Here is a 115343-nt window from a genome sequence, read left to right on the forward strand (position 1 = left end):
AAAGATTCGGGGATGAAAACGCTGGAAGACAGGATGAAGGAGTATGTCCGTCAAGGCGAAACGACACTGGAAGAACGGGTGAGGAAGGTCGATGGGGATGTTGTGGATAAGGAAACGGTGGAATGCGGAGCAGTACATGGTGTTTAGCCAACAAATGGGACATCTGTTGGAAAGCGGAATACCATTATTGGCCTGTTTGGAATTGCTGGCGGCACAACGTTTGATCGACGAACCGGTTTATCAACGGCTGAACGGGTTGCTGCAAAAAGGGCAATCGTTGTCCGCTGCTTTGAAAAAACTCAATTTTCCGCCGATTTACATCGCCTTTGTGCGGGCGGCGGAAGAACACGGGGATTACGTATCGGGGTTTAAGCGCTGTGCTTCTTACTATGCAACTAAAGCCAATTGGCAGCGGGAAGTCAAAAAAGCATGCACTTATCCGGCGATCGTTTTTCTCCTTGCCGTTTGCGCTTTTGTCTTTATGTTTGCAGTGGTGATGCCGAGGTTTTCCCATCTGTATGCATCCATGAATATTTCCATGCCGCTGGTCACACGCCGTTTGTTTCGGGTTTATGATGCGATGCCGCAGCTTTTGGCAGGGGGGATGCTTCTCATCCTTCTGGTGGTGGCCGTGGGTTTCATCCTTCGGTTGAGCCCTTTTCCGGTCCGGGTTTGGTGGGGAGCCTGCTGGATCCGTTTGCCGTTGGTCCGGCAGATTTGCCGGTACCGGCACACTCATTTTTTGACCATTCAGCTGTCTTCTCTTTTAAAAGCCGGGGTTTCGTTGGTGGATGCCCTGCAGTTGATCCAAAAACACACACCATGGCCGGTGCTCGTTCACTACCTGAACCGGGTGAACAAAGAACTGTTGACGGGGAAATCTTTTGCTGGTGCCTTGAGCCAAAAGGGCAAATATTTCTTTTTGCCTTCTTTGCCCCGGTTGGTTGCCATTGCCGAAGAATCGGGGAAATTGGTGGAAACCTTGACCAATCTGGCGGACGGGACCGAAATGATGATCCGTTACAAGTTGGAACGGGTGGCCAAAAGCATTGAGCCTGTTTGTATTTTTGTGATCGGCCTTATGATTGCAGTCTCGGTGGTTGCTTTGTTTTTGCCGGTTGTAAAACTGGTGCAGGCGCTCTGAAAAAACGAAAGGGGGAGGAACATGAATGTTCGTCGTTCGCATGGAGAAAACGGGTTTACTCTGATTGAAATGTTGGTTGTCCTGTTTATTATCGGTTTGATTTTGGCAATTGCCATTCCCAATTTGAAAGCGGCGGGATTAAAAGCACAGGAGAAAGCGGATCTGGCCAACCGGCAAATGATTGCGGCCCAAGCGGATCAGTATTTTTTGGAGTACGGGGAATATCCGACGGTTGAAGAATTGGTGAAAAGGGGTTATTTGCGTTCCATCCCTCCATGTCCGTCCGGAAACGGGAAATATGTGATCCATCCGGAACCAAATCTTCCTTTTGAACGGAGAGTCACTTGTCATGCCAAATGACGGAAAGTCGGGCGGCCAAGCGGGATGGACGCTGATCGAAGTTATTTTTGCTTTGTTTTTGTTTGGATTGTTGGCCGCTTTGTGTGTTCCCGCCGTCATGTCGCTGGGGGAGCGGGTGGAAAGAAAGCTGTTGATCGAGGAGCTTGCGACCCAACTGCAACTGGCGCAAATGGAAGCTGTCACGAGACAAGCGGAAGTGACAGTGCAGTGGGAAGCAAAGGAAGTGAAAGTGATCGAGGATGGGACGATATTAAGGAAAATGGATATCCCTCCGCCATACCGGTTGGACAGCAACTATCCGGGGCAACGGCTCACTTTCCGGGAAACGGGACAGGTGCGCGGTGGCACGGTCACTTTTTATGTAAAAGACAAGCCCGTCGGCCGCATTGTGATTCAAGTGGCTTCAGGACTGCCGATGATCGAGGTGTTCGTCAATGCCGTCTGACCGTTTCAACAGCTCAAGCGGATATTCGCTGGCCGAACTGGTCAGTGCCGGCTTTGTCCTGGGGGTGTTTGTGTTTTTTGCTTTGCCTGTGATGAAAGAAATGCGGATGCACTATGCTTCACAAATGTTGCAGATGGAGATATCAGAGGCCATGCAAAGCAAAATGGAAGAGCTTCAACATGCCGATCCAGGGCAATGCAAGGGGCAAGAAAAAGTAAAAAGCCGCAAGATCCCGCAAAAAGAAATCCTTATGCGCTGGGATTGCAAAAAGGTGCAACCTTTCTTATATCAATTGGAGTTGAAGGCTGAATGGGAAGGATTCGATGGAAAAACCGAAAACCGGCGATGGTTCACCCACCGGTTTTACCCGTGAAAAAAGAAGCCGGATTTACATATATTGAATTTTGTATTGTTTTGTCCGCTTTGATCGTTTTTCTGCCGGCCTTGTTTTTTGTGTCCTCAACCACCGAGAAAGAAATCAAAGAAATGATTCATCACTCCCGGTTGGAGATGGATTACCTGTCTTTTCTGGTATGGCTGGAAAAAGACGTCCAAAAAGGAGTTCATTTTCGGGAAACGGATGGCGTGTTATACATTGAGCAGGATCAACAAGTGATGATTCGCTACATGCTGAAAGACCGGCGCTTGATCCGAAGCGTCAAAAAGCCGGAAGACAAGGGTTTCAGGGGCACGACCATTGTTCTGAACCATGTTTATTATGCGCATTTTTTACCGGATGGAAACGGGGTGAAGTCGGATGTCGGATTGCAAAACTGGTATGCCCATCAGGAATTTCAAACGTACTTTTCAAAACGGTCACAGGAGGCAGACCCATCCCGGTGAGTGCGGCATGGCTCTGCCGGTCACTCTCATGGTCGTGACGTTTTTATTCACGCTGATCATGCTGTCGGTTTCGCAAATGGTTCAGGTGAGAAAGATGCAAACGCTGTATCAGGAAAGAGTGAAAAGCCGGTATGTGGCTGAAAGCGGGATCGCCGTCGTCCAGCAACAATTGCGGTTGAACGGGCAAAACCGGGCAGACGCGCCGGATGAAACCATGATTCAGGTGGAGGACCGGTATGTCTTGGTAAAAGTGGAAGTCAAGCCGTCCCGTGTCCATGTACAAGCCACCACGTGGGGGGAACAGGGAGTGGTGCAAACCGTGGAGGCCTTTCTCCATCCGGACACCTATGCTGTTTCGCGGTGGATCCGGTAAACCGGTATTTCCTGGTTTAAAGTTTTTTGTGCCGGGTCATGCTAAAGGCTGAGGTGATTCAATGTCATTCAGGGATTGGTTTACCTATTTGTTGGAAAGATTCATCTGGTATCTCGAAACCCCCCGGACCGAACGGAAGAAATTGAAACAATCGCGAAAAGAGCCTTGGAGTGTCCGCTGGTTTGGATTGATCCCTTTCTCGATGAAAATGACCATTGACAAACAACGAAGCAGATTGCGAGGGAAGCAAAGTGGAAAATAATTACCGGTTGATGAATTTGAAACAGGAGCCGAAGTTGTTGGAGCAAATTCAAAAATGGGAACGGGAACTTCATGAAAAGACCGGAAGCCATGTGGCCCTGATTGCTTACGAAGAAAAGCAAACGGAACAACTTCACAAAAAGGAGCGGGAGTGAAGCTCCTTTTCTTTTTGTTCTGTGTTATACTTTATAATTGAGTTTCGACCTTATTAATCGATTATAGATTTACCTATATTTAAAAGGAGCGAATCCTTGATGGTACATCGTACAAAAACCCGACCGGTAAAAGTGGGAAATATCCAAATCGGGGGAAACGACCAAGTTGTGATACAAAGCATGACCACAACCAAAACCCATGACGTCAAAGCAACCGTTGAGCAGATTCAGAAGCTGGAAGAAGCCGGATGCCAGATTGTACGCGTGGCTTGTCCCGATCAGCGTGCGGCAGAGGCCATTCCGTTGATTAAAAAAGAAGTGAATGTCCCCTTGGTTGCGGATATTCATTTTGATTATAAGTTGGCATTAAAAGCGATTGAAGGCGGGATTGACAAAATCCGTATCAATCCGGGAAACATCGGTCGCCGCGAAAAAGTGGAAGCGGTCGTCAAAGCCGCCAAGGAACGAGGGATTCCCATTCGGATTGGTGTGAATGCCGGATCTTTGGAAAAACGCATCTTGGAGAAATACGGCTACCCGACGGCAGAAGGCATGATTGAGAGCGCATTGTACCATATCGGCATTTTGGAAGAGTTGGATTTTCATGATATTATCGTTTCGTTAAAAGCCTCGGATGTCCGGTTGGCGATTGATGCATATAAATTGGCGGCCGAAACATTTGATTATCCTTTGCATTTGGGAATCACTGAATCGGGAACGTTGTTTTCCGGAACGGTGAAAAGTTCGGCCGGTTTGGGTGCACTCTTGGCGATGGGAATCGGAAACACTATTCGGATCAGCCTGAGTGCCGATCCGGTGGAGGAAGTGAAAGTGGCCCGCGAATTGCTGAAATCGTTCGGATTGGCAGCCAATGCCGCCACTTTGATTTCTTGTCCCACCTGCGGCCGGATCGAGATCGATTTGATCTCCATTGCCAACGAGATTGAAGAGTACATTGCAAATATCCAAGCGCCCATCAAAGTGTCTGTGTTGGGATGTGCCGTAAACGGTCCGGGTGAAGCTAAAGAAGCGGATATCGGAATTGCCGGGGCCCGTGGAGAAGGATTGCTGTTCCGTCACGGCAAGATTATCCGCAAAATTCCCGAAGAGAAAATGGTTGAAGAACTTAAAAAAGAAATCGACAAGCTCGCGGAAGAGTATTATAAAAAACAAGAAGCAGAGAAACAAAACGTTCTCAATGCTTAAAGAACAGCCATCCTTAAAAAAGGATGGCTTTTTCATTGGCACGGAAAACGGGTTTCCGGCATTTTTCCAATTCCATGTATAAATCCCGCTTTTTTTTGTGATACTATTGCTGATCCCAAGTTAAAGGAGGGACCTCATGAGAAAATTAGCTTTGATCTTGGTGATTATTGGCGCATTAAACTGGTTGTTGGTAGGACTTTTTCAATGGGATTTGGTATCGGCCATTTTCGGAGGCGAAGCTTTCAGGGAATCCTCCTTTCTCAGCCGCATCATTTATGCCCTGGTCGGGATTGCGGGGATTTATGCGATTCGCTTCCTCTTTGACGACCGTACAAAAGCCGAATCCCAATAACATGAGTGAAACTCCGGGCAAATCCGTCTGGAGTTTTTTCGGGGATAAAAAATTTGATTCTTTCGTAAAATCAGGAAATAAGTTAAGATCAAAAAAGAAAGGGGGAGGCAAAAATGAAACCGCTCATCGGACTGACGATGTCTTTGGAAAACGAGATCAAACAATATCTTTCCAAAGCTTACAGTGATGCGGTGTTTGAAGCCGGAGGGATCGCCCTGGTCATTCCCTATACCGTGGAAGATCACGTGATTCAACAACTGAGCTTAAAATTGGATGGATTGATTTTGACCGGGGGAGGGGATATCGATCCGACCTTGTTTGATGAAGAGCCGCATCCCGGATTGGGTGAAATCGTTCCGGACCGCGATGAGATGGAGATCGCGTTAATTGAACAGTTCATGGAGCAAAACAAGCCCATCCTGGGGATTTGTCGCGGTTGCCAGATCTTAAACATTGCGCTCGGAGGAGACATGTACCAGGACCTTGCCGCCCAAAAGCAAACCCTTTTGCAGCATGCACAGCGGGCGCCAAGGGATCATGCTTCCCACACCATTACCATTGTGGAAGATACCTTGCTCCAATCGATTTATCAAAAAGGGCTGGCCAAGGTGAACAGCTTTCACCATCAAGCGGTCCGCAATGTCGTGGAACCTTTTCGTGTTTCGGCCGTGTCTAAAGACGGGGTCATTGAAGCGTTCGAAAGCAAAGAACACCCTTTTATGATGGGAGTGCAATGGCATCCGGAGGACATGGTGAAAAGGGATGCCGATGCACACCGTCTCTTTTGTGCTTTTGTGGAGGCTTGCATCAGAAGAAAAAGGGGGGAAACCTGAATTCGACAACCTCCGGTTCCTGTGTTAATATGCGGAGTATGGTGATGATTTTATTGATTCTTGCTTGGATGATTTTAAACGGATTTGGTTTTTTGCTGATGGGATGGGATAAAGCCCAAGCCATGAAACGGAAATGGAGGGTCAGAGAAAGCGCCTTTTTTTTGCTGTCTTTTTTTGGAGGGGCCACCGGGGTTTGGATGGGGATGAAAGCTTTTCGCCATAAGACCCTGCACCGGTCTTTTCGCATCGGGGTTCCTGTGCTCTTTGCATGGAACTTGTTTTTTCTTTATGTTTTGTGGGAAATCATCTAGCCGTTTTTTCATACCCGCCTCCTTTTTGATGCAAACTATGGATCAAAAAGGGGGTTTCATTTATGAAGCGAACTAAACCGATTTTTCTCTTTATTCTTTTTTTGTCAAGCTTGTTTTTCTTTCCGGAAGCGGCATGGTCTTTTCAGGAAAAAAAGGATCCGGAAGTCCGGTTGATGGTGAGGTTTGGCGAAAACGAGTGGAGTTTGGATTTGCGTGAAATCGGCTTTGACGGGATCGACCCGACCACTTTGAATCAGGATGCGCTCATGAATCAAATCCGTGAGACTATCGAAAAAGAGGTGAATCGCAAGCCTCAACCGGCATACTACAAGGATCGCAAGGTGGTTCCTCATCAACTTGGAGTCAAGGTGGACCGCCAAAAAATCAAATTATGGTTTGACGAAATTCATGATTACATCAATCGCCCGGTTGATTTGCCCGTTCAGTGGTCCATGCCGGAACTTACCACGAAGGAACTATTGCAATTAAAAGAAAAAGTATTGGGCAGTTATACCACATTTTTTAATTACAGAAATGTAAACCGCTCGCATAATATCTATTTATCCGCCAAAGCCATCGACCATCATGTGCTGATGCCCGGGGAAACCTTTTCCTTTAACAAAGTTGTCGGAATTCGTTCCAGAGCGCGGGGATACCGGATGGCGAAGATCATCGTAAAAGGGGAATACAGCGAAGGGGTGGGCGGCGGCATTTGCCAAACTTCATCCACTCTGTTTAATGCCGTTGATATGGCGGGGCTTGAAATTGTTGAACGAAACAGCCACAGCCGCCGGGTGGCTTACGTGCCCAAAAACCGGGATGCCACCGTATCCTGGGGAGGGCCAGATTTCAAGTTTAAAAATACGCTTTCCAAACCGATTTTGATTGAAGCCGGCGTCAGGAAAGGAATGTTGACGATTCATATTTATGCTCCGAGCGATGCCCGTCATTTTCCGCGTGAAGTTCCCGAGCCTCCGAGTGAAAAAGAATCCATTCGGGAGGAAGTGAAAGAAAAAAAGGCGAATCTTGGATAAGCCGGCGACATATCTTTAATAAAAATGGGTGATTATTTGACAAAAGTTGGTGACTCGTAGATCATTCCGGGAACATTTGCTATAATCAAGTCATTGTTTCAGGCTCACCGAAGGAGGTATTGGATGAACAAGACCCTTCTCAGCAGCCTTGCGATGATTTTTCTCCTGCTGGCAGGATGTTCCGGGTCTTCCCAACAAGTGGAAGTCACGTTCAGTGACCAATCCAAAATGATCAAGCTTGAATCAAGTGATCATACTTTGGCAGAGGCGTTGGAGGGGGCTGGTTTGAATGTGGCGGAGTTGAAACGGAAATATTCGCCGAGCATTCAGTGGAACCAACCTCTTAAAGGACATAACCAAGTTCAATTGATCTGCAAATGTGAAGTCTCGCTTCAAGTCGGCGGAAAGGACATGGGAACGTTCGAGACTTCGAAGACGACCGTTGGTGATGTCTTGGAAGAAAAAAACATTCAAATTTCCGAGTGGGATGAAGTCAATCAGCCTCTGAATCAGAAAATCAAAGACGGCGTGAAAATCGTCGTGGATCGTTATGAACAGCGGATTCAGAAAAAAATAGAACTGGTGCCTTATAAAACCAAGGAAGTTGAAGATAAAGAATTGGCCAAAGGCGAAAAAGAAGTGGAGCAAGAAGGGAAAAAAGGGAAGAAAATCTACGAAGTCGCCATGATGTATAAAAACGGGGAGCCCATGGAGGAAAACGGGAAACAAGTGGTGAAGCAAAGATTGGTGGATACGGTTCAGCCTGTCGAAGAAATTGTAAAAATTGGCACGAATGAAGAATTGGCTGAAAAAGAAGACACCCAATTGGCGTCTGCCGGCACATTGACCGTTCAGGCCACTGGTTACACCCATACAGGCAGCAGAACCGCAACAGGTACATACCCGCGTCGTGGAACCATTGCCGTGGATCCGGATGTGATTCCTTTGGGAACAAAACTGTATGTTCCGGGTTACGGTTATGGAGTGGCGGAAGATACCGGAGGAGCAGTGCAAGGCCATATCATCGATTTGTTTTTTGAAACAAGAAGTGAAGCGATCCAATGGGGAAGAAGAACGGTAACGATCAAGATTTTAAAATAAAATAGAAAAAAGTGGACCTGCAATCAAAAGAATTGCAGGTTTTTTTTGTTGAATAGGGAATTATTTTTATAGCAGGGAGTTCTTCTTGGGTGAAGAGACATCGTTTCCTTCGCAATGATCTCCAAACGGCCCCGGCTACACCATCCTTCCATGAAGCATTCAAACCATCCGATCATGCCGTCACATTTTGGTTTAAATTTCCTCAGATAGAGGAATATTGTTAGTGAGAATAAAGTGATGTATGGGGGAAATGCAAGCAGATATTTGGTATATTTTGTGATATTTTCTTTGTTTTCGGTAGCTGATTGAGCTATACTTGAAAACAAGGAATCTTTCATCCGAGGTGTGACGATGGTAGGTCGGAATGAATCCTGCCCGTGCGGCAGTGGAAAAAAGTACAAAAAATGTTGTGAAAGGGTAGTGACTCTGTCTGTAGCTGAAAAAGCAAGAGAAGATCGGGAAAGTCAACTGAAGAATGATTTGCTGCATGAGTTTAATCAATGGTTCCATCGACACATGCCACCAGAAATGCAATTGGATTGGGTCGACCGTTTTAAGCAGTTGCTGAACATTCCGCCTGAAAAGCCGATTCCGCACGACATGTCCGCTTTCTTCCGATTTTGGCTGTTGTTTGATGCACCCAGCCTGAATCATAAACGTCCCGTAGAGATCTGGGCCTCCACACTTTTGAAAAAAAATCCCTACCAAAAACGACTTGCAAAAAGCTTTTGCCAATCCCGCTTTACTTGTTACGAGTTGTTGGATTTTGATGAACAAAAAACGGTCTATCGGATGCTGACGGGCGGCGGGGAGATGACGGTGAAGCATCCGGCAGGAGAATATCCGCCGGCACCTTTGATTTTCGGGCGGTTTGTCCGAATCGGCAATCATTATGAACTGATTGGCCCTTATACATCCTTCTTGCATGAGATGAGAGGGGAGATACTTTTGCAACTAGAGAAATACAACCACTTGGAAGAAGAAAATAAGTATACGACTTGGGAGAACGGTTGGAGAGTTTTTGGTTGGTCCATTCAACGTGCAGAAGAAATGGAAAATTCAAAATCTGTTCAAACAGGGCCAAAAGTTTCAGAAGAAAAAACCTCCGGATGGCCTGTCTTGGAGGAGAAAAATGAAACGTTGCCTTTGTATGTCATGCAGCAATTTGAACAATTTTTCATTCAATATGTTTCTTCTTTCCAAAAAGGGACGCAAGCTTTGTACAGCCAATCGATCGATAAATTGTACCAATACCTGTCCTCCCGGTTCGGAAACCGGTTTCGCTGGGAGCATTTGGATGAAGAGGCGTTTATTCATTTTCTCAGTAAATGGTATTTGGATCAGGGAAAATGCACACCTCAGGGTTCCCGCGTTTTCCTCAACACACTGAAGTATTTTTTCCGCTGGTTGGAAAGCGAAAAGATGGCTCACGTTTATCCGGTGTTCCGGAAAGTTTACATTTATTTGATCCGTACCTTGCCGGTTGCGGTTGAAGTGCGTAAATGGCTTTTGGATCATGGCATTTGTCAGGCTGAAAAGAATCCGGAAACGGTTGAAGAGAAACAGGAAATGTCGATGTTTACTTTTTCTTCTTCCGGACCGGTGGTCTATCTGGAAGGGAAATGGAAACCTGTCCATCTGTCGGCGGTTCCCTCGTTTACAACAGAACAGCGTTTTTGGATCCGGGGAAAGCTTGCAAAAAATGAAACGGGTTGTTATTTTACGCAGATCGACGGGGTCTATCCGGTGGTGGTTTTTGACAATCCGGCACAACTAATAAGTCAGAAATGATAAAAAGAAGCCATAGCAAGGAGTGGCTTCTTTTTTGTATGCAAAAGAACAAAAAAGAAAATAATAAGCATATCACTCAACCAAAAGGGGGATCTTCGAATGTTCCGCTTTCTCAACCAATTATTTGGACGGGAAAAAGATCAAAAACAACAACGCAACAATCAACAAGGGCAAAATAAAAAACAGGTCGAAGAACTGATGAATGAAGTGGGTCGTGAGTTGGGTGTGAATGAAAATACGCGTTCAACCAATCAGGACCCGAAGCAATTGGCGGAACGGATGAAAGAGGAGATCAAAAAACGGAAGTAAAAGGTGTTGAGTGAGGAGAGTACCCGGTCTGAAGCGGGTACTCTTTTTTTGTACTACAAAATTCAACGGGCCTGGATTCCTTTGTCCGGATGAAAATCCTGCCCGCAGGAGGGATTGAAATGCGTTGTTTGCCCCTGGACATGCCTCCATCGAGTTTGATTTCATGCCGGACTTCGTGTTTGATGTTACAGAGGGAGTGAATCCGGATGCATTCCAATTCCAACCATGAAATGATTCACTTTACGAATTGGCGGGAGCAATGGCAGCGGCAAAAAGAAAAAGAGTTTCAAACCATGCTTCAAGAAGTGGAGCAATGGGCCCGGCGGTTGATTTCCATCCGGGAAAAGATGCGGGCTCTTTATTGGTTTCAGCGATGTACCGGTTACCAACGCACCAAAGAATCAACAGCGGACATTCTCCCCGAACAAATATTTCAGCAGTGGTTTTTGTATGACTATTTTAATGTCAAACAGGAAAGGATGGTGGAATTCGTACTGAAAGAAGCCAAGCTTCATGATTATTGGGAATATGCTTCCAAGTTGATTGCGTCTTATTATTCGTTATATGAGATGCAACAAGAAGGCCAAACGGTGAAGCTTCGCTCTTTGCTGGAAGATGCGACCGAATGCCGTGTTGAGTGGTCCGGGACGGATGGACCGGGGACAGGGTGCACATACTATGCCTTGTTGAGGCCGGTCAAGGTGGGAGTCAGGTTTTATCCATTAAAGCCGGTTGTTTTTTTGACGAAAGAGCAGGCACAAAAGATGCAGGCATGGTCTTTTGAAAAGCGGAAGAACCGGACGGTTCCGGTGCGGATCTGGATGAAAGGCGAAGGGATGGGGCTGTTTCGGTTTGTTTTTTGAATCAATGAATGGAGGGGTTTTGCATGGGGAAAGTGGATTTACATGTGCATACAACGGCTTCGGATGGCTTGTTTTCTCCCGCCGGTGTGGTGCAGCTGGCGGAGGAAGCCGGGTTGAAAGGGATCGCCATCACCGACCATGATACCGTTGAGGGAATCGAAGAAGCCCGGGCAGAAGGAAAAAAACGGGGAATTGAAGTGGTGCCCGGTGTGGAAATCAGTACAATGTGGCAGGGGAAAGAAATTCACATGCTGGGATACCATATTGATATGTATGACAACCGTCTCCTCAAAATATTAAAGAAACAGCAAGAAGCCCGGCATCAACGCAATTTGAAAATCATCGACCGTTTAAACGAATTGGGGATTCCGGTTACTTATGAGGAGGTCATCGCCAAAAAGAAAAGAAATGCCCGAAAAAATCCGGGGAGGCCGCATATTGCCGAAGTATTGATCGATAAAGGCGTCGTAAAAACGATGGACGAAGCGTTTGATCAGTATTTGGGGAAAGATGGGAAAGCTTATGCGGTGGTTGAGCGGATTTCTCCGTTTGAAGCGATTGAATGCATTCATCAAAGCGGAGGAGCAGCCGTCATTGCTCATCCCGGTCTTTATGAGCAAGACGACTTGATCCCGCTCTTGGTGGAGAAAGGATTGGATGGCATAGAGATGAACCATCCTGATCATCCGGCTGATCAAAAAAGACATTATGAGGAGTTGGCGGATCAACTGGGAGTGCTGAAAACAGCGGGCTCGGACTTTCACGGGGAGCGAAACGGTTCCATGTATCACGCGCCGCTGGGCACATGCACAACAGACATCTCCGTCATAAAGGACTTGAAAAAACATCGCCTTTATCTTTAGAAAATTTTTTCCATCCGCATGTGTAAGATCCCGGCATCTTCAAACGGGGTGCCAAAAGCGACATAACCCAACTTCTCGTAAAAGGGCAACGCGGAGACTTGCGCATACAGCAAGACTTTTTTGGCCCCTTTTTGCCGGGCGAAGGTTTCCAATGCCTCCATCAATTTCGTGCCGGCACCGGTTTTTCGGTACTCTTTTAAAACGGCCACTCTTTCCGCTTTGCCCGTATCATGGTCAATAAAACGGAGGCGGCAGGTTCCGACGGGAATGTCTTCCAGCCAGGCAAGGAAATGGACGGATTTTTCTTCCCATTCGTCCATTTCCAAGTCTTTTGGCACTTGTTGTTCCTCGATGAACACCTTGGTCCGGATCGAATAGACAAGCTCCATTTCTTTGGAGCCGGTCGCTTGTTTTACGGTGGTGTCTGCCAATTGCATACCTTCCTTTCTCAGTCCTTGGCCAGCAGGAAAGATTGATGAATGCTCCAAGAACCGTTTTCCAATTGGTACATCAAATGAAAACGGTCAATTTTTGATTCCATTTGCACATTTTTCATTCGCAAGCTTCCGTAAACATCATGCAACTCATCTTCCGCCATTTTTTGCCCGATCGTGAGATGAGGGATGTATTTGTAGGGAGCTTCGACGCTTTCAAACACCTCGCTGATTTTATTGTGCAATTTGACCAAAGGCTCTCCATTTTCAATGGCATAATAGATGGTGTTGCTGGTGGGATGAAAGTGGCTGATTTTATGGAATTTAATTTGAAACGCTTTGACTTCTTTGGCGATTCTCTCCAGATCTTGAACCGCTTTCTCGAGTTTGTCGTCAGAAAGTTCGAATTTCTCTTTTAAAGTGATATGCGGGGGAATTAAGGAATAATGCGGATCATAGCGTTTTCGTAAAGCGTTTACTTTGTCTTGGACATGTTTCTGTGGAAAGGCAACAATGCCGTAGTACATCTGAATCCCTCCTCAAAATAGTGACTCCTATTATTATAACTTTTATTTAAGCAGAACGCATCTGTCTGCAAAGAATAAGACAGGCCGCAAAGATCCGGCCTGCCTGCTCAGAGGAGGGAATGTAGAGGTGTTGCAATGGTTGTTTTATTTTATGCGTTTCACATTGAACGGTTATGAAACCAGGCAAAAATATGCGTTTATCCAGGCATGAAAAGGAAGCGCCGCGGAAAAAATAGACATACAGGGAGGGTGTGAAAAATGACAAAGTGGATTTATTGGGCCAAATTGTTTGACAGTTCGTTTCAAGCGCGCTGCCTGGCAACACGCATGCAGGAAGATTGGTGGCTGTATGGTTACGACAGCCCGGAGGAAGTGGAAGTATTCCGCTCCAAAAAAGGGAAATACGGGGTGCGGTACATTTGGAGAAAAAAATTTTAAAAAACCCCTTGCATGTTCCAGAGAATTATTGTATATTAAAACATGTCGCTGATGACAAAGCGGAAAACGACGCGGGGTGGAGCAGTCAGGTAGCTCGTCGGGCTCATAACCCGAAGGTCGCAGGTTCAAATCCTGTCCCCGCAACCAAATGTGGAGCTGTGGTGTAGAGGCCTAACATGCCTGCCTGTCACGCAGGAGATCGCGGGTTCGAATCCCGTCAGCTCCGCCATCTTTAATGGGCCTATAGCTCAGTTGGTAGAGCAGTCGGCTCATAACCGATCGGTCACAGGTTCGAGTCCTGTTGGGCCCACCATATCACTTCCTTTTCTATTCACAAACTATTCAAAACTTGGGCAGTTAGCTCAGGGGGAGAGCGCTTCCTTGACACGGAAGAGGTCGTTGGTTCGATTCCAATACTGCCCACCAAATCGAACCCCTTCTTTTGCGAAGGGGTTTTTGCTTGGTAAACGGATACGCTGTGTCAGATCCGTTTCAAAATTGACGCCGGCCGGAGCCCGCTTCTTTTCATGGGGGGGATTTCCATGAGGGGAGCGGGCTTTTTGTGTCTTCATCCAATCCCGGTTGTCCGGTCCGGACAAAAACTTTTGATTTCAATACGAATGAATTATCCGGAGACCAAGGTAAGGAGGGATTGGATGAAGCGATGGATCTTATGGGGGGCAACGCTTTTGTTCGCAGGGGGTGTGTTGACGGGTTGCTCCACGCAAGGACAAAAAGCGGAGCCGAAAGCGGAAAATCTCGCGGCGGTCAGTGAGGAAAAAACGGATGCCGAGGAGAAACAAGAACCGACCAAAGAGGAAAAAGTGTTTCAAACCGGTGAAACCGCGGCTGTTGACGGGCTGGAGATCACCGTCCAAAGCGCCGTTTTAAAAGACGGAAACAAATATATTCCGCCGGAGAAGGGAAAAGTGTTGGCGGTTCAATTTCAGTTGGCCAACCAGAAGGATGAACCGGTGAGTGTGGGGGTAGAAGCGTTTAATTTATATGATGAGGACGGGAACGCATTGCAAAGTTATTTTTCCTATGATGACGGGTTTATGAAGGCCGATTTGCAAAAAGGGGAGACGAAAAAAGGCGTCCTCTATTTTGATGTTCCCCAAAAAGAAAAATATGTGCTCCTTTATAAGCCTAATCTTACGGATGAAAAAGAAATCAAATTTGAAGTGGCATTGCAACACTCCTGATGACAGCTGATGATCCGGGCAGGGAGAAATGGAAGCACCGTTTGCCCGGTTTTTTTGATCCACTGTGAAAGCGGATTTATCAGCGCAAAGGAAAATGGTTTAATAGGAGTAAGTGGTTATACAGCCTGTCCGGATCAAAATGGAACGCCTGTTGTTTTGTTGCATGGGGGAGGCATCGATTCCGCCTGCCTGTCCTAGGGAGTACTGGCACCGTTGTCAAAAAATTTCAGGTGTATGCGCCGGATCTCCCCTTGGCGATCTTTGAAAAATGCAAGCATTGGCCGCAAAGAGAACAGCCGGACAAATTCGTGCGGACTGTTACATCGTTTCTCAATCAAAAGGAATAACATTTACAATCGGGTGATTCAATGAAGTATCATTATGAAATCGAAAAGAAAGATTATCGTGATTTTGCAAGCGGACGGGTGTTGTACAATGTCCCCGGTTCCGCGCCGTTTCCCGTCCGGTTGGCAAGCGAAATTTTTTACCGGGCGCAATCGTTTTTAAATGAAGAAAAAAACGGGTTCAAGCTCTATGATCCGTGTTGTGGTTCGGGTTATCTGTTGACCGTGTTGGGTTTTTTGCATGCTTCCAAGATCCGTGAAATCGCGGCTTCGGATGATGATGAAAAAATGGTGGCGTTTGCGCGGAAAAATCTGTCCTTGCTTTCTTTTGCAGGGCTTCGTCGCAGAGAAGAAGAAATCCGGAAATACGTTAAGGAGTATGGAAAACCTTCGCATATAGAAGCGTTGGACAGTGTGCAGGTGTTAAAAGCTTATTTGAAGAAGGAACCCATCCAAATCACTTGTTTTCAAAGGGACATCACGAAGCCGGATGAAAACCCGGTCCAACGGGTCCAGGTCATCATCACCGATCTTCCATACGGGAATCTGGTTTCCTGGCGTGGAAATGATGAAAATCCGGTCCAATCCCTGTTTGAAAATCTGCGGAAAGCGATGGACTTAAACAACTCCGTCGCCGTCATTATTACCGGTCAGAAGATAAAACCGGAGCATGAGGGATTCAACCGGGTTCATCATTTTAAAGTCGGCAAACGGCATGTTTCATTTTTTAAACCGGTATCCTCATGAATTTTTTCAGCCGCTGATCAAAAAAAGCTGTCTGTGAAATCACAGACAGCTTTCGACTTCATTATTGAGAGACAGATTTTGCGGCATTGACACGGCCGTGTGCCCAATATTGGCCGGTTCCGGAGATTTGGTCAGCCGTTCCTTCGATGGCTTGACGGATTTCACTCGCACTTTTGCCTTGGGAGGCGAGCAATGCTGCCTGACCGGCAACCAGCGGTGTGGCCATGGAAGTTCCGGAAGCCGTTTGGTATCCCCCGCCGGGAACCGTGGATAAAATGTTTACCCCCGGAGCGGCTACATCAACCCAGCTTCCATAGTTCGAGAAGGAAGCGATTTTATCGTTGGAGTCGGTTGCGGCAACTGCGATGGCTTTTTCATAATAAGCCGGATAGCTGGGAGCGCTGGTGGATTCGTTCCCGGCTGCCGCCACCACAACAGCTCCTTTGCTTGCGGCATAATTCACGGCATTTTCCAATGTTGAAGCGCCTTGGGGAGATCCCAAGCTCAAGCTGATCACGTCAGCACCTTGGTCAGCGGCATGGGTGATTCCTTGTGCAACGGAATCCAGGGTGCCGGATCCGTTCGCATCCAAAACACGTTCTGCCAGAATTTTCACTTTCGGAGCCATACCGGCAATCCCGACGCCGTTGTTGGTCAAAGCAGCCGCGATTCCGGCACAGTGCGTTCCGTGCATATTTTCATCCATGGGGTCGTCATCGTTGTCAACGAAGTCTTTTCCTTTGATCACTTTTCCTTGCAGGTCGGGATGGTTGTAGTCAACCCCGGTGTCCACGATGGCCACCGTCACATTGGAAGAACCTTGGGTCACATCCCAGGCTTCTTCAGCACCGACGAGTTGAGGAGCATATTGCTCGCTGTATCTGGGATCATTCGGAGTGAAAAAGGCATGCACTTCATGGTTGGGTTCCACATATTCCACATTGGGGTTGGATTGGTATTGTTTCAGTACGTCTTCCATGTTTTGACCTTCGTTTACTTTCACCACTTGATAACCCAGTTGTTTATTGGTGGAAGTGATGGAGGCTTTTGCTTTGGCATGCAAGGCGGAAACGTCAGAAGATGTTGCGTTTTGTTTGAATTTTACGATAATTTCCTGAGGCTGTTTTTGAACCGTCTCCGCGTTGGCGTTGGATACGGTCGGAATGGACATAAACGTTCCCAATGCAAAGATGGCCGCCAGAGACAATACACGTTTCAGCAATGGGCTCATCCTTTCTATACTAAAATATTTTCAGTTAGGATTCTATTTTCAATTTGTTACAAAAGTTTAACGAATTTTATTCATTATTGTAAAAATGAATTTATATTAAAAAATAATAAAAATAACCTTTCAGAAAATAGAGCGTTGCCGGAGTTCCCGTCGAAAAATGCGGAAGTGTTTTCTTGTCCGCTTGACCGAAAGACGGAAGGAAACTTTTTTTTTCATCGTATGAAGGCGGCGAAAGATGAGTTCCGGATTCCATCCGTGCTATAATGGGCGTGACGAATTGATGATGGGTGAAAATATGGACCAAACAAAACTCAAGATGTTGATACAAGCAGCCAAAATGTATTACCAGGAAGATTACAACCAGCAGGAAATCGCCAACCAGTTGGGGGTTTCGCGTCCGACTGTGTCGCGCCTTTTGCAACAGGCCAAAGAAGAAGGAATTGTGCGGATTGAAATCGTGGATCCTTCTCTTCGTTTGGATCAACTTGCAGCTGCTTTAAAAGAAAGATACCGGATGAAAAAAGTGTTGATTGTACCGGTTCACAACTATGACGAAAAAACGGTGAAAAAAATGCTTGGCAGGCAGGCGGCCTTGTACTTGGACCAAATCGTTGCAGACGGGGATTTGATCGGTGTTGCCTGGGGGACAACCTTGTATCAGGTTGCGCTTCATTTGAAGCACAAGCCGGTCAATCATGTGCATGTGGTGCAATTAAAAGGAGGCGTCAGTTACTCGGCGGAGCATACTTATGCCTCGGAAATCATGCAAAGGTTCGGGCAAGCTTACGGAACGATTCCGCATTATCTCCCGCTTCCCGCCATTGTCGACAAGGCGGTGGTGAAAGAAGCAATCGAAGCCGACAAGCACATTCAAAAACTGCTGAAAATGGGGAGACAGGCCAATATTGCGGTTTATACCGTCGGGGAAGCGTTGTCCGATTCCCTGTTGTTCCGGTTGGGTTATCTGAACAAGGAAGAGTTGGAACTGCTCTCCGCCAAAGCCGTCGGGGATATTTGCTCCCGTTTTTATGATGAAAACGGCAAGATTTGCGATGAACGTTTAAATCAACGAACCATCGGCATTGAATTGGACGAATTGAGAAAAAAGGAGCACTCCGTTTTGGTGGCGGGGGGATTGAATAAAGTGAAGGCGATCCGCGGGGCTTTGCGGGGACGGTATGCCAACGTGTTGATCACAGATCAGCACACGGCCCGATTGCTTCACGAACAAAGCGGCGGAGAAAACGAATGAGCGACGATACGGGGCATTCGGATTGAATGCTCTTTTTTATTTTCCGTTTCGCCGATCATAATAAGGAGAAAGAGGATTGGAAAGATGTTGGTTTTACATTTGTTAATATTTTAATTTACATATGTTCACCCCTTTGATATATTTGCTTTGAAGGCAGGAATGGAATAAGTCGGATGGCTTTGTGCGATAAAGAATGAAGGGAGTCGTTAGGAAAATGCGGATGATCGATTTGATCGAAAAGAAAAGAGATAAAAAGGCGTTGACCGAAGAAGAGATTCGGTTTTTGGTGCAAGGTTACACCCGGGGAGAGATTCCGGATTATCAAATGGCCTCCTTTTTGATGGCGGTTTATTTTCAAGGGATGACTCCTGAGGAAACCGCTCATTTTACCATGGAAATCGTCCGCTCGGGAGAGCAGATCGACTTGTCTTCCATTGAAGGGATCAAGGTGGATAAGCACAGTACCGGAGGCGTGGGGGATACCACCACATTGGTGCTGGCGCCGCTGGTGGGTTCGGTCGGTGTGCCGGTTGCCAAAATGTCCGGCCGCGGGCTGGGGCATACCGGCGGAACGATTGATAAACTTGAATCCTTTCCCGGATTTCATGTCGAGGTGGATAATGAGCAATTCATCCGGCTGGTGAATCAAAATAAAGTCGCCGTCATCGGCCAGTCCGGAAAGCTGACGCCTGCCGATAAAAAGTTGTATGCCTTGCGGGATGTGACCGGAACCGTCAATTCCATTCCGCTGATTGCCAGTTCGATCATGAGCAAAAAAATTGCTTCCGGTTCGGATGCCATTGTATTGGATGTGAAGGTGGGAGCCGGGGCTTTCATGAAGAGCATGGAAGATGCGCGGCAACTTGCCCGGACCATGGTGGAAATCGGCGGCAATGTGGGAAGAAAATCCATGGCGGTGATCTCGGATATGAGCCAACCGCTCGGTTTCGCCGTCGGAAATGCCCTCGAAGTCAAAGAAGCCATTGACACGTTGAAAGGAAAAGGGCCGAAAGATCTGGAAGAGCTTTGTTTGACGTTGGGCAGCCACATGGTTTGCCTGGCCGGCAAAGCCCAAACTCCGGAAGAAGCCCGATCATTGCTCAAAGAATCCATGAACAACGGAAAAGCGCTTGAAACCATGAAGCAATTTATCCGGGCGCAAGGCGGGGACGACCGGTATGTCGATCATCCGGAGCAGTTGCTGACCGCAAAGTATACGATGGAAGTGAAAGCGAAAGAGGACGGATATGTCTCCGAAATCACAGCCAATGAAATCGGAACGGCCGCCATGATGCTGGGAGCCGGACGGGCCACCAAAGAATCCGAAATCGATTTGGCGGTGGGATTGGTGTTAAACAAAAAGATCGGCGATTCCGTCCGCAAAGGAGAGACACTCGTCACCATTCACAGCAACCGTTCGTCGGTGACAGACGTCATTGAAAAAGTGGAACAGGCTTATGCGATCAGCCAAAAACCGGTTCAACCGCCTGCTTTGATTCACGACATTGTTCAAGGATGACAGGAGGAAGAAGAAATGGAAAAAAGTCAAATTGCCAAACTGATCGATCACACTTTGTTGAAACCGGATGCAACCAGGGAACAGATTGTCCGTCTTGCGGAAGAGGCCAAAAAATATGATTTTGCGTCCGTATGCGTCAATCCGGTTTGGGTTCCGCAGGTCTGTGAAATTTTAAAAGAGACTGATGTGAAGGTGTGTACGGTGATCGGATTCCCGCTCGGGGCAACCACACCGGAGACCAAAGCCTTCGAAACCCGCAACGCAATTGAAAACGGGGCGACGGAAGTCGATATGGTGATCAATATCGGTCTGTTAAAAAGCGGCCGGTATGAAGAAGTGGAAGAAGACATTCGTGCAGTGACCAAGGCGGCCGAAGGAAAAGCGTTGACCAAAGTGATCATTGAAACCTGTTTGTTGACGGATGAAGAAAAAGTCCGGGCATGTGAAATCGCTGCCAGAGCCGGGGCGGATTTCGTCAAAACGTCGACCGGTTTTTCAACAGGAGGAGCCACCGTGGAAGATGTCGCACTGATGCGCAAAACGGTGGGAGACGATCTGGGCGTGAAAGCATCCGGAGGCGTACGCAGCCTGGAGGATCTGATGAAAATGGTTGATGCCGGAGCCAACCGCATTGGAACCAGTTCCGGAGTCAAAATCATGGAAGCAAAATAAGCATTAAGCAGAAAGGTTGAGATCCATGGACCGTGACCAACTGATTGAGGAAGCCAAAAAAGGGATGGAACGGGCTTATGTCCCTTATTCCAAATTTAAAGTCGGCGCCGCTCTTTTGACCAAAGAGGGGAAAGTGATCCGCGGGGCCAATATTGAAAACGCTTCTTACGGACTGACCAATTGTGCCGAACGGACCGCCATCTTTAAGGCCGTTTCAGAAAACGAACGTTCTTTTTCCGCCATGGCCGTGGTGGCGGATACAGACGGGCCGGTTTCGCCTTGCGGTGCGTGCCGCCAGGTGCTTTCAGAGTTTTGCGATACGGACATGCCGGTTTATCTGTCCAATTTGAAGGGGGATGTCATGGAGACGACCGTTGGAAAACTGCTTCCCTATTCGTTCTCCAAAAAAGACTTATAGATCCACGATCTCTTGAGCCTTGCGAAGCCGGTTTCGCAAGGTATTTTTAATTAAAAGAAAATTAATCATTTTCTACATATATTTATTGACATAAAATAGCGTTTTTTCTAATATTAAGAGGAGCACCCTGAATGTCGGGGGTTCATGAATTTGCTTCATTTATCGGTGTTTTGAGATCCTCAAGAAGACAGAAAAAAGGGGGAAACAATTTGAGTATACTGATTTTCAACCGATTGCCCCATTATGATGTTCCTTATAACCAATGGTTGAAGGAACTGAATGAGGATCTGTATCTCATGACAAACACCACTTATGCCAAGGATTTTACTCAATATGCCCAAGTTTTTGCTTTTGAAAATTATGATTATAATTCTGCCATTGAATTTCAAGCTTTGCAATTGTACCGCGAACATCCGTATCACACCATCATTGCAACGGCCGAGAGAGATATCCTGAGGGCAGCCAGGCTGAGGGAATATTTGGGGATTGAAGGGCAATCCTGGGAAAGTGCCATCGCGTTCCGCGATAAAGTCAAAATGAAATCCATTCTAAGCGAGGCACGCATTCGGGTTCCTCAATATGCCCGTTTGAATTCAGCCATTGATTTGTATGCGTTTATTCAGGATCATCATTATCCGGTGGTGGTGAAGCCGGTTGACGGAATGGGGTCGAGGAACACCACCGTTCTGGAGAATGACCGCGACACCATCCGGTACCTGACCAAAGGCTTGGAGCATAATCTGGAAGTGGAACAATTTATTGAGGGAGAAATGTATCATATTGATGGTTTGATTCTAAACGGCGAAATCGTTTTATGCTGGCCGTCCAAGTATTTGAATGATTGCTTGGCTTTTCACGAGGGCAAATATTTGGGAAGTTATTTGTTGTCACCGCAAAATCCGCTGACGGCGCGTATGCAAGAGTATGTTTGTTCCGTTTTGAAAGTAATGCCGACGCCTGAGCACACTTCTTTTCATGCCGAAGTGTTCCATACACCGGATGATGAATTGGTCTTGTGTGAGGTGGCTTGCCGCACCGGGGGATCCCGGATTTGCGAAGAGTATCGCCAAGCTTTCGGGGTTGATTTGACGAAATTTTCTGTACAAGCCCAGTGCGGGATACCGGTTCAGCTGCCAAAACGGTTGCAGAAAGAGAAAAAACCAAAAACCCAATTTGGTTTTGTCGGGATTCCCCCGAAATACGGCACGTTTGTAAAGGGACCCAAAGCGGAAGAATTGCCGGAATGGATCACGGAATACCGGTTGCTCGCCAAACCGGGGCAATCTTATGCCGGAGCCAGCACGAGCGTGGATTACGTCGTGACCATGGTGATTACCGGACGGACGGAACAAGAAGTGCTCAGCCGGATTGAAGAGGCGGTCGAAATGGTGAACAGAAAAACGGAGTGGAAGTAGATCAGTATCGTCTTGGATATTTTTATCCAAGACTTTTTTTATTGAATGTATGATAATGGTGGAAAAGCAAAGAGTTTGAAAAGGAGGAGTTGGATGAATCAAGATGCATGGATCACCAGCCCTTTGGGAGTGGGGGCCGTAATCACTTTACTTATTTGGTTTTGCTTTTGGCTGGATCAAAAATACCGTTTTTTCTCTTTTCTCGGAACCGCGATCCTGGTGATCACCGGCGGGGCGGTTTTGGTCAATTTGCATGTGATTCCTTCTTCTTTGGGGGAATCAAATCCCGTTTATCAATTTGCCGGAGATTACGGTGTACCGCTGTCCATTGTCCTGTTACTGTTATCCACGGATTTTCGAAATTTGCGCCGATTGGGAAAACCGGCGTTTATCGCTTTTGGCCTCGCCGCCATCGGTACCGTTTGCGGGGCAGTGTTGGGAGGGCTTTTGACGGCCGGCCGGATCGGGGAAGAGAGTTGGAAAATCACCGCCCAATTTGCGGCCAGTTACATCGGCGGCGGGATTAATTATGCGGCGGTGGGAAAAGCGCTTGAAACATCAGAAACCATGTATGCGACCGGAGCTGCCGCCGACAACATCATGACCAACGTCTGGATGGTCGCGACAGCCGTGATTCCGGTGTTATTCCGCCGCTTTTACCCTTCGGTTCAGGACAAGGGAGAGAAAGGGGAAAAAGCCGGTGAAGGTTTCTTCCAACCCAAAAAAGTGACGATTTTTGATCTGGCGGCAATGCTTGCGGTTGCCTTTTCCATCGTGGCAGTCTCCGAATGGGTCACGCCATGGATTCAGCAAGCCAGCGGCCTTGAAATTCCAAGTGTGATCTGGTATACCACATTGGCTCTGTTGTTGGCCTGGTTTACGCCGGTCTCCCGGTTGCAAGGGGGAGAGGCGATCGGGAATTATTTGCTTCATCTGTTTTTTGCCACCATGGGCGCCGGGACTATCTTGAATACATTGGTGGAAAAAGGACCGGTGGTGTTTCTATTTCTCGTTCTTGTCATCGCCATACATGCACTGATTGTTTTCGGTGTGGGGAAATGGTTCAAACTGGAAGTGGAGATGTTGGCGGTGGCCAGCCAGGCGGCCATCGGAGGGCCATCGACGGCCCTTGCGCTGGCATCGTCCAAAGGTTGGGCTTCATTAATGACTCCCGCCGTGTTAATGGGGATCTTCGGTTACGCGGTGGGCAATTATATCGGGATCATGGTGGGGAACCTCATGAGAATGATTATCTGAGATTTTTGGTTTTCGGTCAAAGGGACTCCATCCTTGGGCAGCCGGTGCGTCGCCTGTCTGTGTCTGCCCAAGGAACACCCCGTTATGTGTTGAACCACCCGCCCGTTTCCGGCCGGATCGGTTTCACCACATGATAAAACCTGTTCCACGGTCACTCCCCCTGATCCGTTAATTCATCCGTTTCGGGATCGGCCGGAGTCGGGGGGATGCTTTTGGGTTGGGGCAGGTTTTCCACTTTGTTCAGTTTCTTTTTCATGGTTTCCGTTTGCCGGCTCGCCTGGCCGATGGTTTTTCCGGCTTCTTCAATTTTTCTTTGTGCTTTGGCCAGGTAGTCTCCGAACCGGTACAAATCATTTTTTAAAATGCTGAGCCATTCCCAAGCTTCATGGGTATGCTTTTCAATTGCCAAAGTGCGAAAGCCCATTTGCAAACTGTTTAAAAAAGCGGACAATGTTGCCGGCCCGACAATGGAGACACGGTATTTGCGCTGAATGCTTTCCCATAATCCCGGACGGCGCAAGATTTCGGCATATAAACCCTCCAAAGGCAAAAATAAAATGGCAAAGTCCGTTGTTTTCGGGGGGGATATATATTTTTCGCTGATCTTTTTGGCTTCTTGTTTGACCCGGTTTTCCAGGTTTTTTCCGGCCTGGGCCATTTGATGGACATCTCCGCTTTCCTGCGCTTCCAACAGGCGCTGATAATCTGCGAGGGGAAACTTGGAGTCGATCGGAAGCAATACAAATTTCCCTTCTTCCTGTTTCGAAGGCAGTTTGATGCAAAATTCCACATTTTCCTTGCTGTTTTCTTTGACACGCACATTTTTTTCATATTGTTCTGAAGACAACATTTGTTCCAAAATATTCTCCAGTTGAATTTCGCCCAACACCCCGCGGTTTTTGACATTGGATAATATTTTCCGCAAATGGTCCACACCGGTGGCCAGATTTTGCATTTCCCCCAAGCTTTTATGTACTTGTTCCAGACGTTCGCTGACCAATTGAAAGGATTCACCAAGACGTTTTTCCAAGGTGTTGTGCAACTTTTCATCCACCGTTTTGCGCATTTCCTCCAGTTTTTTCTGGTTTTCGGTTTGGATGGCCGCCAGTTTTTCTTCGACTTGGGTCCGGAGATGATCAAATTTTTGTTCGTTCATCCGGGTCAGATCATTCAGTTGTTTGGAAAAGCTGTCCAAGAGATCTTTTTGTTGCGATGCAGATTCGCGTAGCGTGGATAAAGTGGCTTTGGTCAACGTGGTGAAAGACTGCTGCAATTCTCTCCGGTTTTCCAGTGAAGACGTATTCCACTCCTGACGGTTGTACCCCATTTCTTCCCGCACTCTTTTTTCCAATTTTTCTTGCTGGGCTTGGAGCGTTTGCAGCTGGTAAAAAAGATCGTTCCAAGGATTTTCTTTCGTTTTCGTGAGCGATTGCCGGTACAAAAAATAGAGAACCCCCCCGTTCAGAAGAAGAGAGAGGATGGCGATCAGTGTACTCACTCTGCATCCCACCTTTTTGTCTTTGGTTAAAAATTCCTTATCTTATTATAGCGATCTTTTTTTCTTTCGTCTCCGGGAGCGGAAGATCAAGGATCGGATTTGTCGTTTTTTTAGGTGTTGGAAAAAATTTAACAGTTTACCGGACCTGAATGTTTGTTTTCCACAATTGTGACCAGATTGATCCATGTTGTTCAATAAATCTTATAGAATACAAGCCGTGGAATCTTGACCCTCTCCGTATTCCTTTTTAAAATGAAAACACAGGACGAAGCGTTTTAATATAAGGAGTGAAAAATGAACAAAACGTCTTTTTTGATCATCGTAGCTTCTGTCATGACTCTGATCGTACTGATGCCACCAAGCAATAAAATATGGCTGAATCATTGGGAAATGCTGCTTCAGTCGGGAGGAATCGAAAAAGGCGTTTCTGCTGAGAAAAATCCGGAAAAACAAACCACCCTGTGTTGTTACATAAAAGAACGGTTGGAAGGGTTGGCGACGGAATGATGGATATATCCTTTTTGGAAGAGTTGCACCATGGCAATCACCAATGCTGAAAACGGGTGTTAATCTTCTCCCAAGATTAACACCTTATTTACTTTTTCTTTTTATCGTTTTTCTTCATCAGGGGTGCTGAGACAGACGGAGGTGAGGTCTGATGAAAAGTTTGACATCCTGGTTGTCCCGATCGGATCAATTTTTGATCCAACTGGTGAATTGCCATTTCAAGTGTCGTTTGTTGGATTGGCTCATGCCCCGGGTGACCCATTTGGGAGGGGCCACGGCGACCATCGTTTTTTTGTTGGGCTGGCTTCTTTTTATGCCCAAGCCGGTGAAAGGATGGGCGTTGGAGGCATTGATTGCGCTGGGGACAAGCCATTTGGCCGTCCGGTTTTTGAAAAAGTATAAGCCAAGAATCCGCCCTTATCTGAAATTAACGCATTTGCACACATTTCCAAATCCGCTGACGGATTATTCTTTTCCTTCCGGCCATACCACAGCCGCTTTTTCCATTGCCATGACGTTTGCCCTTCATTCGTCCGTCATGATGATGATTTTGATTCCATATGCCATGATCATTGGATTCTCCCGCATGTATCTGGCTTTGCATTATCCGACCGATGTGTTGATCGGAACCTTCTTGGGAAGCAGTTTTGCTTTCATCGTGGTCAATCTATTTGAGAGGATATAAAGGGAGAGAATTTCCTTTTTTTGATTCATTCTTTTTTCTTTTCAAAAAAATATGGTAGAATAAGCGTATCTAAATATTTAATTACCCCATAAAATGTTGGGGTTTTTTCTTTCTTCAGGGGATGTTTGGGTGCTTTACCCCGTCATGACATAAAAATTAGCTGAAAATTTTATATAGTGTTACATATGTGGTGAAATTTGATCAGGTGTCAGGGATGGTGAAGAACGTGGACTATATTCATCCAATTCAAATCGGGGAATTGCTCCGAAAAAGGAGAAAGGAATTGGGACTGAGGCTGGAAGATCTGGCCGACGATTTCATCTCTCCTTCCACGATCAGCAATATCGAACGGGGGATTACTTATGTCAATGAAGAAAAAGTGCGGTATATTGCGGAAAAGTTAAATGTGAATCTGGATCGGGCCCATGATTTGTTGGCCAAAGAAAAACAAGAAGAAGAGCAAATGGTTTTAAAGTTGACCGCCATCGAGAGCATGGTGGATTTGATGAATCCGGACAAGGGATTGGAACGGCTTCGCAAATTGGATGTGCCCGCCAATCATAAGCTGGCCGGCATGATTCATTATTTGCGGGGGAAAATTTATTTAAAGAAGAAAAACTGGGTGAAGGCCAAAAACTACTTTCTGGAAGCGATCCGGATCATGGAACAACGGGAAGACCGTTCCATGACCAACATCAAAGCAGCCAGTTACCATGAATTAAGCCGCATTGCTTATGAAAACAGAGAATGGAATCAAGCATTAAGCTATATCGAGGAAGGAATCAGCCACTTTAAGGAAGAGGGACAACGGAGCCATTACAAATATCTTTTGCAGGTTTCACGCATCATCTATCTGAATGAAGCCAACCGTCTGGAAGAAGCGTTGCGCCAAATCGAAAAATTCTGGAAGGAGATCAGCTGCATTGAGAGCGTTGATACTGTGTTGGAATTATACATGGTTCGCATCAAGGTGTTAATGAAGTTGAAGTTGCATGACGAGGCCATCCGGTATGCCATCCAAGGAATCGAACTGGCGCGGATCAACGGGAAAGCGGGAAAAGCGTGCAGGTTATGGCAATTGATGGGAAAGGTGTATTTGTTGATCAAAAAATGGGAAGAGGCCGAAGACTGTTTCCTGACGGTATTGAGCCTGCAGGAAAGACTGAAAAACGATCTGTTAAAAATCCGGGGGCAAACGCACCTGGGCCTCAGTTATTTGGGGCAAAACCGATGGAGCGAAGCGGAGGAAGTCTTGAAAGAAGCCGCTTTGGGTTGCGAACGATCCCGGCAGACGGAAGTGAGCCGGGAAACGTACATGGCTTTGGGCGATTGCTACCTGCAACAAGCCAGATATCAAGAAGCCATTTTGTATTATGAAAAAGCGCGGGAGTTGGCGGGAAAGGAAGGCGACCGGGAGGAGGAACACAAAATCATTTTAAAACTGGCACAGTGTTATGAACGGGTGGATCTCAACAAGTTTCAGGAGTATGTGACCGAGCTTTACAAAATCGAGATGGCCGTGGAACAAGAAAAAGAATTGTCCGTCCATTGATTGTTTTAACCGTTTTCCTCCACCTGAAGGGACAAACAGGTGGAGGAAAAAAATTATTTCCGGTTGTTGTAATACATGACCCGGCCGTTAAACAAGTGGAGTTCTCCCTTTAACTGTTTGGCAAAAAACTTGGAAAACTCATTTCCTTTGGCAAGGTCCCCGTGGGATGCATTGGCAGGAAGAACAATTTGGATATAATGGACGCCCGACGCTTCTTCCTTGCTTGTTCCAATGATTAAGCCGTTATATTTATCCGGGCTTTTGCCTTTGAGGTATAGATAAGAAATGCCGTCTTGCTCCTCGTGGCTCACCTCATAAGGAAAAGCCGCCGCTTCATAAGACCACCCCAATTGTTTTCCCGTCAGACCGGTCATTTCGCAGTAGGTGTCGAGCAATTGTTTGACCCCGTCCAAATCAATGGTTTCTTGTTTGGAACCGGGAACCAGTTTTATGTATGCGCTTTTACTCACGGCGATCGCTCCTTCATATCAATACTTCTTTCGTTATATTAACATGTGTATGAATATTTCATCAAATTGTTTGATGTTTTGTTGGCTTGATCAATAAATTTATGTTTGAGCATGATAATATACGGGTATATATTATTTATCTTCTGTATTTTAGGATTCGCGTTTGAAATGATATTCTTCTAAATTAAAGCGAGGAGGAGATAAGATGAGCCTTTATGAACGTTTGTATGACGAGGCAGAAAAGGCCAAAGTGCGATTTGTCGGTTTTATTTCGGATAACGGCCGTTATGATTATGGCATCGTCTACACCAATCTGTTCTTTGGAAAGCCGTTAGTGGTTTGTATGCAGACGGGACGCTCCTCGTTGCTTTCTTTAGAAGACGCCGAAAATTTAGATTATTTGAAAAGAATTTTCCATCTCCGATCCATGGATGAAGCGAGAGAAGTTTCGATCTTTTTGAAAAGCTGTCTCCCGGCATTGGGGAACCAGGCCGAACGGGAATATTGACAGAAAGAGCAAGTCTCCGGATTTGCTCTTTTTTAATGGAAAAATGAAGAATATGACATCCCATCCTCTCCTTTGACAAAATTAGTATATCATAATATACTATTAATACATCACAATTGAATCGTTTTCACTCTTTATGAGATGTTATTGGAGGGGGTTCCTGTGTTGGAAGTCATCGTATGCCAAACCTGCGACAAAGTGATTGCTTATGTCGAATCAGAAAAAGCAGGCACCTTGTACGGTTCCTGCCAAGGTTGCGAAGATCATCCGTCCAAATCGTCTGAAAAACAAGTGGAAGGCGTGGCTTAAAGATAAAGAAGGACAAAGGTGGGTATAAAAAAAGGCCGCATCAAGCGGCCTCTTTTTTATTCAATCACCCGGATCATTTTTACGTTCGGATCTTCCGTTCCTTTGACAGGCAATCCGGCGTGGATGTGCTCTTTGATATAGTCGATGTTTTCTTCCGTGATCCGTTCACCCGGCGCAAAAACAGGGATCCCGGGCGGATAAATCATGATGAATTCGGCACTGATTCTTCCGGCGGCTTCTTCCAGCGGAACCGACACCGTCGGGCTGTAAAACGCCTCGCGCGGCGACAAAACCAGTTCCGGAATTTCCGGGGTTTGAATGGGAACATGATTGGAACGTCCAGGCTGATAAAAATGATCGGATAAATCCTGAAGGGCATCTATTAACGGAAGAATCGTTTCTTCGCTGTCGCCCGGCGTGACCAGACACAAAATGTTGTATAAATCGCTCAATTCGACTTCAATGCGATGATGTTCCCGCAACCATTTTTCTGCATCATATCCGGTGATGCCCAAATGTTTTAAATGGATGAGCAGTTTGGTTTCATCGATGTCATATAATGCATCGCTTCCCAGCCATTCTCTCCCGATGCAATGCAGCCCGGGGATTTCATTGATCCGTTTTCGTGCCGTATCGGCCCAATATAATGTTTGTTCAATGATATCACTACCGTTTACGGCCAGATAACGGCGGGCGGTATCAAGGGATGCCAGCAAGGGATAGGAAGTGGAGGTGGTCGTCAACATGCTGATAATGGATTGCACCCGGTGGGGATTGACCAGTCCTTCCCGTAAGTTGAGCACCGAGCTTTGCGTGAGCGATCCGCCCAATTTGTGGACACTGGTTGCGGCCATGTCCGCACCGGCATCCATAGCTGACAAAGGTAACCGGTCATGAAAATGGGTGAGCACGCCGTGTGCTTCATCCACCAAGACGGGAATGCCGTGCCGGTGGACAACCTCGACAATTTCGCGCAGATTTCCGGCGATTCCGTAATAAGTGGGATTGATGACCAGCACCGCTTTGGCATCCGGATGTCGGTTCAACGCTTTTTGAACCTGACTGGCGGTGATGCCGTGGGCGATTCCCAACCGCTCATCCATTTCCGGGTGGACAAAAACCGGGTAAGCACCGGCCAGAATAATGGCTGTAATCACTGATTTGTGCACGTTTCTCGGCACAATAATTTTTTCCCCCGGATGGACGACGGACATCACCATGCTCATGATTGCTCCGCTGGTTCCCTGAACGGAAAAGAAGGTATGGTCGGCCCCGAAAGCTTCGGCAGCCAGCTCCTGAGCTTCCTTGATCGCCCCCTTGGGAAGATGCAAATCATCCAACGGCTCTATGTTAATGAGGTCGATCGACAGGATGTTCGACCCGACAAACTGGCGAAATTCCGGATCCATTCCCTGCCCTTTTTTATGGCCGGGGATGTGGAATTGCAATGGATTTTTTTGTGAGTGTTCAATCAGCTTGGAAAACAGTGGTGTTTGATATTGTCTTTGGTTCATTGCTGTTGCCTGCCTTTTCGAGTAAATCATGCACGACCGTTAGTATAACAAAAAGCATTCTTAAACAAAAGAAAAAAATCCATAAAAAAACCTGCAAAACCCTCAGGATTGCAGGCAAGAATCAAGGTCAGGAAGAAACTGCCAACCGGTACAAAGGATAAAGCGTTTGAAAGACCGATTCGCTACGTTGGATGATGTCTTTACCTTTTAGGGAAACCGCTTCATCCCGGGGGATGAGAATTCCGCACAAAAACTCGGCTTTTTTCACCTTTTCCAGCCGGTCCAGCCCTTTTTCCACATCCCAATCCTTTTTGGGAGTGGTTTCAGGAACGGTGTGATCTTCCGAAATGTGGAAGTGGTCAGGAATCGCCGGCCAGATCTCGTCCAATTGCATACGAAGGTTGCGGGCAAAACTTGGTTTGCGTCCGCATTCATAAATCAAAGCAAACCAGATGAAAAGATGCGTGTCGCGGATTCCCAGTTGAAAATGCGGATGGGCTTTATACCCGCGTTTGTTGGCGGCCCAGGCCATCCAAGTTTCATCCGGCGGATTCACGGTCCGGCGGGCATGTTTTGCAATATGCAGATAAAACGGTTCTCCGATCATTTGCTCAAGAAACGGAGTAATTTGTTCCCCGATGCTTTCAAACTTCGGCCGGATCCGTTTCTTTAACTCTCCCATGCGTTCTTCAAGGCCGTTTACTTGAAAGACAGCAAAATCTTCTTCCGTAAATGAAGGAATTGCCATCGATTTTCACCACCCTTTTCCGTTTTGATCACTATCTTACCACAAGGCAGTTCCATTCTGAAAATCATCCACTTTGTCAAGTGTCGTTCCGTTTGCAAGTTTTTAAGCATAGATTATAGAAAATCAGAACCGGAGATTTCGAAGGGACAAAACGTTTTTCCGGGCAGGTTTATTTCTTGAAAAACAGGCAATGCTGTAGCCAAGCAACAAGATGGCAGGCATCCTAAGATACCCGATTAAAAAATAAGGGGTGTAGCGGAACCATGGAGGATTTGATGAAGGCTTACCGTTGTCGGGATGCGGAAGAAAGGATCCTGGTGTTGAGAATGGAGTTGGATTATGAGCTGTTAAACCTGTACGATGCTCTCAAAGAAAACCATCCCCATAAAATCGACCAATGCAAAGCGCGACTGGAGGAAATCAGAAAAGAGATGATGATGCTGGAAGCGTTATGATCTACATCCGGACCCGCTCACGTGGGTCTCTTATTTATGGCGATAAATTATTTAAATATTATAAAAATTAAAAGGGATGAGAATTATTGATCGTGCGAAAACCGGCGAAAGAACAAACATGCCAAAGATGTATATAAGTATATATATTGTATATATTCATATTTCAATCCGCTTGATGCTTAGTTGTGTCTGTTATAAAACAATTTCGTCTATTTATCCAAGACAGGAAACGGGTCTGATTTTGTCGAAACTGTTACATGCAAGAATTTTTACAGAGATAATGCACTTTTAATTTAAGACATCCAGAAACCGATTTGGGGAGGCGTTTGAATGGAATGGAAATTGACGAGAGAACCGCTTGCTTCATTGTCTGCGGATGCGATTGTGGTTTTTCATTTTCAAAAGCGCGAATCTTTGCTGGGCGTTACCCGGGAAATCGATGAAGCACTCGGTTTTCGGATTTCCAATCTCATTTCGCTGGGGGAAATCACCGGAAAGTTCGGTGAGATTACGACTCTTCACAATTGGGGGAAAATTCCGTCCGGTCGTGTCTTTGTCGTCGGTTTGGGCAAAGAGGGCAAACTGGATTTGCCGGCGTTTAAAGATGCCGTGGCGGCCGTGGCCCGCACCGCCAAAAAGAAAGGCATTGACAGTTTGGGAATCGGTTGTCCTTCCATTGTCATTGAAAGGTACAATCCGGTTGATGTCGTACAATCGGTCGTTGAAGGCATGGAATTGGGTACTTATGAGCATCACACCTATAAACAAGAGCAATCGAAAAAGAAAATCAACGCTGTGTGGATTTCCGACGCAACGCTCCGGGAATCGGCGTTTGAAGCCGGAAAACAACGCGGCCAAATCTTTTCCAAGGCCACCAATTACGCCCGTTATCTGGTACATGAACCGGGCAACCGCATGACTCCGGACCAATTGGCCGAAGAAGCAAGACAAATCGCCGAAAAACGCAATTTGAAAGCTGATATCATCACCACCGGCCGGTTGGAGGAGCTGGGGATGTACGGGTTATTGAGTGTGGCACAAGCCGGAGCCCATGATCCGTACATGCTTGTGCTGACGTATCAAGGCGCGCCGGACAGCCAGGAAGTTCTGGGGCTGATTGGAAAAGGAATCACTTTCGACTCCGGCGGATTGCAAATTAAACCGGCACGCTTGATGGGGGAAATGAAAGACGACATGGCCGGGGGGGCAGCGGTCTTGGCGGCGATGGATGCCATCGGTGAATTGCAGCCGCACTTTAATGTATGCGCTGTCATTCCGGTGTGCGAAAACGGAGTGGGTGCGAAAGCATACCGTCCCGGCGATGTGATTTCCACTTTTAGCGGCAAAACGGTTGAAATCCAACATACCGATGCGGAAGGCAGAGTGGTGTTGGCTGATGCGATCGCTTATGCGAAACGGTTGGGAGTGACCCGGATTGTTGATGTTGCGACGTTAACCGGGGCGGTCCAAGTGGCGTTGGGCTATGAGGTGACCGGTTTGATGAGTAATGATGAGAAGTGGGCAGAGGAAGTGAAAGCAGCTGCACGCATCGCGGGGGAAAAGGTGTGGGAGCTTCCGCTGTACGAAGAATATGATGAATATCTGAAAAGCGATATTGCCGACTTGAAAAATGAAGGAGGTTTTCCGGCCGGAGCCATCCAGGGGGGCATGTTTTTAAAAGCTTTTGCCGGAGACACCCCGTTTGTCCATTTGGATATCGGCGGAACGGTTGAATCCCCCAAAGAAAAAGGGATATTCGTCAAAGGGGCAACCGGCGTGATGACGCGCACGTTGATCCAACTCGCCGTCCGGTTGGGATGAGGGCATCTTTTTTCCCGAATTGACAAGGAATGCCAAAGCGGCGTGTGGAAATCAACAGGAAAGAACGAAAGTATTGTGGGTGGAATCGGTGAGTTTGACCAAAGTGTTTGCCCACCGGGGCTTTTCGGGGGCGGCTCCGGAAAATACGTTGTCTGCCTTTGAAAAAGCCGTGGAAGCCAAGGCGGACGGCGTGGAGTTGGATGTGCATTTAAGCCGCGACGGGCATGTGATTGTGATGCATGATGAAAAAGTGGACAGGACCACCGACGGAACCGGATGGATCAAAGACATGACGCTGGCAGAGCTGAAACAACTGGATAATGGAAGTTGGTTTCATCCATCCTTTCAAAACGAACCCGTTCCCACATTGGGTGAAGTGCTGGAAAGGCTCGAAGGGGTTCCTGTTGAGATCAACATCGAGCTGAAAAACGGCATCATCCGGTATCCCGGATTGGAACAGAAAGTGATTGCAGAAGTGGAGCGGTTTCACGTGCAGGGCCGGGTCATTCTCTCTTCTTTCCGGCATGAGTCGCTGTTGGCTGTGAAACAAGCCCGTCCCGGCATGCAAACCGGTGCGCTTTACGCCTGCGGCATGGTCGATCCTTGGGTGTATGCAAAGTATCTGGGGGTGGATGCGGTTCATCCGCATCATCTGGCCGTCACCACCGGGATGATTGACGGTTGTCACCGGCATGGAATCCGGGTCCGTCCGTATACGGTGAATGAGGAAAAAGAGATGAAACGGTTGATGGATGCCGGGGCGGACGCAGTGATCACCAACTATCCGGACCGGATGAGAAAGTTGCTATCGCCAAAGGAAAAGTGATAAAATATGAACGTGAACGGCGCCTTTACCTCAGGCGCTTTTTGTCTTTACAGGAGGAGAAGTCCATGAAAATCGGTTGTCATATCAGCGTTGCCAAAGGTTTTTACAAAGCTGCGCAAAAAGCCCGCGAATTGGGAGCGGATTCGTTTCAGGTGTTTACGAAAAATCCGCGTGGCTTACGCCCCAAAAAATTAAATCACACGGATGCCGGGCGGGGAAGGCGATTTTGTGAAGAGCACGGCATTTCGTTGGTTTGCCATACACCTTATATCACCAATTTGTCCACCCCCAAACCGGATCTTCATGAAGTGACCATTCGTTCCATCAAGGAAGATTTAATGATTGCCGAAGCTTACGGCGCTGTCGGAGCGGTGGTTCATTGCGGAAAACATGTGGGGGAAGGGGAAGAGTACGGTCGTGAAAGAATGGTGGAGACACTGAATAAAATTTTGGCGGATTATGAAGGAAACACCAAGCTGCTGCTGGAAAACACCGCCGGGCAAGGCAGCGAATTGGGACTTACGATTCAGGAGCTTGTCGACATTCGGGAAGCCACCGATGCGCCGGAGAAAATCGGATTCTGTTTTGACACATGTCACGGGTTTGCCGCCGGGATCTGGACGGAAGAAACCTTTTCAGATCTTGTGAACGAAATGGAAAAGACGAAGTATCTTGAAAATTTGGTGGCGATTCACTTTAATGACAGCAAAGCCCCGGCCGGAAGCCGGAAGGACCGGCATGAAAAAATCGGCAAAGGGGAAATCGGGGAAAAAGCCTTGTCCCTGTTTCTGAAAGAACCCCGTTTTGAAGGATTGCCCGTGGTTCTGGAAACGCCGGTGGAGGATGAACAAGAATACAGTGAAGAGATGAAATATCTCCATCAATTGAAAGGATAAAAGGGGTGTAAGATGTTGGCATGGCTCAATAACTGGTTGAATTCTTTACCGATTTCAGGCATTTATCTCGTGATTTTGGTGTTAACGGCCGTGATTTACAAAACGGCATTTGCGGTCCGGCTGCCCGTGTTAAAAACGGTGTTGGTTTACATTACTTTGGCTGTCGGCTGTTGGCTGCTCGCCCTTTTTCATCTGATGGGACTGCCCATCGTTCCCGCGCTGCTGGTCACGGTGGTGTTGATTGCAGTGACGCGGTTGCGGCTTTATCTGGTGCGAAAGAAAGAACAAGACGAAAAAATGGCATGAAATCAGGGAGAGATGACCATGCAACTCAAGGATGCTCTGTTTAACTGGCTGCAAATTCAAGTGGTTCAGGATGCAAGGCCCAGCGATCGTTCTGCACGGGACACCGTGCAGTTTTTTGAGGAAATGTTGCGGGAAGATCACCGCGTGGAAAATTTGGAAAAGAGAAAAGAAAAAGACCGGTATGTGGTTTGTTATCAGGTGGATGGAGAAGAAAAAGAGGAGATTTTCCCAAAAGACACGGCGGAACAATTGCTCCGCGACATCATGGCGGAACCAAAGTACAATCAAGTCTTTGAAGATTGATTTTTTTTCCGTTCCGTCACTTGTTTGGTGATTCGTTCGTGACATTGCGGACAAATTTGAATCCGGTGCGGATGCTTTTTGATTTTTTTCTCTGTGAGCGGGTCCGGACGGAAAACTTGGTCACACAAAATGCAAATCACTTTCATGAGGCATCTTCCTTTAACGGATCAAATAGGCTATTTTCTAGTATACTATATTTTATGAAAGCGGAAGGCAAACAAGTTTGATCAATTGATTAACAAAAGAAAAAGAAGAAAAGCAAACATGGGAAAATCCCGATGTTTGCTTTTTTATTTCAGCCGCTGTTGATCTTCCTTCGAGGGGGGGTGTTCGTTTTTCTCGGTTTCCCTGGAAGGTTGCGGAACGATACGGGCTGCGATTTCGGCCAGTTCTTCCATCACTCCTTGAACCGGACGGCCGTTTTGAAGATCTTCATTCAGTTCCCGGATCCGCTGTGTGATGTCGGGGTCCGCGGTGACCAGTGCATTGGCTCCTTGCGGATCTTCTTTCAGGGCTTGGGCCACCGTATATTTGATGGTGCCGGTTCTTCCCCGGTCCAGGGTCGGATCCAGGTCCACCCCGACAATGGTGTATTTGCCAAGCACGATGGCGGAGGCCCCTTTGACGTTCGGGACGTTTTGAGCAATGGTCACCAGGCGGTTTGCAACGGCCTGGGACGACTGGTCTTTCTTTTCGTTCGGAGCGGTCTGCCTGACTTTCACAGTTTGCGGTGGCTGATTGGGTGAAGGCGATGCATTGTCCGCCGGAGGTTCATTTTTTTGCGAACAAGCCGAAAGAATCAAGACAAGGCCGGCAAGACCGCTGATGGTTTTCAGAAGTGTGTTCATCCGGTCCCACTTCCTTTCCGTATATTTGTGTTTATTTTGTCCGAAAACGGAACTTCCATGTACCGTTTTGCTGAAAAGCGCATTTTCAGTGTAGAATGAGCATAAATCCGATGAATGAGATGGGGTGAGAAGATGAAGGTGGAATCTTTTGTATTGGGGCCGGTGATGGTCAACACTTGGTTGCTTTATCTTCCGGATGAAAAACGCGGTGTGGTGATTGACCCGGGCATGGAACCGGCACCATTGGTTGAACGGATTCAGGAATTGGAACTCAAGATTGAAGCGGTGCTGTTGACGCACGCTCATTTTGACCATATCGGCGGGCTGGAAGAGGTTCGTTCATTGACCGGGGCTCCGGTCTATGTCCATGAGGCGGAAGCGGATTGGCTGACCAATCCGGATCTGAACGGCTCCTCGTTTTTCGGGTTGCCGAAAGTGCAAGCGAAACCGGCGGACCATTTGCTGAAAGGCAAAGAGGTGCTGACTTTGCTCGGAAAATCATGGGAAGTGATACATACGCCGGGCCATTCGCCGGGCAGTGTGACTTATGTGGTGGATTCCCTTTTATTGAGCGGTGATGTCTTGTTTCAAGACTCCATCGGGCGAACGGATTTGCCGGGAGGGGATCACGAGACCCTGATGCGCACCATTCACGACATCATCATGGAGTTTCCCGAAGAAACCCGTGTTTTGTGCGGACACGGACCGGAAACCACGATCGGGAGGGAACAGATGCATAATCCGTTTGTGACCGGAATGCTGTAAATAAGGTTTAAAGAATCCGGCCGTTGACATATACTTTGGACAACGAAGCAATGAGTCCATCATCAAAGGGTGTTTGCAATGAACAAGCGACAAACCGTTATTGCCGCGGTTTTGGCTGCAGCGGTGGCAGGAGCCGTCTTCATGGCCGTTGACAAACCAAAAGGAAATTCGACTTCCGTGATGAACCGGGTGGTGTGCCAAGGGGAACCCAAACCGGCACAAGGATTTTGTGCGCCCAATTTTAAGTTGCCCGTCTTATCCGGTGAAGAAGTGGAGTTATATCAAAACCAGGGGAAACCGACCGTCGTGAATTTCTGGGCTACCTGGTGCCCGCCATGCAAGGAGGAGATGCCTTATTTCCAAAAATTGCATGAAACATACGGCGAAAAGATCAATGTGATCATGGTGAATGAAACCGCGATGGAGCGCGATGAAAGCGATGTCAAACCTTATCTTGACAACCACCGGTACACGTTTCCGGTCGCCCTTGACCGGGACCGGAACGGGACGGTGGTCGGTGTGGACCAATATCAATTGTTCAGCATTCCCGCCACGTTTATCATCAATGAAAACGGAAAAATCACCCATCACTTTATGGGGGCCGTTTCGGAAAAACAGCTTTTTTCTGCGGTGCAAGAACTGATGCAATGAAAAAGGGAGGGAAGAAATCATGGTTGAGCAAGTCAGCTGGTGGTTGGCTTTTGGAGCGGGGGTGCTTTCCTTTGTCTCTCCGTGCTCTTTGCCGCTGTATCCGTCCTATCTTTCCTACATCACGGGAATTTCAGTCAACCAGCTGAAGGAAAAACGCCGGATGCGGGAAGTCATGTTGCATACCGTTTTTTTTCTTATCGGTTTTTCCATGATTTTTTATGCCATTGGATTCAGCGCAAGCTGGTTTGGCGCTTATTTTAAAGAATACCAGGATCTGATTCGGATGCTGGGGGCCGTTCTCATTGTGGCGATGGGTTTGTTTATGCTGGGGATTTTTCGGCCCGCTTTTTTAATGCGTGAGTATAAATGGCAGGTGTCCAAAAAAAATGTCAGCTATTTGGGTTCGCTGGCCGTGGGGATCGGTTTTTCCGCCGGATGGACCCCCTGCATCGGCCCGATCTTTGCCGCCATCATCACGCTTACGGCTTTGAATCCGGAAATGAGATTTGTTTATGTGACGGCTTATATTTTAGGATTTTCGATTCCATTTTTGCTGATGGCATTTTTCATGGGAAAAACCCGTTGGATTTTGCGGTATTCGGAAAAATTGATGAAGGCCGGCGGGGCATTGATGGTTTTGCTGGGGGTTTTGTTATATACTGATCAGATGACGGTTTTCACCGCCTGGCTGGCAAAAGTCACAGGTTTTCAAGGATTTTGATTTGAGGTACATTGGATTAGAAAGTCGGGTGAGGCCATGGACAAAAAAACGAGGTACTGGGTGCGGCGCATCTTGTTTCTTGTGATGGTGGTTTTAATTGGTTATGCTTTATATCAGGCCGTGACCCAGGATTCAAAAAGCAGATTGCAGGAAGGAGAACCGGCACCCAACTTTACCCTGACGACATTGGACGGGAAAACGGTGCAGCTGAGCGATTACCGGGGAAAAGCCGTTTTACTCAATTTCTGGGGGACATGGTGTGAACCTTGCCGCACAGAAATGCCGGCGCTGCAAAATGCTTATGACCAGTACAAAGACCAGGGGTTTGAGGTGTTGGCCGTCAATATTGCGGAAACCGATGTGGCTGTTTCTTCTTTTGTGGAGCAATATCAATTGAATTTTCCGGTTTTGTTGGACCGAAATCGTGAAGTCACTGAGCTTTACGGCATTGTTCCGATTCCGAGCTCTTTTTTCATTGATAAAGAGGGAAAAATCTGCAAGATAGTGGAAGGTCCCTTGAACCTTGACCAACTTCGCATTCATATTTTACCCATTTTACCAAAGGAGTGACCGGTGTGAGCAAATATCAGGATATTGAAGCCAAAGAATTAAGCAAGGCTTTTGACCCGGAGCAATATGTGGTGGTGGATGTGCGCACGGATGAAGAATATCAAGAAGGGCATATTCCCGGAGCGGCCCACATTCCATATGATGAAATGGAAAACCGTTTTCATGAATTGGAACATGCCAAAGACAAACCGATCTTGCTGGTTTGCCGGAGCGGCCGGCGGAGTGTGATCGCGGCAGAGGTTTTGTCCCAAAAAGGTTTTGAACAATTGTTTAATTTAAAAGGTGGAATGTTGGAATGGAACGGACCCGTCAGCAAAGAGTAAGCGTTGCGGAAAATATTTTGGAATTGGTGGGCCGGACCCCGATGGTCAAATTAAACCGTCTGGTTCAGCCGGACTGGGCGGATGTGTATGTGAAGCTGGAAAAATTTAATCCCGGTGGAAGCGTCAAAGACCGCACGGCGCTGAACTTGATCCTGGATGCGGAAAAACGGGGAGTCTTAAAACCGGGGGCAACCATTATTGAGCCCACCAGCGGCAACACCGGAATCGGATTGGCACTGGTCGGTGCCGCGCGCAACTATGAAACCATTTTGGTTATGCCGGACAATATGAGCCAGGAACGGATTAAACTCTTAAAAGGCTACGGGGCCAAAGTGGTGTTGACACCGGGCAGGGAAAGGATGCCCGGGGCAATTAAGAAAGCGGAAGAACTGGCCAAAGAAATTCCGAATTCCTTCATGCCTTATCAGTTCCAAAATGAGGCCAATCCGGAAGTTCACCGCAACACGACCGGACCGGAAATCTTGGAGCAGATGGAAGGAAAGATCGATGCATTTGTGGCAACGGCCGGTACGGGAGGAACCATTACGGGAACCGGAGAATATTTAAAATCTCATTTGCCGGATTTATTTATTGCGGTGGTCGAACCCGAAAACTCCCCCGTCCTGGCGGGCGGCAAACCCGGACCGCACCAAATTCCGGGGACAAGCCCCGGGTTTATCCCGCCGGTGTTGAATCAGTCCATTTATGATGAAATTTTTCATGTCAGTGATGAAGACGCCATTGAAACCACACGCAAGTTGGCCAGCCAAGAAGCCCTGCTGGTCGGCCCTTCATCAGGAGCATCGGTGTGGACGGCTCTGCAAGTGGCGAAGCGGTTGGGAAAAGGCAAGAAAGTGGTTTGCATGGCTCCGGATACCGGCGAACGGTACCTGAGCGCCAATGTGTTTGATTTCTCATAAGGGGAGCTTGTCATGAGTAATTCTCTCTTGGACGGGTTGATTCAAGAAATTGAATCGACCCGCCTCCGTGCCATCGGGTTTCCCCGGTTTATGGAACAGGCGTTGTATCATCCGGTATGGGGTTATTACGCAAAAGAACAGACCAAATTGGGGAAAAAGGGTGATTTTTTCACCAACGCGCACGTGGGTGACCTGTTTGGCAAGGTGCTCAGCCGTTTTTTTGCAGACTGGCTGAAAAGAAACCAAATCCGGTCCCGTTGGACGATTGTTGAATGGGGAGCCGGTGACGGCCGCATTGCCGAACAGTTTGCGCAAGGTTTGATGGAGCAGGGTTTTTCCCCGGAAGAGATCTCATTTTACTTAATCGAAACCAGCCCGTATCATCGCCGTTTGCTGGAAGAACGTTTCGCCTCGTCCCCGGTCGGTTTTCGGACCGTCAACCGCTTGAGCGACATTCCTGCACGGCCTTTCTCATTTATTTACAGCAACGAGCTGGTTGACGCTTTTCCGGTTCATCGGATAAAAAAAGATCAGGGCAGATGGACTGAGGCGTTTGTGACCACCATGAACCGGAAGCCTTATTTGAAGGAAAAGTGGATTCCTTTGTCTGAAGACAGTCCCGTCCGTCAACAAATGGAAAGTTGGCTTATGAAATTAAAAGAAGGCCAAGAGATGGAAATCTGTCTGGCGGCGCGTGACTGGCTGCAGGAAATTGCCGGCTGGATGGAGCAAGGAGTGCTGGTTACCATTGACTATGGCGGGACCGGCGAACAATTACTGCAAAAGGGAAAAACCATCCGCGCCTATCAAGCGCATCGGGTTTGCCATGATTTCTATTCGGATCCGGGTGAAAAGGATCTTACATATGACGTGAATTTTTCCCATTTGATCGAATGGGGCCGGGAGGCCGGGTTTACGGGGGAGCAGTTATGGTCCCAGTCCCGGTTTTTGATTGAGGCGGGCGTGTTTGACTGGCTGCCTGAATCCCCCGGGAGGGATCCGTTTGGCGAGGATGCAAAGCGGCTTCGGGCCATCAAGCAGCTCATTCATCCCGAAACCATGGGCGAAGCATTCCAAGTGCTCATCCAGACTAAATCCACTGGTGAAAAAAAATGAATGAAAGAGGATGAAAGATGATCATTAAACCGAAATTTCGCGGCTTTATCTGCACAACGGCCCATCCGGACGGTTGTGCGAAGCAAGTGCAAAATCAAATCGATTATGTCAAAAGCAGGCCCAAAATTGACGGGCCGAAAAAAGTGCTGGTTATCGGTTCTTCAACCGGTTACGGACTGGCTTCGAGGATAGTGGCGGCTTTTGGTTGCGGAGCCGACACCATCGGGGTGTTTTTTGAAAAACCCAGTGTGAAAAACCGGACGGCCACGGCAGGCTGGTACAACACGGCGGCTTTTGAGAAAGAAGCCCGTAAAGCCGGATTGGTGGCAGAGAGCATAAACGGGGATGCATTCAGCAAAGAGATCAAAGAACAAACGATCCAAAAGATCAAAAACCGTTTGGGGGGCAAAGTGGATATGGTGGTTTACAGCCTGGCGGCCCCCCGGCGAGTCCATCCGGAAACGGGAGAGACCTTCCATTCCGTTTTGAAACCGATCGGAAAACCCTTTAGCAACAAAGCGGTGGATTTCCACAGCGGAAACGTGTCCGAAATGACGATTGAACCGGCCACCGACGAAGAGGTTCATGACACCATTCAAGTCATGGGCGGGGAAGATTGGCAGATGTGGATGGACGCTTTGAAAGAAGCGGATGTGTTGGCAGAAGGCGTCACCACCATTGCCTATTCCTATATCGGTCCGGAATTGACTTTCCCCATTTACCGGGAAGGGACCGTCGGAAAAGCCAAAGACCATTTGGAAAAAACCGCTCATGAACTGGACGCAAAACTGAAAGACTTGGGCGGACGGGCATTTGTGTCTGTCAATAAAGCCCTGGTGACGCAATCCAGTGCCGCGATTCCGATTGTTCCGCTTTACATTTCCATCTTGTACAAAGTGATGAAAGAAAAAGGGTTGCACGAAGACTGCATCATGCAAATGTACCGTCTCTTTTCGGAAAGACTTTACCAAGGCGGAGAAGTGCCCGTGGATGAAAAAGGGCGCATCCGGATTGATGATTTGGAAATGATGCCGGAAGTGCAGCAGGCGGTGATGGAGCAGTGGGAGTTGATCGACAGCGCCACTTTGGAAGAAATTTCGGATATTGAAGGATATCGCCGCGATTTCTTCCAGCTGTTTGGTTTTGAAACAGAGGGCGTCGACTATGATCAAGAAGTGGATCCGGCCGTGAACATTCCAAGTATCGATGAAGCATGAAAAAGAGCCGTCAAAAAAGACGGCTCTTTTCTTTTGCTTTCACCACAAAGAAAAGAGCCGCCGGGATGAGGTTTTTTAAAGTGAAAACGCTTTGCAATCTTTTCGTAAATATTACATCATGAAAGTGGCATACCCAACCATACCGATAAAGGAAATAAACATATAACCACCAAACAGATACATATATGTTTTTTCCGTGAAACGCATGTAACCCAATACCGTGAAGAGGATGGTTTGCGCGATGAAAAGGAAGGCCGGGATGTACATTTGGCCAGCCAGGAACATGAGGGCGATCGCAAAAGCCCAGAAACCGAGAACACGAAACATGCGGTCCATGGTCCCACTCCTTTCTATGTACCCTGATACGTTGAGATCTCAGAAGACGATGACAGATTTATTATACCCTCAGTGTCATGCGGCTATCAAGCAATGAAGAAAGGATGTTCCATGATGGAGACAATTCAAGTGAAAAAAACGGGGAAAACCGGATGGATCCGTTTTCACCGGCCGGAAGTCCGAAATGCAGTGAATCAGAAGATGATGGAAGAGTTGGAGTCCGTATGGAATGAATGGGAAAAGGATGAACAATTGCAGGCGGTTGTGTTTTACGGCGATGAGAAAGCTTTTTTATCCGGAGGCGATGTGGGGGAATTTCACCAAATGACCAAAACGGAAGAAATCCGGCCCGTCATGTTGCGGATGGGAAAATGCCTGGAACGGATTTACCAGTCGCATTTGCTTTCGATTGCGGCGGTGGAGGGGCCTGCCGTGGGAGGCGGGTGTGAGTTTGCCACCAGCTGCGACCTTTGTGTGTCTTCGGATTCGGCACGGTTCGGGATGATCCAGGTGAATTTGCATATTACTTCCGGGTGGGGAGGCGCCAGCCGGTTGATGAAAAAAATCGGACCGGGACGGGCCTTGCCGGTTTTGTTGTCCGGAAAAGTGATGGAGGCAAGAGAGGCTTTTGAGACGGGACTGGTTGATCGGGTATGGGAGCGTGACCGGTTTTGGGATGAAGTCAAGCGGTTTGTTGATTCCCTGGTGAAAGGTTCTCCGGAAGTCACTGCCCGATATAAATTGCTTGCCAAAGCAGTCCGGGAGGGCAAAGACACTGCGGAGCTTTTGCATCAAGAGGCGGAAAATTGTGCCGCTTTGTGGGAAAGCGAGAGTCACCATCGGGCGGTTTCCGATTTTTTAAAGCGTACCCGCACGAAATGAACAAAGGAAAACCGTAACTTCGATTTCTTTTATTTCGCCCTGCTGGGGTATACTTCTACATTCGGATGGTAATAAAAATTAGTAGATCCATATACTATGATTTATATCAATTGCATATAGTAAGGATAAGGAAGTTGACCTTGTGTGAGAGGGGCTTAAGAGGGATAGGAGGTACGGTTTATGGCAGTGAAACGCCAGGATGCTTGGACTCCTGACGATGACATGATTTTGGCGGAAGTGACTTTAAGGCATATCCGGGAAGGAGGAACACAATTATCCGCGTTTGAGGAAGTGGCCGAGAAGTTGGGGAGAACCCCGGCTGCTTGCGGATTCCGATGGAACAGCACGGTACGCAAAAAGTACGAATCCGCCATTCAAATCGCCAAGCAACAGCGGCAAAAAAAGTTACAGGAACGGGGCAAAACCGGTTACCGTTTCCGGCCGGATTCTTTGTCTTCCGAAAACATGGTTCAGTCCATCGATAAGATCATCCGCTTTTTGCGTCAATATAAAACGGAAGTGAGTGAACTGCAAAGGCAACAACAACAATTGGAAAAGGAATTGAAGGAACGGGAAAACCAGATCCGGAAGCTGGAAAAAGAAAACCAAGAGATGAAAGAACAACTGAATGATGTAAAGAGCGATTACCGTCTTGTCAATGATGATTACCGCACCCTGGTGCAAATCATGGAGAGAGCCCGCAAGCTGGCGATTCAAGGGGATGGGGAATTGCAAGACAAGAGCCGGTTCAAACCGGGGGAAGAATCCCTGGAGCAGATCGACAAGTAAAAAAAAGACCCGCATATTGAAACATGTGGGTCTTTCCGTTTATGGGTGTGAAAATCCCTCAATCTTTTAAAGCGACCCCTTCCGGCAACCAGACATAGGGACTTTCGCCGCGGTCGCGTTCCGGGTGGTATTTGACGGGGATGAAGCCCATTTTTTTCCAAAATTCATCCGTCCGGCAGCGGGCATTGGTTTTGACCGGCAATCCCAAACTTTTGGCGTAGGAGACCAGCGCTTTTCCCATGCCTTGTCGGCGAAACGGGGGTAACACTTCCAACTTCCAAATTTCATAATAATCCTGAGCGGGTGAAAAATAGCGGTCATATTTGGCATCCACCCGGTATAAGCTGATTCTGGCCGCCAGTTTTCCATCTTGGTATATGCCGTAAAAAGGGGAATGGCTGTTGTTTTCCACCATATTCTCTTGCAGATCTTCCAACATGGATAATTCCGGAAGTCCGAACTCATGGAATTGTTGGAATTCCTCGAATGTTTTATAATTAATTTTCAATCTTTCGACTTTTAAAGCATTCATGGTTCCTGCCCCCTGAATTTTTAAGATTTTTATTCTTGTTCCCCCTATTTTACCACAAAACTTTGATTTATTTGAGAAGGAGTAAAAACCGTTTTTGTAGAACAATTTAAAATATAATCATTAATAATGATTATATTTATTTTAGAATAAAGAGGTGAATTATGTCGATAAAAAAGGTACTTGTTGCAAACCGGGGAGAAATCGCCTGCCGTATCATCCGAACGTGCCGGGAAAAAGGGTTAAAAACCGTGGCGGTCTTTTCCGAAGCGGATCAGGAAATGCCGTTTGTCCGGATGGCGGATGAAGCCGTCTGCATCGGTCCACCCCCGGTTCCCAAAAGCTATCTGAATATGGAAGCGATCTTGGATGCCGCTTTTCAAACCAAGGCGGATGCGATTCATCCGGGTTACGGCTTTTTATCGGAAAATGCCGTGTTTGCCGAAAAAGTGCAAGCCAACGGGCTGATTTGGATCGGATCGGATCCTTCCGTCATTTCGCGGATGGGCGATAAAGTCGTGGCCAGAAAAACCATGAAAAAAGCGGGAATTCCGGTCATTCCGGGCTCCGACGGTTTGTCCCGCCCGGATGACGCCGTCGCCGTGGCCGGGGAAATGGGTTATCCGGTTTTGGTCAAAGCAAGCGCCGGCGGGGGCGGAATCGGGATGCGAGTTTGTTTGAGTGAAGAAGAGCTGAAAAAGCATTTTCAATCGCTGAAAAGCCGGGCCAAGGCTTATTTTGGCCATGACGGTTTGTTTATCGAAAAAGTGATCTCTCCTGCAAGGCACATCGAAGTCCAAATTGCCGCAGACCAACACGGAAATGTGGTTCATTTGTATGAAAGAGAGTGCTCGGTGCAAAGACGGAATCAAAAAGTGATCGAAGAGGGATTATCGCCGTCCATTCATGAATCCACCCGCGAAAAATTGAGAAAAGCGGCGGTCCAAGCAGCCAAAGCGGCACAGTTTACCGGAGTGGGCACGGTTGAATTTTTGGTGGATGCATCCGAACAATTTTATTTTTTGGAAATGAACACGCGCTTGCAGGTGGAACATCCTGTCACGGAAGCCATCACCGGTGTTGATTTTGTGGACTGGCAAATCCGGCTGGCGGAAGGAAATTGCTTGCCGCTAAAGCAGGAGGAAATTTCGTGCCGGGGCCATGCCATGGAGTTTCGCATCTATGCTGAGGATCCGAAACGTTTTTTGCCTTCGCCGGGTAAAGTGACCCGACTCTCTTTTCCCGAAGGAGAAGGTGTGCGCGTGGATACGGGGATTCAGGAAGGAAACGTGGTTTCGCCCTTTTATGATCCCATGATTGCCAAGTTGATTGTAAGCGGTTGCAGTCGGGCGGAAGTGTTGGAAAAAGCCGGAGAAGCTTTGCGAAAGTGTAAGGTGGAGGGGATCCAAACCAATCTTCCGCTCTTAAAAAGCGTGTTGGAGAGCGAACTGTTTCAGCAAGGGAATTATGATACGAAATTGATCCAAAACATTTTAAAATGAGGTGAGTCAAATGGCCAAAGTGGAAGCGACCATGGCGGGAACCGTCATGCAAGTATTGGTGGCCGTGGGGGACAAAGTGGAGGCCGGACAGGATGTGGTGATTTTGGAATCGATGAAAATGGAAGTGCCGGTACAGTCGGAATATTCTGGCGTTGTCAAAGAAATCAAGGTGGAATCCGGTTCCTTTGTCAGTGACGGAGATGTTTTGATCGAGCTTTCTTAAAAACTCTGATCCGAGGTGGCGTAATCCAAGTGGATGTCAAAATTGTGGAAGTCGGCTTGAGGGACGGGTTGCAAAACGAGCCCGTCACGTTGGCAACCGAAGTGAAGCAGGAACTTATCGAGCGCTTGTTTCAATCGGGGGTAAAGCATCTGGAAGTGACTTCGTTTGTCCATCCCAAATGGATTCCCCAATTGTCCGATGCCGATCGGTTGGCTTCCGGTCTTCCCCGTTTGCCGGTGACCTATCGAGCGCTCGTTCCGAATCTGCGGGGGTTGAAGCGAGCCCTTGACACCCGCGTCGATGAGTATGCCGTGTTTTTGTCCGCGAGCGAAAGCCATAATCGGAAGAATATCAATAAAAGCATCCGGGACACGATTCCGGTTTTAAGGGAAGTGGTTCAACTCGCACACCAACATGGGAAGAGGGTGCGGGGGTACGTTTCCACCGTCTTCGGATGTCCGTATGAAGGGGATGTTCCGCTTCAAAACGTGGTTCACATTTGTGAACAGCTTCTGGATATGGGGGTTTACGAAATTTCATTGGGCGATACGATCGGGGTTGCCGCGCCTCTTGAAGTGAAAAAACGGTTGAAAGACCTTTTGACAGCGGTTCCAGCTTCGAAACTGGCCGGTCACTTCCATGACACCCGCGGGACCGGATTGGCCAACGCCTATGTTTGTCTGGAAGAAGGAATTCACACCCTGGATACTTCCTTCGGCGGCTTGGGCGGTTGTCCGTATGCACCGGGAGCGGCGGGGAATCTGGCCACCGAAGACCTGGTTTACATGCTGAAGAGACAAGGTATCGACCCGGGAATCGATCTGGACCGGCTGTGTGAAACCAGCCTGTATGTGCAGAAGTATTTGGGAAAAACGTTGCCCTCCAAAGTGTTGCAAAGTTATGTGGCCAAGAAAAAAGAAAGCGGGGGAGGGAATGAAGATGGCACCGGTGGTCACTGAGTGGAAAGAGCATACGGCCATTGTCACGATCAACCGTCCTGAAGTACACAATGCCCTGAACATGCCGGCACTTCAGGCATTGCAGTCGGCGATTGAAACGTTGACCGATCATCCGAAGGCACGGGCCGTGATTATTACCGGAGCCGGAGAAAAAGCTTTTTGCGCGGGAGCCGACCTCAAGGAGCGCCGCACGATGGATGACAGGGAGGTTCGCCGTTTTATCCGGTTGATTCGGGATACCTTCACCCGCATCGAACAAATGCCGCAGCCCGTCATTGCCGCCATCAACGGGTTCGCTTTCGGGGGCGGGACGGAACTGGCTTTGGCCTGTGATATCCGGATTGCCGAACAACATGCGGTGATGGGGCTGACGGAAACGTCGCTCGGGATCATTCCGGGAGCAGGGGGGACACAGCGCCTTCCACGGTTGGTCGGAAAAGCAAAGGCAAAGGAATGGATATTCACGGCACAAAAAATCACCGCATCCGAAGCGGAAAAACGGGGTCTCGTCAATGAAGTGACGGAGAAAGGAAAAGCTTTGGAGACGGCTTGCCGGTTGGCCGGACGAATCGGAGAAAATGCACCGCTTGCGGTCCGGCAGGCCAAGCTGGCCATTGATCGCGGATTGGAGACTGATCTCATGACCGGGCTGGCTCTGGAAACATCGGCTTATGAAACGCTGATTCCGACAAAAGACCGGCAGGAAGGGCTCAAAGCATTCGCAGAAAAAAGAAAACCCCGCTATACCGGGGAATAAACCGGGAGGGATGGTTTGTGAAAGAATCCGTTGTCGGGCAATTGCGCAAAAACAAAGAAATCGTGCAAAAAGGGGGTGCCCCCAAATATCATGAAAAGCTGAAGCAACAAAACAAGCTTTTCGTGCGGGATCGATTGAAACGGTTGTTTGATGACGAATTTCAATTGGAAGACGGGTTGTTTGCCAACTTCATGGCCGGTGATCTTCCGGCGGACGGTGTGGTGACGGCGATTGGAAAGGTCAACGGCCAAACGGTTTGCGTCATGGCCAATGACTCCACTGTGAAAGCCGGTTCCTGGGGAGCGCGGACCGTGGAAAAAATCATACGAATTCAGGAGACGGCCATAAAATTGAAAGTCCCCATGATTTACCTGGTGGACTCGGCCGGTGCCCGGATTACGGACCAAATTGAAATGTTTCCCGGCCGGAGGGGAGCGGGCCGCATTTTTTACAACCAGGTAAAAATGTCCGGAATGGTTCCGCAAGTCTGTCTTTTGTTCGGGCCTTCAGCGGCCGGCGGAGCTTATATCCCCGCTTTTTGCGATATTGTGATCATGGTGGACAAAAACGCGAGCATGTACTTGGGTTCCCCGCGCATGGCGGAAATGGTGATCGGGGAAAAAGTTTCCCTGGAAGAAATGGGCGGAGCGCGGATGCACTGTACCGTGAGTGGATGCGGGGATGTGCTGGTTTCGTCGGAGGAAGAAGCGATTCAATCCGCACGAAAGTATTTAAGTTATTTCCCGGCCAACTACCAGACAAGCCCGGAGCCTGTTGAAGCGAAGGAACCGTCCCCAAAGGCGCGTCCCGTTTCGGAAATTGTCCCGGATCACCAAAACACTCCTTTTGACATGATGGAAGTGATTGAAAGCCTGGTGGATGAAGGGTCGTTCTTTGAGATCAAAAGCTTGTTTGCCAAAGAATTGATCACCGGATTGTCTCGGATTGACGGGCAGGTTGTCGGGATTGTGGCAAACCAGTCAAAGGTCAAAGGCGGGGTTTTGTTTGTGGACTCGGCGGACAAAGCAACCCGTTTCATCAACTTATGTGATGCTTTCCATATTCCGTTGTTGTTTTTGGCGGACGTCCCCGGTTTCATGGTCGGGACGCAAGTGGAGCGGGCCGGGATTATCCGGCACGGAGCAAAGATGATTTCCGCCGTTTCGGAGGCGAGCGTGCCCAAAATCTCGGTCATTGTCCGGAAAGCATATGGCGCCGGATTGTATGCCATGGCCGGCCCGGCCTTTGAACCGGATTGTTGCCTGGCCCTCCCGACGGCACAAATTGCCGTGATGGGGCCGGAAGCGGCTGTCAACGCGGTGTACAGCAACAAAATCCGGGAGTTGGAAGAACCGGAGAGAACCCGTTTTGTCATGGAAAAGCGGGAAGAATACAAGCAAGACATCGATATTTACCGTCTGGCCGGCGAAATGGTGATTGACGGCATTGTGGAGCCGGATGAATTGCGGACGGAATTAAGCCGGCGCTTCGAGGCTTATGCGAGCAAACAGCTTCAATTCAGCCAACGGAAACATCCCGTTTACCCTGTATGAGAAAAAGGTTATGATAGAAAATGAAGACGTTTACGAGCCATGATCCCAATGGCTCTCTTTTTTTAGCCAAAGTGAGGGATGAAACGGTGAGAATAGCAGTATGGGGAGGCGGAGCGCTGGGATTGTTATGGTCTGCACGCCTTGCACCCCGAACCGGTCCGTTTTTGCTGGTCACCCGTACGGCCGGTCAGGCCCGGCAAGTGAACAATACGGGAATCACCTTGACAACGTTGTCGGGAGAACGGAAAAAAATCCGGGTAAAGGCCCGGCCGGCCGGTTGGATCCGGGAAGACCCCCCCTTTGATGTCATTTTGGTGATGGTGAAACAACACCATTTGCCATCGGTTATTCCCCTGTTGAAAAACGTGATTCACCCGGAAACACAGGTGTTGTTTTTTCAAAACGGATGGGGCCACCAAAAATGGTTGGAACAGTTGTCTTCCCGTTGCGAAACCTATTTGGCGGTTACGACGGAAGGCGCATTAAAAAACGGCAATCATGTGAGGCATACGGGAAAAGGAACGAGCTGGATCGGCTCTTATCCCGATGGGGATAAAAAAACGTCGCCGGCACTCAGGTCTTTGCTGGAAACAGCGGGAAAAGACCTTCTTCAATATGATGAAGACATCCGGCAAAGGCTTTGGGGGAAGTTGGCCGTCAATTGCGTGATCAATCCGATGACTGCTTGGTATGAAATCCGAAACGGTGCGTTGTTACACCCCAAATATGATGCGGAAAAAGAGGGGATTTTAACAGAAGTGGCGGAAGTGGCGTCACTGGAAGGGATTTCGCTTCCGTTCCAGCAGATGTGGGAACAAATTCATGAGGTTTGCCGGCGGACTTCCGCCAATTTTTCTTCCATGCTGCAGGATGTGAAACACCACCGGCCGACGGAAATTGATTATTTAAACGGGGCGATTGTCCGTTTGGGGGCCAAACACCAAAGAAATTTGCCCGTCAATCAACTGTGGACCGGACGGATTCGGGAGAAAGAAAAGTTCATGATATAATGGGAAGAATGAAGACAATTATGGATAGGAGTACTGTGGGGGGATTGGTTTGTCTCGTCCCAAATCGTTGTCATTTGATACGTATATCATCAGCATGGTTTTCAGCACATTCGATTTGTTGACGGTGGTGCCCGTTTTATCTTTGATTATCCAGGAGTACCATTTGTCGATGAATTGGGCGGTGTGGGCCGTTTCACTCCATTTGGCTTTTTTTGCCTTTTCTTTGCCCATGATGGATAACTGGGTGGCTTCCAAAGGGAAAATGGAAGTATTGTGGACGGCTCTCACTTTCTTTGTGCTTGGAACCTTGCTCGCCGGATTGGCCGTGGAGTGGGTATGGTTCATGTGCGGCCGTGTCATTCAGGCCATCGGAACCGGCGGCATGGTGCCGGTTGTCTCCTCGCAATGCCGGCGCAAACTCGGCAAAATGCCCAAAGGCAAACGCAGTTTGATCATGCTGGCATTTGCAGTCACATGGTGTTCAGTTCCCTTGGCATCCGCCGGGCTGGCAGGAGCCCTGGGATGGAAATCGGTTTTTATTTTGCATATTTTGTTTGCTTTTTTGGTGCTGTTGATATCCCAAACGTGGAAAATCGTTGATCAGCCGAACCGCAAAGGGGTCGGCGGCGAATCCATCGTATTTTTCGGGTTGATCGTCTTGTTTTTGATGATGGCCGTCACCAGCACCGATTTTTCCGGAGGGATCTCCTCAGTCTTGCATAAAGAAGTGTTGCCGCTTTGGATTGTGGCCATTGGAATGGTGGTTCCTCTGTTGATGGTTGAACGCCAGGGAAGCTATCCGTTTTTTGAACCGCATCTGTTTGCCAATTGGCGTCTGTGGATTTTATATATACAGGTCACTTTGCAAGGGTTTCTGTGGACGATTCTGACCTTGCTTCCTTTTTGGTTTGCCCGGCAGTATGAAACCGGGACATACGGCACAGCGGTCTGTTTGAGTTTGATTGTGACCGGTGCCATGATGGCGCTATCTGTCATCGGTTTTTTGTCCAATCCTGTGTATGTGCACCGTCTGGCTTATACGGCTTTTTTGCTTTCGGCCGTCACTTGTGCGGGTTTGATCTGGGTCCCGGACAGCCGGTGGATGCTTTTTGCGTTCAGTTTCTTGGGATGGTTTCTGAGCTTTGCAGTGGCTGATCCCGTTCACCGATATATGTTCAAATGGGTATCGCCCCGCCGGATCCGTTCAGGATTGATGGCTGCCGGCATGTTCAGGGCGGCCGGGGGAGCGCTGGGATTTGTGACGGCGGCCCGCTTGTTTGAACCCGGTGTGCTCATCGGTGAAGAGGTGCGCATCTTTTTGTTTGTTGCAGGAGTTTCTTTTCTGGGATTTTTGTTTAGTCTGTTTTTGGGGACAAAAAAAGTTAGCCACTATAATAATTGAAGTGATATACTTTGTAACGGTGGAGCATCAGACTTTTCTTTTAAAGAGGAGTTATATATGAGGTTACAAAAGATAGCAATGACCAAGAAATCCAGTATATTTGATGAATTTCTTCACGACCGGGAGTTTGCCGGTTCGTTTTATCAGTACCATCCTTGGCAGGAGGAAAGCATTTACGAACGCGCCCGCGATTTGAAAACATCGAAACCGGCCGTTTCGCGTCAGGAATTGGTCAGGGTGCTCCGGTCTTACCATCAGCCGGATTTGTTGCATCCCGAAGTGGAGCGAAATTTGAACCGGTTGGCCAAAGAGGACAGCATGGTCGTGATCGGGGGCCAACAAGCCGGTTTGTTGGGCGGACCGTTATATACTTTTTATAAAGCCATCACCATTATCCGGTTGGCAAAACAGGCAGAGGAACAACTGGGACAGCCGGTGATTCCCGTTTTTTGGATTGCCGGTGAGGACCATGATTTGGAGGAAGTGAACCATGTATGGGTGCAAAACGGCGAGAAAGAACCGGTGAAACACCGGTTTGCAGTGAAAGATCAGCGGAAAATCCCCATTTCCCGGCGTAGGCTGGATGAAAAACAGTACCGGGACTGGCTGGATCAATTGGCCAAGATCCTGCCGGACCGTCCTTACAAAGAAGAATGGCTGGCACAGTGCCAAAAGTGGGGAATTGGCACACGGTCATGGACCCGCTTGTTTGCCAAAGTGTTCCATCATTTTTTCGGCCCGTACGGATTGTTGTTGGTGGATTCCCATGACGAAAATCTGCGCCGGCTGGAGGTGCCGGTTTTTAAAAGCATGATCCGGCAAAGCCAAGCGATTGCCCGGGCGGTGCAGAACGCTTCCGGCCGTCTGGCTGCAAGGGGACTGGAAGTTCCGGTCGATTTAAAAGAGGATCAGGGAAATTTGTTCATTCAAGTCGATGACGAGCGGCAGCTCCTGTTTCAAAAAGGGGGGCAGTGGACCACCAAAGACGGCCTGAAAAAGTGGTCGGAAGATGAATTGATGTCATTGGTCGAACAAGAGCCTGCATTGTTCAGCAATAATGTGATCACCCGTCCGCTCATGCAGGAAGCCTTGTTCCCCACCCTTTACTTCGTGGCCGGACCCGGTGAAATTGCGTATTGGTCCCTGTTGAAAGAGGCGTTTTACGAACTCGGCCTGAAAATGCCGATTGTGATTCCGCGCGTGTTTGTCACGATGATGGACCCGGCGTTGGAAAAACGGATGGACGAGTTTGCTTTGGGGCTTGAGGAACTGGATAACTTGAATCAGAAAAAATTGAAGTGGATTGATGAGCAACAGCCTCCGGATCTGACCGACCGGTTTCAGGAAGCGGCGGATGCCATCATAGTGCATCATGAGCAGCTGGTTGGTTATTTGCACCAAACCATCGGCATGAATATGAGGGAAATCGGAAAAAAAAATGAAGAAAAAATCAAAGCGCAAATCGATTACTTGCACCGTTTTGCCAAAAAAAGCCTGGAAGAGAAACATCGCGCATCGTTACGGAAATGGGACGAACTGATTCACGGAATTTATCCGAACGACAAACCCCAGGAAAGGGTTTACAATATGATATGGGCATGGAATGAACACGGGATGGATTGGGTTGACTTTTTGCTGCGGGCGCCTTCTTACGAAGTGCGGCTGGATGGTTCCGTCCATGTCCTGTTGATTTAGTCTTTTTCCTTTTGGAAGATAATCGTGTATAATAACCACGATTATCGGATTTACATATGGGAACAGGGGGATTTATATGTCAGCAGAAAACAGCATTGTCCGTGATATGAACCTGGCCCCGCAAGGCCGCTTGAAAATGGATTGGGCTTGGGATCATATGCCGGTGCTGAGCCGGTTGCGGGAACGGTTGAGCTCGGAAAAGCCGCTGGCCGGAAAAAAAGTGGCGATTTCCCTGCATTTGGAGGCAAAAACGGCTTGCCTGGCTGAATTGATTCGGGATGCAGGAGCGGAAGTGGCCATTACGGGAAGCAACCCGCTTTCCACCCAGGATGACATCGCCGCAGCCTTGGCTGATTCCGGCGTGACAGTGTTTGCCAAATACAACCCGTCTCCGGAAGAATATAAAGACCATTTGATCAAAACGCTTGAAACGAAACCGGATTTGATCATTGATGACGGCGGGGACCTGGTCAGCATTTTGCACTCGGAACGTCCGGACCTGTTGGAAAATGTTTTGGGCGGATGTGAAGAAACCACCACCGGGATTTTGCGTTTGCGCTCCCTGGAGAAAGAGGGGACATTAAAATTCCCGATGGTGGCGGTCAATGATGCTCATTCCAAATACTTGTTTGACAACCGGTACGGAACCGGGCAATCTGTTTGGGACGGAATCAACCGCACAACCAACCTGGTCGTTGCCGGGAAAACCGTGGTCGTTGTCGGCTACGGATGGTGCGGACGGGGCGTTGCCATGCGCGCCAAAGGCTTGGGTGCGAAAGTGATCGTCACCGAAGTGGATGCTGTCAAAGCAACGGAAGCATACATGGACGGCTTTGAAGTGATGCCGATCAAGGAGGCGGCCCGGCACGGAGACTTCTTCATCACCACCACGGGGAATAAAGGAGTCATTTCGGGTGAGCATTTCCAAGTGATGAAAAGCGGAGCCATCATGGCCAATGCAGGCCACTTCAACGTCGAAATCGACGTGGAACAGTTGGAAAAAGCGGCCGTGAAACAACGCGTGGTGAGAAAAGACATCGCGGAGTATGAGATGGCTGACGGACGGAAACTTTACCTGTTGGCCGAAGGGCGTCTGGTGAATCTGGCCGCGGGAGACGGGCATCCGGCCGAAATCATGGATATGACCTTTGCCCTGCAGGCGCTTTCCCTGCTGTATGTGCATGAACATCATGGCGAATTGGGACCGAAAGTGTTGGATGTGCCTTATCAGATCGACGAGCAAGTGGCCCGCTATTTCCTGGAAGCCAATGGAGTGGCGATCGACCGCTTGACGGAAGAACAGGAAAAATATCTGGCAAGCTGGCAGTTGGATTGATTGGAGATGAAAGGAAATATACGGTTGAATCCTGCACATTGCGTGCAGGATTTTTTATATTCCGTGTGGTATAATTACCAGTGTGGTGGAGAGTGGTGGAAAGTGGTGAGGAAGGGAGGCCAGAGGGGAGGACAGCGGTATGTTCATGGGTGAATTCAGGCATAATATCGATGATAAAGGGAGATTGATCATCCCTGCGAAGTTTAGGGAATCATTGGGATCTTCTTTTGTGATCACCCGTGGCTTGGACCGCTGTTTGTTTGCTTATCCTCCTTCCGAATGGACGCAACTGGAACAAAAATTAAAAGCTCTTCCTTTTACCAAAGCGGATGCACGTAAATTTACGCGCTTCTTTTTTTCTGGAGCAAGCGAAGTGGAATTTGACAAACAAGGCAGAATCCATATTGCTCCCCATTTGCGGGAGTATGCTCGTTTGAAAAAAGAGTGTGTGATCATCGGTGTCTCCACCCGTGTTGAGATTTGGTGCAAAGAACAATGGGAAGAGTATTACTGTAACTCCGAAGAATCGTATAATGAAATCGCAGAAAGTTTGATTGATCTGGATTTGTAGCAAAGGATGAATGAAAGTGTTTAAACATGAAACGGTATTAAGAGAAGAAGCAGTCCATGGACTTTGTATCAAATCGGATGGCATCTATGTGGATTGTACGCTGGGCGGAGGGGGACACAGTCAGTTGATCGCCGAGCAACTGTCTCCATCAGGAACCCTCATCGGATTAGACCAGGACAAGCAAGCATTGGATCATGCCAAAAATAAATTAAAAGAACACACATGCAACTTGCATTTGATAAACACCAACTTTCGACATGTCAGGAAAGTTGTGAATGAACTAGGTTATGAAAAGGTCGACGGCTTGTTGTTTGATCTGGGTGTTTCATCCCCCCAGCTCGATCAGGGAGAACGGGGCTTCAGTTATCACCAGGAAGCTCCGCTCGACATGCGGATGAATCAGTCACAGGAATTAAGCGCCTTTCATGTTGTCAATGAATGGCCGGAGGAAGAATTGGCTCGCATCTTGTTTGAATATGGCGAAGAAAAATTTTCCCGGCGAATTGCCGGCGAAATTGTCCGGACGAGAAAGCAAGCACCGATTCGCACCACTTTGGAGCTGGTGGACGTGATCAAGCAGGCGATTCCCGCTCCTGCACGCAGAAAGGGGCCTCATCCGGCACGTCGTTCGTTTCAGGCGATTCGGATTGCCGTCAATGATGAATTAAACGCTTTTCAAGAGGCGTTGAAAGAAAGTGTGAAATTGCTCCGCCCGCAAGGGCGCATCAGTGTGATCACCTTTCATTCTCTGGAAGACCGGATTTGTAAACAGTTTTTCAAGGAACAATCCCGGGGATGCATTTGTCCTCCTGATTTTCCTGTCTGCACGTGCGGCAGAAAACCGGAATTGAAGATGATTACAAAAAAACCCGTCCTGCCGAGTCCGGAAGAAATAGAGAGAAACCAACGGGCCCGGTCCGCAAAATTGAGGGTCGCGGAAAAAATATAAAAATGAAAGAAGCAGGTAGTGTGAGGAGGATTTATATATGAGAGCGGATCGTTTTCATGGTTCGGCTGCAAAACAGCTCCATAAGCCTTACAGAGTGGAGCGGAAGCAAAAAAGGCCAACCCCTTTTAAAGCGTTTCCGACCGGTGAAAGACTGCTTTACCTGTTCAGCGTTATTTTGTGCGTTGCTTTGGCTGTTCTGGTTTTGTCGCGTTATGCCAAAGTGTCGGAGTTAAATGTGGCGATTCAAAATACGGAACTTGAAATCGAAAAGGTGGAAAAAGAGAATCTCCAATTGGAAACAGAAGCCAACAAATTAAGAAGTGTGGAGCGTATTCGCAAATTTGCTGAACAGAAAGGATTAGAGTTGACAGCACCAAAATACTTACCTTCAACCAGCCCCTGATGCCGAAATAGACACAATATTTGTCAGAGAGATGGGAGAGGCTTGACATGGGTTCGATGTTTAAGAAGAGCAAACGGCGTTCTCTTCTGATCGGGCTCGTTTGGATCGTGGGATTCATCATTGTGATTGGAAGATTGTTTTGGCTGCAAGCGGTGGACCATAACAAATTGCTCGCGGCGGCCAAAGAAACGTGGATCAAAGAAGATGCACTTCGCCCCAAACGAGGCACTGTTTATGACCGGACCAAGCAGCAGCAATTGGCATGGGAAGTGGACGCTTATTACTTTGTCGCAGACACCCGGCAGGTGAAAAATCCTGAAAAAACCGCAAAGTATCTGGCACCGGTGTTGAAAATAAAAGAAGACGAGTTGGTCAAATTGCTGTCGAAGGATTCAGACTCTGTGGAACTCCGGTACAATGGGAAGTACAAGTATCCGGAAGAGACACTCAATCAGGTGGAATCCTTAAAAAAGGACGGGCTTATCCAAGGCATTTATGCTTTTCCCACTTTCATGAGGCAGTATAACGGAACCATGGCCGCTCATGTTTTGGGATTTTTGCGGTATGATGACACAGCCGTTGGCGGCATCGAAAAATATTACGATAAATGGCTCAGGGGAAAAGAAGGTTACATCAAATACCTGAAGGCCAGAAACGGTGTGATGGTCACGGATCAGCCGGAAAAAAACCAGCCTCCGGAGCATGGGAAAGATCTTGTCTTAACCATTGATTCGCGCATCCAACATCAAGTGGAACTGGAGTTGGACGAAGCGATCAGTGCTCATGAGGCCAAAGGGGGAACGGCGATTGTCGCTGATCCCAATACGGGAGAAATTTTGGCCATGGCATCCCGCCCGACTTTTGACCCGAACCGGTATGCCGAGACCCTGAGTGACGAAAACAGTATCAACCGGGCCGTGCAAGGACAGTTTGAACCTGGCTCCACCTTTAAGATTGTGACTTTGGCCGCGGCGATTGAAGAAGGCATATTCAATCCGGATCAAACATTCCCGTCCGGCTCGATCCGGGTGGATGACCGGGTGATCCATGATTGGAACGGAAGCGGATGGGGAAACATCACGTTTCGGGACGGAATCAAGCTGTCCAGCAATGTCGCTTTTGTCATTCTGGGGCAAAAGTTGGGCGCACAGAAATTAACGGATTACATCAACCGGTTTGGTTTCGGAAATATCACGGAGCAATACGGGAAAAAAACCGGAATCGACCTGCCGGCAGAGGGAAGGGGATACTTTTTCGGACGGAACCTGTATGCCACGGAATTGGCCACCACCTCATTCGGACAAGGGATTTCGGTCACACCGATTCAGCAAGTTGCAGCCGTGAGCGCCATTGCCAACGGCGGTGTCTGGAAGACCCCCCATATCATGAAATCGATATGGGAACCAGGGTTGAAAAAAGAAGTGAAATCTTTTCAACCCGAAAGCCGTCGGATCGTAAAAGAATCCACGGCAAAACAAGTGCGGGAGTTATTGCGTGGGGTGGTACAAAACGGAACCGGTGTCGAAGCCGATTTACCGGGCTATGGTGTGGCCGGAAAAACGGGGACGGCACAAAAACCGGATCCGGACGGGGGATACATGGAGAATCAATACATCGTATCCTTTATCGGTTTTGCCCCGTATGACAAGCCTGAAGTGGTCGTATATGTCGCCATTGATGAGCCGTCATCGTCCAAAAATGCCACCGGGGGAACAGTGGCCGCTCCGATCGCCAGGGAGATCATGAAAAAATCGCTGCAAATCAGGCAAGTACAACCAAATGACAAATTCGCCGAGACGATTAAATAAAGGGATGGAAAGACCCGCTTTTAAAGCGGGTCTTTTTTTTATGGAAGAAGACAGGCTGTGTCATTTTTTTCCGGCGGATTTCATAGTTTTAGAGTAAGAGATGGGAAGGAGAGGAAGGGGAAGATGCACGGCCAACAAATCACCGTTCGAAAACGATTGTTTTCTTTGTTTTTGATTTCCGTATTTGTATTTATGGTTTTGATGGCACGGCTTGCTTACGTCCAATTGATTGCCGGCGGGGAATTGGCGGAAAAAGCCAAAGACCTGTGGAGCCGGAATATTCCTTATGAACCGAAACGGGGAAAGATATTGGACCGGAATCAAAAGAAGCTGGCATACAACATCAGTTCCCCTTCCGTCATGGCGATTCCGGCCCAAATCAAAGATCCGGCCGATACAGCAAAGCAATTGGCCCGTATTCTCCAGGCACCCGAACAAAAAATCTATGAAAAAATCACACAGCGGCAATTGATTGTTAAACTTCATCCGTGGGGGAGAAAGATTTCGGAAGAGAAAGCACGGCAAATTCAAGGGCTCAGGCTCCCGGGGATTGCCATTGCAGAAGACAGTAAACGGTATTATCCCCATGGCAGTTTTGCCGCCCATCTTTTGGGATTTACCGGGATCGACAATCAGGGGCTGGCCGGGTTGGAATTGATCTATGATGAAAAATTGAAAGGAAAAAAGGGATATGTTTCGTTCAGTGCCACCGCCAGCGGGGACAAATTGCCGGGAGGGGTGGACCGGTTTATTCCCCCTCAGGATGGTCTGGACTTGATGCTTACCCTGGATTACCAGATTCAAACCATCATCGAACGGGAATTGGATCAGGCGATGGCCCAGTATCAACCGGAAAATGCCTTGGCCATTGCCATGAACCCCAATACCGGTGAAATTCTGGGGATGAGCAGCCGTCCCACTTTTCACCCGGATCAGTACAAGGTGACCGACCCGTTGATTTATAACCGGAATCTGCCGATCTGGAAAACATATGAACCGGGATCGACTTTCAAAATTATCACTTTGGCCGCGGCACTGGAAGAAAAGAAAGTGAATTTACAGGATCACTTTCATGATCCCGGTTACATCAAGGTGGGCGGTGCCCGGTTGCGTTGTTGGAAATCGGGAGGCCATGGACATCAGACATTTTTGGAAGTGGTGGAAAACTCCTGCAACCCGGGATTTGTCACGTTGGGACAGCGGCTGGGAAAAGAAACATTGTTTTCCTATATCCGCAAGTTCGGGTTTGGGGAGAAAACCGGGATTGACCTGAATGGAGAAGCACGCGGAATTTTATTTGAGGAAAGTCAAGTGGGGCCGGTTGAATTGGCAACCACGGCATTCGGACAAGGGGTTTCAGTGACCCCGATTCAACAGGTGGCTGCCGTTTCGGCCGCGATCAACGGCGGGAAGCTGATGGTTCCCCACATCGCCAAGGCATGGGTGGATCCGGAAACCGGAAAAGTGGTGGAAGAAGTCAAACCCAAAGTCAAACGGCAGGTCATTTCCGAAGCGACTTCCGCCCAAGTCCGGCAAACCTTGGAGAGTGTCGTGGCGAAGGGGACGGGACGGAAAGCGTTTGTGGATGGATACCGGGTGGGCGGAAAGACCGGAACCGCACAAAAGGTGGGACCGGATGGCAGATACATGCAAAATAACCACATCGTCTCGTTCATCGGCTTTGCGCCGGCGGATGATCCGCAATTGGTCGTCTATGTGGCAGTCGACAATCCCAAGGGAATTCAATTCGGCGGAGTGGTTGCCGCCCCCATTGTCGGCAATATTTTGGATGACAGCTTGCGGTATTTAAAAATCCCCAAACGAACCAAACAAATCCCGCCGGAAAACGGACCGGCAGAAATCCCGATTGTCCCGGCACCCAATTTGGTCAATCAAGACATCGATGAAATTCGTTCCAGTTTATATTCCTTTCCGCTGCAAGTTTATGGAAACGGGCAAAAGGTGATTGATCAAATGCCCAAGCCCGGGCAACGTGTCAAAAAAGGAACGACCATCAAAATCTATTTGGGGGATTCATAGAAAACCCCCGATTGGCTCGTCAACCAGCGCTTCTTTGTTACTTAAATGCAAACAATTTGCAAACAAAATGCAAACATTTCTAAGGGGATTCTGTGGCTTGATTTTGCTCACTCCTTGAATTCTCGGGGGTTTATCCGGTAATTGCAGGAAAGTGCGTACTTGCCAAGGAAAGTGACAAATGATAGAAAGGAGATTAAAATAGGGTATGTGAATAGACCATGCCAGGAATACCCCTGGCATTTTCTGTTGTCTTTCTGTTGTCGAAAAGGAGGAAGAAGATGCGAATATGTGAGTTAATCCGGCCGTTAATGTTGTACAAGACGACAGGGGATCTGATGACCGAAATTCATGGCATCCAAATCGATTCCCGTCAGGTTCAGCCGGGAGACTTGTTTATTGCTCTGAGAGGGACGAAGGTGGATGCCCACCGTTTTGTCGAGCAGGCGGTGGCCAACGGCGCCGCGGCGGTCATGGTGGAAAAACCGGTTGATTTGCCGGGCATTCCCGTGATTCAAGTGCCTGACACACGCAGAGCGATGGCCGTGGTGGCTGCGAAATTTTACCACTATCCGACGCAAGAATTAAAGCTGATTGGAGTGACGGGAACAAACGGAAAGACAACCACGACTTATCTGATTGAACAGCTTCTCAGACACAAAGGTTCTCTAACCGGCGTGATCGGAACCATTCAGACAAAAATCGGAAAGAAAAAGTTTGCAACCAAAAATACAACTCCCGAAGTGACAGATTTGCAAAAAACGTTTCGAATGATGAAAGATGAGGGTTGTGAGTATTCTGTCATCGAAGTTTCATCGCATGCTTTGGACATGGGAAGAACCAGAGGTTGTCAATTTCGGATCGCTGTTTTCACGAATTTGACGCAAGATCATTTGGATTATCATGAGACGATGGAAAACTACCGCGAAGCGAAAAGTTTGCTGTTCAGTCAATTGGGAAATGCTTATGCGGAAGATTTAGAAGATAATGCGTTTGCCGTTTTCAACGCGGATGACAAAGCTTCCGGTTATTTCATGCAACGGACGCCGGCGCAGGTGATTACCTACGGCATCGAGCAGCCTGCTGACGTCACGGCGGAAAATATCCGGTTTTCATCTTCGGGAACGACCTTTACGTTAAAGACATTTCGCGGAGAAGTTCCCATCCGGTCAAGATTGGTCGGCAAATTTAATGTATATAATGTATTGGCGGCCGTTTCCGTCGCGCTGATTGAAGGCATGGACCTGAAACAGATTCAGTCGGCCTTGGCCAAAGTGGAAGGAATCAGCGGACGGTTTGAACCGGTTGATTTGGGACAGCCTTATTCGGTTCTTGTGGATTACGCCCACACACCGGACAGCCTGGAAAATGCGTTGACCACCATTCGCGAATTTGCCAAGGGTCGGGTGATTTGCATTGTGGGTTGCGGTGGGGACCGCGATCGCAGCAAGCGTCCGCTGATGGCGGAGATTGCGGTGAAAAACAGTGATTTGGCCATTTTCACCTCGGATAACCCTCGTACGGAAAATCCGGTCACGATTTTGGAAGATATGTTGGTCGGGGTGGATCAGTATCCCAAAGACCGTTATTTGGTGGTTGAAAACCGCAAGGAAGCGATTTATGAAGCGGTGGCCAAAGCCAAACCGGAAGATGTGATTTTAATTGCCGGAAAAGGTCATGAAACCTATCAGGAAATCAACGGCGTACGCCATCATTTTGATGACCGGGAAGTGGCCGCCGATGCCATTCGATCCATGTGGGCAAAGTGAGGAATGATGAAATGCAACGTACATGTCAATGGATTTTGGAAACAACCGGCGGAAGCTGGAGGGGAAGCCCTGTCGATCTTCACCGGCTGGTGTGCGGGGTGTCGACAGACACGCGGAACATCCGGGCCAATCAGCTTTATGTTCCGCTTGTTGGCGAACGTTTTGACGGGCATCAGTTTGTAAAGGATGCCGGAGAAAAAGGGGCGGCAGCCGTCTTGTGGCAGCAGGACCGGCCGTTTCCGGAGCTTCACCTCCCTGTCATTGTGGTTGAAGACACGTTGAAAGCATTGCAACAACTGGCTGCCGGATACCGCGCGGAATGTCAGGCCAAAGTCGTAGCGGTGACGGGAAGCAATGGAAAAACCACCACCAAGGATCTCATCGCATCTTTGTTGGCTGAAAAATATGCGGTGCATAAAACGAAAGGAAATCTTAATAATCATATCGGTGTGCCTTTAACCTTGTTATCGATGCCGGAGGAAACGGAAATTGCGGTGATCGAGATGGGAATGAACCATCGCGGGGAGATTTCCGTCCTTTCGAACATTGCCCGTCCGGACGTCGCGGTGATCACCAACATCGGCGAGTCCCATATCGAACATCTGGGGAGCCGGGAAGGAATTGCGAAGGCAAAATTGGAAGTTAAAGATGGACTGTCCCCGACGGGGGCACTGGTGATCGACGGAGATGAACCGTTGCTTCGGAACTTGTTGAAAGAGGAGTCCAGGCTGTTGATCAAAACCGGATGGGAAGCCGATTCTGACGAATCTCCGGAACAAATAGAGGTCAGGGGAACCGAGGGGGTTTCTTTTCAATCCCGGAAAACCGGTACCCGTTTCACTTTGCCGTTATTGGGAAGGCACAATGTCAAAAACGCGTTGCTTGCCATCGAGGTGGCCCGGTATTTTAAACTTCGGGAAGAGGAGATTGTCCGTGGCCTGGCAAATGTGACCCTGACCGGCATGCGTTTGGAGACGAAGATGGCAAGAAATGGAATGTTGCTGATCGATGATGCCTACAATGCCAGTCCCACATCCATGAAAGCAGCATTGGACTTGTTGGCAGAGATTGAGCCGGAAAAAGAGAAATGGGCTCTTCTGGGAGATATGCTTGAAACCGGAGAACAAGAGGAGCATTATCATAGAGAGTTGGGGGTGTATGCCATGGAAAAAGGCATTCACCGCTTATATACGATTGGCGAACGGGGCCGGTGGATTCATGAGGGAGCTATGAAAGCAAAAGCTTGTGACAATCAAGCCCTCGTTCATTTCCATACGCCGGATGAAGCTGTAGAAACATTGCTCCGGGAAGGACATCCAGAGACCATCCTCTTAGTCAAAGCTTCACGTGCAGCGAGGCTCGATCAGATTGTCAAAAATATGACTGAAGGAGCGTAGGGGAAGAACTATGGGGAATCTAGAATTTCGATTTATTTTAATTCCACTTGCAGTTGCTTTTGGTATTGCCGTCATCCTGGGACCGATGATCATTCCGGTGTTAAAACGGTTGAAATTTGGTCAAAGCATCCGTGAGGAAGGGCCGCAAGCCCATTTGAAAAAAGCGGGAACCCCGACGATGGGCGGAGTGATTATCCTCACCGCGATTGTGTTGACGGCCGTTCCGCTCAGCAGTTTGACCTTGTTGAACAACAACGATGCCATTATTAACGCAGACCTGTTCTTTTTGGTGTTTGCGACATTGGGTTACGGAATTCTCGGCTTTTTGGATGATTATATTAAAGTGGTTATGAAACGGAATCTCGGACTGACCGCCAACCAGAAATTACTCGGTCAGCTGTTTATCGGTTTGGTTCTTTTCTGGGTGCTTTTGGAAGTGCGGACAGGCGGTCCCAACAACTATATTTTCAGCTTGGACATTCCTTTTACTGATTTGACCATTCATCTGAATTGGTTATATCTGCCTCTTCTCTTGTTAATGATGATCGGTGCTTCCAATGCCGTGAACCTGACGGATGGTTTGGATGGCTTATTGGCTGGAACAGCAGTGAGTGCGTACGGCGCTTATGCCGTGATCGGGATTTTGCAAAGCAACCCGACGGTGACGATTTTTTCCGTGGCCGTGGTCGGAGCGCTTCTGGGATTCTTGGTGTTTAATGCCAATCCGGCTAAAGTGTTTATGGGAGATACCGGTTCATTGGCTCTCGGCGGCGGCATTGCAGCGTTGGCCGTGATTACGAAAACGGAATTATTGTTACCCATTATCGGTGGAATTTTTGTGATTGAAACATTGTCTGTGATGATCCAGGTGACTTCATTTAAATTCCGTGGCAAACGGGTGTTTCGCATGAGCCCGTTACACCACCACTTTGAATTGTGCGGCTGGTCTGAGTGGCGGGTGGTGACCACCTTTTGGTTCTTCGGTCTGGTACTCGCCGGTTTGGGTGTCTTCTTGGAGATGTGGTTGTAATGAAAAATACCGGAATTTGGGCGGGCCGCCAGGTGGTTGTTTTGGGGCTGGCCCGCAGTGGAGTTGCTGTTGCAAAATGTTTGCATGAGTTGGGCGCCAACGTGGTGGTCAATGATTTAAAACCGCGGGAAGCATGTCCCGAAGCCGAAGAATTGGAAGGAATCGGGATCCCGGTTCTTTGCGGAAGTCATCCGGATGATTTGATCCATGATGAAGTGGATTGGTTGGTGAAAAATCCGGGCATTCCTTATCATGCCAAACCGGTGGCTCAAGCATTGGAAAAGGGGATCCCCGTCATAACGGAAGTGGAGATCGCCGGACTCCTTTCCGATTCGCCGGTCATCGGAATCACGGGTTCCAACGGAAAAACCACCACCACAACCCTGGTGGGGGAAATGTTGACCAAAAGCGGAATCCAAAATCAGGTGGCCGGAAACATCGGACAAGCATTGACGGAAGCGGTCCGCTCCAACCCGGACAACGGGTGGCTGGTTGCGGAGCTCAGCAGCTTTCAGTTGAAAGGCACCCGCACATTCAAACCTGACATCGCTTGTCTCCTGAATGTTTATCCGGCGCATTTGGACTACCATTCGAATATGGAAGATTATATTGCTTCCAAAATGAAATTGTTTCAAAATCAGACGCCGGAAGACATCGCCGTCCTGAACCGGGATCATCCGGTATGTCAAGAGGCGGCCGGACAAATCAAAAGTGAGGTTTGGTGGTTCAGCCGGAAGGAGGAAGTGCCGGAAGGAGTGTTTGTCCGAGAGGGCATGGTGACCGCCCGGATCGGGGACAAAACGGAACCCGTCCTTCCGGTGAATGACATTGCCCTGCGCGGTGAATTCAACCTGGAAAATGTACTGGCGGCCACCGCGATGAGTCTGGCAGCCGGAGCGGACGTGTCTGCGATCCGTGAGGTGCTGAAAAACTTTCGCGGGGTGGAGCACCGCTTGGAATTTGTGGCTGAGATCAACGGAGTCCGTTTTTACAATGATTCCAAAGCGACCAATCCGCAAGCGGCTTCCAAAGCCTTGGAATCCTTTCGTGAACCCGTCATCTGGATCGGGGGAGGATTGGACCGGGGCATCGACTTTAAAGAGTTGATCCCGGTTTTTAACAAAAGGGCGAAAGCGTTGATTGCATACGGCCAAACCAAAGAGATCCTGACCCGGCGGGGAAAGGATGCCGGGCTGAAAGATGTGTATTCCGTGGACGGTTTGGAAACGGCTGTGAAACGGGCATTTGACCTGGCCCGGCCCGGGGATGTGGTGTTGCTCTCCCCGGCATGTGCAAGCTGGGACCAGTTCACCTCTTTTGAGGAAAGGGGAAGCATATTTAAGAAGACTGTGCATAATCTTCAAGTATAAGAGCTTGCCCAAATTTTCAAGAGGTGAAAACGCCCATGAATCCAAAGAGCCAAACACCCGATATCGTCATTGTGGTTGCGATCGTTTTGCTTTTGACCATCGGTGTATTGATGGTGTACAGCGCAAGTGCCGCTTTTGCTTATCATAAATACGACGACGCGTTTTATTTCGCCAAGCGGCAATTCTTGTTTGCATCTTTGGGTGTTTTCTTGATGTTTTGGATTGCAAAACTGGACCCGGAAAAGTTTCGTGAATGGGCGAAACCAGGGATTGTGATATGTTTCATTCTGTTGTTGATCGTCTTGATCCCCGGGGTTGGAATTTTGCGTAACGGTGCAAGAAGCTGGTTGGGAATCGGGGCTTTCAGCATCCAGCCTTCCGAGTTTATGAAACTGGCCATGATTATGTTTTTGTCCCGCATATTTTCCAACCCCGACTATGACATCAAACATTTTACCCGGGGTTTTTTACCTGCACTTCTGTTGTTGGGGCTCGCTTTCGGGCTTATCATGATGCAGCCGGACCTGGGAACGGGCACCGTTTTGATGGGAGCCGGAATTATTTTGATTTTTGCTGCCGGAGCCAGAAAAAAACATTTGGCTTTCTTTTTCTTATTGGGTGTGGTCGGATTCGTCATGCTGATACTGGCTGCACCTTACCGTATTCAACGGATTGTCGCTTTTTTAAATCCGTGGCAGGATCCGCTTGGTGCGGGTTATCATTTGATCCAGTCATTATATGCCATCGGCCCCGGCGGGCTCATGGGGCTGGGGCTTGGCATGAGCAAACAAAAACACCTGTATCTTCCCGAACCGCATACGGATTTTATTTTTTCGATTTTAGCCGAAGAGTTGGGTTTTTTGGGAGCGGCCACGGTGATTTTGCTGTTTGCCGTCCTGGTATGGCGCGGCATCCGGGTGGCCATGGGTGTTCCCGACATGTTTTACAGCTTGGTGGCAACAGGGATCACGGCGATGATCATCATTCAGGCCGTGATCAATATCGGGGTTGTCTCCGGGGTTTTTCCAGTGACCGGAATCACATTGCCTTTTTTGAGTTACGGAGGTTCTTCCCTCACATTGACATTAGCAGCCGTAGGAATATTGATGAATTTATCGCGGTTTGTACGTAAATCCAAATAATCAGGAGGAAGGATCATGAAACGAATCTTGTTATCCGGTGGCGGAACCGGCGGGCATATTTACCCGGCTTTGGCAATTGCCCGGGCAGTCAGAAAAAAATTCCCGGATGTGGAAATCGCTTATATCGGTACCAGTGAAGGATTGGAATCACGAATTGTTCCCAAAGAAGGGAACATTCATTTTTATACCGTGGAAATCCAAGGGTTTAAGAGAAGCGTTTCTTGGGAAAACGTCCACACCTTGCACAAATTCATCAAAGCCGTTCGCAAATCCAAAGAATATATGCGCGAATTTGAGCCGGATGTGGTGGTGGGAACCGGCGGTTACGTCAGTGGTCCGGCTGTGTATGCGGCCCATCAGATGGGAATTCCGACCCTGATTCATGAGCAAAATGTCGTGTTGGGCTTGACCACCAAATTTTTATCGCGGTTTGTGGATGTGGTTGCCATCAGCCTGGAGGAATCGCAAAAATATTTGAGCCGTGCCAACCGCATTGTATTCACCGGCAACCCGAGGGCGACCGAAGTGGTACAAGCCAATGCCGCGAACGGGAGAAAATCTTTGGGAATCACGGATGCCCACAAACCGATTATCTTGATTTTCGGGGGAAGCCGGGGAGCCAAAGCCATTAATGAAGCGGTTCTCGAAATGATCCCCCGCATGAAAGAAATGCCGGATGTCCATTTTGTCTATGTGACTGGCGAAGTTCACTATGATAAAATTCGTGAAATGGTTGAAACCGATGATATCCCCAATCTGGATATCAAGCCGTTTATCTATAACATGCCGGATGTGCTGGCAGCCACTTATCTGGTGGTTGGACGAGCAGGGGCTTCGACGCTGGCCGAGTTGACAGCATTGGGTTTACCCTCTATTCTGATTCCGTCCCCTTATGTCACCAACAACCACCAGGAAGCCAATGCAAGATGGCTGGAGGAACAAGGGGCATCCAAAATGCTTCTGGAAAGTGAATGCACGGGCGAAAACTTGTGGCGTGAAGTGAAACGGCTGATTGAAAATAAAGAGGAACATCATGCGATGAGTGAAGCGGCCAGCCGTCTGGGGCGCCCCCATGCGGCGGAAGTATTGGTCAGCGAGTTGGAAAAAATTGCAGTTACCCATGAATGAGAAAAGTAGGGTCTCTACCAATTAGACGTTCGTCACAATCAGTACGGACCGGCATAAACTATGTTAAGCCAGTGGTTGGAGGGACTCTTTCGGGGTAGGCGAGGAGGGACGATCAAGTGGAACAAATCATACAAGAGATGAAAAGCATCGGAATTCAGGATGTGCGAGTCAATGAACCTTTGTCCCGCCATACGACGTGGAAAGTGGGAGGCCCTGCCGATCTCCTGATCTATCCGCGCAATAAGGAAGAATTGGAACAGGCGATGCAGGTGGTGTACCGGCATCAGATTCCTTGGAGAGTGATTGGCAGAGGGTCCAATCTGTTGGTGCGGGATGGTGGAATCCGGGGTGTGGTGTTCAAATTGGATGAAGGGTTTAACGAGTTGAAAGTGGATGGAACCCGGGTCACCGCCGGCGGCGGGTATTCCACCATCTTGCTGGCAACCATGACCTCCAGACAAGGGCTGACCGGATTGGAGTTTGCGGCGGGAATCCCCGGTAACGTGGGGGGCGCCGTCTACATGAATGCGGGTGCGCATGGTTCTGACATTTCTAAAGTTCTTCATTCCGCGACTGTGCTTTTGGAAACCGGTGAATGGGTGACATTGTCGAATGAAGAGATGGAATTTCGCTATCGTACTTCCGTGCTTCAAACCAAACTGAAAGGAATCGTGACCGAAGCTTCCTTCACATTGGAGTACGGTGAACGGGATGAGATCATGTCGCGGCTGACTTCTTATAAAGACCGCCGGAGAAAGACACAGCCATTACAATATCCTTGCGCTGGTAGTGTTTTCAGAAATCCGCCGGGGGATTACGCCGGCCGCCTGATCCAGGAAGCCGGTTTAAAGGGCTTTCGGATCGGGGATGCCGAAGTGTCTACCACGCATGCGAACTTTATTATCAACCGGGGTAATGCCACGGCCAAAAATGTTTTGCAATTGATCGAGCACATCATTCAAACCATTGATGAGAAATACAATATCCGTCTCGAACCGGAAGTGCAGGTGGTGGGTGAAGAGTAAACGGAGGTGACACATTGGAACGGTTTGTGATTGAAGGTGGCAAACCTCTGTCCGGATCTGTTCGTGTCCAAGGATCAAAAAATGCAACCTTACCCATCCTGGCTGCTACGGTTTTAGCCGAAGGAATTCACCAAATCGAAAACGTTCCCGGACTGACCGACATTTTTGCAATGTGTAAGATTTTGGAGTCGTTGGGGGCGGAAATCGTTCGTGAACGGTCGACGTTGTATGTGGATACACGGAACATGGAAAGACATTGCATTCCGGAACATCTAATGAGGCAAATCCGGTCATCGGTTTTTCTGATGGGGCCGTTGCTTTCACGCCTTCAGCGGGTTCGTGTGACCAAACCCGGGGGATGCAATATCGGTGCACGGCCGATTGATCTCCATCTCAAAGGGCTTGCCATGTTGGGAACGGAAATTGTGGAGACGGATGGGATCATTCAGTGCGAAGCGCCCAAACTGACCGGCACACACATCCCGTTGGAGTTTCCGAGTGTCGGCGCCACGGAAAACATCATGATGGCGGCGGTGTGTGCCGAAGGGGAGACCATCATTGAAAATGCAGCTTGTGAGCCGGAAATCGTTGAGTTGGCAACATACCTGACCAAAATGGGAGCTCAGATTGAAGGAGCCGGCACGCCCGAGATTCGGGTCATTGGGGTCGATTATTTGACAGCCGCTTCCCATCAGGTCATGTCCGACCGGATTGCCGCGGGCACTTTCGCAATTGCCTCGGCAATCACCGGGGGAAAATTGGTTATGAAAGGGATCAAGGAAGCTGAGATGGAAGGGCTCGCCGAACATCTTGAGCCATTGGGGGTTCATTTCAGTCGGGATCCGGAGGGCATCCGGGTAAAGGCGGGTTCATCCATCCGGCCGGCTTCTGAATTGGTGACAAAGCCGTTTCCCGGATTTCCGACCGATATGCAACCACAAACCATGGTCCTGCTTGCGCTGGCGGAGGGCGAAAGCCGGGTGACCGAAAACATTTTTGAACGGCGCCTGAAACATGTGCATGAATTGAAGAAAATGGGAGCGGATATGCATTTGAACGGGCGTACGGTCACGATTCGCGGGGTAAAAAGACTGAAGGGAGCGGAAGTGTTTGCATCAGATTTGCGTTCCGGAGCGGCATTGGTGATCGCCGGATTGGCGGCTTGCGGCCGGACCATTGTTCATGGCGTTCATCATATTGACCGGGGTTATGAGCCAATGGAGGAAACATTCGGACAATTGGGAGGAAATATCAAACGGATCAAGAAGGATGCTGAACAGTAGCACAGATTGTGCCGCTGTTTTTTTGTGCGAAAACCTTTCAACATCCCATATTTGTGGTAATATATAGGGAAGATTATATTTTTTGCATCTTGGTCAGTCAGGCGAAAGCAGAGGAAAGGAGTATCATTTGGTGGATGAACGCATTCCTCCCTTTCGCAATTGGATTGGCAAAAAACGGTCCCCGTCACCATGGATTTTGGCATTTATCTTTTTGTTTTTTATGGGAGCGTTGTTTGCCATATTCTTGCGATCGCCGCTGAGTAAAATCAAAGAGATTCAAGTGTCCGGAAACCAATTGGTATCAACCGAAACGATTTTAAAGAAAGCGCAGATACAGGAAGGGGTTTCTTTTTTTGGTGTCCAACCCGACGAAATCGCAAGTCAAATCCGGACCATTCCCGAAGTCCGTCACGCAGAGGTCAAAAAATCGTTTCCGGACAAAGTGACCATTTTGATTCGGGAAAAACCGGTTGTCGGTTGGTTTGAAACCAAAGATCAGAAACATCTCCCCATTTTATTGGACGGTACTATTTTACCTCACCGGCAGCTTTCATTCAAATCTGACCGGATTTTATTTAAAGGATGGGATCTTGCCTATCCCATGCTGCAACAAACAGTGAAAGAAATTGGAAAAATCCCTCCGATGATTCAACGTTCCATCAAAGAAGTCCGACCCGTTTCCAAACACCAGGATCAAGTGGAAATTTTAACCGGTTATCATCACCGCATTTTTGTGCGAGTGGAAGATCTTTCACAAAAAATGAATTACTATCCCTCGTTTTTTAAACATCCGCAAGGTACACTGTATTTGTTGGAAAGCATCTGGTTTATTCCGGATGACGGAGCGGAGCCGGCAACCTGATATGAGGTGGAAGATTGTTTAAAAAGAAAAACATGGAAATAGGAATATAAATAAAAATGTTTTGCTTTAGAGGGGATCACTCTGTGATTGTTGAATATGGTTTGTAAGAGTTTCCTCCCTTTTCCTTAATATATTTTCATTCTAAAATGGATACCCATACATTAAGACTGACTCCCGGGCAAGGAGGTGCCCAGAATTGAGCAATGAGGATTTCGTTATCACTTTGGATATTGGATCTTCACAAGTTCGTGTCATCGTAGCCGAAATCAACGCAGACGGAACACCACACATTGTGGGAGTAGGGACGGCAGAGTCACAAGGAATGAAAAAGGGAGCTATCATCAATATTGATCAAGCCGTACAATCAATACGTGAAGCGGTGGATCATGCTGAACGCATGGTTGGCATAGAGATTTCCGAGGTGTTTGTCGGAGTGTCTGGACACCATGTCTCTTTGCAGCCGAGCCATGGTGTTGTTGCTGTTTCCAGTGAAGACAGGGAGATCAGCCTTCATGACATTGACCGTGTGTTGCAAGCGGCGCGTGTGATTGCGTTGCCGCCGGAACGGGCAGTGATTGAAGTCGTTCCAAAGCAATTTATTGTTGACGGCCTCGATGATATCAAAGATCCAAACGGAATGGTCGGTGTCCGGTTGGAAGTGGATGCGATCATTGTCACCGGGACCAAGACGATATTGACCAATCTGCTTCGCTGTGTGGAGCGGGCGGACTTAAATATCGCCGGAATGGTGTTTTTGCCGCTGGCCGTCAGTGAGCTTTGCCTGTCTGATGATGAGAAAAATCTGGGTGTCGTCATGGTGGACATGGGTGGCGGAACCACGACACTGACGGTTTATCAGCACGGTCACCTTGCAGGAACTTCCGTCATTCCGATTGGTGGGGAATACATAACCAATGACATTGCGATAGGACTCAGGACACAGACCAGTTCAGCCGAGGAAGTGAAATGCAAATACGGGGTTGCCTGTAAAGAATTTGCGTTGACAGACAAGATGTTTAATGTGCAAACGATTGGAACGAGCAGAGACCGGATTGTAACCCAACTGGAGTTGGCGCAAATCATCGAACCCCGGCTGGAAGAAATGTTTCAGTTGATCCGCCAACAGGTCAAAGCCATGGGCTTTTCGGAAGAACCTGCCGGTGGTTATGTGTTGACGGGAGGAGTCATGGCAACACAGTATATCCTGCATGTTGCGCAAAACCAATTGGGCGGAGCCGTACGGATTGCCACTCCCCAAAATATTGGCGTCAAAGAACCCTCATACACCGGCGGAGTCGGCATGATTCACTACTTGCATAAACGCGGGGCTTTCCAAACCGAGTCGCATCGAACCTCCCATCACCCTCCTCGCCAGAAAAAGCAGCGTGGACCGTCGGCTTTTGAAAAAATGAAAAACTGGTTAAATGAATTCATTTAAAAAGATTTTGGTAAGCTTTTGTATTGGAGGGACAAGAATATGTTGGATTTTGATCTTGAAATGGAACAAATTGCCCAGATAAAAGTCATTGGTGTCGGTGGTGGCGGAAGCAATGCAGTCAACCGGATGATTGAGGCGGGCGTGCAAGGGGTCGAATTTATTGCCGTCAACACGGATGCACAGGCTTTAAACCGCTCCAAGGCGCCTGTCCGCCTGCAAATCGGGGAAAAATTGACCAGGGGGCTCGGAGCCGGAGCCAAACCGGAAATCGGAAAAAAAGCGGCTGAAGAAAGCCGGGAACAAATCGAAAGCGTCTTAAAGGGAGCCGACATGGTGTTTGTCACCGCCGGAATGGGTGGAGGCACCGGAACCGGAGCGGCACCGGAGATTGCCGCGGTGGCCCGTGAATTGGGGGCGCTGACTGTCGGTGTGGTCACCAAACCGTTTACTTTTGAAGGACGGAGAAGAGCGAATCAGGCGGAACAAGGGGTTGCGGCATTAAAGGAAAATGTGGACACGTTAATCGTGATTCCCAACGACCGGCTGTTGGAAATCGTTGATAAAAACACCCCGATGCTGGAAGCGTTCAGAGAAGCGGATAACGTGTTGAGACAAGGGGTTCAAGGGATTTCTGATTTGATTGCCGTCCCGGGGCTCATTAACCTTGACTTTGCGGATGTCCGCACCATTATGACGGAACGGGGTTCCGCCTTGATGGGAATCGGTTCGGCCAACGGGGAAAACCGCGCTGCCGATGCGGCCAAAAAAGCGATTTGCAGTCCTTTGCTCGAAACCTCGATCGAAGGAGCCCGCGGTGTGTTGATGAATATCACCGGCGGCACCAATTTGAGTTTGTACGAAGTATATGAAGCGGCGGATATTGTGACCCAGGCTTCCCACTCGGAAGTGAACATGATTTTCGGGGCTGTCATTAATGAAGATCTCAAAGATGAAATTTTGGTCACGGTGATTGCCACCGGCTTCGATCATGAAGAGCAAGAGAAAAAGAGCGCCAAACCGCAATCACAGGGAAAACCTTCATTTGGCGGAAGGGAAGATAACAATTTGAACCCGTTCCAACGCTTGCAAAAAGACCCTGCCCCCAAAAAACCGGATGAAGAAAGCATCATGGATCCTTACGGCAACTTGGAAGTGCCCACTTTCTTACGCAACCGCAAAAACAAATGAACGCCTGTTTGTTGCAACCGGACTCCTTCGGGATTCGGTTGCTTTTTTTGTGCATGCCGTGCGGATGGAGCCTGCATGTTGTTTCCCGGTTCGACGAAAAAAGTCAAATGGGGTTGGCAAGTTTAGACAGACTTTGAAATATAGATTAAGATATACTATTCTCACCCCGATTTGGAGAGAGAGCTTATGACAGTGTATGCGGATGTGATTTTCTTTCTCAACAGCGCAATTGATTTTTTGCTCCTTTGGCTTACTTCCGGGATCCGGAAGCAAAAGGCTGTCTGGTGGCGGTTATTGCTTTCTGCCCTTCTGGGCGGGTTTTACTCGATGTTGCATCTGTGGCCGCAATTTTCCATCGCTTACTTTTTGCCGGTGAAAATCATTGTTTCCATTTTTATGATTTGGATTGCTTTTGGTTTTAAGGATCCGGTTGCTTTTTTCAGGAATTTGGGAATGTTTTATCTTATTTGCTTTATTACGGGAGGAGCGATGGTTGCTTTTCACTATGTCATGACCGGTGACAGCCAGGTGGCCGGAGGCATTTTTTACACGGAGTCCCAACATGGTTGGGGATCCCCGGTCTCATGGGGGCTGATCATTTTCGGATTTCCGTTTGTGTGGTTGTACACCCGCTTGTCATTGCGTTCGTTGGATGAGCGGCAAATGTTTCACCAATTCACAGCCGATGTGAAAATCCGTCTGAAGGATCAAGAATTGTGTTGTGTGGGATTGGTGGACACCGGAAATCAATTGCGGGACCCGATCACCCGCGCGCCGGTGATCATGGTGGAATTGGAGCAGTTAAAACCGCTGCTTCCGGAACCTTTGTGGAAAATAGCAAAAGAGCCGGGGTTTGAAAAAGACTGGGATGAGCTGCCGGCGGATTGGATGAATCGCATTCGCCTGATTCCTTATCGGGCGGCCGGAACAAAGAATAATCTCCTGATGGCCCTCAAACCGGATTATGTCATCATTTCGCAAGGAGAAAATGAGAATAAAATCAAGAAAATTCTCATAGGTATAGATGTCGGAAGTCTTTCATCCGACGGGACTTACCAGGCGATCATTCATCCATCCTGTGTATCAGCCGTTTAAAAGAGGGGGTAAATGGGATGTTTGCCAGATGGAAAATGGCGTTTCAATTATTTTGGTATCGTATTTTAATTCATTTCGGGCTGAAGGGAGAAGAAATCTATTATATCGGAGGCAGCGAAGCCCTTCCGCCGCCGCTGAGCAAAGAAGAAGAAGCCCATTTGTTAGAACGGCTTCCAAGCGGGGATTCGGCCGTCCGGGCCATCCTGATCGAAAGAAACCTGCGCTTGGTTGTGTACATCGCAAGGAAGTTTGAAAACACCGGGATCCATATCGAGGATCTGGTTTCGATCGGAACCATCGGTTTGATTAAAGCGGTGAACACCTTTGATCCGGAGAAAAAAATCAAATTGGCCACCTATGCTTCCCGTTGTATCGAAAATGAAATTTTGATGTTTTTGCGCCGCAACAACAAAGTCCGGTCGGAAGTTTCGTTTGACGAGCCCTTAAACACGGATTGGGATGGAAATGAGTTGCTGCTGTCTGATGTATTGGGGACGGATAATGACATCATTTGCCGCGACATAGAAGAAGAAGTGGATAAAAAAATTTTGCGGACGGCATTATCGCATCTATCAGACCGGGAGCGGAAAATTATGATTTTGCGTTTTGGTCTGGATGGCGGTGAAGAAAAAACACAGAAGGATGTCGCGGATCTGTTGGGAATCTCTCAGTCCTATATTTCCCGTCTTGAAAAAAGAATTATTAAGAGATTGCGTAAAGAATTCAATAAAATGGTTTAATTTCATTTTCATTATAAATTCTCCTTCGCAGGACATACTGTAAGTTAGTTCCATCCTGAGGAGGAGAATTTTTCATGGCACGAAACAAAGTGGAAATCTGCGGTGTGGATACATCAAAACTCCCGGTCCTGAAAAACCAAGAGATGCGTGTATTGTTTCAGAAATATCAAGCCGGAGACCTTGAAGCGAGGGAAAAATTGGTCAATGGGAACCTGCGCTTGGTATTGAGTGTGATTCAGCGTTTTAACAACCGTGGAGAATGCGTGGATGATTTATTCCAAGTCGGATGTATCGGATTAATGAAAGCCATTGATAATTTTGACCTCAGCCAAAATGTTAAATTCTCAACCTATGCCGTGCCGATGATCATCGGAGAGATCCGTCGATATTTGCGGGATAACAATCCGATTCGCGTATCCCGGTCGCTGCGGGATATTGCATACAAAGCACTGCAGGTTCGCGATCAACTAACCAACCGGCATTCCAGGGAACCGACGATCTATGAGATATCGGAAGCATTAAATGTCCCAAAAGAAGATGTAGTGTTTGCACTGGACGCAATTCAAGACCCGGTTTCGTTGTTTGAACCGGTTTATCAGGATGGCGGTGATCCGATTTTTGTCATGGATCAATTAAGTGATGACAAATCCAAAGATATGCAGTGGATTGAAGAGATTGCGCTGAAAGAGGCGCTGAACCGGTTAAACGGAAGAGAAAAAATGATTTTGTCCATGCGTTTTTTCGAAGGAAAAACACAAATGGAAGTCGCGGATGAAATCGGCATTTCCCAAGCTCAGGTTTCACGCTTGGAGAAAGCAGCCATACAACAAATGAATAAATTTATTAATTAAAATAAACCGGAGCTTGCCAACGGGTGGAAATGGCAAGCTTTCTTTGTTACGGAAAAAGTTCCACTTAAAAAAGGGATGTCCCAATTACATTTTCCAGCCTGTTTACATATATATAATAAAAATGAAATGGCAAACGGAGGGCATCTTCCCATGAAAATATCCGAGTTGCAGGAAAAAGATGTGGTGAATATTGCAGACGGGCGCAAGTTGGGACAAATTTATGATTTGGAGTTGGATATGCAAAAAGGCGTGATCCAAGCCATTGTGGTTCCCGGGGAAACGAGATGGTTCGGGCTGGTTTCCGGGGGGCATGAGTGGGTGATTCCATGGCGTCACATTGTAAAAATCGGTTCGGATGTGATTTTGGTCCGGTTGGACAGCGGCCGCTCCTCCCCGATGGCACCCCCTTCCCATTCCATGTTACCGGACGGTGATGAGTACCGTTAATCGGTTTGTTCCGGTGTGAAGATATGGTAATATGGTTGGAAGGGAGGGTGTATATGGAGCCTTTTCGTTATCAACAGAAAAGTGGCGTGCCTTATTTTACGGTGGATGCATGGGAAAACGCATTTCCTCATCTGACCGTGGGTTTTAGCGCCAAAGATCACAGAGAAGATAAATTTTGCCGAAATTACGCACTTCATGTCGGTGATCAACCAAAACAAGTCGTATCCAACCGGAAAGAACTGTCTTCTGTGCTTCAGATGCCTTTTTCCGCCTGGACTTGCGGCGAACAGATCCATGGTGTCCATATCGAAACGGTGGAAGAGAAACACCGGGGATATGGAAAAGACGCGCGGAAAACCGCTTTCCAAGACACCGACGGTATGGTGACAAACGAAACCGGAATCTTGTTGGCGGCCTACTTTGCCGATTGTGTTCCGCTTTATTTTTATGCCCCCGATGTCGATTGGATCGGGATTGCGCATGCCGGTTGGAAAGGAACGGTCGGGGGAATCGGTTCAAAAATGGTCAGACGTTTGCAATCGCTTGGAGCAGATCCCGGAAAAATCCGTGTCGTGATTGGTCCGTCGATCGGCTCCTGTTGTTATGAAGTGGATGAACGGGTATACCGGCCGCTGGAAAACATATTGTCTGATGAAGAAGCCGTAAATGAAGTCGCAGTAAGTCGGGGACGGGGCCGCTGGCAACTGGATTTGAAAAAAGCCAATGCTAAAATTTTGGAAAAAGCCGGCGTCCATCCGCGACATATCCTTTTGTCCCGATTTTGTACAAGCTGTGATAAAGATTATTTTTATTCCCATCGTCGCGATCAGGGAGAAACCGGACGAATGGTTGCATACATCGGAAAGAAGGAAAGGGGATCGGAATGAACGAATTTGCTAACCGGTGGGAAAAAGTGAAACAACGAATCGAGCAGGCGTGTCAGCGTTCCGGCCGGGATCCAAAGGAGGTTCATGTGCTTGCGGTCACTAAATATTTAGATACAGAAGCGACTAAAAACATATTGGACCTGGGGTTGGAGCATGTCGGCGAAAACCGGGTGCAAAACGCCCTTCCCAAATGGGAGGAGTTAAAGGACCGGGGAACTTGGCATTTTATTGGCCATTTGCAACGGCGGAAAGCAAAAGATGTGGTTGGCAAGTTTTCCTATATCCACTCGCTGGACCGTTTTTCCCTCGCGGAAGAAATCAACAAACGGGTTTTGCAAGGCGGATATCCGCCGCAACGTTGTTTTTTGCAAGTCAATGTCTCGGGAGAAGAATCAAAATATGGAATTTCTCCTCAAGAATTAGAAGAATTTGCCCGTGAGGTGGCGAATTTAAACACCATTGACATCACCGGCCTGATGACCATGGCACCCATTGCGGACAACCCCGAAGAAGTGAGGCCTGTCTTTCGTGAATTAAAACGATTGCAAGGAAAATTACAACGGTTAAACCATCCCCGTTTGCAAGTACCTCATTTATCCATGGGCATGTCCCAAGATTTTGAAATTGCCATCGAAGAAGGAGCGACTTGGGTGCGATTGGGCTCTGTTTTGATTGGGGGTGAAAAACGGGGTGGCTAGCCTTTGTGTCGGGAGGCGATTTCCTAATGACATTCATGGATCGGATTATGGGTTTTTTCGGCGTGACCGATGAGGATTTGTACGAAGAAACGGAAGAAGAGCAAGGAACTTCCAGTCCGAAGGGACGAAACAATGTGGTTTCGCTCCATACACAAAAAAACATTCGTATGGTATTATTTGAACCGCGCGCATATGAAGAGTCGCCGGAAATTGCGGATCACTTGAAAAGCCACCGCCCTGTGGTTGTCAACCTGCAAATGGTCCGCCGCGAACAAGGGGTGCGGATCATCGACTTTTTAAGCGGTACCGTCTATGCTTTGGGAGGAAACATTCAAAAACTGGGTGAAAATATCTTTATTTGCACACCGGCGAATGTGGATATCCAGGGATCGATCACAGATCTGTTCAAAGAGGAAGAGGCAAAAAATTTGAGGTGAAGTGGAAAAAATGATTTACTCCATCGTGAACCAGTTTTTCAATATCTATTCGATTGTGCTCATCATTTATGTTTTGTCTTCGTGGTTTCCCAATTTCAGGGACACTCCGGTGGGCGTTTTTCTCGCGAAAGTTTCCGAACCGTATTTGAGTGTGTTTCGCCGCTTCATTCCACCGATCGGCGGGATGATTGACATCTCCCCCATCGTGGCGCTTTTTGTTTTGCATTTCGTAGAATTAGGCGTTTATACAATTATCGGTTGGGTGCTATAATTCTGTGATGTCAAAAGAGAATATTTTTATGCATTTTCGTCCGGAAGAACGCCCTTTTGTGGAACGTTCTTTGGACTATGTGCACCGCGCATCCGACAAAAACCAATTCGTTGTCACTCCATTTTTGGATCCGAGAGAGCAGTTTATTCTGACGTCGGTTGTCAAAAGGGAGCCGGCTCTTCTCTTCTGTCTGGATGGCGGGTATCCGGAAGCAGAGCGAAAGCGCGCTTTGATTGCTCCCGATTATTACGGGGAAAATCCGGAATGGACGGATTTGGTTTTTTACAGACTTGAAACAAAAGATTCAAAAGAACTGAAACACCGTGATGTATTGGGAGCTTTGACGGGTTTGGGAATCAAACGGAACATGCTGGGGGACATCCTGCCACACGCAAAAGGATGTGATATTATCGTTGCCGGCGAGATGGCGGAATATATTTTTTTGGGTATTGGACAAGTCGGACGCCATCGTGTTAGTATAAGGAAGATTAATCGCGCGGAACTGACTCTTCCCGAAAGAAACGGAAAGATCCGGACGGCTTCTGTGGCCTCGATGCGTGTCGATGCAGTAATATCAGAAGGTTATCGGGTCTCTAGAACAAAGGCTGCGTCCATGGTGAAAAGCGGTAAGTGCAAAGTGAATTGGAAATTAGTGGATCAACCGGATTATCCGGTGGCGCCGGGCGACTTGATTTCACTAAGAGGATTTGGACGTTTGGCTGTAGAAAGTATTGAGGGACATAGCAAAAAAGGAAGAATATGGATAAAACTGAGTACTTATCATTGATGGGAGCCCGGATGGATTTTTGCAGGCTTTCGGAAGGACGTTTTTTCATTTTGTAGAATAAGAATGCGTGCAATTTTTTCAGGAGGTGCGAAAGATGCCATTAACACCTTTAGATATACACAATAAAGAGTTTAAAAGATCTTTCCGTGGATATGATGTTGATGAAGTGAACGATTTTCTTGACCAGATTATTAAAGATTTCGAACTGCTCACACGGGAAAAACTGGAACTGGAACAACAAGTGGAAGAGTTACAGGCAGAGATTGAGCGTTTGATGGAAGACGAGTCCATGTTCCAAACCGGGCCGCAGCAAATGCAACAACAGCAGCAAGCCGCACAACCGCCGGCGCCGGCACCGGCACCGCAACCGATGCAACGTTATCCGGAGCCTGTTCAGCATCCGTCGCCTCAAGCATTGAGCTCGATGGAACAAAGCATTCACAAGTCGATCCGTGTGGCTCAGGAAGTGGCCGAGGAAGTTCGCTTAAACGCCAAGAAAGAAGCCGAGTTGATTGTTCAGGAAGCAGAGAAAAATGCCGACCGGATCATCAACGAAGCATTGCAAAAGGCCCGTGCCATCCACAGCGAGCTGCTTGATTTGAAACAAAAAGCCACCGTCTACCGTGCACGTTTCCGCACACTGGTGCAATCGCATCTGGACATTCTGGAAAACTCCGATTGGGAATCTTTGGAAGAGTTGGAGTCCGGTTTGGAAGAGCAAGGTAAGAAACTTGAACAATATGCGGAACAGGATCAATCCCGGGAGATGTTGATGGATCAAAACACCCAGGAGTATAAAGACTTCAACACCCAGGAGTATCAGGATTTCAACACCCAAGAGTACCAAGATTTCAACACGCAGGAATTCCAGGATTTCAATAACATGAACAATGTCGAAGATAATGCCGTCATGGACGAAGTCGCCGCTTCTTCTTATTATGAAGAAGAAGAACCACGCCGCGAGTTGCGCAGAACATCCAGAAAACTGAAGAAGAAAGCCATGTTTTAATGGACACGCCGATGTTCTGGGAGATCAGCAAAAGAGAATCAGGGCTAATGGTAAAGAAAGGGAAGAGTAGATAGGTAAACTCGTGTTTGCAGCGAATTAGGGATGGTGTAAGCCTAATCCGAGTTTCTATCGAAAATCACCCTGGAACTGTCACCTGAAATTGGAGTAAGGTCGACCGCGTCATCCACGTTAAGGATGGTTGAGAGGTTTTGTCTCCAATTCAAGGATACGAAGCCAGTAGGGTGGTACCGCGGGAAACCTTCTCGTCCCTAGAGGATGCAGAAGGTTTTTTTATGTTTTTAGAAAGGATAAAGGAGTGATCACACATGCCGGACTACCGTCAAACATTAAACCTGCCGAAAACCGATTTTCCAATGCGCGGGAACTTGCCCAACCGTGAACCGGAAATGCAAAAATGGTGGGATGAGATCGACATTTATCAGCAAGTGCTGGAAAAAAGAAAAGGAGCCAATTCCTTTATTCTGCATGACGGCCCTCCTTATGCCAACGGGGATTTGCACATCGGGCATGCTCTGAACAAAATTCTCAAAGATTTCATTATCCGGTATAAATCGATGAAGGGATATTATGCTCCTTACATTCCCGGTTGGGATACCCACGGTTTGCCGATTGAGCATGCCATCGTCAGCAAGAAAAAAGTGGACCGGAAAAACGTGGATCCGGTCAAATTCCGGGAAATGTGCAAAGAGTATGCTTTATCCTTTGTCAATAAACAAAAAGAACAATTCAAACGCCTGGGGGTCCGGGGAGACTGGGACAACCCTTATATTACGTTGAAACCGGAATATGAAGCCGAACAGATCCGTGTGTTCGGGGAAATGTTGAAAAAGGGTTATATTTATCGCGGGCAAAAAGCCATTTACTGGTCCCCGTCTTCCGAGACGGCACTGGCCGAAGCGGAAATTGAATACCGTGATAAACGCTCGCCGTCCATTTATGTTTTGTTCCCGGTGAAACGGGGCAATGATGTGCTTTCGGATGACAACACCTATGTGGTGATCTGGACCACCACGCCTTGGACGATTCCCGCCAACCTGGCCGTTGCTTTGCATGAGGATTTTGAATACAACCTGGTTGAGGCGAATGGACGCAAACTGGTGGTCGCCAAAGCATTGTTGGAGAAAGTGATGGAAGAGGCCGGCATTTCCGATTACCGGGTGCTGTCAACTTTTAAAGGGAAAGAGCTGGAAGGCGTCATTTGCCGGCATCCGCTGTATGACCGGGAAAGTCCCGTCATCTTTGGAGATCATGTCACTTTGGATGCAGGGACCGGTTGTGTTCATACGGCTCCGGGACACGGGGAAGAGGACTTTTATGTCGGACAAAAATACAATTTGGGAGTGCTTTGCCCGGTGGATGAGAAAGGGCGCATGACGGAGCAAGCTCCCGGCTTTGAAGGATTGTTCTATGACGATGCCAACAAAAAAGTGACGGAAAAGCTGGAGGAAGCCGGTTACTTATTAAAATTGGGCTTTATCACCCACCAATATCCCCATGACTGGCGGACCAAAAAACCGGTCATTTTCCGGGCGACCGAACAATGGTTTGCTTCGATTGACGGATTCCGTGAAGCAATGTTGGAAGAGATCCGGAAAGTCAAATGGACACCGTCCTGGGGAGAAATCCGCCTTCACAACATGATTGCCGACCGTGGAGATTGGTGTATCTCGCGGCAGCGGATTTGGGGCGTCCCTTTGCCGATCTTTTATTGCACCAAATGCGGCCATCCTCATGTGACCGATGAAACCATTGATTATATTGCCAATCTGTTTAAAGAACGGGGCTCTTCAGTCTGGTATGAAAAACCGGTTGAAGAATTGATGCCGCCAAATTCCACCTGTTCCGAATGCGGTCATGACAAGTTCCGCAAAGAAACCGATACGATGGATGTGTGGTTTGATTCCGGCAGCAGTCATCGTGCGGTTTTGGGAGGACGGGAAAACTTGCAATGGCCGGCGGACATGTATTTGGAAGGATCAGACCAATATCGAGGCTGGTTTAACTCGTCTCTGTCCACCGCCGTGGCAACCAAAGGGCAAGCTCCATATAAAGAAGTGCTGAGCCACGGATTTACCTTGGACGGAGAAGGGCGGAAAATGTCCAAGTCCCTGGGGAACGTGATTGCCCCGGCCAAAGTGATCCAACAATATGGTGCGGATATCTTGCGCCTGTGGGTGGCTTCTTCGGATTATCAGGCTGATGTGCGGATTTCGGATGCCATCTTGAAACAAACAGCCGAAGCTTACCGGAAAATCCGGAACACGTTCCGCTTTTTGCTGGGCAACTTGAACGGATTTGATCCCGATTCGGATCGTTTGGCTCTGAATGAACTGACCGAATTGGACCGTTATGCGCTCATCAAGCTGAATCGTCTGGTCGAGCGGGTGAGCAACTCTTATGATGAATATGATTTTCACCAAGTATACTATGACATCCACCATTTCTGCACGGTGTTTTTAAGCCAGTTCTACCTGGATGTGTTAAAAGACCGGCTGTATGTATTGCCCACGGATTCGGAAGTGCGCCGTTCGGCACAAACCGTGTTGTATGAAGTCTTGCTGACACTGGTGAAAATCATCAACCCCATCCTGCCGCATACGACGGAGGAAGTCTGGAAATACATTCCGGGCGATCGTGAAATCAGTGTGCAACTTTGTGATTTCCCGGTTGCAAGAGAAGATTGGTATGACGAAGCTTTAGAGAAAAAATGGGATGAATTGTTGACCATCCGCGATGTGGTCTTAAAAGCGCTGGAAGAAGCGCGGGCCGAAAAATTAATCGGAAACTCGCTGGGAGCGACTGTCGAAATCACACCGAATCCGGAAGCCGGGGAGTTGCTCAGGTCGACAGATCATTTGGATCAACTGTTTATTGTCTCCGATGTCGTCCTGAACGAAGCTTCTTCTGAAGTGACGGCGGAGGAGAAGGTGAAAGTGACGGTTCGTACGGCGGAAGGAGAAAAATGCGAGCGCTGTTGGGTGATTTCCCCGACTGTGGGTCAAGATGCCGACCATCCGCATCTGTGCTCGCGCTGTGCCACCATTGTGAAAAAATTGGGTGTCGATTTGAGCGAATAAAACAGAAAACGCAACAAATCAAAGCCCCCTTCTCAATAAAGAGAAGGGGGCTTTGGATTTGTCGTGCGTAAAATCAAGAAGAAGAGTCGGGCAACGGCTGATCCGCAAGGCCCGATTTGAACCGGGCCGCGCAAAACAGTACGATCATCATGGACAGGAAGACCATGCTGTTAATAATGTTATCCGGATTCAGCAACAGTGTGATGAAAATCACTGACAATACGGCCAGGGTGAAACCTGTCAAATACGGGTATAAAGGAATTTGGAAAAAAGGTTTTTCCTTGTATTGCTTCCGCAATTTCAACTGAGAAAGGCAAATGATGATCCAAAGCATGATGGTGGTGTAACCCGGAATTCCCATCAGATATTGAAACACGCTCTCTTCAGCCGCCATGGCGACAACCGACCCCAGAAGCAGGCTACCGGCGCACAGAATGAGGCTGTAAATGGGCACGCCGTTTTTGTTCAACCGGCTGAAAATCGCAGGGGCCTCTTTTTGTTTTGCCAACGAATACAGCACCCGGGAGCTGGAGTAAATCCCGGTGTTGGCTGCCGAAGTCACGGCGATCAGCAGGATAAAATTCATGATGTGCGCCACGCCTTTTAATTCCAAAGCGGAAAAGACGGTGACAAACGGGCTTCCTGCCTCGCCGACCTGATTCCAGGGCACCAGTCCCATGATGATAAACAATGGCAATACATAGAACAGGCAAATCCGGATAATGATATCTTTAATCACTTTGGGCAAGGATTTTTCCGGATCTTTCATTTCGGTGATGGTGAGCCCGATCATTTCGGTTCCACCATAGGAGAAGATTACAATCAAAAGGGAGGAAATCACGCCTTTCCATCCGAGGGGCAAGAAACCTCCGTGTGCCGTCAGATGGGTGAGATACGGCGGATTTTCCGTCGGAAACCATCCAAACATCAATCCGGAACCCAAAATGACAAAAGCCATCAGTGTGAACACTTTGATGCCGGTCAACCAAAATTCCACTTCTCCGAACAGGCCGACACTCAAAAGGTTTAAACCGACCAGCACCAAAGCGACCATAAAGCTGAGCAGCCAGACCGGAAGGCCGGTAAACCAGTAATGCAAAAAGGTTCCGGCGGCCACGATTTCCACGGCCATCACCAAAATCCACATGATGAAATAAATCCAACCGACCACAAATGAAACTTGGTATCCCAATGCTTTATAAATGAGTCCCCTTATGTCCAATCCTTTGTTGGCCAGCGCCATTTCCGCAAGCGATCCCATCACGATAAACAACAAAACTCCGGCGATCAGATAAGCGATCAGTACCCCGGGGCCGGCGGATTGGATCGTTTCTGCACTGCCCTGAAAAATTCCCGCTCCGATTGCGCCTCCCAAGGCAATCATTTGAACGTGGCGAGGGCGTAATTTTCTTTGCAATTGGCTCATTCGATGTTTTCACCCCACTTTATTACCCAAAAGCATAACAGTATAAAAGTGAAAAAGAAAGGGGTTTAATAAATTTGCGTTTATTCGAAATTATCAAATCGTCAACGGATGGGATACATGAAAAGGAGGTCAGGCGGAGAAGATATTGCTGACTCCATCAAACAGGAGGTGAAATGTAAAGTGGCAAATCCGGTTGTCCAACAAAGGCTGCGTCAAAAATTGGAACAGGAAAAAAGCCAAATTGAAAAACGGTTGAAACAAAACGATTCATACAGCATGGATCAAAGCATGAACGGATCGATCGGCGAATTGTCCGGTTATGATAACCACCCGGCCGATTTGGGGACGGAGATTTTCGAGCGGGGCAAAGATTTGGCCCTGAATGAAAATGATGAGCGCCGGTTGAAGGAAATTGACAAGGCGCTGGAGAGGATGAATCAGGGAACCTACGGGATCTGCAAAGTTTGCGGCCAAGAAATCGCGGAAGACCGGTTGGAAGCGGTGCCGACCACAGAGTATTGCGTGAATCACCATCCGGAGCAACATTCCTCCATCAGGCGTCCGGCGGAAGAAAAAGTGATGGATTCCGGCGGACGCAATCAGGACCAAAGTGACAAGAATTTTTACGATGGAGAAGATGCCTGGCAGGATGTGGAACAGTACGGCACTTCCAATCCCCCGGATTTTTTTGTGGAAGAAAGAAATTATAATGAGTTGATGATTGATTCGCATGAGCACCGGGGGTATGTCGACTTGACGGAAGGGTTTTCGATTACGGATTTATCCGGGAAAACGGATGAGATCACAGAAATCACCCACAATGATGCCTATGCTCAAAAAGAGCGGGAAGAACGGGAAGACGACCCGTTGTCGTAAGCTTGTGAGAAGACTCCGGCCTGTGCTACAATCGGAGGGATAAAAGGATTATCGACGGTGGGGGACAGGAGGAGGACTCTTGAGATATTATTTGATTGCGTTACTCATTCTTTTATCGGATCAAACCACAAAATGGCTCGTTGAACATAAAATGAATCTGTATGAATCGATTCCGGTGATTGACGGTTTTTTCTATCTGACCTCGCACCGGAACCGGGGAGCCGCATTTGGCATTTTGCAGGATAAAATTTGGCTGTTTGTCTCCATCACGCTGATTGTCATTGGCTTTGTGGTTTATTACTTATGGCAGGTCAAAGATGAAAAAAACCCATGGATGCCGACGGCGTTTTCCCTGATTTTGGGCGGTGCCGCCGGCAATTTGATCGACCGGATCCGGTTGGGAGAAGTGGTGGATTTCCTGCATTTCCAATTCGGTGCTTATCAATTTCCGATCTTTAATCTTGCGGATTCATCGATCGTGGTCGGCGTTTTTCTGCTCGTGGTGTTGACTTTTGCCAGTCCCGCGGCAGAAAAAGAGCCTTTAACCAAAGTGAGGGACACACAATGAACGAGTCATGGGAAAACATGGAGCATTATGAATGGACAATCGATGATTCTGCAGACGGGGAGCGGTTAGACAAATTCCTTCCCCAAAAAAATGAAGAATGGTCGCGTGCACGGGTTCAAGAATGGATCCGTGCCCAATTGGCTTGGGTGAACGGAAAAAATAAAAAAGGAAATTACCGTTTGAAGCAAGGGGATGTGGTCACCCTCAATGTCCCGCCGGTCACAGAGGCCGAAATCCGCCCGGAACCGATTCCCTTGGACATCCGTTATGAAGATGAGGATGTCATTGTGGTGAATAAACCCCGGGGGATGGTGGTGCATCCGGGACCGGGAAACAACTCGGGAACGTTGGTTCATGCGCTTTTGGCCCATTGCGGGGATGAACTGTCGGGGATTGGAGGGGTTGCCCGCCCCGGAATCGTTCATCGCATTGACAAGGACACCTCCGGGTTGTTGATGGTGGCTAAAAATGATCTGGCACACCAGTCGTTGGCGGCACAATTGAAGGAGCATTCGGTTGAGCGGGTGTATGTTGCTTTTTGCCATGGCGTGATTCCGCACGATCACGGCACAGTGGATGCCCCCATCGGAAGGGATCCCAAACACCGTCAGCGAATGGCTGTGATCTCTCAAAACAGCAAACCGGCGGTGACGCATTTTTTTGTGCGGGAACGATTTCAACAGGCGACATGGGTGGAGTGCCGGCTGGAAACGGGCCGGACGCACCAGATTCGGGTACATATGAAATATATCGGGCATCCGCTCATTGGGGATCCGGTCTACGGTCCGAAGAAAAATCCCTATGCGATTGAGGGGCAAGCCCTGCATGCACAAGTGCTCGGCTTTACGCACCCGAGAACGGGCCGGCGTATCCGTTTGGAAGCGGAGTGGCCGGAGGATATGAGAAAAATTTACAAGGCATTAAAGCAGCCGTTTTGTTGACAATCACAAAACCAACCGGTATGATACAGATAAGTGAAAAGGAACCTTTAAATCCAGTCCAGTGAGGCTGGCAAGGGCACGGAAATGTAAAAAAGGGTTGGTATGCCCTTTTTCAGGAGGTCTTTGTCTGCCGTCTGGCAAGACAAAGACTTTTTTTGTGCCGCCGAAATCAAAGAAGGGAGTTCTTGAAAGCATGGGAAAGGAAAAAGTGATCTTGGATGAAGCAGCGATTCGCCGGGCGTTAACCCGAATTGCACATGAAATTTTGGAGCGGAATAAAGGCGTGGATGACTGCGTTCTGATCGGGATTAAAACCAGAGGGATTTATCTGGCTGACCGGCTGAAAGAACGGATCCATCAGATTGAGGGAAAATCCCTTCCTTGCGGTGAGTTGGATATCACGCTTTATCGCGATGATTTGACGGAAAAAAATGATCAACCCGAAGTGCGGGAAACCAACATCCCGGACATCAACGGAAAAAAAGTGATTTTGGTCGACGATGTTTTGTTTACGGGAAGAACGGTTCGGGCCGCCATGGATGCTTTGATCGACCGGGGACGGCCGCAGATGATTCAATTGGCTGTCCTCATTGACCGCGGGCATCGCGAACTGCCGATCCGCCCCGACTATGTCGGCAAAAATGTTCCCACCTCCCGGGCGGAAGTGGTTTCGGTTTATCTCTCGGAAGTGGATGAGGGAGAAGAACGGGTCAGTATCCGACAACAAAATCAAGGATAGCATCAATCCCTTTTAAATCGGTCCAGTGAGTCCGGCAAAGGGATGCGGTTGACAAACAAGCGCTGTATTGTTTTACTGCGTCTCTTTGCGTATGGGCAAAGAGACGTTTTTTTATCCTCAACAAAGGAGTTAAGGCCAATGAGTTCACAAAAAATTGTCATGGATGTGCATGAAAAACCCAAAGCTTTGTCATGGCTCTTTCTCAGCTTTCAACATTTGTTCGCCATGTTTGGCGCCACGATGCTGGTGCCGTTGTTGACGGGGATGAATCCGGCCGTCGCACTGTTATCCAGCGGAATCGGGACGCTGGCCTATTTGATTGTGACACGGGGCAAAATCCCGGCATATCTGGGGTCTTCGTTTGCCTTCATTGTTCCGGTGATCACCATTTCCCAAGGAGGAAAGCATCTGGGTGAAGCGTTATTCGGATGTTTCCTGGTCGGGATTGCCTACGGAGTGGTGGCCCTGATTGTATACCAGTTTGGCGTGAAATGGCTGGATCATTTGCTGCCCCCGGTTGTAATCGGCTCGGTGGTGATTGTCATCGGCCTTTCGCTGGCAGGCACGGCGGTGGACATGGCCAGCAAAAAAGAAGTGATCGTGGACATGCCGCAAACCGCAAGCGGATGGGCGGCATTGGACGGAACCATTCAATCCGTCGATCCGGAAAATGAAAAGGTTCAATTGCAGGTTTATTCTTTGGAGAACTTTATCGTGGCACTTGTCACCTTGGGAATCGCCATCACGGCCAATTTAGCATTCAGCGGATTCCTTCGCTTCATCCCGATACTGCTTGGGCTGATTGGCGGATACCTGACGGCTTTGATGATGGGGATGGTGGACTTTGCCACGGTGAGGGAAGCCCCGTGGTTTGCCGCTCCTGAGTTGACGGCACCGGTCGTTTCGTGGCATGCGACTGTGGTGATGTTGCCGGTGGTGTTGGTGGTGTTGGCCGAACACATCGGACACTTGGTGGTACAAGGAAACATCATGGGCAGAGACTTGGTGAAAGATCCCGGATTGCACCGTTCTTTGTTGGGGGATGGGCTTGCCACCAGCATCGCTGCCCTGGTCGGCGGCCCTCCGGCCACCACTTACGGGGAAAACATCGGGGTGATGGCCATGACCCGCATTTTCAGTGTCTGGGTGATCGGAGGAACGGCTGTCCTGGCTGTCATGTTCAGTTTCGTGGGAAAAATATCGGCACTCATTCAAACCATTCCCACTCCGGTGATGGGCGGCGTTTCGATCCTGTTGTTTGGTGTCATCGCCTCCAGCGGGTTGCGGATGCTGATTGAAAATCAAGTGAACCTGGATAACCGTCGCAACCTGGTGATTGCATCGGTCATTCTGGTGATCGGAGTCGGAGGGGCGTTGCTGAAATTGGCCAACATCCATCTGGAATTGGAAGGGATGGCGTTGGCAACCGTCACCGGCATTCTGCTCAATCTGGTCTTGCCTGAAAAAGATTCGCGGCAAAAAGAGTTGGCGGAAGCAGCCTGACAGACAGGAGGGATTCAGTTGACTGTGACGAAGCGAAGGTTCGCCCCCAACCATTTGTTTGATACCAAGGATTTATCCAGAAATGAAATACAAACGCTTTTGGACCGGGCGCAGTATTGGGAGGAGCATTGGCAACCGGGACATGCACCGTATCAAGGGCGGTTTGCGGCAAATCTGTTCTTTGAGCCGAGCACCCGGACCCGCTTTTCCTTTGAAGTGGCCGAAAAAAAGTTGGGAATGGAAGTGATTCATTTCTCTCCGGAAGTTTCCAGCACGGCCAAAGGAGAGTCGCTGTATGACACGGTCAAAACCTTGTCTTCGCTCGGAGTCCGTGTCGTGGTGATCCGGCACGCCGACCCCTGTGTTTTTCAGGAATTGGCCGACCGGCTGCCGGAATGCGCGCTCGTCAATGCCGGAGCCGGATGCCTGGCCCACCCGACACAAGCCTTGTTGGATTTGTACACCATGAGGAAGCATTTTAAAGAGTTGGAAGGAAAGAAAGTAGCGATGATTGGCGATATCAAGCACAGCCGGGTGGTGCGTTCCAGTCTCTGGGCGTTGTCCCGGTTTGGCATGGAGATCATGGTGAGCGGTCCGGATGGAATGCGGGATGAAGAGATTGAACAACTGGCGCCTTATGTGCCGTTTGAAGATGCTCTCCGGGAAGCTGATGTGGTGATGATGCTGCGGGTGCAGTTGGAACGGCATGACCAAACGCTGTTTTCTTCTGCACAAGCGTATTTCAGGCAATTCGGGCTGACCCGTAAACGGGCCCGGCTCATGAAGCCGGATGCCATCATCATGCATCCGGGACCGGTCAACCGGGGCGTGGAAATTGCAGATGAAATGGTTGAAGATCAGCGTTCGAAAATTTTCGAACAGATGAAAAACGGAGTTTGGGTGCGGATGGCGGCCTTGGAAAGAGCGATGGGAGGGGATTTTCGTTGCGTATCCTGCTGAAAAACGGGAACTTGTTGGATCCGGAAAGCAAAGAATTGGTGCAAAGAGATTTGTGGATTGACGGGCAAAAGATCCGGGCGATTGCCCCGGAGATCCGTCCCGATGAAGAAGTGACGGTGATTTGGGCCGACGGAAAACTGGTTTGCCCCGGGCTGATTGATATGCATGTTCATTTGCGCGAGCCCGGATTTGAGCAGAAAGAGACGATCGAATCGGGATGCCGGGCGGCGGCGCGCGGCGGATTCACAACGATTGCGCCGATGCCGAACACCAACCCTGTCACCGATTCGCCGGACAAAATTAAAGAAGTGATCAATCGCGCAAAGAAAACCGGTTTGGCCCGGGTTTTGCCTTATGGTGCCATCACCATCGGACAGCGGGGGGATGAATTGACCGATATGGCCGGCATGAAGAAAGCCGGGGCAATCGGTGTCACTGATGACGGGGTCGGCGTGCAAAGCGCCAAAATGATGAAAGAAGCGATGAAGAAAGCCGTGGCGGCAGACCTTCCGGTGGTGGCCCACTGTGAGGATGACACGCTGGCCAAAGGCGGATGCGTCCATGAAGGCGTGTTTGCAAAAAAGCACGGCCTGATGGGAATCCCTTCGTCTGCAGAAGCGGTCCATGTGGGGCGGGACATTTTGCTGGCGGAAGAGACAGGGGCGCACTACCATGTTTGCCACATCAGCACCAAAGCGTCCGTCCGGCTGGTGCGGGAGGCCAAAGCCCGCGGGCAAAAAGTGACGGCCGAAGTGACTCCGCATCATCTGTTGTTGTGTGACGAAGATATCCCCGGACCCGATCCCAATTGGAAAATGAACCCGCCCCTCCGCTCCAAAGAAGACCGGCAAGCATTGATCGAAGGTTTGAAAGACGGTTCGATCGATTTGATTGCGACGGATCATGCCCCGCATACGGCGGAAGAAAAACAGGCGGGAATCGAACAGGCCCCGTTCGGCATTGTGGGTTTGGAAACGGCATTTCCGCTGCTTTATACGCATCTGGTCATAAAAGGTGTGATTACGTTGCACGAATTGGTGGACAAGATGACCTTGAAACCGGCGGAAGTTTTCCGGTTGCCTTACGGCCGCCTGGTGGAAGGGGGACCGGCCGATATCACGGTCATTGATCTGGACCGGGAAAAAGTGATTGATCCAAAGGACTTTGCTTCCAAAGGCCGCAACACCCCGTTTGCCGGTTGGAAATTAAAAGGGTGGCCGGTTCTGACCATCTTGAACGGAAAAGTGACATGGCAAGATGACGATTGCCTGATGTAGTGGAAAAGGAGGAGCGTCCGTGAAAGCAAGATTGCTGTTGGAAGACGGTACGTTATTGGTTGGCGAATCATTCGGGGCAGAAGGGTTTAAAAGGGGGGAAGTGGTGTTCACCACCAGCATGACCGGTTATCAGGAGATTTTAACCGACCCTTCTTATTGCGGGCAAATGGTGGTCATGACATACCCGCTGATCGGCAACTACGGGATCTCGCGCGATGACAACGAATCCCTGCGCCCTTACGCTCACGGTTTGATCGTGCGCGAGTATGCCGAATATGCCAGCAACTGGCGCAACGAATTGCCGCTGGGAACGTTTTTGAAGGAATACGGATTGATCGGAATTTCCGGAATCGACACCCGGATGCTGACCCGCAAAATCCGGATGCACGGAACGATGAAGGGAATCATCACCACCGGCGAAGAGAGTTTGGAGGAATTGAATGAACAGTTGAAGTTTCCGTTGATGCGTGACCAAGTGGCGCGTGTCAGCACCAAAAGCATTCATATTTCCCCGAACAAGGGAAAACGGGTGGTTTTGATGGATTTCGGAGCCAAACACAACATTGTGCGGGAGTTGGTGAAGCGCAACTGCGAGGTGATTACCGTTCCCTACAGTACCTCAGCCGAAGAAATCATGCGCTTCCGGCCGGACGGGGTGATGTTGTCCAACGGTCCCGGGAACCCCAAGGACGTGCCGGAGGGAATCCGAACGATCCAACAATTGATGGGGAAAGTGCCGCTGTTTGGCATTTGCATGGGCCATCAGCTGGTCGCGTTGGCCGCCGGAGCCGACACGGAAAAAATGAAGTTCGGGCATCGCGGCGGAAACCATCCGGTGAAGGAGCTGGCAACCGGACGCACCGTGATCACTTCGCAAAATCATGGGTATGCCGTCACTTCTGACTCGGTGAAAAACACCGGATTGGAAATCACGCACATTGCGTTGAACGACGGGACGGTCGAAGGGCTCCGGCACAAAACCCTGCCGGTGTTCACCGTCCAATATCATCCGGAATCGGCACCGGGCCCGCTTGATTCGGGTTATCTGTTTGACCGTTTTCTTGAGATGATGGAGTCTTTTGCACGGAAGGGAGAGACCGTCAATGCCTAAAGATTCGACCTTGAAGAAAATTTTGGTGATTGGTTCGGGGCCGATTGTGATCGGCCAGGCCGCGGAATTCGACTATGCCGGGACGCAAGCGTGTCAGGCGCTGAAAGAAGAAGGATTGGAAGTGGTTTTGGTCAACAGCAATCCGGCCACGATCATGACCGATACCAACATGGCAGACCGCGTCTATATTGAACCGCTGACTGCCGAATTTATCACGCAAGTGATTCGCAAAGAGCGTCCGGATGGTCTTTTGCCCACCCTGGGAGGGCAAACCGGCTTAAACTTGGCGGTGGAATTGGCCAAACAAGGGGTTCTAAAACGGGAAGGCGTCCGTCTTCTGGGAACCGATCTGCAAGCGATCACCCGTGCAGAGGACCGCGATTCGTTCCGGGCATTGATGCAAGAGCTGGGAGAGCCGGTTCCGGAAAGCGCAATTGTGCACACGGTCGATGAAGCGCTCCGGTTTGCCGGAGAAGCCGGCTATCCCGTGATCGTCCGGCCCGCTTACACACTGGGCGGAACCGGAGGGGGCATTGCCAAAGACGAAAAAGAATTGCAAGAGATTGTTGAAAACGGGCTCCGTTACAGCCCGATCACCCAATGCCTGATTGAACAGAGCATCGCAGGATACAAAGAAATTGAATATGAAGTGATGCGCGATGCCGCGGATAACGCCATCGTGGTGTGCAACATGGAAAACTTTGATCCGGTGGGCGTACACACCGGGGACAGCATCGTGTTTGCCCCGAGTCAGACCTTGACGGACCGGGAACACCAGATGCTCCGGAATGCGGCGTTGAAAATCATCCGCGCCCTGGATATTCGTGGCGGATGCAATATCCAGTTTGCACTCGATCCGCACAGCTTCCAATACTATGTCATTGAAGTGAATCCGCGGGTGAGTCGTTCCAGTGCGCTGGCTTCCAAAGCGACGGGATATCCGATCGCCCGGGTGGCTGCCAAAATTGCACTGGGCTACACACTGGACGAATTAAAAAATCCGGTGACCGGACAAACCAGTGCTTGTTTTGAACCGGCCATCGATTATGTGGTCTGCAAAATTCCCCGCTGGCCGTTTGACAAATTTGTCTCGGCAAACCGGGAATTGGGAACCCAGATGAAAGCAACGGGGGAAGTGATGGCCATCGGGCGGACATTGGAAGAATCGCTTTTAAAAGCGGTGCGTTCGCTGGAAATCGGGCAGGATGATTTGAACCTGCCGGGAGCCGGGGGAATTCCCGGCGACAAGTTGAGAAAACGGCTGCAAAAACCGGATGATGAGCGGCTGTTTTTGCTGGCGGAATGGTTCCGGCGCGGACACAGTCTGGAAGAAGCCCATCAACTCACCCGAATCGACCGTTTTTTCCTGCATAAAATCGGACGCATCATCCGGATGGAAAAAGAGTTGCAAGCATCCGGTTCCCTTGCCCCGGAGTTGCTCAGAAAGGCCAAGCAATTCGGGATGACGGACCGGGCGATCGGCCGCCTTACAAACCGGACGGAAAAAGAGGTTCGCGCGTTGCGGAAACAACACCACATTGTCCCGGTTTATAAAATGGTGGACACCTGCGCCGCGGAATTTGCCGCAAATACCCCGTACTATTACTCGTCTTATGAATCTGAAGACGAAGTGGCGGTAAGCAAAGCAAAAAGCATTGTGGTCCTCGGCTCGGGGCCGATCCGGATCGGTCAGGGAGTCGAGTTTGATTATGCGACCGTGCATGCGATCATGGCCATCCAAAAAGCCGGCTATGAAGCGGTGATCATCAATAACAATCCGGAGACGGTCTCGACGGATTTCAATATCTCTGACCGTCTGTACTTTGAACCTCTCTTTAAAGAAGATGTTCTCAACATCATTGAAAAAGAAAATCCGCTCGGGGTGATCGTGCAATTCGGCGGGCAAACCGCTTTGAATCTGGCGAGGGACTTGCAGGATGAAGGCATCCGGTTGTTGGGCACCTCTTTGGAGGAAATTGACCGTGCGGAAGACCGGAAAAAATTTGAACAGTTGATGAGCGACCTCCAAATTCCACAGCCTCCGGGAACGGCGGTCACTTCGGTGGACGAAGCGGTAAAAGCCGCCCGGATCCTGGGATATCCGGTGTTGGTCCGTCCGTCCTATGTGCTGGGAGGGCGTGCCATGGAAATCGTCCATAACGAAATGGAACTGCGCTCTTACATGGAGCAAGCGGTCAAAGTGAATCCGGAACATCCCGTCCTGATCGACCGTTACTTGTTGGGCAAAGAGGTCGAAGTGGATGCGATTTGCGACGGGGAAAGAGTCCTCATTCCCGGTATCATGGAACACATCGAACGGGCAGGGGTCCATTCCGGGGATTCGATTGCTGTTTATCCCCCGCAAACCCTGACCGGGGAGCAAAAAGAGCAGGTTGCCCGGATCACGGAAAAAATCGCCAAAGCGCTTCACATCAAGGGAATCATCAACATTCAATTTGTTCTGTATCAAAATGAACTGTACACCTTGGAAGTCAATCCGCGGTCATCGAGAACGGTTCCCTTCTTAAGCAAAGTCACGGGAATTCCCATGGCGCAAGTGGCCACCAAAATCATGCTCGGAGTCAATTTGCGGGAGCAAGGATATGATCAGTCCGGATTGTGGCCGGAAAGTGAGTTTATTTCAGTGAAAGTGCCGGTCTTCTCCTTTGACAAGCTGACGAAGGTGGATATCGCCCTCGGGCCGGAGATGAAATCCACCGGGGAAGTGATGGGAAAAGACCGGGATTATGCCCGGGCGGTTTACAAAGGCCTGATGGCCGCCGGCATCCAGATGCCGCGCTTTGGCACAGTGGTGGCAACCATCGGGGACAAAGAAAAAGAAGAAGCACTTCCCTTGATGAAACGTTTCTATGAGTTGGGTTACCACATTGTCGCCACCCAAGGCACGGCGGAAGTTCTGGAAAAAGCCGGCTTGCCCGTGAAGCGGTTGAACAAGTTGAAGGAAGGATCGCCCAACATTTTGGATTGGATCCGCCAGGGAAAAGCCGATTTGGTTGTAAACACTTGGACGCGGGGAAGAACGCCGGAGCGGGACGGTTTCCGGATTCGCCGGGAAGCGGTGGAACATGGCGTTGCTTGTTTGACCTCGTTGGATACGGTGCAAGCTCTTTTGGAAACCTTGGAATCGATTCAATTCCATGCGGAACCGCTCAAAAAGCCGGATTTCGCCCGAGTGTTGGTGTAAAGGAGGAAGGAGGAGGAACCATGGAAAATCCGCAAAATCGTATCTTTCTCGCGTTGGATGTTCCGGATGAGAAGCAGGCAGACCGCTTGCTTTCCCTTTGGGACCCGGGCGAACGGCCATTGATCAAAGTGGGGTATCAGCTGTTTTTCTCCGCGGGACCCCAATGGGTGGAGAAACGAAAAAATGCCGGCGATACCATCTTTTTGGATTTGAAACTTCACGACATCCCCAATACGGTGGCCAAGGGGATCGAATCGCTCAGCCGGTTGGGGGTGGATTTTGTCACCATCCATGCTTCCGGCGGCAGAAAAATGATGGAGAAAGCGCGGGAGATTGCCGAGAAACATGCCGGTGGATCCCGCCGGTTGAAATTGCTGGCGGTGACCCAGCTGACAAGCACGGATCAGAGGATGTTAAACCAGGAACTCGGCATCCCGGGGAATGTACGTGAGTCCGTGCAGAAATTGGCGTCGTTGGCCTGCGATGCCGGGATGGACGGGGTGATTTGTTCGGGGTTGGAAGCCCGGTGGGTCAAACAAGCGGCCGGACCGGGATTTTTGGCGGTGACACCCGGCATCCGCCCCCAAGGCTTTTCAAATAACGATCAGAAACGAATCGTCACTCCCCGGGAAGCTGTGTTGAACGGAGCCGATTACCTGGTGGTCGGCCGGCCGGTGACACAAGCGCCGGATCCGAAAAAAGCCTTTCAGTCCCTGGTGGAAGAGATTTGTTAAAAAAGGAGTGGAACAGATGGCTTGGTCCTTGGAAAAAGCGATGAAACGAAGAGAGGTGCTGAAAGAAGGACACTTCCTTTTGTCCTCGGGTCGCCACAGCGCCCGGTATATGCAATGTGCACAGCTTTTGATGCATCCGGATGATGCCGAAAAAACGGGACAAGCGTTGGCCAAAAAATTTGCAGGCATTTCCGTGGATCTGGTGGCCGGGCCGGCACTCGGTGGAGTCATCATCGCCCATGAGGTGGCCCGCGCCCTGAATGTGCCATGTATTTTTGCTGAGAGAAAAGACGGGGTGATGCAACTTCGGCGTGGTTTTGAAGTCGCTCCCGGCCAAAAGGTATTGGTGGTGGAAGACGTGGTGACCACCGGAGGATCGGTCAAAGAAGTGATCGGGCTCTTGGAAGAAAGAAAAGCAGACGTTGTGGGCGTCGGTTCCATTGTGGACCGGACCGGCGGGCAAAATCCGTTTCGCCAGCCTTACCTGGCTTTAAAGAAGGTGGAGATCGAAAGTTTTGACTCCAAAGATTGTCCCCTGTGCAAAAAAGGGATCCCCGTCACAAAACCGGGAAGCCGCGGAAACCGATGACGATCGCGGTCCCAAAGGCTTCGCCAAGGCGGGGCCTTTTTGTTTTGCAAGCCGGTCGGGGGAAAACCCGGAAAAAGCATGGAGCAAGAGCGTGTTCATTTTTCTCATTTCATCATCTGCTAAACCGGTCAACTGCCCAGGTGACCAAAGACCAAAATCCACCGGGGCGCTCAGGCGGCTTGATCCGGAAAAGTGATCCATGATGAAGGGGCAGGCTGCATCCTGTTATTAATTGCGTTTTGCAAAATTTAAGGAGTCAGAGGAAATCTGACTCCTTTCTTCTGTTATTTTAGGTTTTGATTGTTTAAAAGCCGCATAATCACTTCTTTTTCCGGCGTGACATAGATCGTTTGTTGATGATCGTAAGTGACAAAGCCGGGGCGGGCGCCGGCCGGTTTTTTGACATGTTTGATCTGTGTGTAATCGACCGGCACTTGGGAGGAATCCCGGGCTTTGCTGAAATAGGCGGCCAACATGGCGGCTTCCAAGAGCGTTTCGTCCCGGACCTGGCTGGCGCGAATGACGACATGCGAACCGGGAATGTCTTTGGTGTGCAGCCAGATATGGGAGGAAGCGGCCAGCTTGTGGGTTAAATAGTCGTTTTGTTTGTTGTTCTTCCCGATCAGAATCGGGGTTCCGTCACTTGCCGTCGCCTCATAAGGGACGGGAGCTTCTTTTTTACGCGGCTTGTTTTGCCGGGAAGTTTTTTTCAGCCACCCTTCTTCCGCCAATTCTTCCTGAATCTGCTCAATATCTTTTAACCCGGCATTTTCGATTTGGGTAAGGACCGATTCAAGATATTCGATGTCGGCCCGGGATTTTTCGATCTGTTCTTGGTTCCATTTTAGGGATGCTTTTAATTTGTTGTATTTTTTAAAGTATCGTTGCGCGTTTTCCGCCGGGCTGAGGGTGGGATCGAGTTCAATTGTCAGGGCCGGGGCATCCGGGTCGTAAAAATTGATCACCTCAACCGTTTTTTCCCCCCGCTTGATTTGGTGCAGGTTGGCTGTGACCAATTCTCCCAGAATGCGGTAATGGTCCGCTTTTTCTGCTTGTTTCAATTCTTTTTGCAAGATCTTGATCTTTTTCTTGTTTTTATCCACTTCGTTTTTTAACTTGCGCATCAGCTGGGAGGTTTGCTGGCGGATCCGGTCGCGTTCGGCTTTGCCGTAATAAAAATGGTCCAAAAGTTGGCTGATGGAATCCGTGCGATAGACGGTTTCTTCCATATGGGAAAGCGGCCACACGGAAAATACGGTCTTTTTCCCTGTTTGCATGATCGCGGGGGCATACTCGTGATTCTTGGCCTTCTCCATCAATCGGGAGAAAGCTTCCCACAGTTGGTCACGGCTGCCCAATCCGGCCCGGTGAATGATTTCTTTGGCAATGAGCGGGCTGATTCCGGTGAACCGCTGGACGATTTGTTTGTCCAAACGGCCTTGGTTGTAATCAAACCCGGCGATAAACCGCTCTTTTGTCACTTCCAGCGGATTTTCCTTGTTTTGCGATGGCGGTTCCGTGTAGGAAGCCCCCGGATAGATTTGCCGGTATTGGCTCATGGCATGGCTGACCCGTCGAATTCCGTCAAGGACGGTGCCTGTGTCAGGATCCACCAAAATAATATTGCTGTGCCGGCCCATGATTTCGACGACCAGCTTGCGCGAAACGAAGTCCCCCAATTCATTTTTGGCGCGAAGATGGAGGTGGACGATTCGTTCCAATCCGATTTGGTCCACGCTTTCTATGATTCCGCCGTCCAGGTGTTTCCGGACCAAACGGCAAAACATCGGAGGTTCTTTGGGATTCTCGTAAGAAGACCGGGTCAGTTGGACACGGGGATAGGCCGGATGGGCCGAAAGCAGACATTTATGATTTTTTCCTTGCGAGCGAATCACCAAAAGCAATTCAAATTCACCCGGTTGATAGATTTTGGTGATTCTGCCGCCGGCAAGTGCCTGATTGAGTTCCTTCACCACAGCCCGGGTGACCAATCCGTCATATGACATAGGTTTCATCCTTTATTCCAGTTTCAAAAGTCATCACACTTTTCCATTTTACAATATCTTGGTTCCGACGGAAATCCGATTGTCCGGTTCAGGTATGTTTGACAGCTCGTCTGAATACATTGAAAGTAATCGTTCCGGAAAAAGGAGGAAGAATCTTGGCAGAGCAAGGACGTTGGATTGACTGGGAGACAGAGGATGTTGCTTCTCACTTTCAGGTGAATCCATCCGTTGGACTCCATGACAAAGAGGCGCAAGAACGACTTAAGCAGACCGGACTCAATCAGTTGTCGGAAGGGGAAAAATCTTCCCTTTTTGCTTTGTTTGTCGATCAATTCAAGGATTTCATGGTTTTGGTTTTATTGGCGGCGACGTTGATTTCCGGATTGCTGGGAGAATACACCGATGCCGTAGCCATCATTGCAATTATCATCTTAAACGCGGGACTGGGATTTTTTCAGGAGATGCGTGCGGAAAAGTCCCTGCAGGCTTTGAAAAAATTATCGGCGCCGGTTGCCAAAGTCAAACGGGATGGGGAGTGGAAAAAAATCGAAGCTTTCCGGCTGGTTCCCGGGGATATCGTGTCCGTAGAAAGCGGGGACCGGATCCCGGCCGATGTGCGCTGGATCCATACGGAAAGCTTATACGTTGAAGAATCAGCCCTGACCGGAGAATCGGTTCCGGTTAAAAAACAAAGCGAAGCGCTCTTGCGGCAGGATGTGGCCATCGGTGACCGGAAAAACATGGGATATATGGGGACCATGGTCGTGCGGGGGAGTGGAACGGGCATTGTCGTTTCCACAGGAATGGCCACGGAGATGGGAAGAATCGCCCATTTAATCAAAACGGCCGAAGGGACGGACACTCCATTGAAGCGCCGGTTGGAGCAACTGGGAAAAGTGCTGATTGTTGTGTCCCTCATTTTGACCGCGATGGTTGTTGTGACCGGAATCATTCACGGGCATGATGTGTATCAGATGTTCCTGGCCGGGGTTTCATTGGCGGTTGCCGCCATTCCTGAAGGGTTGCCGGCGATTGTGACGATTGCGCTGGCCTTGGGTGTGCAACGGATGATCAAACGGCAGGCTATCGTCCGCAAACTTCCGTCGGTGGAAACTTTGGGCTGTGCAACGGTGATTTGCTCGGATAAAACCGGAACATTGACGCAAAACAAAATGATGGTGACCCACATTTGGGCGGATCAGGTGCTGTTTCAAGTGACCGGGAACGGTTATGATCCCGGGGGGGACATTTTGTTGGAGCAGAAAAAAGTGGATGTCCAAAAGTGGGAGTCCTTGAAAAGGCTGATGGAGATTGCGGCCTTATGCAATAATGCGTCATTTATCCAAAAAAGTAAAAAAGGGTTGTTAAACAAAAAGAGTCAATGGGAATTGGACGGCGATCCCACGGAAGGAGCGCTGCTGGTTGTTGCGCAAAAAGCGGGATTTGACCGGAAACATTTGGACAAAAAGTGGGAACGGGTAAAAGAATTTCCTTTCGATTCCGAGCGCAAGATGATGTCGGTCTGGGTGAAACAGGCGGGGAAACATTTTCTTTTTTCCAAAGGGGCGCCGGATGTTCTGTTGAATAAATGCACCCATCTTCTGACGGATGGGAAAGTGGTGCCTTTGACGGAAGCCAAGCGCAAAAAAATCATGCAAATGAATGAGCAATTGGCAGCCAAAGCATTGCGGAATCTCGCCTTTGCCTATCGGGAAATCAAACCGGCCAACCCGGACTCAATAGATTGGCAAATGGAACAACGCTTGATTTTTGTCGGGCTGACGGGCATGATGGATCCGCCCCGTCCCGGCGTGAAAGAAGCCATCCAGCAGAGCCGGCAGGCCGGGATCAAGACGGTCATGATTACCGGGGATCATCAGGCGACGGCCGAAGCCATTGCTGCTGAGCTGGAGATCAAGCGGCCCGGCGGTTTGACACTGACCGGACAAGATCTTTACAATATGAAGGACGAAGAGTTTATCAAGATTGTCAATGATGTGGATGTGTATGCACGGGTCTCGCCCGAACATAAATTGCGGATTGTCAAAGCATTGCAGAAAAAAGGACATGTTGTTGCGATGACGGGCGACGGAGTGAATGATGCCCCGGCGATTAAAGCGGCGGATATCGGGATTGCCATGGGAGGCATGGGGACGGATGTGTCCAAGGAAGCCTCTTCGCTCATCCTGGCCGATGATAATTTTGCCACCATCGTAGCGGCCGTGGAAGAAGGCCGGAATATATACGAAAATATCCGGAAATTCATCAGTTATTTGTTGGCAAGCAATGTCGGGGAGATTTTGATCATGTTTTTGGCGATGCTGGCAAGTTTGCCTTTGCCGCTTGTACCGATCCAGATCTTGTGGGTGAATCTGGTGACGGACGGATTGCCGGCCATGGCCCTCGGAGTGGATCCGGCGGAGGCAAATGCGATGCAGCGGCCGCCGCGCGACAGCCGGGAAAGCATTTTTGCCCGCGGCGTCGGATGGAAAATTGTGACCCGCGGTCTGCTTATCGGATTTTGCTCTTTGGCCGCTTTTTGGATTTCTTATGTCGAAACGCCGGAGAATCTGGTGCGGGCACAAACGGTTGCCTTTGCCACACTGGTCCTTTCCCAGTTGATTTATGTGTTTGATTGCCGTTCGCAAGGGACGATTTTCCAACGCACGCCGCTGGATAACCCCATGTTGGTGTTGGCTGTGTTGTCTTCGGCTGTTCTCTTGCTGGGTGTGATTTATTATCCGCCGCTCGGGCCGGTCTTCCACACGGTCCCGCTCGGTCTCAGGGAATGGATCCTTGTAACGGTGACTTCCACGATGCCCGTCATTCTGGCCGGATTGTTCGATGTCCTGCGCACGGTTTTTTACCGCAAACCGATGAAAACCGTCGTACAGTGATGATGGGAAGGAGAAAAGAACGACATCATGAATTTCACGAAAATGCACGGACTTGGAAACGACTTTATTCTCATCCACCAGACCCAAAAGCCGTCTTTTGATGAATGTTCGGCGTTGGCACGGAAGATGTGTGACCGACACACGGGAGCCGGTGCGGATGGCCTGGTGGTGATGTATCCGTCCGATCAAGCGGATCTTTCCATGCGGATCTTTAATTCGGACGGATCGATGGCGGAACAATGCGGCAATGCCATGCGCTGTGTGGCCAAATATTATTATGAAAAAATTTCAAGCCGGAAAAATACGTTTGCGATCGAAACCAAAGTGGGGGTGCAACCGGTTTGGACGGATGGGAAAAACGTGAGGGTGGATATGGGGAAACCCGTTTTGGCACCAGCGGAGATTCCCGTCCGGTTGAGCGGGGAAAAAGCGGTGAACCAAACGATTGAAGCGGACGGGGTCTCATTTCGGTTTTCGGCCGTGTCCATGGGGAATCCTCATGCGGTGATTGAAGTGGAGGATTTAGACAAGTTTCCGGTCGAAAAGTGGGGACCCGTTCTGGAAAAACATGATATGTTTCCGCAAAAAGCAAACATCGAGTTTGTCACGTTCCAGTCGCCACAAGAGGTATGGATGCGTGTGTGGGAGCGGGGCGTCGGGCAAACCATGGCTTGCGGCTCCGGCGCTTGTGCGACGGTCGTGGCGGGGGTGCTTGCCGGCCGCCTTGACCGGACGGCCCGGGTAAAGCTTTTGGGAGGCGAATTGCTCATCGAATGGAATGAACAAGATCAACATGTTTATATGACGGGGCCAGCTGAATTTGTTTATGAAGGGGTATGGCTGGACTGACGCCATACCCGTGGCTGATTACTTTCGGTTGTCCCAACGGAAGGAAACGGGAGGTTCTGTTGTGGAATCTCCTGTTCTTTTTTTGCTGCGGCGCATGCGGATCCCCCAAATGATCCCGGCGACCAAACCGATGATGGCGATCAGCAAAATCACACTCCATGTATAGGGATTGGGAATGACATAAACAACATAGACAGGATTGGGCTTGGCCGGATCGATCTGCCATGTCAAGGTTTTTCCGCCGTTTTCCACGGAGGTTGCGTTATGTTCGTCCGCTTGAAGCGGAGTGGTGAGATGAAAACGGAAATTCATTTGTTCCAGAATCCATTCCGCCAGGTCTTGCCGGGGCATTTCATCCGAAAAGTCGATCACATCCCGATAAATGATCTGGGAGGTGAAAAATTGATGTTCCACGTTTAAACCGCCGTCGTCTTTTGGCCCCGATGCAGGTGCAGAGCCGGTCGGTTGCAGAGACTCAAAGGTTTTTGATGGTGGTTCCTCGATCACGCTTTGGACCCTTTTTTCGGCCACAAAGCCTTTTTGGGATCCTTCTGAAATCTCCCGCAGCTGAAATCCTTGCTGCTTCAGCCGGGTTTTGACATTGCCCAGATTGGTGAGGATCAAATCATTGGTGAGGATTTTCACTTGGTAGGTTCCGGATCCGTCGCGGTGGATGTCCACATGAATGTCGGCTTGGACACATCCGGTGAAGAACAGAAAAAAAGACAGACAGATCAGCGTCAGGATCAGATGATTTCGTCTGTGCATAACAATCCCCTTTGACTTTTTTCTGGATTATACACGGAATCATCATTTGCTTCAAATGAACCGGAACAAATCGGGGAAATGTAGAAATGGGAACGCTTTCGTTTGAACATGCTCCTTGATTGTTTTTTGAAATGACTTATCGGTTACATTAAAATGAAGATTGGTTTATTCATGGAAAAACCGTAAAACCAGGAATCGGAGAATGAGGGTGAAAAAACATGAAAAACGTGATTACGTTTGATTACACCAAAGCCAAAGCTTTTTTCAGCGGGCAGGAAATCGATCAGATGGCTCCGGCGGTCAAAATGGCGCACGAATTGCTACATACGGGCACCGGAGCCGGATCTGATTTTCTCGGTTGGCTGGAACTGCCGGAAAAATATGACCGCGAAGAGTATGAGCGGATTAAAAAGGCGGCGCAAAAAATTCAATCCGACTCGGACGCCCTGGTGGTGATCGGGATCGGCGGTTCCTATTTGGGAGCGCGTGCAGCGATTGAAATGTTGACCCATACGTTTCATAACCAATTGGCGAAAACCGGGCGAAAAGTGCCGGAAATCTATTTTGTGGGCCATCACATTGCTTCCACTTATGTGGCGGATCTGTTGGAGGTGCTGGAAGGAAAAGAAGTCAGTGTCAATGTGATTTCCAAATCCGGAACCACAACGGAACCGGCCATTGCTTTCCGGATTTTCCGTGAGTACATGGAGAAACGCTACGGAAAAGAAGAAGCCCGTCGCCGGATTTATGCCACCACCGACCGGAAAAAAGGCGCTTTGAAAAAATTGGCCGATGAAGAAGGATATGAAACATTTGTCATTCCGGACGATGTGGGCGGACGCTACTCGGTGTTGACCGCTGTCGGGCTTTTGCCGATTGCCACGGCCGGAATCGACATCGATGAAATGATGGCGGGAGCCCGGGCTGGGATGAAACGGTACGGGAATCCGGAGTTGGCGGAAAATGAGAGCTACCAATATGCATTGGTGCGAAATGCGTTGTACCGCAAAGGAAAAACCACCGAGATTCTTGTCAACTATGATCCGTCTTTGCAATATTTCAGCGAGTGGTGGAAACAGCTCTACGGGGAAAGTGAAGGAAAAGACCAAAAAGGAATTTTCCCGGCATCAGTCAATTTCACCACCGACCTGCATTCCATGGGGCAATACATTCAGGAAGGCTTGCGCAACATTTTCGAAACCGTGGTGTTTGTGGAAAAATCCCGCAAATCCGTCACCCTTCCGGAAGATGCCGGTGACTTGGACGGACTGAACTACCTGGCGGGCAAAGAACTGGATTTTGTCAATCGCAAGGCTTTTGAAGGAACCATGCTGGCCCATACGGACGGCCATGTGCCCAACCTGGTGGTCTCCGTGAGCGAGCACAGTCCGTATGCATTCGGACAACTGGTGTATTTCTTTGAAAAAGCGTGTGGAATCAGCGGGTATTTGTTGGGGGTTAATCCGTTTGACCAACCCGGGGTGGAAGCTTACAAAAAGAACATGTTTGCCTTGCTCGGAAAGCCAGGGTTCGAAAAAGAAAAAGAAGAATTGCTCAAACGGTTGAATTTCTGAAACGTTGCCACTTGGTTTGGACCCATCCGGTTTCATCCTTCCGATGAGCCGGATTTTTTTATTTGCAGGCTTTTTAAGCATGAAAACGCGAGCGGGATGGAGAACCATCCAGAAGTTGATTGACAAATCCGTTTGGAGGCGTGCGGAGCGATTTGCTCTGTTATTGCATATATTATAAATTTTATGTGATAATAAAAAAATAAGTCATTTTTATCGATCCATCACAGAGGCTATAAAGGCAGGAGGACAGATTCTATGGACGCTTTGCAAAATTTGATGGAGGAACTGGTCAATGCCAAAGGGGTTCCAGGAAATGAAAGAGGAGTCAGGCAAGTGTTCCAAAAACATTTGGAACCGTTGTCGGAGGAGATCCTGACCGACCGTCTCGGGGGACTGGCCGGGAAAAAAACGGGAGATGCCGCCGGACCCAAAATCTTGCTTGCCGGGCATCTTGATGAAATCGGTTTCATGGTTACATACATTACCGAGAAAGGCTTTTTAAAGTTTCAACCATTGGGCGGTTGGTGGGCACACAATATGTTATCCCACCGTGTGGTGGTTCAATCCCGCAAAGGCGAATACTTGGGAGTGATCGGTTCGAAACCGCCTCATGCCTTAAAAGCGGAAGAACGGAAAAAAGTCATGAACATCAAGGAAATGTTCATTGATATCGGTGCGAAAAGCCGGGCGGAAGCCGAAGAAATGGGGATTCGTCCGGGAGACAGCGTGGTTCCGGTATCCGATTTTTTCACCATGCAAGACGGAAAGATTTGGGGAGGAAAAGCGCTGGATAATCGCGCGGGTTGTGCGCTGGCCCTTGAGGTGTTGAGGCAACTGAAAGATGAGGCGCATCCCAATGTTGTCTACGGCGGAGCCACCGTGCAAGAAGAAGTCGGCGTGCGGGGAGCGGGAACGCTCGCGGAATTGGTGAAGCCCGACATTGCCTTTGCGTTGGATGTTGGGATGGCTTATGACATTCCGGGCTTTGAAGGACATCCCGGGGAAGCGGCGATGGGGGAAGGCCCGTTGATGTTTATCATGGATTATACCATGATCCCGCATACCGGATTGAGAAATTTGGTGATGGATACCGCTGAAGAGTTGGAAATTCCATTGCAGGTGGATGCTTTGATGGGCGGCGGGACCGACGGGGCAAAATTCCATTTGCACGGAACCGGATGCCCGACGGTGGTGATCGGTTTCCCCACCCGGTATGTACACAGTCATAATTCATTGATGTCCAGGCATGATTTTGAACAGGCTGCCCGGTTGTTGACGGCCGTCATCAAAAAATTGGACCAAAACACGTTGGACAGCTGGTTATAATTACCGGCGGAGATTGGCTGGATACCGTTTATCCGGCCAAACTCCGCTGAAACCGCTTACAAAAAGGATCCTGTTTGTGAAGCCATTTCCTCCAAGTTATACCAAAAATATTTTTTATTAGTTGAAAATAACAAGCAAATTAATTAATATATAAATAGTTTTATTTGAAATCATATTCGTGTTTTTTGTTCCAAAAAGGATGAATTGTTGGAAAAATGGCTAAAGTCGATCAAAGGGAGAGGTGGTTCGTTTTATTTCATCAGTGTATTTTGAAATATTCAAATAAAAAAACAATGGCGTTTTTGTGATGGTTGACCGATTTCGGGACAAAATGAAAAAAGCTGTGACGATTAGTTGATTTGATTGAAATGGACGCCCTATATACAGGAGGAGAGACAGGTGAATTTATTCCGGAAAAAAGACATTTCCAATGCACTTGCGGAGTCGCAAAAAGGAGGAAAATTAAAGCGGGACTTAGGCGCCTTTGATTTAACCATGCTTGGAATCGGGGCGGTCATCGGCACAGGCATCTTCGTGCTGACGGGAGCCGGTGCACTCAAAGCGGGTCCGGCCCTTGCCGTTTCCTTTGTCATTGCCGCCATCGCTTGTGCGTTTTCGGCACTGGCTTATGCTGAATTCGCATCGATGGCTCCGGTTTCAGGATCCGCTTATACGTACAGTTATGCAACCTTGGGAGAAATTATCGCATGGATTATCGGTTGGGATTTGGTGTTGGAATACATGTTCGCAGTCAGTTCGGTTTCGGTGGGTTGGTCGGGTTATTTCCAATCCTTGCTGGGTGGTTTTGGTATTCATTTTCCGGATGCACTGACCGCGGCACCCGGAGCGGTGGAAGGAGTCACCACCTATTTTAATTTGCCTGCATTTTTGATTGTCATGATCATTACGTTTTTGCTCTCGCGCGGAATCACGGAGTCGAAAAAGGCCAATAATATCATGGTGATCATTAAAGTGGCTGTGGTTCTGCTCTTTATCATCGTGGGGGCATTTTATGTGAAGCCGTCCAACTGGGAGCCGTTTGCCCCGTTTGGATTTGAGGGGATTTTTTCCGCAGCCGCTCTTGTATTCTTTGCTTTTATCGGGTTTGATGCGGTTGCTGCAGCTGCAGAAGAAACACGGAATCCCAAACGGGATTTGCCGATCGGTTTGTTGACCTCGCTCGGGATTTGCGCGTTGCTGTATGTGATTGTAACACTGGTGATGACGGGGATTGTTCCGTATCAGGAGTTTGCCAAAGACCTTTCTCACCCGATTTCGCTGGCCTTGCAGAAAGCGCAGCAAGATTGGTTTGCCGGTGTAATCGATCTGGGGGCAATCATGGGGATGACCACCGTGATTTTGGTAATGCTTTACGGGCAAACCCGGATTTTCTTCTCCATGTCCCGGGACGGTTTGTTGCCAAAGGCGTTTTCCTGGGTTCATCCCAAATATAAAACACCGTACACCAGCACATGGATTATCGGAACCATTGCGGCTTTTGTCGGAGCGCTTCTGCCTTTGGAGAAATTGGCGGAACTTGTGAACATCGGAACGCTCTTTGCGTTTACGGTTGTTTCGCTCGGCGTGATTATCCTGCGTTATACCCAGCCTGATTTGCCGCGTCCGTTCCGTTGCCCGGGAGTTCCGGTGATTCCGGCAATCGCCATTTTTGCCTGTTTGTTCTTGATTTCCAATCTGGCTGTCTTTACCTGGATTGCCTTTGCAGTCTGGTTTTTGGTCGGACTTATCATTTACTTCACGTATTCCCGGAGGCATTCTTTGTTAAATCAACAATAAGACAAAATAAAAAAGGCATCTTCAGTTTGCGAAGATGCCTTTTTATTTTTTTATGCAGTGATCCCCGGTTTTTCCGGTCTCAACAGCCCGGTTTTTTTCAGGAAGGACAAAATCAGATGGCCCTTGGGGAGTAGGCGGATTTCATTTTCGCCGATGGTTCGCGTCATCAACAAGAAAATGCCGTAGATGAGAACGGCCAAAATCCCCAAAACAACGCTCAGCAAGGCGTTCGATATACGCGAAATGTGCAAGGGATCAAACCATCCGGTTGTCAATGTATACAAGCCGATTAAAAAGATCCCCATCAATCCGCTGCACAGGGCCGGTTTGACAAACTGACGCGTGACATCGACGTGGATGCCGGTTTTTTTGACCACCATCCAAGTGTTTAAAAAGCAGACGATGATATATGCCAAAACCATGGAGACGGCAGAACCGGTAATGCCAAACCACGGCACGAAGACGAAATTTCCGGCCATTTTGCAAACCGCTCCGATCATCAAATGGCGAACCGGCAATTTATTGTAGCCCATTCCCTGAAGGATGCCGGAACTGGTGACCGCCAGGGTGCTGAAAATGGCGGAGAAAGCCAGAACGGACAAGGTCAGGGTTCCGCTGTCGTTTTGATACATCATGATATTTAACGGCCGGGCCAAAATGACGAGGCTGATGACGGACGGCAAGCTGACGATCAAGGTCATCAACCAGGCTTGTTTGACTTTGTGCTCGACCGCTTTCATCTCCTGTTTGGCAATATGGGCGGAGATGGTGGGAATCAGCGCCAAAGTCAACGAAGAGGAAAAGGTCGAAATCACATTGACAAAAGGTTCCCCGCGTCCGTAAATCCCGAACAGCGTGTTGGACATGCTTTCCGAATATCCCATATTCATCAATAACCGCGGGACGGTGAAGGAATCAATCAAGCCGATCAACGGCAGGACCAGGGAACCAAGTGAGATCGGCAAAGCATAAAGGACGATTTGCTTGGCCAGCCGGCCCAAGGGCTCTTTTGGTTTGGAGTCTTGCTCCGTGGTGACGGGTTCTTTTTTGAGTTTCTTTACGTCCCGGAAGTTATACCAAAGCACGACGGCCAGCCCGCCCAGCGCCCCGGCAAAAGCTCCGGAAGTGGCTCCGGCGGCGACCAGTTCTTGCGAAAATTGTGCTTCAACCATCCAGTATGTAAGACCGATCACCACACCCACGCGAACGATTTGTTCCACAACTTGCGAAATGCCGGTTGGCATCATTTGTTGATGTCCTTGGAAATATCCACGGTAAACCGCCATCACTGGAACAATCAAAATGGCCAGGGCCAAAACTTTCAAGGAAGACTCGGTCGGCGGGTTGTCAAGCAACACATGGGATATGAATTTTGCTCCGAAAAATAAAATGCAAAAGGCGACCAATCCGGTCAGGCTCAAAATGATGGAAGCCGCTTTTAATACCCGCCGGGCCCCCAAACGATCCCCTTGGGCCAGCCGTTCCGCAACAAATTTGGAAACGGTGATCGGGATTCCGGCGGAGGCGATCATGAGCAAGATCGTGTAAAATGGGAAAGATATGCGATAAAGACCAACGGTTTCGTCCCCGGCAATATTTTGAAACGGGGCCCAGAACAAAGCACCGAGAATTTTGGTGAATAACGTTGCAATGCTTAATATAACGGTTCCTTTGACGAGTTTATTTGCCATTTTCCTTCTTCCTTTAATTTTAAAATTTATATGGATTTATTCTATCAGGAATCCGTCCGGAAGCATACAATCGATTGGGCGAGAATCGTAAAATAAAATGAAATTCTGCGTCCATCCTCCGTTTGATTTCACCAGAGCAAGTTCATTATCATTAAGATGAACAATGAGATGGAGAGGGCTGGATAGATGGGTACGATAACAAATGCAGTCAGTATGACAGGATATGGACGCGGCGAAATCGAAAGGGACGGAGTCCGGATTGTCACCGAGATTCGCACGATGAACCATCGTTTCCTCGATATGGTGATCCGCATGCCAAACGGGTGGATGGTACTGGAAGATTTGATCCGGAAAAAAGTCCAGCAAGCGATCCGCAGAGGCAGAGCGGACATTTTTGTCACCATCGAAGGGATGAAGCCCCCCGAACGAAAAGCGGAAGTGGATTGGAACCTGTTGGAGAGTTTTATTTCTGCCGGCAAAACTTTAAATGAAAAATGGGGGATTGCTCCCGGATTAACCATGGCGGATTTGATCAACAAGCCGGAGCTGTGGCTGATTGAGGAAGTGAAGCCTTCGGTGGAGGAGTATGAAGAGTCCGTTTTGGCTTCGGTGGAGACGGCTTTAACGTCTTTGAAAAAAATGCGAAGACAAGAAGGCATCCATTTGAGCCGGGATCTGATGAAGAGAGTGGACCGCCTGGATGAGTATGTGGAGGAAATGGAAGAGCTCGCTCCCGAGGTGAGCCGGCATGTCGGAAACAAATTGCGGAAGCGGCTGGAGGAATGGCTGGGTCATTCTGACATTGATCCCGACCGGATCTTGACGGAAGCGGCGATCTGGGCGGAAAAAGCGGATATCACCGAAGAGTTGATCCGGTTGAAAAGCCATATGGACCAATTTCGAAAAACGTTGGAAAAAGAAGAACCAATCGGGCGGAAACTGGACTTTTTGATCCAGGAAATGAACCGGGAAGTCAACACCGTCGGCTCCAAAGCCAACTTAAAGGCGATCAGCAAGTATGTCATTGAATGCAAAAGTGAACTGGAAAAAATGAAAGAACAGGTGCAAAATATTGAGTAATACATTGATTATTAAGGGGAAACGGTCTAAAATAGCGTAGTAGGTAATCAATGGTTTAAGAAATTCAGGCTCTTTCCCAACGAATATTGAACATGGGTGAGGAGGCACTTTGATTTGGGTATTAAATTAATCAACATTGGATTTGGAAATATTGTATCTGCCAACCGTATTGTATCGATTGTCAGTCCGGATTCGGCTCCCATCAAACGGATCATTCAGGAAGCGAGGGAACGCGGTGTCCTGATTGATGCTACATATGGACGCCGGACCCGGGCGGTCATCATCACGGACAGCGACCATGTCATTTTATCCGCGGTTCAGCCGGAAACGGTGGCTCACCGTTTGGCGAACAAAGAGCAACATGAAGAAATTGTGGAGTAGGAAGGGCTTTGAGATGAAAGCAAATTATGTCAATGAAGGGCTTTTGGTTGTGATTTCCGGACCTTCCGGTGTCGGGAAAGGAACGGTTTGCAAAGCATTGCGTGAAATGATGCCCGAACTGACGTATTCGATTTCCGCAACCACCCGTTCCCCCCGTGAAGGAGAAGTGGATGGAGTCAACTATTTTTTCAAGTCCGTCCAAGAGTTTGAAAAAATGATTGAAGAAGATGAACTGATTGAATGGGCTCAATATGTGGGAAACTATTACGGCACGCCCCGGCACTTCGTCGAGGAGACACTGGCAAAAGGCCGGGATGTCGTTTTGGAAATTGAAGTGCAAGGTGCCATGCAGGTGAAGGAAAAATATCCGCAAGGCATTTTCATCTTTTTGGTTCCCCCTTCGTTTGAAGAGTTGCGTCAACGGATCATCCATCGGGGAACCGAAAGCGAATCGGTGTTGAACCTCCGGCTTGAAGCGGCAAGCGATGAATTGAAACAAATCGATCAATACGATTATGTCGTCATCAACGATGAAGTGGACAAAGCTTGCGAACGGATCCGCGCCATTGTGATGGCGGAACATTGCCGGACGGATCGGTTGAAAATCAGTGAAGACGCGTAGTGGATGGAGGGTTTGATCATGTTATATCCATCGATCGATTTATTGATGCAAAAAGCGGACAGCAAATATTCATTGGTGGTGTTGGCGGCCAAACGGGCCCGGAGCCTGTTGGAAGGTGAAAGCACGCAATTGGAGCCCAAATCCCAAAAATATGTGGGAATGGCGTTGGAAGAGATTGCAGCTGATATTCTCGTCCCGACATCACGCGAATGAAAAATAACAACCTGTACAGGTTGTTATTTTTCTATGTGGCACTCATCCTTCATTTCACCATTCATTCCCAGCGGTTGTTTGGATTGGAACAGGCGAAGGGATGTGGTGGCAGAGGGCGAAAGAGCGTATTGATCCGGTGCACCGTGTCACACGGTGCACGGCGTTTGTGGTCCCGATTGCGGACGGATCGAAGAGAGGAGGAAACATCATCGTGAAGGGAAAACGAATTGGATTGGGCATCACCGGAGGCATTGCAGCTTACAAAGCGGCGACCGTGGCAAGTCA

Annotated in this window: 121 protein-coding genes, 4 tRNA genes and 1 other annotated feature (2 of these 126 only partly in view); of the genes, 110 read left to right on the top strand and 15 right to left on the bottom strand. The window is 48.8% G+C overall.

Annotated elements, in window-relative coordinates; all coding sequences use genetic code 11:
* The 19 genes from ATH33_RS06100 to ATH33_RS06185 form a co-directional block, all read left to right on the top strand.
* Positions 1–147 carry the 3' portion of a GspE/PulE family protein gene (locus tag ATH33_RS06100; protein ID WP_165489735.1) on the top strand. 978 nt of this gene lie to the left of the window's left edge, so 147 of the gene's 1125 nt are visible here — the last part of the coding sequence; the start codon falls outside the window, past its left edge; it ends in the stop codon at positions 145–147.
* Positions 98–1144: a type II secretion system F family protein gene (locus ATH33_RS06105; RefSeq protein WP_165489736.1), complete on the top strand. Its 1047-nt coding sequence runs from the start codon at positions 98–100 to the stop codon at positions 1142–1144. The genes ATH33_RS06100 and ATH33_RS06105 overlap by 50 nt, the downstream gene beginning before the upstream one ends.
* Before the next feature lie 21 nt (positions 1145–1165).
* On the top strand, positions 1166–1504 hold the full coding sequence (locus ATH33_RS06110) for a competence type IV pilus major pilin ComGC (RefSeq protein ID WP_049720324.1): 339 nt from the start codon (positions 1166–1168) through the stop codon (positions 1502–1504).
* Positions 1494–1949: a GspH/FimT family pseudopilin gene (locus tag ATH33_RS06115; RefSeq protein ID WP_037995095.1), complete on the top strand. Its 456-nt coding sequence runs from the start codon at positions 1494–1496 to the stop codon at positions 1947–1949. The genes ATH33_RS06110 and ATH33_RS06115 overlap by 11 nt, the downstream gene beginning before the upstream one ends.
* Positions 1939–2322, top strand: coding sequence for a hypothetical protein (locus tag ATH33_RS06120; protein ID WP_037995093.1), 384 nt, complete (start codon positions 1939–1941; stop codon positions 2320–2322). The genes ATH33_RS06115 and ATH33_RS06120 overlap by 11 nt, the downstream gene beginning before the upstream one ends.
* Entirely contained in the window at positions 2259–2792 is a 534-nt protein-coding gene (locus ATH33_RS06125) for a hypothetical protein (RefSeq protein WP_138614918.1), read from the top strand. The genes ATH33_RS06120 and ATH33_RS06125 overlap by 64 nt, the downstream gene beginning before the upstream one ends.
* 7 nt (positions 2793–2799) lie before the next feature.
* Complete coding sequence (locus ATH33_RS06130; RefSeq protein WP_037995089.1) at positions 2800–3165, top strand: hypothetical protein; 366 nt, start codon at positions 2800–2802, stop codon at positions 3163–3165.
* A 61-nt stretch (positions 3166–3226) separates the two neighbouring features.
* A complete protein-coding gene (locus tag ATH33_RS06135) occupies positions 3227–3427 on the top strand; it encodes a YqzE family protein (protein WP_037995087.1) in 201 nt (66 codons plus the stop codon).
* Positions 3417–3581, top strand: a complete 165-nt coding sequence (locus ATH33_RS13580) for a hypothetical protein (protein WP_156097725.1) — start codon at positions 3417–3419, stop codon at positions 3579–3581. The genes ATH33_RS06135 and ATH33_RS13580 overlap by 11 nt, the downstream gene beginning before the upstream one ends.
* A gap of 99 nt (positions 3582–3680) precedes the next feature.
* On the top strand, positions 3681–4787 hold the full coding sequence (gene ispG, locus ATH33_RS06140) for a flavodoxin-dependent (E)-4-hydroxy-3-methylbut-2-enyl-diphosphate synthase (RefSeq protein WP_037995084.1): 1107 nt from the start codon (positions 3681–3683) through the stop codon (positions 4785–4787).
* 136 nt (positions 4788–4923) lie between these two features.
* On the top strand, positions 4924–5139 hold the full coding sequence (locus tag ATH33_RS06145; RefSeq protein WP_037995082.1) for a DUF378 domain-containing protein: 216 nt from the start codon (positions 4924–4926) through the stop codon (positions 5137–5139).
* A gap of 113 nt (positions 5140–5252) precedes the next feature.
* Complete coding sequence (locus ATH33_RS06150; protein ID WP_037995080.1) at positions 5253–5972, top strand: gamma-glutamyl-gamma-aminobutyrate hydrolase family protein; 720 nt, start codon at positions 5253–5255, stop codon at positions 5970–5972.
* Between the two features lie 44 nt (positions 5973–6016).
* On the top strand, positions 6017–6283 hold the full coding sequence (locus tag ATH33_RS06155) for a DUF1294 domain-containing protein (protein ID WP_049720320.1): 267 nt from the start codon (positions 6017–6019) through the stop codon (positions 6281–6283).
* 62 nt (positions 6284–6345) lie between these two features.
* Positions 6346–7317: a VanW family protein gene (locus tag ATH33_RS06160; RefSeq protein WP_236533727.1), complete on the top strand. Its 972-nt coding sequence runs from the start codon at positions 6346–6348 to the stop codon at positions 7315–7317.
* A gap of 123 nt (positions 7318–7440) precedes the next feature.
* Complete coding sequence (locus tag ATH33_RS06165) at positions 7441–8418, top strand: 3D domain-containing protein (protein ID WP_049720318.1); 978 nt, start codon at positions 7441–7443, stop codon at positions 8416–8418.
* A 420-nt stretch (positions 8419–8838) separates the two neighbouring features.
* The gene (locus tag ATH33_RS13585; RefSeq protein WP_170151230.1) at positions 8839–10209 is read left to right on the top strand and encodes a hypothetical protein; all 1371 of its coding nucleotides are present in this window, start codon (positions 8839–8841) and stop codon (positions 10207–10209) included.
* Positions 10210–10308: 99 nt separating this feature from the next.
* Positions 10309–10518, top strand: coding sequence for a hypothetical protein (locus ATH33_RS06175; RefSeq protein ID WP_037995073.1), 210 nt, complete (start codon positions 10309–10311; stop codon positions 10516–10518).
* Between the two features lie 206 nt (positions 10519–10724).
* Complete coding sequence (locus ATH33_RS06180) at positions 10725–11381, top strand: hypothetical protein (protein WP_037995071.1); 657 nt, start codon at positions 10725–10727, stop codon at positions 11379–11381.
* Between the two features lie 23 nt (positions 11382–11404).
* Positions 11405–12244: a PHP domain-containing protein gene (locus ATH33_RS06185; protein ID WP_037995070.1), complete on the top strand. Its 840-nt coding sequence runs from the start codon at positions 11405–11407 to the stop codon at positions 12242–12244.
* On the opposite strand, the gene ATH33_RS06190 is transcribed toward ATH33_RS06185, so the two are convergent.
* Both ATH33_RS06190 and ATH33_RS06195 read right to left on the bottom strand, forming a co-directional pair.
* Positions 12241–12675 (bottom strand): GNAT family N-acetyltransferase, encoded by a 435-nt coding sequence (locus ATH33_RS06190; protein ID WP_049720314.1) that lies wholly within the window; start codon positions 12673–12675, stop codon positions 12241–12243. The two genes, ATH33_RS06185 and ATH33_RS06190, sit on opposite strands and share 4 nt — an antisense overlap.
* Positions 12676–12692: 17 nt before the next feature.
* The gene (locus ATH33_RS06195) at positions 12693–13205 is read right to left on the bottom strand and encodes a 2'-5' RNA ligase family protein (protein ID WP_037995065.1); all 513 of its coding nucleotides are present in this window, start codon (positions 13203–13205) and stop codon (positions 12693–12695) included.
* Between the two features lie 258 nt (positions 13206–13463).
* Here ATH33_RS06195 and ATH33_RS06200 point away from each other — a divergent pair, with 258 nt between their 5' ends.
* The 7 genes from ATH33_RS06200 (at position 13464) to ATH33_RS06230 (ending at position 15939) form a co-directional block, all read left to right on the top strand.
* Positions 13464–13643 (top strand): hypothetical protein, encoded by a 180-nt coding sequence (locus ATH33_RS06200; RefSeq protein WP_037995063.1) that lies wholly within the window; start codon positions 13464–13466, stop codon positions 13641–13643.
* Positions 13644–13713: 70 nt separating this feature from the next.
* Positions 13714–13790, top strand: a tRNA-Met gene (locus ATH33_RS06205).
* A 5-nt stretch (positions 13791–13795) separates the two neighbouring features.
* A tRNA-Asp gene (locus tag ATH33_RS06210) sits at positions 13796–13872 on the top strand.
* An 8-nt stretch (positions 13873–13880) separates the two neighbouring features.
* Positions 13881–13956: transfer RNA gene (locus tag ATH33_RS06215), tRNA-Ile, on the top strand.
* A 38-nt stretch (positions 13957–13994) separates the two neighbouring features.
* Positions 13995–14069 (top strand) — tRNA-Val (locus ATH33_RS06220).
* A gap of 230 nt (positions 14070–14299) precedes the next feature.
* Positions 14300–14848, top strand: coding sequence for a DUF4352 domain-containing protein (locus ATH33_RS06225; protein WP_170151239.1), 549 nt, complete (start codon positions 14300–14302; stop codon positions 14846–14848).
* A 368-nt stretch (positions 14849–15216) separates the two neighbouring features.
* A complete protein-coding gene (locus ATH33_RS06230; protein WP_049720312.1) occupies positions 15217–15939 on the top strand; it encodes a hypothetical protein in 723 nt (240 codons plus the stop codon).
* A gap of 61 nt (positions 15940–16000) precedes the next feature.
* Here ATH33_RS06230 and ATH33_RS06235 read toward each other — a convergent pair whose 3' ends face one another.
* Entirely contained in the window at positions 16001–17110 is a 1110-nt protein-coding gene (locus tag ATH33_RS06235; RefSeq protein WP_369813511.1) for a S8 family peptidase, read from the bottom strand.
* Positions 17111–17465: 355 nt separating this feature from the next.
* Here ATH33_RS06235 and deoR point away from each other — a divergent pair, with 355 nt between their 5' ends.
* The 6 genes from deoR to ATH33_RS06265 all read left to right on the top strand — a co-directional run bounded on the left by deoR (position 17466) and on the right by ATH33_RS06265 (position 23703).
* Positions 17466–18422, top strand: a complete 957-nt coding sequence (gene deoR / locus ATH33_RS06240; protein WP_049720404.1) for a DNA-binding transcriptional repressor DeoR — start codon at positions 17466–17468, stop codon at positions 18420–18422.
* Between the two features lie 214 nt (positions 18423–18636).
* The gene (locus ATH33_RS06245; RefSeq protein WP_037995053.1) at positions 18637–19941 is read left to right on the top strand and encodes a pyrimidine-nucleoside phosphorylase; all 1305 of its coding nucleotides are present in this window, start codon (positions 18637–18639) and stop codon (positions 19939–19941) included.
* 15 nt (positions 19942–19956) lie between these two features.
* Positions 19957–20613 (top strand): deoxyribose-phosphate aldolase, encoded by a 657-nt coding sequence (gene deoC, locus ATH33_RS06250; RefSeq protein ID WP_037995051.1) that lies wholly within the window; start codon positions 19957–19959, stop codon positions 20611–20613.
* A gap of 25 nt (positions 20614–20638) precedes the next feature.
* A complete protein-coding gene (locus ATH33_RS06255) occupies positions 20639–21031 on the top strand; it encodes a cytidine deaminase (RefSeq protein WP_037995049.1) in 393 nt (130 codons plus the stop codon).
* A 209-nt stretch (positions 21032–21240) separates the two neighbouring features.
* A complete protein-coding gene (locus tag ATH33_RS06260) occupies positions 21241–22446 on the top strand; it encodes an ATP-grasp domain-containing protein (RefSeq protein WP_069201540.1) in 1206 nt (401 codons plus the stop codon).
* 93 nt (positions 22447–22539) lie between these two features.
* Positions 22540–23703, top strand: a complete 1164-nt coding sequence (locus tag ATH33_RS06265) for a DUF819 family protein (protein WP_037995047.1) — start codon at positions 22540–22542, stop codon at positions 23701–23703.
* A 151-nt stretch (positions 23704–23854) separates the two neighbouring features.
* Here the strand turns inward: ATH33_RS06265 and ATH33_RS06270 are convergent, their stop codons facing one another.
* Positions 23855–25201: a DNA recombination protein RmuC gene (locus ATH33_RS06270; protein WP_052186679.1), complete on the bottom strand. Its 1347-nt coding sequence runs from the start codon at positions 25199–25201 to the stop codon at positions 23855–23857.
* Positions 25202–25495: 294 nt separating this feature from the next.
* On the opposite strand from ATH33_RS06270, the gene ATH33_RS06275 reads away from it, so the two are divergent.
* The 3 genes from ATH33_RS06275 (at position 25496) to ATH33_RS06285 (ending at position 27945) form a co-directional block, all read left to right on the top strand.
* Entirely contained in the window at positions 25496–25708 is a 213-nt protein-coding gene (locus ATH33_RS06275) for a hypothetical protein (protein WP_049720307.1), read from the top strand.
* Between the two features lie 151 nt (positions 25709–25859).
* A complete protein-coding gene (locus ATH33_RS06280; protein ID WP_037995045.1) occupies positions 25860–26393 on the top strand; it encodes a phosphatase PAP2 family protein in 534 nt (177 codons plus the stop codon).
* Positions 26394–26610: 217 nt separating this feature from the next.
* On the top strand, positions 26611–27945 hold the full coding sequence (locus tag ATH33_RS06285; protein WP_165489737.1) for a helix-turn-helix domain-containing protein: 1335 nt from the start codon (positions 26611–26613) through the stop codon (positions 27943–27945).
* 53 nt (positions 27946–27998) lie between these two features.
* Here ATH33_RS06285 and ATH33_RS06290 read toward each other — a convergent pair whose 3' ends face one another.
* Positions 27999–28415 carry a DUF1885 family protein gene (locus ATH33_RS06290; RefSeq protein ID WP_037995041.1) on the bottom strand — a complete coding sequence of 139 codons (417 nt, stop codon included), beginning with the start codon at positions 28413–28415 and terminating at the stop codon, positions 27999–28001.
* Positions 28416–28620: 205 nt separating this feature from the next.
* Between ATH33_RS06290 and ATH33_RS06295 the strand changes: the two genes are divergently transcribed.
* Positions 28621–28923 (top strand): DUF3055 domain-containing protein, encoded by a 303-nt coding sequence (locus ATH33_RS06295; RefSeq protein WP_037995039.1) that lies wholly within the window; start codon positions 28621–28623, stop codon positions 28921–28923.
* Positions 28924–29088: 165 nt separating this feature from the next.
* Positions 29089–29232, top strand: a complete 144-nt coding sequence (locus ATH33_RS06300; RefSeq protein WP_121874250.1) for a GapA-binding peptide SR1P — start codon at positions 29089–29091, stop codon at positions 29230–29232.
* Between the two features lie 56 nt (positions 29233–29288).
* Here the strand turns inward: ATH33_RS06300 and ATH33_RS06305 are convergent, their stop codons facing one another.
* Both ATH33_RS06305 and ATH33_RS06310 read right to left on the bottom strand, forming a co-directional pair.
* A complete protein-coding gene (locus tag ATH33_RS06305; RefSeq protein ID WP_037995036.1) occupies positions 29289–30746 on the bottom strand; it encodes an aminotransferase class I/II-fold pyridoxal phosphate-dependent enzyme in 1458 nt (485 codons plus the stop codon).
* A gap of 127 nt (positions 30747–30873) precedes the next feature.
* Entirely contained in the window at positions 30874–31494 is a 621-nt protein-coding gene (locus tag ATH33_RS06310; protein ID WP_037995034.1) for a YktB family protein, read from the bottom strand.
* Between the two features lie 275 nt (positions 31495–31769).
* Here ATH33_RS06310 and ATH33_RS06315 point away from each other — a divergent pair, with 275 nt between their 5' ends.
* The 6 genes from ATH33_RS06315 to ATH33_RS06340 all read left to right on the top strand — a co-directional run bounded on the left by ATH33_RS06315 (position 31770) and on the right by ATH33_RS06340 (position 36101).
* Positions 31770–31949 carry a hypothetical protein gene (locus ATH33_RS06315; protein ID WP_231564588.1) on the top strand — a complete coding sequence of 60 codons (180 nt, stop codon included), beginning with the start codon at positions 31770–31772 and terminating at the stop codon, positions 31947–31949.
* A 330-nt stretch (positions 31950–32279) separates the two neighbouring features.
* Complete coding sequence (locus tag ATH33_RS06320) at positions 32280–33770, top strand: leucyl aminopeptidase (RefSeq protein ID WP_037995031.1); 1491 nt, start codon at positions 32280–32282, stop codon at positions 33768–33770.
* Between the two features lie 88 nt (positions 33771–33858).
* Positions 33859–34596 (top strand): glycerophosphodiester phosphodiesterase, encoded by a 738-nt coding sequence (locus tag ATH33_RS06325; RefSeq protein WP_049720403.1) that lies wholly within the window; start codon positions 33859–33861, stop codon positions 34594–34596.
* A gap of 65 nt (positions 34597–34661) precedes the next feature.
* Positions 34662–35492, top strand: coding sequence for a deoxyribonuclease IV (locus ATH33_RS06330; protein ID WP_037995029.1), 831 nt, complete (start codon positions 34662–34664; stop codon positions 35490–35492).
* 15 nt (positions 35493–35507) lie between these two features.
* Positions 35508–35798 (top strand): YlaH-like family protein, encoded by a 291-nt coding sequence (locus tag ATH33_RS06335; RefSeq protein WP_170151240.1) that lies wholly within the window; start codon positions 35508–35510, stop codon positions 35796–35798.
* An 18-nt stretch (positions 35799–35816) separates the two neighbouring features.
* A complete protein-coding gene (locus ATH33_RS06340) occupies positions 35817–36101 on the top strand; it encodes a hypothetical protein (protein WP_037995025.1) in 285 nt (94 codons plus the stop codon).
* Here the strand turns inward: ATH33_RS06340 and ATH33_RS06345 are convergent.
* Positions 36083–36247, bottom strand: coding sequence for a DUF2197 domain-containing protein (locus ATH33_RS06345; protein ID WP_082240649.1), 165 nt, complete (start codon positions 36245–36247; stop codon positions 36083–36085). The two genes, ATH33_RS06340 and ATH33_RS06345, sit on opposite strands and share 19 nt — an antisense overlap.
* Before the next feature lie 144 nt (positions 36248–36391).
* Entirely contained in the window at positions 36392–36949 is a 558-nt protein-coding gene (locus tag ATH33_RS06350) for a YhcN/YlaJ family sporulation lipoprotein (RefSeq protein WP_082813532.1), read from the bottom strand.
* Between the two features lie 132 nt (positions 36950–37081).
* On the opposite strand from ATH33_RS06350, the gene ATH33_RS06355 reads away from it, so the two are divergent.
* The 8 genes from ATH33_RS06355 (at position 37082) to fabV (ending at position 43232) form a co-directional block, all read left to right on the top strand.
* Positions 37082–37714, top strand: coding sequence for an MBL fold metallo-hydrolase (locus tag ATH33_RS06355; protein WP_082240647.1), 633 nt, complete (start codon positions 37082–37084; stop codon positions 37712–37714).
* Positions 37715–37792: 78 nt separating this feature from the next.
* The gene (locus ATH33_RS06360; RefSeq protein ID WP_049720304.1) at positions 37793–38365 is read left to right on the top strand and encodes a TlpA family protein disulfide reductase; all 573 of its coding nucleotides are present in this window, start codon (positions 37793–37795) and stop codon (positions 38363–38365) included.
* A 16-nt stretch (positions 38366–38381) separates the two neighbouring features.
* The gene (locus tag ATH33_RS06365; protein ID WP_369792448.1) at positions 38382–39086 is read left to right on the top strand and encodes a cytochrome c biogenesis CcdA family protein; all 705 of its coding nucleotides are present in this window, start codon (positions 38382–38384) and stop codon (positions 39084–39086) included.
* Between the two features lie 36 nt (positions 39087–39122).
* Positions 39123–39656 (top strand): thiol-disulfide oxidoreductase ResA, encoded by a 534-nt coding sequence (gene resA / locus ATH33_RS06370; protein WP_121874209.1) that lies wholly within the window; start codon positions 39123–39125, stop codon positions 39654–39656.
* Positions 39657–39661: 5 nt separating this feature from the next.
* Positions 39662–39979, top strand: coding sequence for a rhodanese-like domain-containing protein (locus tag ATH33_RS06375; RefSeq protein ID WP_049720302.1), 318 nt, complete (start codon positions 39662–39664; stop codon positions 39977–39979).
* Positions 39952–40899, top strand: coding sequence for a cysteine synthase A (gene cysK, locus ATH33_RS06380; RefSeq protein ID WP_037995014.1), 948 nt, complete (start codon positions 39952–39954; stop codon positions 40897–40899). The genes ATH33_RS06375 and cysK overlap by 28 nt, the downstream gene beginning before the upstream one ends.
* 12 nt (positions 40900–40911) lie before the next feature.
* A complete protein-coding gene (locus tag ATH33_RS06385; RefSeq protein WP_037995011.1) occupies positions 40912–42015 on the top strand; it encodes a class I SAM-dependent methyltransferase in 1104 nt (367 codons plus the stop codon).
* Between the two features lie 17 nt (positions 42016–42032).
* Positions 42033–43232, top strand: a complete 1200-nt coding sequence (gene fabV / locus ATH33_RS06390; protein WP_037995008.1) for an enoyl-ACP reductase FabV — start codon at positions 42033–42035, stop codon at positions 43230–43232.
* Between the two features lie 111 nt (positions 43233–43343).
* Here fabV and ATH33_RS06395 read toward each other — a convergent pair whose 3' ends face one another.
* Positions 43344–43568 carry a DUF2626 family protein gene (locus tag ATH33_RS06395; RefSeq protein ID WP_037995005.1) on the bottom strand — a complete coding sequence of 75 codons (225 nt, stop codon included), beginning with the start codon at positions 43566–43568 and terminating at the stop codon, positions 43344–43346.
* Between the two features lie 114 nt (positions 43569–43682).
* Between ATH33_RS06395 and ATH33_RS06400 the strand changes: the two genes are divergently transcribed.
* Positions 43683–44450 carry an enoyl-CoA hydratase/isomerase family protein gene (locus ATH33_RS06400; protein ID WP_049720300.1) on the top strand — a complete coding sequence of 256 codons (768 nt, stop codon included), beginning with the start codon at positions 43683–43685 and terminating at the stop codon, positions 44448–44450.
* Positions 44451–44630: 180 nt separating this feature from the next.
* Complete coding sequence (locus tag ATH33_RS06405; protein WP_037995000.1) at positions 44631–45239, top strand: RsfA family transcriptional regulator; 609 nt, start codon at positions 44631–44633, stop codon at positions 45237–45239.
* A gap of 58 nt (positions 45240–45297) precedes the next feature.
* Here the strand turns inward: ATH33_RS06405 and ATH33_RS06410 are convergent, their stop codons facing one another.
* Entirely contained in the window at positions 45298–45771 is a 474-nt protein-coding gene (locus ATH33_RS06410; RefSeq protein ID WP_037994997.1) for an N-acetyltransferase, read from the bottom strand.
* A 167-nt stretch (positions 45772–45938) separates the two neighbouring features.
* Here ATH33_RS06410 and ATH33_RS06415 point away from each other — a divergent pair, with 167 nt between their 5' ends.
* The 36 genes from ATH33_RS06415 (at position 45939) to ileS (ending at position 85925) form a co-directional block, all read left to right on the top strand.
* Entirely contained in the window at positions 45939–47270 is a 1332-nt protein-coding gene (locus tag ATH33_RS06415) for an acetyl-CoA carboxylase biotin carboxylase subunit (RefSeq protein WP_037995151.1), read from the top strand.
* Between the two features lie 10 nt (positions 47271–47280).
* Positions 47281–47493: an acetyl-CoA carboxylase biotin carboxyl carrier protein subunit gene (locus tag ATH33_RS06420; protein WP_037994995.1), complete on the top strand. Its 213-nt coding sequence runs from the start codon at positions 47281–47283 to the stop codon at positions 47491–47493.
* A gap of 29 nt (positions 47494–47522) precedes the next feature.
* Positions 47523–48452, top strand: a complete 930-nt coding sequence (locus ATH33_RS06425; RefSeq protein WP_037994992.1) for a hydroxymethylglutaryl-CoA lyase — start codon at positions 47523–47525, stop codon at positions 48450–48452.
* Positions 48433–49209, top strand: coding sequence for an enoyl-CoA hydratase (locus ATH33_RS06430; RefSeq protein ID WP_121874210.1), 777 nt, complete (start codon positions 48433–48435; stop codon positions 49207–49209). Before ATH33_RS06425 ends, ATH33_RS06430 begins: the two co-directional genes overlap by 20 nt.
* 17 nt (positions 49210–49226) lie before the next feature.
* Positions 49227–50762, top strand: coding sequence for an acyl-CoA carboxylase subunit beta (locus ATH33_RS06435; RefSeq protein WP_121874211.1), 1536 nt, complete (start codon positions 49227–49229; stop codon positions 50760–50762).
* Positions 50763–50782: 20 nt separating this feature from the next.
* Positions 50783–51772: a ketopantoate reductase family protein gene (locus ATH33_RS06440; RefSeq protein ID WP_121874212.1), complete on the top strand. Its 990-nt coding sequence runs from the start codon at positions 50783–50785 to the stop codon at positions 51770–51772.
* 49 nt (positions 51773–51821) lie between these two features.
* A complete protein-coding gene (locus tag ATH33_RS06445) occupies positions 51822–53174 on the top strand; it encodes an MFS transporter (RefSeq protein WP_049720296.1) in 1353 nt (450 codons plus the stop codon).
* Positions 53175–53231: 57 nt separating this feature from the next.
* Positions 53232–54869, top strand: a complete 1638-nt coding sequence (gene bshC / locus ATH33_RS06450; protein WP_121874213.1) for a bacillithiol biosynthesis cysteine-adding enzyme BshC — start codon at positions 53232–53234, stop codon at positions 54867–54869.
* 76 nt (positions 54870–54945) lie between these two features.
* Positions 54946–56205, top strand: a complete 1260-nt coding sequence (locus tag ATH33_RS06455; RefSeq protein ID WP_049720294.1) for an adenosylhomocysteinase — start codon at positions 54946–54948, stop codon at positions 56203–56205.
* Between the two features lie 139 nt (positions 56206–56344).
* Positions 56345–56776 (top strand): division/cell wall cluster transcriptional repressor MraZ, encoded by a 432-nt coding sequence (mraZ, locus tag ATH33_RS06460; RefSeq protein WP_037994980.1) that lies wholly within the window; start codon positions 56345–56347, stop codon positions 56774–56776.
* A gap of 10 nt (positions 56777–56786) precedes the next feature.
* The gene (rsmH, locus tag ATH33_RS06465; RefSeq protein WP_181729132.1) at positions 56787–57725 is read left to right on the top strand and encodes a 16S rRNA (cytosine(1402)-N(4))-methyltransferase RsmH; all 939 of its coding nucleotides are present in this window, start codon (positions 56787–56789) and stop codon (positions 57723–57725) included.
* Positions 57726–57762: 37 nt separating this feature from the next.
* A complete protein-coding gene (ftsL, locus tag ATH33_RS06470) occupies positions 57763–58128 on the top strand; it encodes a cell division protein FtsL (protein ID WP_049720293.1) in 366 nt (121 codons plus the stop codon).
* Positions 58129–58175: 47 nt separating this feature from the next.
* Complete coding sequence (locus ATH33_RS06475) at positions 58176–59936, top strand: peptidoglycan D,D-transpeptidase FtsI family protein (protein WP_049720292.1); 1761 nt, start codon at positions 58176–58178, stop codon at positions 59934–59936.
* Positions 59937–60059: 123 nt separating this feature from the next.
* Entirely contained in the window at positions 60060–61976 is a 1917-nt protein-coding gene (locus ATH33_RS06480) for a stage V sporulation protein D (RefSeq protein WP_049720291.1), read from the top strand.
* Between the two features lie 278 nt (positions 61977–62254).
* Positions 62255–63742, top strand: coding sequence for a UDP-N-acetylmuramoyl-L-alanyl-D-glutamate--2,6-diaminopimelate ligase (locus ATH33_RS06485; protein ID WP_037994976.1), 1488 nt, complete (start codon positions 62255–62257; stop codon positions 63740–63742).
* Positions 63743–63753: 11 nt separating this feature from the next.
* Positions 63754–65139 (top strand): UDP-N-acetylmuramoyl-tripeptide--D-alanyl-D-alanine ligase, encoded by a 1386-nt coding sequence (locus ATH33_RS06490; protein ID WP_084712913.1) that lies wholly within the window; start codon positions 63754–63756, stop codon positions 65137–65139.
* Between the two features lie 10 nt (positions 65140–65149).
* Positions 65150–66169 (top strand): phospho-N-acetylmuramoyl-pentapeptide-transferase, encoded by a 1020-nt coding sequence (mraY, locus tag ATH33_RS06495; protein WP_037994974.1) that lies wholly within the window; start codon positions 65150–65152, stop codon positions 66167–66169.
* Complete coding sequence (gene murD, locus ATH33_RS06500; RefSeq protein ID WP_121874214.1) at positions 66169–67539, top strand: UDP-N-acetylmuramoyl-L-alanine--D-glutamate ligase; 1371 nt, start codon at positions 66169–66171, stop codon at positions 67537–67539. The genes mraY and murD overlap by 1 nt, the downstream gene beginning before the upstream one ends.
* Before the next feature lie 35 nt (positions 67540–67574).
* On the top strand, positions 67575–68681 hold the full coding sequence (spoVE, locus tag ATH33_RS06505; RefSeq protein ID WP_037994969.1) for a stage V sporulation protein E: 1107 nt from the start codon (positions 67575–67577) through the stop codon (positions 68679–68681).
* Positions 68682–68696: 15 nt separating this feature from the next.
* The gene (murG, locus tag ATH33_RS06510; protein ID WP_037994966.1) at positions 68697–69809 is read left to right on the top strand and encodes an undecaprenyldiphospho-muramoylpentapeptide beta-N-acetylglucosaminyltransferase; all 1113 of its coding nucleotides are present in this window, start codon (positions 68697–68699) and stop codon (positions 69807–69809) included.
* Positions 69810–69925: 116 nt separating this feature from the next.
* On the top strand, positions 69926–70834 hold the full coding sequence (murB, locus tag ATH33_RS06515; RefSeq protein WP_037994964.1) for a UDP-N-acetylmuramate dehydrogenase: 909 nt from the start codon (positions 69926–69928) through the stop codon (positions 70832–70834).
* Positions 70835–70848: 14 nt separating this feature from the next.
* Entirely contained in the window at positions 70849–72117 is a 1269-nt protein-coding gene (gene murA / locus ATH33_RS06520) for a UDP-N-acetylglucosamine 1-carboxyvinyltransferase (protein WP_037994961.1), read from the top strand.
* Positions 72118–72247: 130 nt separating this feature from the next.
* Positions 72248–72979, top strand: a complete 732-nt coding sequence (locus ATH33_RS06525; protein ID WP_121874215.1) for a cell division protein FtsQ/DivIB — start codon at positions 72248–72250, stop codon at positions 72977–72979.
* Positions 72980–73175: 196 nt separating this feature from the next.
* Positions 73176–74417, top strand: a complete 1242-nt coding sequence (ftsA, locus tag ATH33_RS06530) for a cell division protein FtsA (RefSeq protein ID WP_121874216.1) — start codon at positions 73176–73178, stop codon at positions 74415–74417.
* A gap of 39 nt (positions 74418–74456) precedes the next feature.
* Positions 74457–75605, top strand: coding sequence for a cell division protein FtsZ (gene ftsZ / locus ATH33_RS06535; RefSeq protein ID WP_037994954.1), 1149 nt, complete (start codon positions 74457–74459; stop codon positions 75603–75605).
* A 186-nt stretch (positions 75606–75791) separates the two neighbouring features.
* Positions 75792–76700: a sigma-E processing peptidase SpoIIGA gene (gene spoIIGA / locus ATH33_RS06540; protein ID WP_037994953.1), complete on the top strand. Its 909-nt coding sequence runs from the start codon at positions 75792–75794 to the stop codon at positions 76698–76700.
* 17 nt (positions 76701–76717) lie between these two features.
* Entirely contained in the window at positions 76718–77440 is a 723-nt protein-coding gene (gene sigE / locus ATH33_RS06545) for an RNA polymerase sporulation sigma factor SigE (RefSeq protein ID WP_037994951.1), read from the top strand.
* Positions 77441–77514: 74 nt separating this feature from the next.
* Positions 77515–78291 (top strand): RNA polymerase sporulation sigma factor SigG, encoded by a 777-nt coding sequence (gene sigG / locus ATH33_RS06550; RefSeq protein WP_037994949.1) that lies wholly within the window; start codon positions 77515–77517, stop codon positions 78289–78291.
* A 150-nt stretch (positions 78292–78441) separates the two neighbouring features.
* Positions 78442–78738: a YlmC/YmxH family sporulation protein gene (locus ATH33_RS06555; protein ID WP_049720287.1), complete on the top strand. Its 297-nt coding sequence runs from the start codon at positions 78442–78444 to the stop codon at positions 78736–78738.
* Positions 78739–78791: 53 nt separating this feature from the next.
* Complete coding sequence (gene pgeF / locus ATH33_RS06560; RefSeq protein WP_037994946.1) at positions 78792–79625, top strand: peptidoglycan editing factor PgeF; 834 nt, start codon at positions 78792–78794, stop codon at positions 79623–79625.
* Positions 79622–80323 (top strand): YggS family pyridoxal phosphate-dependent enzyme, encoded by a 702-nt coding sequence (locus ATH33_RS06565; RefSeq protein WP_037994944.1) that lies wholly within the window; start codon positions 79622–79624, stop codon positions 80321–80323. The genes pgeF and ATH33_RS06565 overlap by 4 nt, the downstream gene beginning before the upstream one ends.
* Before the next feature lie 26 nt (positions 80324–80349).
* Entirely contained in the window at positions 80350–80760 is a 411-nt protein-coding gene (locus tag ATH33_RS06570) for a cell division protein SepF (RefSeq protein ID WP_037994942.1), read from the top strand.
* Between the two features lie 10 nt (positions 80761–80770).
* Complete coding sequence (locus tag ATH33_RS06575) at positions 80771–81031, top strand: YggT family protein (RefSeq protein ID WP_037995137.1); 261 nt, start codon at positions 80771–80773, stop codon at positions 81029–81031.
* Positions 81032–81059: 28 nt separating this feature from the next.
* Positions 81060–81818 (top strand): YlmH family RNA-binding protein, encoded by a 759-nt coding sequence (locus tag ATH33_RS06580; protein ID WP_049720286.1) that lies wholly within the window; start codon positions 81060–81062, stop codon positions 81816–81818.
* 94 nt (positions 81819–81912) lie between these two features.
* Positions 81913–82827 carry a DivIVA domain-containing protein gene (locus ATH33_RS06585; protein ID WP_049720285.1) on the top strand — a complete coding sequence of 305 codons (915 nt, stop codon included), beginning with the start codon at positions 81913–81915 and terminating at the stop codon, positions 82825–82827.
* Positions 82828–82871: 44 nt separating this feature from the next.
* Positions 82872–83101 (top strand) — a binding site (T-box leader).
* Positions 83102–83153: 52 nt separating this feature from the next.
* Positions 83154–85925, top strand: coding sequence for an isoleucine--tRNA ligase (gene ileS / locus ATH33_RS06590; protein ID WP_049720284.1), 2772 nt, complete (start codon positions 83154–83156; stop codon positions 85923–85925).
* 73 nt (positions 85926–85998) lie between these two features.
* On the opposite strand, the gene ATH33_RS06595 is transcribed toward ileS, so the two are convergent.
* Positions 85999–87351, bottom strand: a complete 1353-nt coding sequence (locus tag ATH33_RS06595; RefSeq protein ID WP_049720283.1) for an amino acid permease — start codon at positions 87349–87351, stop codon at positions 85999–86001.
* A 117-nt stretch (positions 87352–87468) separates the two neighbouring features.
* On the opposite strand from ATH33_RS06595, the gene ATH33_RS06600 reads away from it, so the two are divergent.
* The 11 genes from ATH33_RS06600 to pyrE all read left to right on the top strand — a co-directional run bounded on the left by ATH33_RS06600 (position 87469) and on the right by pyrE (position 99854).
* Positions 87469–88227, top strand: a complete 759-nt coding sequence (locus ATH33_RS06600; protein WP_170151241.1) for a TraR/DksA C4-type zinc finger protein — start codon at positions 87469–87471, stop codon at positions 88225–88227.
* Positions 88228–88306: 79 nt separating this feature from the next.
* Positions 88307–88795, top strand: a complete 489-nt coding sequence (gene lspA / locus ATH33_RS06605) for a signal peptidase II (protein ID WP_049720281.1) — start codon at positions 88307–88309, stop codon at positions 88793–88795.
* A gap of 17 nt (positions 88796–88812) precedes the next feature.
* Positions 88813–89736: an RluA family pseudouridine synthase gene (locus ATH33_RS06610; protein WP_121874252.1), complete on the top strand. Its 924-nt coding sequence runs from the start codon at positions 88813–88815 to the stop codon at positions 89734–89736.
* 193 nt (positions 89737–89929) lie between these two features.
* Positions 89930–90475 carry a bifunctional pyr operon transcriptional regulator/uracil phosphoribosyltransferase PyrR gene (gene pyrR / locus ATH33_RS06615; protein WP_037995129.1) on the top strand — a complete coding sequence of 182 codons (546 nt, stop codon included), beginning with the start codon at positions 89930–89932 and terminating at the stop codon, positions 90473–90475.
* A gap of 138 nt (positions 90476–90613) precedes the next feature.
* Positions 90614–91978 carry a uracil permease gene (gene uraA, locus ATH33_RS06620; RefSeq protein WP_121874220.1) on the top strand — a complete coding sequence of 455 codons (1365 nt, stop codon included), beginning with the start codon at positions 90614–90616 and terminating at the stop codon, positions 91976–91978.
* Between the two features lie 18 nt (positions 91979–91996).
* Positions 91997–92938 carry an aspartate carbamoyltransferase catalytic subunit gene (locus tag ATH33_RS06625; protein ID WP_206760016.1) on the top strand — a complete coding sequence of 314 codons (942 nt, stop codon included), beginning with the start codon at positions 91997–91999 and terminating at the stop codon, positions 92936–92938.
* Positions 92923–94215 (top strand): dihydroorotase, encoded by a 1293-nt coding sequence (locus ATH33_RS06630; RefSeq protein WP_121874221.1) that lies wholly within the window; start codon positions 92923–92925, stop codon positions 94213–94215. Before ATH33_RS06625 ends, ATH33_RS06630 begins: the two co-directional genes overlap by 16 nt.
* A 19-nt stretch (positions 94216–94234) precedes the next feature.
* Positions 94235–95326 carry a glutamine-hydrolyzing carbamoyl-phosphate synthase small subunit gene (gene carA, locus ATH33_RS06635; protein WP_049720279.1) on the top strand — a complete coding sequence of 364 codons (1092 nt, stop codon included), beginning with the start codon at positions 94235–94237 and terminating at the stop codon, positions 95324–95326.
* The gene (carB, locus tag ATH33_RS06640; protein ID WP_121874222.1) at positions 95319–98531 is read left to right on the top strand and encodes a carbamoyl-phosphate synthase large subunit; all 3213 of its coding nucleotides are present in this window, start codon (positions 95319–95321) and stop codon (positions 98529–98531) included. The genes carA and carB overlap by 8 nt, the downstream gene beginning before the upstream one ends.
* Before the next feature lie 20 nt (positions 98532–98551).
* Entirely contained in the window at positions 98552–99265 is a 714-nt protein-coding gene (gene pyrF / locus ATH33_RS06645) for an orotidine-5'-phosphate decarboxylase (protein WP_037994925.1), read from the top strand.
* 16 nt (positions 99266–99281) lie between these two features.
* Complete coding sequence (gene pyrE / locus ATH33_RS06650; protein WP_037994923.1) at positions 99282–99854, top strand: orotate phosphoribosyltransferase; 573 nt, start codon at positions 99282–99284, stop codon at positions 99852–99854.
* 284 nt (positions 99855–100138) lie between these two features.
* On the opposite strand, the gene ATH33_RS06655 is transcribed toward pyrE, so the two are convergent.
* The gene (locus tag ATH33_RS06655; RefSeq protein WP_037994920.1) at positions 100139–101860 is read right to left on the bottom strand and encodes an Rqc2 family fibronectin-binding protein; all 1722 of its coding nucleotides are present in this window, start codon (positions 101858–101860) and stop codon (positions 100139–100141) included.
* A 155-nt stretch (positions 101861–102015) separates the two neighbouring features.
* Here ATH33_RS06655 and ATH33_RS06660 point away from each other — a divergent pair, with 155 nt between their 5' ends.
* Both ATH33_RS06660 and dapF read left to right on the top strand, forming a co-directional pair.
* A complete protein-coding gene (locus ATH33_RS06660; protein WP_242062476.1) occupies positions 102016–104757 on the top strand; it encodes a calcium-translocating P-type ATPase, SERCA-type in 2742 nt (913 codons plus the stop codon).
* Positions 104758–104784: 27 nt separating this feature from the next.
* Complete coding sequence (dapF, locus tag ATH33_RS06665) at positions 104785–105606, top strand: diaminopimelate epimerase (RefSeq protein ID WP_037994918.1); 822 nt, start codon at positions 104785–104787, stop codon at positions 105604–105606.
* An 18-nt stretch (positions 105607–105624) separates the two neighbouring features.
* Here dapF and ATH33_RS06670 read toward each other — a convergent pair whose 3' ends face one another.
* Positions 105625–106374, bottom strand: a complete 750-nt coding sequence (locus tag ATH33_RS06670; RefSeq protein WP_037994915.1) for a DUF3153 domain-containing protein — start codon at positions 106372–106374, stop codon at positions 105625–105627.
* Between the two features lie 218 nt (positions 106375–106592).
* Between ATH33_RS06670 and ATH33_RS06675 the strand changes: the two genes are divergently transcribed.
* The 3 genes from ATH33_RS06675 to bcaP all read left to right on the top strand — a co-directional run bounded on the left by ATH33_RS06675 (position 106593) and on the right by bcaP (position 111071).
* Complete coding sequence (locus tag ATH33_RS06675; protein WP_037994913.1) at positions 106593–107948, top strand: glucose-6-phosphate isomerase; 1356 nt, start codon at positions 106593–106595, stop codon at positions 107946–107948.
* Between the two features lie 255 nt (positions 107949–108203).
* Positions 108204–109274 carry a M42 family metallopeptidase gene (locus tag ATH33_RS06680; RefSeq protein ID WP_062843164.1) on the top strand — a complete coding sequence of 357 codons (1071 nt, stop codon included), beginning with the start codon at positions 108204–108206 and terminating at the stop codon, positions 109272–109274.
* A gap of 399 nt (positions 109275–109673) precedes the next feature.
* Positions 109674–111071, top strand: a complete 1398-nt coding sequence (gene bcaP, locus ATH33_RS06685; RefSeq protein WP_082240642.1) for a branched-chain amino acid transporter BcaP — start codon at positions 109674–109676, stop codon at positions 111069–111071.
* A 50-nt stretch (positions 111072–111121) separates the two neighbouring features.
* Here bcaP and ATH33_RS06690 read toward each other — a convergent pair whose 3' ends face one another.
* Positions 111122–112762, bottom strand: coding sequence for a putative polysaccharide biosynthesis protein (locus ATH33_RS06690; RefSeq protein WP_037994909.1), 1641 nt, complete (start codon positions 112760–112762; stop codon positions 111122–111124).
* 186 nt (positions 112763–112948) lie between these two features.
* On the opposite strand from ATH33_RS06690, the gene ATH33_RS06695 reads away from it, so the two are divergent.
* From ATH33_RS06695 to coaBC, 5 genes are all read left to right on the top strand, one after another.
* Complete coding sequence (locus ATH33_RS06695) at positions 112949–113842, top strand: YicC/YloC family endoribonuclease (protein WP_121874223.1); 894 nt, start codon at positions 112949–112951, stop codon at positions 113840–113842.
* Positions 113843–113956: 114 nt separating this feature from the next.
* Positions 113957–114223: an extracellular matrix/biofilm regulator RemA gene (gene remA, locus ATH33_RS06700; RefSeq protein ID WP_037994904.1), complete on the top strand. Its 267-nt coding sequence runs from the start codon at positions 113957–113959 to the stop codon at positions 114221–114223.
* A gap of 13 nt (positions 114224–114236) precedes the next feature.
* Entirely contained in the window at positions 114237–114845 is a 609-nt protein-coding gene (gene gmk, locus ATH33_RS06705; RefSeq protein WP_037994901.1) for a guanylate kinase, read from the top strand.
* Positions 114846–114863: 18 nt separating this feature from the next.
* Positions 114864–115058, top strand: a complete 195-nt coding sequence (gene rpoZ, locus ATH33_RS06710; RefSeq protein ID WP_037994899.1) for a DNA-directed RNA polymerase subunit omega — start codon at positions 114864–114866, stop codon at positions 115056–115058.
* 208 nt (positions 115059–115266) lie between these two features.
* On the top strand, positions 115267–115343 hold the beginning of the coding sequence (gene coaBC, locus ATH33_RS06715; RefSeq protein ID WP_121874254.1) for a bifunctional phosphopantothenoylcysteine decarboxylase/phosphopantothenate--cysteine ligase CoaBC. It continues 1129 nt past the right edge of the window; 77 of the gene's 1206 nt are visible here — the first part of the coding sequence; it begins with the start codon at positions 115267–115269; its stop codon lies beyond the right edge, outside the window.

This window comes from Thermoactinomyces vulgaris (assembly GCF_003688725.1).
In the GTDB taxonomy this organism is placed as follows: domain Bacteria; phylum Bacillota; class Bacilli; order Thermoactinomycetales; family Thermoactinomycetaceae; genus Thermoactinomyces; species Thermoactinomyces vulgaris.

Coding starts and splice junctions, on each gene's coding strand:
- ATH33_RS06105 (WP_165489736.1), top strand. CDS start 98: ATGTTGTGGATAAGGAAACGGTGGAATGCGGAGCAGTACATGGTGTTT.
- ATH33_RS06110 (WP_049720324.1), top strand. CDS start 1,166: ATGAATGTTCGTCGTTCGCATGGAGAAAACGGGTTTACTCTGATTGAA.
- ATH33_RS06115 (WP_037995095.1), top strand. CDS start 1,494: ATGCCAAATGACGGAAAGTCGGGCGGCCAAGCGGGATGGACGCTGATC.
- ATH33_RS06120 (WP_037995093.1), top strand. CDS start 1,939: ATGCCGTCTGACCGTTTCAACAGCTCAAGCGGATATTCGCTGGCCGAA.
- ATH33_RS06125 (WP_138614918.1), top strand. CDS start 2,259: ATGGGAAGGATTCGATGGAAAAACCGAAAACCGGCGATGGTTCACCCA.
- ATH33_RS06130 (WP_037995089.1), top strand. CDS start 2,800: ATGGCTCTGCCGGTCACTCTCATGGTCGTGACGTTTTTATTCACGCTG.
- ATH33_RS06135 (WP_037995087.1), top strand. CDS start 3,227: ATGTCATTCAGGGATTGGTTTACCTATTTGTTGGAAAGATTCATCTGG.
- ispG (WP_037995084.1), top strand. CDS start 3,681: ATGGTACATCGTACAAAAACCCGACCGGTAAAAGTGGGAAATATCCAA.
- ATH33_RS06145 (WP_037995082.1), top strand. CDS start 4,924: ATGAGAAAATTAGCTTTGATCTTGGTGATTATTGGCGCATTAAACTGG.
- ATH33_RS06150 (WP_037995080.1), top strand. CDS start 5,253: ATGAAACCGCTCATCGGACTGACGATGTCTTTGGAAAACGAGATCAAA.
- ATH33_RS06155 (WP_049720320.1), top strand. CDS start 6,017: ATGATTTTATTGATTCTTGCTTGGATGATTTTAAACGGATTTGGTTTT.
- ATH33_RS06160 (WP_236533727.1), top strand. CDS start 6,346: ATGAAGCGAACTAAACCGATTTTTCTCTTTATTCTTTTTTTGTCAAGC.
- ATH33_RS06165 (WP_049720318.1), top strand. CDS start 7,441: ATGAACAAGACCCTTCTCAGCAGCCTTGCGATGATTTTTCTCCTGCTG.
- ATH33_RS06175 (WP_037995073.1), top strand. CDS start 10,309: ATGTTCCGCTTTCTCAACCAATTATTTGGACGGGAAAAAGATCAAAAA.
- ATH33_RS06180 (WP_037995071.1), top strand. CDS start 10,725: ATGCATTCCAATTCCAACCATGAAATGATTCACTTTACGAATTGGCGG.
- ATH33_RS06185 (WP_037995070.1), top strand. CDS start 11,405: ATGGGGAAAGTGGATTTACATGTGCATACAACGGCTTCGGATGGCTTG.
- ATH33_RS06195 (WP_037995065.1), bottom strand. CDS start 13,205: ATGTACTACGGCATTGTTGCCTTTCCACAGAAACATGTCCAAGACAAA.
- ATH33_RS06200 (WP_037995063.1), top strand. CDS start 13,464: ATGACAAAGTGGATTTATTGGGCCAAATTGTTTGACAGTTCGTTTCAA.
- ATH33_RS06225 (WP_170151239.1), top strand. CDS start 14,300: ATGAAGCGATGGATCTTATGGGGGGCAACGCTTTTGTTCGCAGGGGGT.
- ATH33_RS06230 (WP_049720312.1), top strand. CDS start 15,217: ATGAAGTATCATTATGAAATCGAAAAGAAAGATTATCGTGATTTTGCA.
- ATH33_RS06235 (WP_369813511.1), bottom strand. CDS start 17,110: ATGTCCATTCCGACCGTATCCAACGCCAACGCGGAGACGGTTCAAAAA.
- deoR (WP_049720404.1), top strand. CDS start 17,466: ATGGACCAAACAAAACTCAAGATGTTGATACAAGCAGCCAAAATGTAT.
- ATH33_RS06245 (WP_037995053.1), top strand. CDS start 18,637: ATGCGGATGATCGATTTGATCGAAAAGAAAAGAGATAAAAAGGCGTTG.
- deoC (WP_037995051.1), top strand. CDS start 19,957: ATGGAAAAAAGTCAAATTGCCAAACTGATCGATCACACTTTGTTGAAA.
- ATH33_RS06255 (WP_037995049.1), top strand. CDS start 20,639: ATGGACCGTGACCAACTGATTGAGGAAGCCAAAAAAGGGATGGAACGG.
- ATH33_RS06265 (WP_037995047.1), top strand. CDS start 22,540: ATGAATCAAGATGCATGGATCACCAGCCCTTTGGGAGTGGGGGCCGTA.
- ATH33_RS06275 (WP_049720307.1), top strand. CDS start 25,496: ATGAACAAAACGTCTTTTTTGATCATCGTAGCTTCTGTCATGACTCTG.
- ATH33_RS06280 (WP_037995045.1), top strand. CDS start 25,860: ATGAAAAGTTTGACATCCTGGTTGTCCCGATCGGATCAATTTTTGATC.
- ATH33_RS06295 (WP_037995039.1), top strand. CDS start 28,621: ATGAGCCTTTATGAACGTTTGTATGACGAGGCAGAAAAGGCCAAAGTG.
- ATH33_RS06305 (WP_037995036.1), bottom strand. CDS start 30,746: ATGAACCAAAGACAATATCAAACACCACTGTTTTCCAAGCTGATTGAA.
- ATH33_RS06310 (WP_037995034.1), bottom strand. CDS start 31,494: ATGGCAATTCCTTCATTTACGGAAGAAGATTTTGCTGTCTTTCAAGTA.
- ATH33_RS06315 (WP_231564588.1), top strand. CDS start 31,770: ATGAAGGCTTACCGTTGTCGGGATGCGGAAGAAAGGATCCTGGTGTTG.
- ATH33_RS06320 (WP_037995031.1), top strand. CDS start 32,280: ATGGAATGGAAATTGACGAGAGAACCGCTTGCTTCATTGTCTGCGGAT.
- ATH33_RS06330 (WP_037995029.1), top strand. CDS start 34,662: ATGAAAATCGGTTGTCATATCAGCGTTGCCAAAGGTTTTTACAAAGCT.
- ATH33_RS06340 (WP_037995025.1), top strand. CDS start 35,817: ATGCAACTCAAGGATGCTCTGTTTAACTGGCTGCAAATTCAAGTGGTT.
- ATH33_RS06345 (WP_082240649.1), bottom strand. CDS start 36,247: ATGAAAGTGATTTGCATTTTGTGTGACCAAGTTTTCCGTCCGGACCCG.
- ATH33_RS06350 (WP_082813532.1), bottom strand. CDS start 36,949: ATGAACACACTTCTGAAAACCATCAGCGGTCTTGCCGGCCTTGTCTTG.
- ATH33_RS06355 (WP_082240647.1), top strand. CDS start 37,082: ATGAAGGTGGAATCTTTTGTATTGGGGCCGGTGATGGTCAACACTTGG.
- ATH33_RS06360 (WP_049720304.1), top strand. CDS start 37,793: ATGAACAAGCGACAAACCGTTATTGCCGCGGTTTTGGCTGCAGCGGTG.
- resA (WP_121874209.1), top strand. CDS start 39,123: ATGGACAAAAAAACGAGGTACTGGGTGCGGCGCATCTTGTTTCTTGTG.
- cysK (WP_037995014.1), top strand. CDS start 39,952: ATGGAACGGACCCGTCAGCAAAGAGTAAGCGTTGCGGAAAATATTTTG.
- ATH33_RS06385 (WP_037995011.1), top strand. CDS start 40,912: ATGAGTAATTCTCTCTTGGACGGGTTGATTCAAGAAATTGAATCGACC.
- fabV (WP_037995008.1), top strand. CDS start 42,033: ATGATCATTAAACCGAAATTTCGCGGCTTTATCTGCACAACGGCCCAT.
- ATH33_RS06395 (WP_037995005.1), bottom strand. CDS start 43,568: ATGGACCGCATGTTTCGTGTTCTCGGTTTCTGGGCTTTTGCGATCGCC.
- ATH33_RS06400 (WP_049720300.1), top strand. CDS start 43,683: ATGGAGACAATTCAAGTGAAAAAAACGGGGAAAACCGGATGGATCCGT.
- ATH33_RS06405 (WP_037995000.1), top strand. CDS start 44,631: ATGGCAGTGAAACGCCAGGATGCTTGGACTCCTGACGATGACATGATT.
- ATH33_RS06410 (WP_037994997.1), bottom strand. CDS start 45,771: ATGAATGCTTTAAAAGTCGAAAGATTGAAAATTAATTATAAAACATTC.
- ATH33_RS06420 (WP_037994995.1), top strand. CDS start 47,281: ATGGCCAAAGTGGAAGCGACCATGGCGGGAACCGTCATGCAAGTATTG.
- ATH33_RS06430 (WP_121874210.1), top strand. CDS start 48,433: ATGGCACCGGTGGTCACTGAGTGGAAAGAGCATACGGCCATTGTCACG.
- ATH33_RS06440 (WP_121874212.1), top strand. CDS start 50,783: ATGAAGACGTTTACGAGCCATGATCCCAATGGCTCTCTTTTTTTAGCC.
- bshC (WP_121874213.1), top strand. CDS start 53,232: ATGAGGTTACAAAAGATAGCAATGACCAAGAAATCCAGTATATTTGAT.
- ATH33_RS06455 (WP_049720294.1), top strand. CDS start 54,946: ATGTCAGCAGAAAACAGCATTGTCCGTGATATGAACCTGGCCCCGCAA.
- mraZ (WP_037994980.1), top strand. CDS start 56,345: ATGTTCATGGGTGAATTCAGGCATAATATCGATGATAAAGGGAGATTG.
- rsmH (WP_181729132.1), top strand. CDS start 56,787: ATGAAAGTGTTTAAACATGAAACGGTATTAAGAGAAGAAGCAGTCCAT.
- ftsL (WP_049720293.1), top strand. CDS start 57,763: ATGAGAGCGGATCGTTTTCATGGTTCGGCTGCAAAACAGCTCCATAAG.
- ATH33_RS06475 (WP_049720292.1), top strand. CDS start 58,176: ATGGGTTCGATGTTTAAGAAGAGCAAACGGCGTTCTCTTCTGATCGGG.
- ATH33_RS06480 (WP_049720291.1), top strand. CDS start 60,060: ATGCACGGCCAACAAATCACCGTTCGAAAACGATTGTTTTCTTTGTTT.
- ATH33_RS06485 (WP_037994976.1), top strand. CDS start 62,255: ATGCGAATATGTGAGTTAATCCGGCCGTTAATGTTGTACAAGACGACA.
- ATH33_RS06490 (WP_084712913.1), top strand. CDS start 63,754: ATGCAACGTACATGTCAATGGATTTTGGAAACAACCGGCGGAAGCTGG.
- mraY (WP_037994974.1), top strand. CDS start 65,150: ATGGGGAATCTAGAATTTCGATTTATTTTAATTCCACTTGCAGTTGCT.
- murD (WP_121874214.1), top strand. CDS start 66,169: ATGAAAAATACCGGAATTTGGGCGGGCCGCCAGGTGGTTGTTTTGGGG.
- spoVE (WP_037994969.1), top strand. CDS start 67,575: ATGAATCCAAAGAGCCAAACACCCGATATCGTCATTGTGGTTGCGATC.
- murG (WP_037994966.1), top strand. CDS start 68,697: ATGAAACGAATCTTGTTATCCGGTGGCGGAACCGGCGGGCATATTTAC.
- ftsZ (WP_037994954.1), top strand. CDS start 74,457: ATGTTGGATTTTGATCTTGAAATGGAACAAATTGCCCAGATAAAAGTC.
- spoIIGA (WP_037994953.1), top strand. CDS start 75,792: ATGACAGTGTATGCGGATGTGATTTTCTTTCTCAACAGCGCAATTGAT.
- sigE (WP_037994951.1), top strand. CDS start 76,718: ATGTTTGCCAGATGGAAAATGGCGTTTCAATTATTTTGGTATCGTATT.
- sigG (WP_037994949.1), top strand. CDS start 77,515: ATGGCACGAAACAAAGTGGAAATCTGCGGTGTGGATACATCAAAACTC.
- ATH33_RS06555 (WP_049720287.1), top strand. CDS start 78,442: ATGAAAATATCCGAGTTGCAGGAAAAAGATGTGGTGAATATTGCAGAC.
- pgeF (WP_037994946.1), top strand. CDS start 78,792: ATGGAGCCTTTTCGTTATCAACAGAAAAGTGGCGTGCCTTATTTTACG.
- ATH33_RS06565 (WP_037994944.1), top strand. CDS start 79,622: ATGAACGAATTTGCTAACCGGTGGGAAAAAGTGAAACAACGAATCGAG.
- ATH33_RS06570 (WP_037994942.1), top strand. CDS start 80,350: ATGACATTCATGGATCGGATTATGGGTTTTTTCGGCGTGACCGATGAG.
- ATH33_RS06575 (WP_037995137.1), top strand. CDS start 80,771: ATGATTTACTCCATCGTGAACCAGTTTTTCAATATCTATTCGATTGTG.
- ATH33_RS06580 (WP_049720286.1), top strand. CDS start 81,060: ATGCATTTTCGTCCGGAAGAACGCCCTTTTGTGGAACGTTCTTTGGAC.
- ATH33_RS06585 (WP_049720285.1), top strand. CDS start 81,913: ATGCCATTAACACCTTTAGATATACACAATAAAGAGTTTAAAAGATCT.
- ileS (WP_049720284.1), top strand. CDS start 83,154: ATGCCGGACTACCGTCAAACATTAAACCTGCCGAAAACCGATTTTCCA.
- ATH33_RS06595 (WP_049720283.1), bottom strand. CDS start 87,351: ATGAGCCAATTGCAAAGAAAATTACGCCCTCGCCACGTTCAAATGATT.
- ATH33_RS06600 (WP_170151241.1), top strand. CDS start 87,469: ATGAAAAGGAGGTCAGGCGGAGAAGATATTGCTGACTCCATCAAACAG.
- ATH33_RS06610 (WP_121874252.1), top strand. CDS start 88,813: ATGGAGCATTATGAATGGACAATCGATGATTCTGCAGACGGGGAGCGG.
- pyrR (WP_037995129.1), top strand. CDS start 89,930: ATGGGAAAGGAAAAAGTGATCTTGGATGAAGCAGCGATTCGCCGGGCG.
- uraA (WP_121874220.1), top strand. CDS start 90,614: ATGAGTTCACAAAAAATTGTCATGGATGTGCATGAAAAACCCAAAGCT.
- carB (WP_121874222.1), top strand. CDS start 95,319: ATGCCTAAAGATTCGACCTTGAAGAAAATTTTGGTGATTGGTTCGGGG.
- pyrF (WP_037994925.1), top strand. CDS start 98,552: ATGGAAAATCCGCAAAATCGTATCTTTCTCGCGTTGGATGTTCCGGAT.
- pyrE (WP_037994923.1), top strand. CDS start 99,282: ATGGCTTGGTCCTTGGAAAAAGCGATGAAACGAAGAGAGGTGCTGAAA.
- ATH33_RS06655 (WP_037994920.1), bottom strand. CDS start 101,860: ATGTCATATGACGGATTGGTCACCCGGGCTGTGGTGAAGGAACTCAAT.
- dapF (WP_037994918.1), top strand. CDS start 104,785: ATGAATTTCACGAAAATGCACGGACTTGGAAACGACTTTATTCTCATC.
- ATH33_RS06670 (WP_037994915.1), bottom strand. CDS start 106,374: ATGCACAGACGAAATCATCTGATCCTGACGCTGATCTGTCTGTCTTTT.
- ATH33_RS06675 (WP_037994913.1), top strand. CDS start 106,593: ATGAAAAACGTGATTACGTTTGATTACACCAAAGCCAAAGCTTTTTTC.
- ATH33_RS06680 (WP_062843164.1), top strand. CDS start 108,204: ATGGACGCTTTGCAAAATTTGATGGAGGAACTGGTCAATGCCAAAGGG.
- ATH33_RS06690 (WP_037994909.1), bottom strand. CDS start 112,762: ATGGCAAATAAACTCGTCAAAGGAACCGTTATATTAAGCATTGCAACG.
- ATH33_RS06695 (WP_121874223.1), top strand. CDS start 112,949: ATGGGTACGATAACAAATGCAGTCAGTATGACAGGATATGGACGCGGC.
- gmk (WP_037994901.1), top strand. CDS start 114,237: ATGAAAGCAAATTATGTCAATGAAGGGCTTTTGGTTGTGATTTCCGGA.
- rpoZ (WP_037994899.1), top strand. CDS start 114,864: ATGTTATATCCATCGATCGATTTATTGATGCAAAAAGCGGACAGCAAA.